This window comes from Telluria sp. PB2R4, assembly GCF_059685695.1.
The window spans coordinates 1-111,246 of sequence record NZ_JCASIC010000013.1; the positions used below are offsets into that span (position 1 = coordinate 1).

At 64.5% G+C, this 111,246-nt stretch carries 112 protein-coding genes and 2 tRNA genes (1 of these 114 only partly in view); 80 read left to right on the forward strand and 34 right to left on the reverse strand.

Features of this window, described 5'->3' with window-relative positions:
- A partial coding sequence (locus AC56LU_RS19230) for a hypothetical protein (protein ID WP_497177220.1) occupies positions 1-201 on the forward strand: 201 nt, incomplete at its 5' end.
- Positions 202-228: 27 nt separating this feature from the next.
- Here the strand turns inward: AC56LU_RS19230 and purT are convergent.
- Positions 229-1,437 (reverse strand): formate-dependent phosphoribosylglycinamide formyltransferase, encoded by a 1,209-nt coding sequence (purT, locus tag AC56LU_RS19235; protein ID WP_497177221.1) that lies wholly within the window; start codon positions 1,435-1,437, stop codon positions 229-231.
- A gap of 127 nt (positions 1,438-1,564) precedes the next feature.
- Here purT and AC56LU_RS19240 point away from each other — a divergent pair.
- Positions 1,565-1,640: transfer RNA gene (locus AC56LU_RS19240), tRNA-Asn, on the forward strand.
- Positions 1,641-1,698: 58 nt separating this feature from the next.
- Here AC56LU_RS19240 and AC56LU_RS19245 read toward each other — a convergent pair.
- The 3 genes from AC56LU_RS19245 to AC56LU_RS19255 form a co-directional block, all read right to left on the reverse strand.
- Positions 1,699-2,655 carry a DUF2950 domain-containing protein gene (locus tag AC56LU_RS19245; RefSeq protein WP_497177222.1) on the reverse strand — a complete coding sequence of 319 codons (957 nt, stop codon included), beginning with the start codon at positions 2,653-2,655 and terminating at the stop codon, positions 1,699-1,701.
- 53 nt (positions 2,656-2,708) lie between these two features.
- Entirely contained in the window at positions 2,709-4,022 is a 1,314-nt protein-coding gene (locus tag AC56LU_RS19250) for a DUF3300 domain-containing protein (protein ID WP_497177223.1), read from the reverse strand.
- Positions 4,023-4,140: 118 nt separating this feature from the next.
- A complete protein-coding gene (locus tag AC56LU_RS19255; protein WP_497177224.1) occupies positions 4,141-4,722 on the reverse strand; it encodes a hypothetical protein in 582 nt (193 codons plus the stop codon).
- Here AC56LU_RS19255 and AC56LU_RS19260 point away from each other — a divergent pair.
- Entirely contained in the window at positions 4,702-6,291 is a 1,590-nt protein-coding gene (locus AC56LU_RS19260; protein ID WP_497177225.1) for a response regulator, read from the forward strand. The genes AC56LU_RS19255 and AC56LU_RS19260 overlap by 21 nt on opposite strands.
- On the opposite strand, the gene AC56LU_RS19265 is transcribed toward AC56LU_RS19260, so the two are convergent.
- The gene (locus tag AC56LU_RS19265; RefSeq protein ID WP_497177226.1) at positions 6,273-6,728 is read right to left on the reverse strand and encodes a response regulator; all 456 of its coding nucleotides are present in this window, start codon (positions 6,726-6,728) and stop codon (positions 6,273-6,275) included. The two genes, AC56LU_RS19260 and AC56LU_RS19265, sit on opposite strands and share 19 nt — an antisense overlap.
- Complete coding sequence (locus AC56LU_RS19270) at positions 6,697-8,982, reverse strand: ATP-binding protein (protein ID WP_497177227.1); 2,286 nt, start codon at positions 8,980-8,982, stop codon at positions 6,697-6,699. The genes AC56LU_RS19265 and AC56LU_RS19270 overlap by 32 nt, the downstream gene beginning before the upstream one ends.
- Positions 8,983-9,179: 197 nt before the next feature.
- On the opposite strand from AC56LU_RS19270, the gene AC56LU_RS19275 reads away from it, so the two are divergent.
- Entirely contained in the window at positions 9,180-11,087 is a 1,908-nt protein-coding gene (locus tag AC56LU_RS19275; RefSeq protein ID WP_497177228.1) for a hybrid sensor histidine kinase/response regulator, read from the forward strand.
- 32 nt (positions 11,088-11,119) lie between these two features.
- On the opposite strand, the gene AC56LU_RS19280 is transcribed toward AC56LU_RS19275, so the two are convergent.
- The 9 genes from AC56LU_RS19280 to AC56LU_RS19320 form a co-directional block, all read right to left on the reverse strand.
- The gene (locus AC56LU_RS19280; RefSeq protein WP_497177229.1) at positions 11,120-12,262 is read right to left on the reverse strand and encodes a T6SS phospholipase effector Tle1-like catalytic domain-containing protein; all 1,143 of its coding nucleotides are present in this window, start codon (positions 12,260-12,262) and stop codon (positions 11,120-11,122) included.
- Between the two features lie 42 nt (positions 12,263-12,304).
- Positions 12,305-13,114 (reverse strand): hypothetical protein, encoded by an 810-nt coding sequence (locus AC56LU_RS19285; protein ID WP_497177230.1) that lies wholly within the window; start codon positions 13,112-13,114, stop codon positions 12,305-12,307.
- The gene (locus AC56LU_RS19290) at positions 13,111-13,857 is read right to left on the reverse strand and encodes a DUF3304 domain-containing protein (protein ID WP_497177231.1); all 747 of its coding nucleotides are present in this window, start codon (positions 13,855-13,857) and stop codon (positions 13,111-13,113) included. Before AC56LU_RS19290 ends, AC56LU_RS19285 begins: the two co-directional genes overlap by 4 nt.
- 113 nt (positions 13,858-13,970) lie before the next feature.
- Positions 13,971-14,453, reverse strand: coding sequence for a hypothetical protein (locus AC56LU_RS19295; RefSeq protein ID WP_497177232.1), 483 nt, complete (start codon positions 14,451-14,453; stop codon positions 13,971-13,973).
- Complete coding sequence (locus AC56LU_RS19300) at positions 14,450-15,196, reverse strand: DUF3304 domain-containing protein (RefSeq protein WP_497177233.1); 747 nt, start codon at positions 15,194-15,196, stop codon at positions 14,450-14,452. Before AC56LU_RS19300 ends, AC56LU_RS19295 begins: the two co-directional genes overlap by 4 nt.
- Positions 15,186-16,007: a DUF4123 domain-containing protein gene (locus AC56LU_RS19305; protein ID WP_497177234.1), complete on the reverse strand. Its 822-nt coding sequence runs from the start codon at positions 16,005-16,007 to the stop codon at positions 15,186-15,188. The genes AC56LU_RS19300 and AC56LU_RS19305 overlap by 11 nt, the downstream gene beginning before the upstream one ends.
- Before the next feature lie 121 nt (positions 16,008-16,128).
- Positions 16,129-18,816, reverse strand: a complete 2,688-nt coding sequence (locus AC56LU_RS19310; protein ID WP_497177235.1) for a type VI secretion system Vgr family protein — start codon at positions 18,814-18,816, stop codon at positions 16,129-16,131.
- Positions 18,817-18,912: 96 nt separating this feature from the next.
- The gene (locus AC56LU_RS19315) at positions 18,913-20,112 is read right to left on the reverse strand and encodes an esterase/lipase family protein (protein ID WP_497177236.1); all 1,200 of its coding nucleotides are present in this window, start codon (positions 20,110-20,112) and stop codon (positions 18,913-18,915) included.
- Between the two features lie 161 nt (positions 20,113-20,273).
- Positions 20,274-21,530 (reverse strand): alpha/beta hydrolase family protein, encoded by a 1,257-nt coding sequence (locus AC56LU_RS19320; protein WP_497177237.1) that lies wholly within the window; start codon positions 21,528-21,530, stop codon positions 20,274-20,276.
- A 243-nt stretch (positions 21,531-21,773) separates the two neighbouring features.
- On the opposite strand from AC56LU_RS19320, the gene AC56LU_RS19325 reads away from it, so the two are divergent.
- Positions 21,774-22,367 (forward strand): tRNA-uridine aminocarboxypropyltransferase, encoded by a 594-nt coding sequence (locus AC56LU_RS19325; RefSeq protein WP_497177238.1) that lies wholly within the window; start codon positions 21,774-21,776, stop codon positions 22,365-22,367.
- Between the two features lie 115 nt (positions 22,368-22,482).
- Positions 22,483-23,616 carry a PA0069 family radical SAM protein gene (locus tag AC56LU_RS19330; protein WP_497177384.1) on the forward strand — a complete coding sequence of 378 codons (1,134 nt, stop codon included), beginning with the start codon at positions 22,483-22,485 and terminating at the stop codon, positions 23,614-23,616.
- Positions 23,617-23,647: 31 nt separating this feature from the next.
- On the opposite strand, the gene AC56LU_RS19335 is transcribed toward AC56LU_RS19330, so the two are convergent.
- The 4 genes from AC56LU_RS19335 to AC56LU_RS19350 form a co-directional block, all read right to left on the reverse strand.
- Positions 23,648-24,121 (reverse strand): YciI family protein, encoded by a 474-nt coding sequence (locus AC56LU_RS19335; protein WP_497177239.1) that lies wholly within the window; start codon positions 24,119-24,121, stop codon positions 23,648-23,650.
- Between the two features lie 119 nt (positions 24,122-24,240).
- Entirely contained in the window at positions 24,241-24,813 is a 573-nt protein-coding gene (locus AC56LU_RS19340; protein WP_497177240.1) for a gamma-glutamylcyclotransferase, read from the reverse strand.
- Positions 24,814-24,832: 19 nt separating this feature from the next.
- Positions 24,833-27,751, reverse strand: a complete 2,919-nt coding sequence (locus AC56LU_RS19345) for a PAS domain-containing hybrid sensor histidine kinase/response regulator (RefSeq protein ID WP_497177241.1) — start codon at positions 27,749-27,751, stop codon at positions 24,833-24,835.
- A gap of 70 nt (positions 27,752-27,821) precedes the next feature.
- Complete coding sequence (locus tag AC56LU_RS19350) at positions 27,822-28,724, reverse strand: LysR family transcriptional regulator (RefSeq protein ID WP_497177242.1); 903 nt, start codon at positions 28,722-28,724, stop codon at positions 27,822-27,824.
- Positions 28,725-28,834: 110 nt separating this feature from the next.
- Between AC56LU_RS19350 and AC56LU_RS19355 the strand changes: the two genes are divergently transcribed.
- Positions 28,835-29,869, forward strand: a complete 1,035-nt coding sequence (locus AC56LU_RS19355; protein WP_497177243.1) for a fumarylacetoacetate hydrolase family protein — start codon at positions 28,835-28,837, stop codon at positions 29,867-29,869.
- Entirely contained in the window at positions 29,866-30,510 is a 645-nt protein-coding gene (gene maiA, locus AC56LU_RS19360) for a maleylacetoacetate isomerase (RefSeq protein WP_497177244.1), read from the forward strand. The genes AC56LU_RS19355 and maiA overlap by 4 nt, the downstream gene beginning before the upstream one ends.
- A 227-nt stretch (positions 30,511-30,737) precedes the next feature.
- Here maiA and AC56LU_RS19365 read toward each other — a convergent pair whose 3' ends face one another.
- Positions 30,738-31,172 carry a CBS domain-containing protein gene (locus tag AC56LU_RS19365; RefSeq protein ID WP_497177245.1) on the reverse strand — a complete coding sequence of 145 codons (435 nt, stop codon included), beginning with the start codon at positions 31,170-31,172 and terminating at the stop codon, positions 30,738-30,740.
- A gap of 133 nt (positions 31,173-31,305) precedes the next feature.
- Here AC56LU_RS19365 and AC56LU_RS19370 point away from each other — a divergent pair, with 133 nt between their 5' ends.
- From AC56LU_RS19370 to AC56LU_RS19425, 12 genes are all read left to right on the forward strand, one after another.
- Positions 31,306-32,076 carry a uracil-DNA glycosylase family protein gene (locus AC56LU_RS19370; protein ID WP_497177246.1) on the forward strand — a complete coding sequence of 257 codons (771 nt, stop codon included), beginning with the start codon at positions 31,306-31,308 and terminating at the stop codon, positions 32,074-32,076.
- A 200-nt stretch (positions 32,077-32,276) separates the two neighbouring features.
- Positions 32,277-32,753, forward strand: coding sequence for a Fe-S cluster assembly transcriptional regulator IscR (gene iscR, locus AC56LU_RS19375; protein WP_497177247.1), 477 nt, complete (start codon positions 32,277-32,279; stop codon positions 32,751-32,753).
- Between the two features lie 24 nt (positions 32,754-32,777).
- Entirely contained in the window at positions 32,778-34,034 is a 1,257-nt protein-coding gene (locus AC56LU_RS19380) for an IscS subfamily cysteine desulfurase (protein WP_497177248.1), read from the forward strand.
- Between the two features lie 30 nt (positions 34,035-34,064).
- Entirely contained in the window at positions 34,065-34,454 is a 390-nt protein-coding gene (gene iscU / locus AC56LU_RS19385) for a Fe-S cluster assembly scaffold IscU (RefSeq protein WP_497130450.1), read from the forward strand.
- 28 nt (positions 34,455-34,482) lie between these two features.
- Entirely contained in the window at positions 34,483-34,806 is a 324-nt protein-coding gene (gene iscA / locus AC56LU_RS19390) for an iron-sulfur cluster assembly protein IscA (RefSeq protein ID WP_497177249.1), read from the forward strand.
- A 2-nt stretch (positions 34,807-34,808) separates the two neighbouring features.
- Positions 34,809-35,327, forward strand: coding sequence for a Fe-S protein assembly co-chaperone HscB (hscB, locus tag AC56LU_RS19395; RefSeq protein ID WP_497177250.1), 519 nt, complete (start codon positions 34,809-34,811; stop codon positions 35,325-35,327).
- 146 nt (positions 35,328-35,473) lie between these two features.
- Positions 35,474-37,363 (forward strand): Fe-S protein assembly chaperone HscA, encoded by a 1,890-nt coding sequence (gene hscA, locus AC56LU_RS19400; RefSeq protein WP_497177251.1) that lies wholly within the window; start codon positions 35,474-35,476, stop codon positions 37,361-37,363.
- Between the two features lie 154 nt (positions 37,364-37,517).
- Positions 37,518-37,859 carry an ISC system 2Fe-2S type ferredoxin gene (fdx, locus tag AC56LU_RS19405; protein ID WP_497177252.1) on the forward strand — a complete coding sequence of 114 codons (342 nt, stop codon included), beginning with the start codon at positions 37,518-37,520 and terminating at the stop codon, positions 37,857-37,859.
- Positions 37,860-37,873: 14 nt separating this feature from the next.
- Positions 37,874-38,068 carry a Fe-S cluster assembly protein IscX gene (gene iscX, locus AC56LU_RS19410; protein ID WP_497177253.1) on the forward strand — a complete coding sequence of 65 codons (195 nt, stop codon included), beginning with the start codon at positions 37,874-37,876 and terminating at the stop codon, positions 38,066-38,068.
- Positions 38,055-38,933, forward strand: coding sequence for a class I SAM-dependent methyltransferase (locus AC56LU_RS19415; RefSeq protein WP_497177254.1), 879 nt, complete (start codon positions 38,055-38,057; stop codon positions 38,931-38,933). Before iscX ends, AC56LU_RS19415 begins: the two co-directional genes overlap by 14 nt.
- 7 nt (positions 38,934-38,940) lie before the next feature.
- Positions 38,941-39,975 (forward strand): low-specificity L-threonine aldolase, encoded by a 1,035-nt coding sequence (gene ltaE, locus AC56LU_RS19420; protein ID WP_497177255.1) that lies wholly within the window; start codon positions 38,941-38,943, stop codon positions 39,973-39,975.
- On the forward strand, positions 39,972-40,727 hold the full coding sequence (locus tag AC56LU_RS19425) for an rRNA pseudouridine synthase (RefSeq protein WP_497177256.1): 756 nt from the start codon (positions 39,972-39,974) through the stop codon (positions 40,725-40,727). Before ltaE ends, AC56LU_RS19425 begins: the two co-directional genes overlap by 4 nt.
- Positions 40,728-40,897: 170 nt before the next feature.
- On the opposite strand, the gene AC56LU_RS19430 is transcribed toward AC56LU_RS19425, so the two are convergent.
- The 4 genes from AC56LU_RS19430 to AC56LU_RS19445 are packed head-to-tail and all read right to left on the reverse strand — an operon-like array spanning position 40,898 to position 43,146.
- Positions 40,898-41,419, reverse strand: a complete 522-nt coding sequence (locus AC56LU_RS19430; RefSeq protein WP_497177257.1) for an RDD family protein — start codon at positions 41,417-41,419, stop codon at positions 40,898-40,900.
- On the reverse strand, positions 41,406-42,185 hold the full coding sequence (locus AC56LU_RS19435; RefSeq protein WP_497177258.1) for a DUF3106 domain-containing protein: 780 nt from the start codon (positions 42,183-42,185) through the stop codon (positions 41,406-41,408). The genes AC56LU_RS19430 and AC56LU_RS19435 overlap by 14 nt, the downstream gene beginning before the upstream one ends.
- Positions 42,182-42,580: a DUF3619 family protein gene (locus AC56LU_RS19440; RefSeq protein WP_497177259.1), complete on the reverse strand. Its 399-nt coding sequence runs from the start codon at positions 42,578-42,580 to the stop codon at positions 42,182-42,184. The genes AC56LU_RS19435 and AC56LU_RS19440 overlap by 4 nt, the downstream gene beginning before the upstream one ends.
- Positions 42,577-43,146, reverse strand: a complete 570-nt coding sequence (locus AC56LU_RS19445) for an RNA polymerase sigma factor (protein WP_497177260.1) — start codon at positions 43,144-43,146, stop codon at positions 42,577-42,579. The genes AC56LU_RS19440 and AC56LU_RS19445 overlap by 4 nt, the downstream gene beginning before the upstream one ends.
- A 545-nt stretch (positions 43,147-43,691) precedes the next feature.
- Between AC56LU_RS19445 and AC56LU_RS19450 the strand changes: the two genes are divergently transcribed.
- From AC56LU_RS19450 to AC56LU_RS19480, 7 genes are all read left to right on the forward strand, one after another.
- Positions 43,692-45,434 carry an acetolactate synthase 3 catalytic subunit gene (locus AC56LU_RS19450; protein WP_497177261.1) on the forward strand — a complete coding sequence of 581 codons (1,743 nt, stop codon included), beginning with the start codon at positions 43,692-43,694 and terminating at the stop codon, positions 45,432-45,434.
- Positions 45,434-45,925 carry an acetolactate synthase small subunit gene (gene ilvN, locus AC56LU_RS19455; protein WP_050406919.1) on the forward strand — a complete coding sequence of 164 codons (492 nt, stop codon included), beginning with the start codon at positions 45,434-45,436 and terminating at the stop codon, positions 45,923-45,925. Before AC56LU_RS19450 ends, ilvN begins: the two co-directional genes overlap by 1 nt.
- 99 nt (positions 45,926-46,024) lie before the next feature.
- Complete coding sequence (gene ilvC, locus AC56LU_RS19460; protein ID WP_497177262.1) at positions 46,025-47,041, forward strand: ketol-acid reductoisomerase; 1,017 nt, start codon at positions 46,025-46,027, stop codon at positions 47,039-47,041.
- A gap of 162 nt (positions 47,042-47,203) precedes the next feature.
- Positions 47,204-47,974, forward strand: a complete 771-nt coding sequence (locus tag AC56LU_RS19465) for an SIMPL domain-containing protein (RefSeq protein ID WP_497177263.1) — start codon at positions 47,204-47,206, stop codon at positions 47,972-47,974.
- Between the two features lie 72 nt (positions 47,975-48,046).
- A complete protein-coding gene (gene pssA, locus AC56LU_RS19470; protein ID WP_497177264.1) occupies positions 48,047-48,919 on the forward strand; it encodes a CDP-diacylglycerol--serine O-phosphatidyltransferase in 873 nt (290 codons plus the stop codon).
- A gap of 57 nt (positions 48,920-48,976) precedes the next feature.
- Positions 48,977-50,545, forward strand: a complete 1,569-nt coding sequence (locus tag AC56LU_RS19475; protein ID WP_497177265.1) for a 2-isopropylmalate synthase — start codon at positions 48,977-48,979, stop codon at positions 50,543-50,545.
- Between the two features lie 119 nt (positions 50,546-50,664).
- Positions 50,665-51,789 (forward strand): ATP-binding protein, encoded by a 1,125-nt coding sequence (locus tag AC56LU_RS19480; protein ID WP_497177266.1) that lies wholly within the window; start codon positions 50,665-50,667, stop codon positions 51,787-51,789.
- Positions 51,790-51,793: 4 nt separating this feature from the next.
- Here the strand turns inward: AC56LU_RS19480 and AC56LU_RS19485 are convergent, their stop codons facing one another.
- Entirely contained in the window at positions 51,794-52,294 is a 501-nt protein-coding gene (locus AC56LU_RS19485) for a hypothetical protein (protein WP_497177267.1), read from the reverse strand.
- A gap of 187 nt (positions 52,295-52,481) precedes the next feature.
- On the opposite strand from AC56LU_RS19485, the gene rpsO reads away from it, so the two are divergent.
- From rpsO to AC56LU_RS19535, 10 genes are all read left to right on the forward strand, one after another.
- On the forward strand, positions 52,482-52,751 hold the full coding sequence (gene rpsO, locus AC56LU_RS19490; protein ID WP_497177268.1) for a 30S ribosomal protein S15: 270 nt from the start codon (positions 52,482-52,484) through the stop codon (positions 52,749-52,751).
- 171 nt (positions 52,752-52,922) lie between these two features.
- The gene (gene pnp, locus AC56LU_RS19495; protein WP_497177269.1) at positions 52,923-55,025 is read left to right on the forward strand and encodes a polyribonucleotide nucleotidyltransferase; all 2,103 of its coding nucleotides are present in this window, start codon (positions 52,923-52,925) and stop codon (positions 55,023-55,025) included.
- 163 nt (positions 55,026-55,188) lie between these two features.
- A complete protein-coding gene (locus AC56LU_RS19500; protein WP_497177270.1) occupies positions 55,189-55,560 on the forward strand; it encodes a hypothetical protein in 372 nt (123 codons plus the stop codon).
- A gap of 203 nt (positions 55,561-55,763) precedes the next feature.
- Entirely contained in the window at positions 55,764-56,624 is an 861-nt protein-coding gene (locus AC56LU_RS19505; RefSeq protein ID WP_497177271.1) for an STAS domain-containing protein, read from the forward strand.
- Between the two features lie 8 nt (positions 56,625-56,632).
- Positions 56,633-56,989 (forward strand): STAS domain-containing protein, encoded by a 357-nt coding sequence (locus AC56LU_RS19510; protein WP_497177272.1) that lies wholly within the window; start codon positions 56,633-56,635, stop codon positions 56,987-56,989.
- Positions 56,989-57,456, forward strand: a complete 468-nt coding sequence (locus AC56LU_RS19515; protein ID WP_497177273.1) for an anti-sigma regulatory factor — start codon at positions 56,989-56,991, stop codon at positions 57,454-57,456. Before AC56LU_RS19510 ends, AC56LU_RS19515 begins: the two co-directional genes overlap by 1 nt.
- Positions 57,444-58,472 carry an ATP-binding SpoIIE family protein phosphatase gene (locus AC56LU_RS19520; protein WP_497177274.1) on the forward strand — a complete coding sequence of 343 codons (1,029 nt, stop codon included), beginning with the start codon at positions 57,444-57,446 and terminating at the stop codon, positions 58,470-58,472. The genes AC56LU_RS19515 and AC56LU_RS19520 overlap by 13 nt, the downstream gene beginning before the upstream one ends.
- Positions 58,469-59,860: a sensor histidine kinase gene (locus AC56LU_RS19525; RefSeq protein ID WP_497177275.1), complete on the forward strand. Its 1,392-nt coding sequence runs from the start codon at positions 58,469-58,471 to the stop codon at positions 59,858-59,860. The genes AC56LU_RS19520 and AC56LU_RS19525 overlap by 4 nt, the downstream gene beginning before the upstream one ends.
- Positions 59,857-61,761 carry an ATP-binding response regulator gene (locus AC56LU_RS19530; RefSeq protein ID WP_497177276.1) on the forward strand — a complete coding sequence of 635 codons (1,905 nt, stop codon included), beginning with the start codon at positions 59,857-59,859 and terminating at the stop codon, positions 61,759-61,761. The genes AC56LU_RS19525 and AC56LU_RS19530 overlap by 4 nt, the downstream gene beginning before the upstream one ends.
- Positions 61,762-61,853: 92 nt before the next feature.
- Positions 61,854-62,171: a DMT family transporter gene (locus tag AC56LU_RS19535; protein WP_497177277.1), complete on the forward strand. Its 318-nt coding sequence runs from the start codon at positions 61,854-61,856 to the stop codon at positions 62,169-62,171.
- Between the two features lie 55 nt (positions 62,172-62,226).
- Here the strand turns inward: AC56LU_RS19535 and AC56LU_RS19540 are convergent, their stop codons facing one another.
- Together AC56LU_RS19540 and AC56LU_RS19545 are read right to left on the reverse strand one after the other, a co-directional pair.
- Positions 62,227-63,651 (reverse strand): M16 family metallopeptidase, encoded by a 1,425-nt coding sequence (locus tag AC56LU_RS19540; RefSeq protein ID WP_497177278.1) that lies wholly within the window; start codon positions 63,649-63,651, stop codon positions 62,227-62,229.
- Positions 63,652-63,662: 11 nt separating this feature from the next.
- The gene (locus AC56LU_RS19545) at positions 63,663-65,054 is read right to left on the reverse strand and encodes a M16 family metallopeptidase (protein WP_497177279.1); all 1,392 of its coding nucleotides are present in this window, start codon (positions 65,052-65,054) and stop codon (positions 63,663-63,665) included.
- 247 nt (positions 65,055-65,301) lie between these two features.
- On the opposite strand from AC56LU_RS19545, the gene AC56LU_RS19550 reads away from it, so the two are divergent.
- From AC56LU_RS19550 to AC56LU_RS19560, 3 genes are all read left to right on the forward strand, one after another.
- Positions 65,302-66,087 (forward strand): GIN domain-containing protein, encoded by a 786-nt coding sequence (locus AC56LU_RS19550; RefSeq protein ID WP_497177280.1) that lies wholly within the window; start codon positions 65,302-65,304, stop codon positions 66,085-66,087.
- Positions 66,088-66,161: 74 nt separating this feature from the next.
- Positions 66,162-66,773 (forward strand): tetratricopeptide repeat protein, encoded by a 612-nt coding sequence (locus AC56LU_RS19555; protein WP_497177281.1) that lies wholly within the window; start codon positions 66,162-66,164, stop codon positions 66,771-66,773.
- Between the two features lie 121 nt (positions 66,774-66,894).
- A complete protein-coding gene (locus AC56LU_RS19560) occupies positions 66,895-67,869 on the forward strand; it encodes an IS1595 family transposase (RefSeq protein WP_497177282.1) in 975 nt (324 codons plus the stop codon).
- 88 nt (positions 67,870-67,957) lie between these two features.
- Here AC56LU_RS19560 and AC56LU_RS19565 read toward each other — a convergent pair whose 3' ends face one another.
- Positions 67,958-69,328 carry an SGNH/GDSL hydrolase family protein gene (locus tag AC56LU_RS19565; RefSeq protein ID WP_497177283.1) on the reverse strand — a complete coding sequence of 457 codons (1,371 nt, stop codon included), beginning with the start codon at positions 69,326-69,328 and terminating at the stop codon, positions 67,958-67,960.
- 259 nt (positions 69,329-69,587) lie between these two features.
- Here AC56LU_RS19565 and AC56LU_RS19570 point away from each other — a divergent pair, with 259 nt between their 5' ends.
- The 34 genes from AC56LU_RS19570 to AC56LU_RS19735 all read left to right on the forward strand — a co-directional run bounded on the left by AC56LU_RS19570 (position 69,588) and on the right by AC56LU_RS19735 (position 99,478).
- Entirely contained in the window at positions 69,588-71,900 is a 2,313-nt protein-coding gene (locus tag AC56LU_RS19570; RefSeq protein ID WP_497177284.1) for an FdhF/YdeP family oxidoreductase, read from the forward strand.
- Positions 71,897-72,733: a formate dehydrogenase accessory sulfurtransferase FdhD gene (gene fdhD, locus AC56LU_RS19575; protein ID WP_497177285.1), complete on the forward strand. Its 837-nt coding sequence runs from the start codon at positions 71,897-71,899 to the stop codon at positions 72,731-72,733. Before AC56LU_RS19570 ends, fdhD begins: the two co-directional genes overlap by 4 nt.
- Positions 72,734-72,784: 51 nt before the next feature.
- On the forward strand, positions 72,785-73,753 hold the full coding sequence (locus tag AC56LU_RS19580; RefSeq protein WP_497177286.1) for an MYG1 family protein: 969 nt from the start codon (positions 72,785-72,787) through the stop codon (positions 73,751-73,753).
- A gap of 87 nt (positions 73,754-73,840) precedes the next feature.
- Complete coding sequence (locus AC56LU_RS19585) at positions 73,841-74,059, forward strand: hypothetical protein (RefSeq protein ID WP_497177287.1); 219 nt, start codon at positions 73,841-73,843, stop codon at positions 74,057-74,059.
- A 90-nt stretch (positions 74,060-74,149) separates the two neighbouring features.
- Positions 74,150-74,614, forward strand: coding sequence for a hypothetical protein (locus AC56LU_RS19590; RefSeq protein ID WP_497177288.1), 465 nt, complete (start codon positions 74,150-74,152; stop codon positions 74,612-74,614).
- 57 nt (positions 74,615-74,671) lie between these two features.
- Positions 74,672-75,652, forward strand: a complete 981-nt coding sequence (locus AC56LU_RS19595) for an NAD(P)H-quinone oxidoreductase (RefSeq protein WP_497177289.1) — start codon at positions 74,672-74,674, stop codon at positions 75,650-75,652.
- Between the two features lie 96 nt (positions 75,653-75,748).
- The gene (gene tpiA, locus AC56LU_RS19600) at positions 75,749-76,498 is read left to right on the forward strand and encodes a triose-phosphate isomerase (RefSeq protein WP_497177290.1); all 750 of its coding nucleotides are present in this window, start codon (positions 75,749-75,751) and stop codon (positions 76,496-76,498) included.
- Between the two features lie 76 nt (positions 76,499-76,574).
- The gene (gene secG / locus AC56LU_RS19605; RefSeq protein WP_497177291.1) at positions 76,575-77,081 is read left to right on the forward strand and encodes a preprotein translocase subunit SecG; all 507 of its coding nucleotides are present in this window, start codon (positions 76,575-76,577) and stop codon (positions 77,079-77,081) included.
- Between the two features lie 235 nt (positions 77,082-77,316).
- Positions 77,317-77,401, forward strand: a tRNA-Leu gene (locus AC56LU_RS19610).
- Positions 77,402-77,567: 166 nt separating this feature from the next.
- A complete protein-coding gene (locus tag AC56LU_RS19615) occupies positions 77,568-77,927 on the forward strand; it encodes an NADH-quinone oxidoreductase subunit A (protein WP_497177292.1) in 360 nt (119 codons plus the stop codon).
- 3 nt (positions 77,928-77,930) lie between these two features.
- Complete coding sequence (locus tag AC56LU_RS19620; RefSeq protein WP_020654624.1) at positions 77,931-78,407, forward strand: NuoB/complex I 20 kDa subunit family protein; 477 nt, start codon at positions 77,931-77,933, stop codon at positions 78,405-78,407.
- Between the two features lie 15 nt (positions 78,408-78,422).
- A complete protein-coding gene (locus tag AC56LU_RS19625) occupies positions 78,423-79,019 on the forward strand; it encodes an NADH-quinone oxidoreductase subunit C (RefSeq protein ID WP_497177293.1) in 597 nt (198 codons plus the stop codon).
- Entirely contained in the window at positions 79,019-80,272 is a 1,254-nt protein-coding gene (locus AC56LU_RS19630; RefSeq protein ID WP_497177294.1) for an NADH-quinone oxidoreductase subunit D, read from the forward strand. The genes AC56LU_RS19625 and AC56LU_RS19630 overlap by 1 nt, the downstream gene beginning before the upstream one ends.
- Positions 80,273-80,301: 29 nt before the next feature.
- Positions 80,302-80,778 carry an NADH-quinone oxidoreductase subunit NuoE gene (gene nuoE, locus AC56LU_RS19635; RefSeq protein ID WP_497177295.1) on the forward strand — a complete coding sequence of 159 codons (477 nt, stop codon included), beginning with the start codon at positions 80,302-80,304 and terminating at the stop codon, positions 80,776-80,778.
- Positions 80,775-82,070, forward strand: coding sequence for an NADH-quinone oxidoreductase subunit NuoF (gene nuoF / locus AC56LU_RS19640; RefSeq protein WP_497177296.1), 1,296 nt, complete (start codon positions 80,775-80,777; stop codon positions 82,068-82,070). The genes nuoE and nuoF overlap by 4 nt, the downstream gene beginning before the upstream one ends.
- A 21-nt stretch (positions 82,071-82,091) precedes the next feature.
- Entirely contained in the window at positions 82,092-84,422 is a 2,331-nt protein-coding gene (gene nuoG / locus AC56LU_RS19645) for an NADH-quinone oxidoreductase subunit NuoG (RefSeq protein WP_497177297.1), read from the forward strand.
- The gene (gene nuoH, locus AC56LU_RS19650; RefSeq protein ID WP_497177298.1) at positions 84,422-85,513 is read left to right on the forward strand and encodes an NADH-quinone oxidoreductase subunit NuoH; all 1,092 of its coding nucleotides are present in this window, start codon (positions 84,422-84,424) and stop codon (positions 85,511-85,513) included. Before nuoG ends, nuoH begins: the two co-directional genes overlap by 1 nt.
- 15 nt (positions 85,514-85,528) lie before the next feature.
- A complete protein-coding gene (gene nuoI / locus AC56LU_RS19655; RefSeq protein WP_497177299.1) occupies positions 85,529-86,017 on the forward strand; it encodes an NADH-quinone oxidoreductase subunit NuoI in 489 nt (162 codons plus the stop codon).
- A gap of 18 nt (positions 86,018-86,035) precedes the next feature.
- Positions 86,036-86,701, forward strand: coding sequence for an NADH-quinone oxidoreductase subunit J (locus AC56LU_RS19660; protein ID WP_497177300.1), 666 nt, complete (start codon positions 86,036-86,038; stop codon positions 86,699-86,701).
- Complete coding sequence (nuoK, locus tag AC56LU_RS19665; RefSeq protein ID WP_497177301.1) at positions 86,698-87,006, forward strand: NADH-quinone oxidoreductase subunit NuoK; 309 nt, start codon at positions 86,698-86,700, stop codon at positions 87,004-87,006. Before AC56LU_RS19660 ends, nuoK begins: the two co-directional genes overlap by 4 nt.
- Before the next feature lie 39 nt (positions 87,007-87,045).
- Positions 87,046-89,109: an NADH-quinone oxidoreductase subunit L gene (nuoL, locus tag AC56LU_RS19670; protein ID WP_497177302.1), complete on the forward strand. Its 2,064-nt coding sequence runs from the start codon at positions 87,046-87,048 to the stop codon at positions 89,107-89,109.
- A gap of 36 nt (positions 89,110-89,145) precedes the next feature.
- Positions 89,146-90,645, forward strand: coding sequence for an NADH-quinone oxidoreductase subunit M (locus AC56LU_RS19675; RefSeq protein ID WP_497177303.1), 1,500 nt, complete (start codon positions 89,146-89,148; stop codon positions 90,643-90,645).
- A gap of 5 nt (positions 90,646-90,650) precedes the next feature.
- Entirely contained in the window at positions 90,651-92,165 is a 1,515-nt protein-coding gene (nuoN, locus tag AC56LU_RS19680; RefSeq protein WP_497177304.1) for an NADH-quinone oxidoreductase subunit NuoN, read from the forward strand.
- A 12-nt stretch (positions 92,166-92,177) separates the two neighbouring features.
- A complete protein-coding gene (locus AC56LU_RS19685) occupies positions 92,178-92,519 on the forward strand; it encodes a DUF2818 family protein (protein ID WP_497177305.1) in 342 nt (113 codons plus the stop codon).
- A 153-nt stretch (positions 92,520-92,672) separates the two neighbouring features.
- Positions 92,673-93,230 carry an NUDIX domain-containing protein gene (locus AC56LU_RS19690; protein WP_497177306.1) on the forward strand — a complete coding sequence of 186 codons (558 nt, stop codon included), beginning with the start codon at positions 92,673-92,675 and terminating at the stop codon, positions 93,228-93,230.
- Between the two features lie 3 nt (positions 93,231-93,233).
- Positions 93,234-93,929 (forward strand): hypothetical protein, encoded by a 696-nt coding sequence (locus AC56LU_RS19695; protein WP_497177307.1) that lies wholly within the window; start codon positions 93,234-93,236, stop codon positions 93,927-93,929.
- A complete protein-coding gene (gene ispD / locus AC56LU_RS19700; protein WP_497177308.1) occupies positions 93,926-94,666 on the forward strand; it encodes a 2-C-methyl-D-erythritol 4-phosphate cytidylyltransferase in 741 nt (246 codons plus the stop codon). The genes AC56LU_RS19695 and ispD overlap by 4 nt, the downstream gene beginning before the upstream one ends.
- A gap of 23 nt (positions 94,667-94,689) precedes the next feature.
- Positions 94,690-95,208, forward strand: coding sequence for a 2-C-methyl-D-erythritol 2,4-cyclodiphosphate synthase (gene ispF, locus AC56LU_RS19705; protein WP_497177309.1), 519 nt, complete (start codon positions 94,690-94,692; stop codon positions 95,206-95,208).
- 82 nt (positions 95,209-95,290) lie between these two features.
- Positions 95,291-96,565 carry an MFS transporter gene (locus AC56LU_RS19710; protein ID WP_497177385.1) on the forward strand — a complete coding sequence of 425 codons (1,275 nt, stop codon included), beginning with the start codon at positions 95,291-95,293 and terminating at the stop codon, positions 96,563-96,565.
- A 4-nt stretch (positions 96,566-96,569) separates the two neighbouring features.
- A complete protein-coding gene (locus tag AC56LU_RS19715) occupies positions 96,570-96,878 on the forward strand; it encodes a hypothetical protein (protein WP_497177310.1) in 309 nt (102 codons plus the stop codon).
- Between the two features lie 49 nt (positions 96,879-96,927).
- Positions 96,928-97,482 (forward strand): NADPH-dependent FMN reductase, encoded by a 555-nt coding sequence (locus AC56LU_RS19720; protein WP_497177311.1) that lies wholly within the window; start codon positions 96,928-96,930, stop codon positions 97,480-97,482.
- Positions 97,472-97,894, forward strand: a complete 423-nt coding sequence (locus tag AC56LU_RS19725; protein ID WP_497177312.1) for a VOC family protein — start codon at positions 97,472-97,474, stop codon at positions 97,892-97,894. The genes AC56LU_RS19720 and AC56LU_RS19725 overlap by 11 nt, the downstream gene beginning before the upstream one ends.
- Positions 97,891-98,784, forward strand: coding sequence for an ion transporter (locus AC56LU_RS19730; protein WP_497177313.1), 894 nt, complete (start codon positions 97,891-97,893; stop codon positions 98,782-98,784). The genes AC56LU_RS19725 and AC56LU_RS19730 overlap by 4 nt, the downstream gene beginning before the upstream one ends.
- A 133-nt stretch (positions 98,785-98,917) precedes the next feature.
- Positions 98,918-99,478 (forward strand): phasin family protein, encoded by a 561-nt coding sequence (locus AC56LU_RS19735; RefSeq protein ID WP_497177314.1) that lies wholly within the window; start codon positions 98,918-98,920, stop codon positions 99,476-99,478.
- A gap of 30 nt (positions 99,479-99,508) precedes the next feature.
- On the opposite strand, the gene AC56LU_RS19740 is transcribed toward AC56LU_RS19735, so the two are convergent.
- From AC56LU_RS19740 to ribA, 3 genes are all read right to left on the reverse strand, one after another.
- The gene (locus AC56LU_RS19740; protein WP_497177315.1) at positions 99,509-100,483 is read right to left on the reverse strand and encodes an FHA domain-containing protein; all 975 of its coding nucleotides are present in this window, start codon (positions 100,481-100,483) and stop codon (positions 99,509-99,511) included.
- On the reverse strand, positions 100,480-101,958 hold the full coding sequence (locus tag AC56LU_RS19745; protein WP_497177316.1) for a S1 family peptidase: 1,479 nt from the start codon (positions 101,956-101,958) through the stop codon (positions 100,480-100,482). Before AC56LU_RS19745 ends, AC56LU_RS19740 begins: the two co-directional genes overlap by 4 nt.
- 75 nt (positions 101,959-102,033) lie before the next feature.
- Positions 102,034-102,705 carry a GTP cyclohydrolase II gene (ribA, locus tag AC56LU_RS19750; RefSeq protein ID WP_497177317.1) on the reverse strand — a complete coding sequence of 224 codons (672 nt, stop codon included), beginning with the start codon at positions 102,703-102,705 and terminating at the stop codon, positions 102,034-102,036.
- Positions 102,706-102,837: 132 nt separating this feature from the next.
- Here ribA and AC56LU_RS19755 point away from each other — a divergent pair, with 132 nt between their 5' ends.
- Positions 102,838-104,436, forward strand: a complete 1,599-nt coding sequence (locus AC56LU_RS19755) for a PAS domain S-box protein (RefSeq protein WP_497177318.1) — start codon at positions 102,838-102,840, stop codon at positions 104,434-104,436.
- On the forward strand, positions 104,437-104,811 hold the full coding sequence (locus AC56LU_RS19760) for a histidine kinase dimerization/phospho-acceptor domain-containing protein (protein WP_497177319.1): 375 nt from the start codon (positions 104,437-104,439) through the stop codon (positions 104,809-104,811). It abuts the gene before it with no gap.
- A gap of 7 nt (positions 104,812-104,818) precedes the next feature.
- Here the strand turns inward: AC56LU_RS19760 and AC56LU_RS19765 are convergent, their stop codons facing one another.
- Complete coding sequence (locus AC56LU_RS19765) at positions 104,819-106,066, reverse strand: DUF2254 domain-containing protein (protein ID WP_497177320.1); 1,248 nt, start codon at positions 106,064-106,066, stop codon at positions 104,819-104,821.
- A gap of 168 nt (positions 106,067-106,234) precedes the next feature.
- Here AC56LU_RS19765 and AC56LU_RS19770 point away from each other — a divergent pair, with 168 nt between their 5' ends.
- Genes AC56LU_RS19770 through AC56LU_RS19780 form a run of 3 tightly spaced genes read left to right on the forward strand, consistent with a single transcriptional unit; the run spans position 106,235 to position 109,807 of the window.
- Positions 106,235-108,892 (forward strand): CHASE domain-containing protein, encoded by a 2,658-nt coding sequence (locus tag AC56LU_RS19770; protein WP_497177321.1) that lies wholly within the window; start codon positions 106,235-106,237, stop codon positions 108,890-108,892.
- Positions 108,889-109,392, forward strand: coding sequence for a GAF domain-containing protein (locus AC56LU_RS19775; RefSeq protein ID WP_497177322.1), 504 nt, complete (start codon positions 108,889-108,891; stop codon positions 109,390-109,392). The genes AC56LU_RS19770 and AC56LU_RS19775 overlap by 4 nt, the downstream gene beginning before the upstream one ends.
- On the forward strand, positions 109,385-109,807 hold the full coding sequence (locus AC56LU_RS19780; protein WP_497177323.1) for an ANTAR domain-containing protein: 423 nt from the start codon (positions 109,385-109,387) through the stop codon (positions 109,805-109,807). Before AC56LU_RS19775 ends, AC56LU_RS19780 begins: the two co-directional genes overlap by 8 nt.
- A gap of 14 nt (positions 109,808-109,821) precedes the next feature.
- Here AC56LU_RS19780 and AC56LU_RS19785 read toward each other — a convergent pair whose 3' ends face one another.
- A complete protein-coding gene (locus AC56LU_RS19785) occupies positions 109,822-110,652 on the reverse strand; it encodes a hypothetical protein (protein ID WP_497177324.1) in 831 nt (276 codons plus the stop codon).
- Between the two features lie 271 nt (positions 110,653-110,923).
- The gene (locus AC56LU_RS19790; RefSeq protein WP_497177325.1) at positions 110,924-111,136 is read right to left on the reverse strand and encodes a DUF3820 family protein; all 213 of its coding nucleotides are present in this window, start codon (positions 111,134-111,136) and stop codon (positions 110,924-110,926) included.
- 87 nt (positions 111,137-111,223) lie between these two features.
- Here AC56LU_RS19790 and AC56LU_RS19795 point away from each other — a divergent pair, with 87 nt between their 5' ends.
- On the forward strand, positions 111,224-111,246 hold the beginning of the coding sequence (locus AC56LU_RS19795) for a DUF1810 domain-containing protein (protein WP_497177326.1). Its footprint extends 397 nt past the window's final position; 23 of the gene's 420 nt are visible here — the first part of the coding sequence; it begins with the start codon at positions 111,224-111,226; its stop codon lies off the right edge, out of view.

Genomic DNA, 111,246 nt, shown 5'->3' on the forward strand with positions numbered 1-111,246 from the left:
TCCGATGAGGGCGATTACCTGGTCGAGACCGGCAGCTGGATGCAAGGCGGCCAGCGTTTGCAAGCGCTGCGGCTGGTTGAGCGCAGGCAGTCGTGCGAACCATTTCTTGAAGCTGGGGTGCTTTCATGGCCGGCTCCCGTCAAAGCAGACCGGTGTTCGACCGTCAGGCAGCTCAGCAGTTCAATCCTCATCCATAGCTAAAGGTGACAGCGCCTCTTGTTTTCCGCCTCAGCGGATCACCGGCTTCACGCGCGAGGCCGCTTCCAGGGCGCGCTGGCGAGCGGTATCCACATCATCCGCCGTCGCTAGCGCGACGCCCATGCGGCGGCGCGCGAACGACTCCGGCTTGCCGAACAGTCGCAGGTCGGCGCCCGGCACGCGCAGCGCATCGGCTACGCCGTCGAAGGCGATGCCTGCTGCCTCATGTTGTCCGTAGATCACGGCGGAGGCCCCCGGCGCGCGCAGCGACACGTCGGTCGGCAGGCCCAGCACGGCCTTGGCATGCAGCTCGAACTCGCTTTGCACCTGGCTGGCCATCGTCACCATGCCGGTGTCGTGCGGACGCGGGCTGACTTCCGAGAACCACACCATGTCACCCTTGACGAACAGCTCGACGCCGAATACGCCGCAGCCGCCGAGGTCGGCTGTCACCTTCGCCGCGATGTCGCGCGCGCGTTCGAGCGCCACCGGGGCCATCGGGTGCGGCTGCCACGATTCGACGTAATCGCCCTGCACCTGCTGATGGCCGATCGGCGCGCAGAAGCTGGTCTCGACCTCGCCCGTGCTGCCGATCGAGCGCACCGTCAGCAGCGTGATTTCGTAATCGAAGTCGATGAAGCCTTCCGCGATCACGCGCCCGGCGTCGACGCGGCTGCCGCTGGCGGCATGGTCCCACGCCGCGGCCACGTCGGCTGCGCTGTCGAGCTTCGACTGGCCCTTGCCGGACGAGGACATCACCGGCTTGACCACGCACGGGAAGCCCACTGCCGCGCAGGCCTGTTCCAGTTCTTCGCGGCTGCTGGCGAAGCGGTAGGGCGAGGTCGGCAGGCCGAGTTCTTCGGCGGCGAGGCGGCGGATGCCTTCGCGGTTCATGGTCAGCAATGCGGCGCGCGCGGTCGGGATGCAGGTGATCTTGCCGGCTTCTTCGAGCGCCAGCAGGGTTTCGGTGGCGATGGCTTCGATCTCCGGCACCACCAGGTCGGGTTTTTCCAGTGCGATCAGGGCGGAGAGCGCTGCGCCATCGGTCATGTCGATCACGTGCGCACGGTGCGCCACCTGGTGGCCGGGCGCGTTCGGGTAGCGGTCGACGGCGATCACTTCGACACCCAGGCGCTGCAGGGAGATGATGACTTCCTTGCCCAGTTCGCCCGAGCCGAGCAGCATGACCTTGGTGGCGGAAGGGGAGAGGGGCGTACCGAAGAGGCGGGGCTTGGTCATGGAAAAGGCTATTCTGAAAGCGATGGAGGTCGGACTATAACAAAGGCCTCTCCCTCTTGCCGCCAGCGAGCCAATTTTGCGAAGCACTGGTCAAATCCGAATCGGCCCGCTATAATGCGGCCTCTTTTCCCTGATAGCTCAGTCGGTAGAGCGACGGACTGTTAATCCGCAGGTCCCTGGTTCGAGTCCAGGTCGGGGAGCCAGAATATTCAAAGGGCCACGTGCAAACGTGGCCCTTTGTCATTTCCGGCGTCGTTCAACTTAGAGCGGCTTGCCAGGATCGACCGGCGACCAGGGCTTTCCTGGATTGTATTCCTGCATCTTCAGCGCCCTTGCCTGGGTATCGGGTCCGAGATCGGCCTGGTAGATCTTGCCGTCCTGGTTGACGATGAAGCTCATGATGCCCGAGTTGCCATACCGTGCCGGATAAGCGACCACCGCGAACCCGCCGATTGCCCTGCCACCCACGACATAATCGAGCGCACCCGACGGAGCGTTCCTGCCCTGGCGCCCGAGCAGGCGGTAGTAATAGCCATGATACGGCGTCGGCTTGTCCGTGCTGGCCTGGTAGCCTTCGCTGGACGCCTTGGCCAGCAGTTCGCCGAGCGGGCTCTGCGGCTGCCCGTCGGCGGCCGGCCAATAGAGTCCGTCCTGCTTGCCGGGGCTGCTGACGAATTTCTGGGCGTAGGCGACCACCCCGTCGCCGTCCCGGTCTGCCGAGGCGTAGTCCATCTGCGCATCGACGATTGCTTGAAGCACCTTGATCGCGCTGAGTTCATTTTCGCCAATCCGGCGCGCCAGCATTTCCGTCTTGCCGGCCGTCGTGTCGAAGCGCCAGCGCTTGCCATCGCTGACAATCGGAAACGCGAATGGAAAATCATCGTTGCCGAGCGTCAGCGTAGCCTTGCCGCCCTTCTTGACCAGACGATGCCGGGCATCGTAGGCCTCGATGAAGCGGGCGACGGCGGCGCGGTCGGCTGCCTCGTCGCCCGACGAAATCCAGTTGGACGCGTCCTGGCCCAGTACCGCGAGCGTGGCTGCGCGGTCTTGTGCCTTGACTGCCTGCACCAGGGCCTGGGCGGCGTCCTCGGGCGAGGCGAAGTGGCGTTGTGTGCTTGCGGCGATCGCGCCGGATGCGAAAACAAGGCCGGCACCGCATGCCAGCAGGGCGCACCGCAAGCTGCGGATCGCTGCCTCAGACCAGCGGCCATCGCTCATCGTTGCCTCCCATGTCCTTGCTCTCGTTGACTGCGCCGCACGGGCAGCGCGCTCTAGCGCCCGCGGCCGCCACGGCCGCCACGCATCCCGCCGCCGAAGTTGCCCGACGCGCGCGCCGAGCTGATGCTGGACCCGCCCCGGCTGCTGTAGCTGCGCGCCTGCGACCCGCGTCCGGTGTCGAAGGCGGAGGAATTGCGCATGCCCGAATCGCGTGCGCCGCTGCTGCGGTCGCCGAAGCCGGTGCTGCGGTCGCCCCGGCCGCTGCCCCCGACGCTGGCGTTGCGATCGCGGATCCCGTCGTTGCGGTTGCCGATGCCATCATTGCGGTTGCCGATGCCATCGTTGCGGCTCCCCAGATCGGCCGCCGACACCTCGCCGCGCTGGATCGCGCTCCGGCCGGCGTCGGCGCGCCCGCGGAATTGTTCGCGGGCCGCGGCGTCCGCCGTCGAACGCCCGCGTCCGTATTGTTGCGCCACGCCCCGGTCACGATAGGGGACGGCGCCGCGACGGGCGGCGTTGTGCGACCAGCTGCGGTTTGAAATATTGCTTCGATTGAAGTTGTTGTAGCGGTTGGTGTTGATGTTCACGTCGCCGCGTCCCCAGTCGCAATCGCCCCATAAGGCCGCGCCGACCGCCGCGCCGGCTGCAAAGGTAAACAGCGCAGCTCCGGCGGCATAGCCGGGCGGATAATAGTAATAGGGTGGGTAGGCCGCGTAAGGCCAGGCGCCGTAGACGATCGTCGGATCGTAGGTCGGGACGTAGACCACTTCCGGATTGGAAGGAACGATCCGGATGACCGTTGTCGACTCCACCTGCTCGGTGACGACGCGCTGCTGTTCCGTATCCTTGAGCGAACCCTGTTGCTGCGCCTTGCTGCGCAGGGTCTGGGCCGCGGCCAGCACGTCTTTCTGCTGCGCGAGAAATGCGTCGCCCAGCTTCTGGGTCCAGTCGATTTTCTCGCTCATCATCGTCAGCACCTGCGGGAAGACGGTCAGCGATTTCACGCTGGGATCCCACGGCTGCGCCTGCAGCGCGTCTTCGAGGGCCTGGCCTTTGAGGCCGGGATTGTTCTTGACCCAGCGCTCTGCGGCGACCACGTCAAGCGGATAGGTGGAGGCCATGAGGATCTGCGAAAACAGGGCGTCGGGGTGCAGCGCGATCGGCGCGACCAGTTGCTGGAGCTCTTGCTCGGAAAACGTCTGGCCGGCGGGGACGGTCGAAGTCGCTGCGTTGGAAGCTTGCGGCGACGAATAGACTGTGGCTGGCGTCTGTGCCGGCGCGGGCGCGCATGCTGTCAGAAAAAGGCTCAGTCCCGTTGTGAACAGAATAATTCCGGGATTCATCACGTCCTCGCCCGTTAGTGACATCAACTTCTATTCATTCTAGTAAGGTCAAGTATAAGTAGTTTGATTTTTCGCAAAGTGGCATGAGGCGAGTAATTTCGTTGCTGTCATACGGCGCTCACATAGCATGAGCTCGTCAGCCCTATCGAAACTTCTTCTGGTTCGACACATAGGTACGTGTATAGAAGTCCGGCGGCTTCTTCGCTACCCAGTCGATGAAGGTGCGGATTTCCGGATGCGCCTGCAGCCGCTCCCAGCTGTGATAGGTCTGCAGCAGTTCGCGTTCGGTGAAAGCCGAATGGATCTTGCGGTGGCAGATCTTATGGATCGGGAACTGTTCCTTTCCCTTGAAGGTCTTGGGCACCAGGTGGTGACGGTCGATGTTGACCGTGCCCAGCACGCGCCCGCACAGGGGGCAGAGCGCCTCTGGCACAGGAGCGGTGTCAACGGGTTCGGGGCGTCGCTTGGGCATGCTGCCCAGATGGCGCCGCTGGCCGGTTCTTGCAAGCCGTGTAAATACACGAGCACGAATCAAAATCGTCAATTGTGTCCAGAAATTATGTAATGGTGTAGAATCGCCGCTTACTTTTTTGCAAGATCGTGTCGTATCCTTGACCCCTTCGCAATGATTGACGATCGCCCAGACTGCTCCATTCTCCTCATCGACGATGAGCCTTTTGCCCAGGACATCATTGCCCATGGAATGCAGGGCTGCGCCGGTCATACCCTCTGCTACGAATCGAGCCCCGCGCGGGCGGTTGAGGTAGCGCGCGAAGTCCGGGCCACGGTTGTGCTGGTCGACCTGCGCATGCCGGGCCTGGACGGCTTCGAGGTAACCGCGCTCCTGCGCGCCCACCCCGACACCGAAGACATCCCCGTCATCGTCCTGTCTTCCGAAGACGACCCCGAGATCAAGGCGCGCGCCTTTGCCGTCGGGGCCAACGATTACCTGGTCAAGTGGCCCGACCCGCGCGAACTGGTGGCGCGGGTGCGCTACCACAGCGGTGCATGCATCGCGCGGCGCCAACGCGACGCCGCCTTCGCCTCGCTGCGCGTCAGCCAGGAACAGCTGGCGGCCAGCCAGTCGGCGCTGCACCAGGCGCAGAAGATGGAAGCGATCGGCCAGCTTACGGGCGGCGTCGCCCATGACTTCAACAACGTGCTGCAGGTCATCGGCGGCAACCTGCAGCTGCTCAAGCTGGTGGGCAACCTGAACGAGAGCGCGCGCGGCCGTGTCGACATGGCCTTGAGCGGCGTCGAGCGCGGCGCCAAGCTGGCCGCGCACCTGCTGGCCTTCGCGCGGCGCCAGCCGCTGCAGTCCGTGGTGGTCGATCCCGGCCACCTGCTGCGCGACATGGACGACATGATGCGCCGCGTGCTCGGTCCGAGCGCGCGCGTCGTCACCGACATCGAGCCCGGCCTGGGCAGCATCATGGTCGACCCCAACCAGCTGAACAACGTGCTGCTGAACCTGGCCATCAATGCGCGCGACGCGATGGCGGGCAGCGGCACCCTGACCATCCGCGCCTGTAACCTCGGCCAGGGAGCCGATCTGCCGCCCGAGGTCCCGCACGGCAATCTCGTCATGATCGAGGTGCTTGACACCGGCAAGGGCATGCCCCAAGAAGTCCTGCAGCGCGCCTTCGAGCCCTTCTTCACCACCAAGCCGACCGGGCAGGGAACGGGTCTGGGCCTGTCGATGGCCTACGGTTTCGTGAAGCAGTCGGGCGGCGAGATCGTGCTGCGCAGCGAAGTGGGAGAGGGCACCAGCGTGCGCATCTACCTGCCGCGCAGCGACGCCACGCCCGTGATGCTCGAGCAGGCGGCCGGCATGCCGCTGGCCGGGGGAATCGAGACCATCCTGGTGGTCGAGGACGAGCCGGACGTGCGCGACTCGACCTGCGGCATCCTGTCGGCGCTGGGCTATGAGGTGCTGGAAGCGGCCGATGCCGAAGAAGCGCTCAGGATCATCGACAGCGGCCGCCACATCGACCTGGTGTTCACCGACGTGATCATGCCGGGGCCGGTGAGCAGCCTGCAGCTGGGCGAGATCGTGCGCCGCCGGCTGCCGCATGCGCAGGTACTGTACACGTCGGGGTATGCCGAAGGCGTGCTCGCGCACGAGGGCAGGCTGGATGCGTCGGTGCACCTGCTGCAGAAGCCCTATCATCCTGACGCGCTGAGCGCGCGCATCCGCCACCTGCTGCGCCGCGCAAGGCAGGACGGACCGCGGCCGAAGCCGTCCGGCGCCTCAGGCGCGCAGCCTCCTCAGCCTCATTTAGGCTTGATGTAGCGGCGCGAGCCCGGCGGCGGTTCGTTCAGGACCGCCCAGAAGATCCCCAGGTCGGCGATGGCGCGCACGAACTCCGTGAAGTCCACCGGCTTGACCACGTAGGCGTTCACGCCCAGCTCATAGCTGCGCAGCACGTCCTGTTCTTCCTTCGACGAGGTCAGCATCACCACCGGGACGCTCCTGAGCCCCTCGGTATCGCGGATTTCCTTCAGCACTTCGAGCCCGTCCACCTTGGGCAGCTTCAGGTCGAGCAGGATCACGGCCGGATTGCCGACCGCGCGCTGGGAGAATTCGCCGCGGCGGTGCAGGTAGTCGAGCGCCTCAGCGCCGTCGCGGACGATGACCACCTCGTTGGCGAGCTGACTCTTCGACAACGCGATCAGCGTCAGTTCGAGGTCGTGCGGGTTATCTTCGACGAGAAGAATTGGCTTGAGCATTGTCTGCCTCGGTGGGATTGTGTTTGGGAATGCTGAAGGAGAAGGTCGCGCCTTGTCCCTGTACGGATGTGGCCCAGACGCGGCCGTTGTGGCGCTCGACGATGCGGCGCACGTTCGCCAGGCCGATGCCGGTGCCCTGGAAGTCTTCCATCCGGTGCAGGCGCTGGAATACGCCGAACAGCTTGTGCACGTATTCCATGTTGAAGCCGGCGCCGTTGTCGGCCACGTGGAAAGTCGTGAACTCGGCGTCTTCCTCGGAGGTGATGGTAATGACCGCCGGGTCGCGCCCGCTGGTGAACTTCACGGCGTTCGACAGCAGGTTGAACAGCGCCAGGTGCAGGAAGGTCGGGTCGGCGCAGATGCGCGGCAGCGGTTCGATGTGCCAGTCGACATTGCGGCCCTGCATCTCAATGCCGAGCTTGTCGATGCATGCCGCCACCAGGTCGTTCATGTCCACCGTGGTCGGGCGCAGCGCCGCGCGGCCCATCTGCGAGAACGACAGCAGGTCGTCCACCAGCTTGCCGGCCAGGCGCGCCGATTCCTTGATGTTCTTCAGGAAGCGCTGGCGCCGCTCCGGGTCTTCGGCGCCGGCGGATTCGATCAGCAGGTCGGAGAATCCCACGATGTGGCGCAGCGGGGCCCGCAGATCGTGCGACACCGAATACGAAAAGGCTTCGAGCTCCTTGTTGGCGCGCCCGAGTTCCTCGGCCAGTTCGGCCATCTGTTCGGCGCGCTCCAGCGCGATGCCCAGCAGGGCGCTGCGGAACTCGACGGTCAGCTCGATCTCGGCCGCGTGCCAGGGCAGGCTGCGGCCGTGGATGGTCTCGCGCCAGGCTTCGAAGCTCAGGCGCGGCGTCAGCTGCGCGGGGTCGGAAGGCAGCGCCCGCTTGCCATGCGGGTTGCCTGCCCACTCGATGGTCTGCACCACCTCCGGGCGGAACCACAGCAGGTAGTGCTGGTGGATGCGCGAGATCGGCAGGGCCAGCAGGCCGCTGGCGTTGCGCACCATGTCGGCCGCGGCCGGGTAGACGTCCTTGAGGTGATCGGTGTGGAACACCTCGCTGTGCCCGTGCACCGACAGCCATTCGCTCAGTGCGCGGATCTGCGGCTCGTCCGGCGTGTCGCCATAGGTCAGTATGCGGTCGTCGACCACGATCGCAACCCCGCCCGCCCGCCCGAAGCGCAGCAGCTCGGGGAACACGCCGCTCATGTTCTCGAGGAAGTCGGCGCCTTTTGTCAGGTGGCCCAGCATCTCGACCATGATGCGGCGCACGTCGAGGCGGAACTGCAGTTCGCCGGCGTCTTCGCGCGCGCCGATGCACAGGGCCAGGATCTGGCCCAGCTGTTCGCAGGCGGTGCGTTTCTCGACCGAGACCGGGCGCGGCGCCGCATTGTGGCAGGAGATCAGGCCCCACAGCTTGCCCTTGACGATGATCGACACCGACATCGAGGCCAGCGTGCCCATGTTGCGCATGTATTGCAGGTGCACCGGCGACACGCTGCGCAGCGAGGCAAACGACAGGTCGTTGCGCCTCCCGGTAATCGGGTTGAGCTCCGGTACCAGCGGCGCCGGCTCGTAGTTCGCGTCCTGGATCACGCGGATCGGCGACAGGACGTACAGCGCGCGCGCCTGGGCCGGCACATCGCTGGCCGGGAAGTACTGGCCAAGGTAGGAATCGTAGCCGGCTTCCTTCGATTCGGCCAGCACGCGGCCGTGGCCTTCGGTGTCGAACTGGTAGACCAGCACCCGGCCATAGCCGGTCACTTCGCGCACGTGGCGCGCGGCGAGCTCGGACATTTCCGGGATCGAGGCCGGCTGGTTCACCCGGACCAGGAAGTCGCCGATCAGGGGATACAGGCTGCGGAAGTCGGCGGCGCGGCGGCGCTCGACGCCTTCGAATTCGAGGATCAGGAGGCTGTCCCAGGCATGGGCCATGACGTCGAAGTTCGCGCCGTTGCCGGTGGTGACCGTACCGAGGTAGGCCGGGCGTGCCAGCACCGGGTTGGCGTCGAGCTCGGCGGCGATGCGCGCCGCGGCGGGCTCGCCCACCACATGCGCCAGGGGACGGCCGACCGCCTCGTGGACCGCCATGCCGGTCCAGCGTTCGAGGTTGGCGCTGGCCTGCTGCACCGGCAGTGCCGGCGCCTGCGACAGCGTCAGCATGAAGCCGTGCGGCTGGATGCTGCCAGGCGTGCGGATCGGTTCGGCCGCACAATGGCTGAGGTCAAGAGTATCGGTAGGTGCCGGGATCATAGGCAAATAGGAACTGCTGAGGACACAATTCAACATTGTAACGTCAATTCCGGCAGTTCAGACGGCAATGTTGCTGTTTCCGATAACGCGCCTGTCTATACAGGTCAATACCGAGTCAGGCGGACGGCCACTATTGATGAGTAGCGGTATGATAAGATTTTTGTCGTACCAGACACACACAATCGAGCCCCCCGGTCATGAATACGCAACAGCCCGTCAAGCCGCCCCTGACCGACGAACAACGGTTCCAATACCTGATCGCCGGCATCAGCGACTATGCCATCTACATGCTGGATCCGTCCGGCCACATCGCCAGCTGGAATGCCGGCGCGCAGCGCTTCAAGGGCTACCGGCCGCACGAGATCCTGCGCCAGCACTTCTCGCGCTTCTACACCCCCGAGGACCAGCAGGACGGCATGCCGGCGCGGGCGCTGGCGCACGCCCTCGAACACGGTAAATACGAGGCCGAGGGCTGGCGCGTGCGCAAGGACGGCACCCGCTTCTGGGCCCACGTGGTGATCGACCCGATCTACGACGAAGAGCGCCACCTGCTGGGTTACGCCAAGATCACCCGCGACGTAACAGGGCGCAAGCAGGCCGAGGATGCGCTGCGCGACAGCGAGCAGCGCTTCCGGCTGCTGGTGCAGGGCGTCACCGACTATGCGATCTACATGCTCTCGCCCGAAGGCGTGGTGTCCAACTGGAACGTCGGCGCCGAGCGCATCAAGGGTTATTCGTATGACGAGATCGTCGGCAACCACTTTTCGCGCTTCTATACCGACGAAGAACGCACTGGCGGCATGCCGCAGCGCGCGCTGGCCACGGCCGCGCGCGACGGGCGCTACGAAGCCGAGGGCTGGCGCATGCGCAAGGACGGCACCCGCTTCTGGGCCCACGTCATCATCGACGCGATCCACGGGGACGACGGCAAGCTGATCGGTTTCGCCAAGATCACGCGCGACCTCACCGAGAAGAAACGGACCGAGGAAGCGCTCGAACAGGCCCAACTTGCCCTGTTCCAGTCGCAGAAGATGGAATCGATCGGCCAGCTCACCGGCGGCGTCGCGCACGACTTCAACAACCTGCTGTCGGTGCTGGCCAGCGGCCTCGAGGTGCTCGGACTGACCCGCCAGGGCAGCGGCGACGCCAAGACGCTCGACAGCATGCGGCGCGCGATCGACCGCGGCGCCACGCTGACCCAGCAGCTGCTGGCCTTTGCGCGCCAGCAGCCGCTGCAGCCGGAGACGCGCAGCATCAACCGCCTGATCTCGGGCTTCGAGTCGGTGCTGCGCCGCGCCGGGCATACCGGCATCGAGTTCGAATTCAACCTCGACCCGCAGGCCGGCAGCGCGGTGGTGGACGGAGCCCGTTTCGAATCGGCCCTGCTCAACCTGGTCGTGAACGCACGCGACGCCATGCCCGACGGCGGCCGGCTGGTGCTGGACACCGCCCGGCGCACGCTGCAGCAAGGCGAAGTGGCGGGGCTGGCGCCGGGTCCCTACGTCTGCGTCTCGGTGAGCGACACCGGCACCGGCATGACGCCGGAGACGGTGCAGCGCGCCTTCGAGCCTTTCTTCACGACCAAGGAAACCGGCAAGGGCACCGGCCTTGGCCTGTCGCAGGTGTACGGTTTCATCAAGCAATCCGGTGGCGAGGTGGTCATCCAGAGCACACAGGGCGAAGGCACCACGATCGCGATCTACCTGCCGTCGGTGACCCCGCAGGACGCTGAACTGAAGCACGGCGATTCGGAGACGGTGCTGATCGTCGAGGACGAACCCGACCTGCTCGACGTCGCCTCGGCGCTGTTCATGAGCATGGGCTACGAAGTCACTACCGCGGCCAGCGGCCAGGAAGCGATGGGCGTGCTGGCCAGCCGCGACGTCGACATCCTGTTCACCGACATCGTCATGCCCAACGGCGTCAACGGCATCGAACTGGCCGCGTACACGCGCGAGAACTACCCGAACATCAAGGTGATGCTGGCGTCGGGCTATCCGCTGCCGGCGCTCAAGCTGGACCAGTACCGGCTGGGGGATTTCACGTTCGTCAGCAAGCCGTACCGGCTGTCGGACCTGGCGAGGGGGCTGCGCAGCGTGACTTGAAGTCTGGCGGCGATTGACTTGCGCTCCACCGTTCAAGAAATCAAAGAGGTGTCGCTGCCTGCATAGATTTTTCTGTATCTCAGGTAGCCAGCCCTCGACATGATGCCAAACGAACCGTCCCACGGCTCATGGCCACTGACGTGAAACCGCGGAATCGTGTTCGTCTTCGCATACTCGTCGGCAGCGCGATGTTCTTCCAGTGTCAGGACTGACCTGTGATCCGCCTTGCTGATGAGGGCCAAGGTCTTTTCGCGCTCCTTGACGCAGCGCCGCAGATAATCATGCATCTTTGCTTCGGTGTCGGGCCCGCTGAGCTTGAACGATGCCCGTGAGTCGTGAACATAGTTGTCGAACAGGTCGAGGGTCGCCTCGCAAGGATGGGCGAGACTGTGCCAGAAGGTGGCGATTTCTTCCCATTCCGAAAAATGCTGGTCGCCGAAGCCCGGGTGTTGGGGGGCAGGTCGGAAGTGCGCCCCTTTGGATTGCAGCCACGATAGAAATGCCTTGATTTCTTCATCGAACTGCAGCGCCGCACTGTGCAAGTCGTTCTGGTAATAGGTCGACGACTGTTGGAAACTGCGGCTATGCTGCAGCGGCGCTTTGCCTGATATCTTGCGGTGGACACGCCACTCGATCTGCTTGCGCATATGCTCGCGCACGATACGGTGCAGAGGGCCTTGTTTTTCCTCGCAGGTGTCCAGATAGGAGTTAAAAGCCTGGATCGTTTCTTTCCTGACTGCGAACCTGGCCTGGGTGGCTGGCGTCGAAAAATCGAGTTTCAGCGGCACGCCGTTAAGCGGGGCTTCCTTGTACATCATGATGAGTGGGATCCGGGATAACATGTCGTCCCCGTTGGGATCGGTGCCTCTTCCTTGCTCACGCGGGCAATAGCCGCCGCCAATATCCGAATGCACGCCGGGAACCACGACTTCCTTGCATCCGGCAGAGACGGTCCCGTTCACCGAGATCGAATCGAGCGGAAAGCTGCGCCTGAGTTCGTGGGCCGCCACCAGGTGAAGGCACTTCAGTCCGGCGGGAACGCGCAGGCTGTCTTCCGCGTCCGCCCAGGAGCCATGGCCATGCTGGCTCGCGACCGTGTTGCCGACACCGACTGAGGCGACCGTGTCGAAAACGCCGAGGAAATCGAACTCGACCGGGAAGCCCCCGAGCGACATCCGTTTCGCACCACAGAGTTGCGCGTCGAGCCGGCATAGCGTCTAGAGCCAGTTTGCGAATGCGCGCGCCTGTGTCGCGCCGCGGGAGAAACCGAAAATGGAGATATAGATCGTTTTCACGATGCCCGGATTGGTCTTCGCGGGCTTGCCGGTGCGCTTGTCGCGCCAGTGCAGCGCAACGGCCTGGTGCAGCCGTGTCAGCATTCCTGCCAACAGGAACTTCGCCAGCGTCCCGGTAGCGGAATCGACGATGTCGGCATCGGCGTCTTGCCGTCCTTCGATGGCCCAGCGGGTGCGCTTGGTGAGCGAGAGCGTCGTGAACAGATTGTCTATTTCGGGCTGCAGGATCAGCGGAGAATTCAGGAAGAAGCGGTGGACATTATTGATGGCCTGGACGAGCGCCCAGATGATGCGGCGCTCGCCCCAGCGGCCGGAGGCGCCGCCGAACAGTTTGTCTGAACCGGCGCCGGTGTCCTTGGCTTGCGGGAAGGTGGTGCCGACGCCGGGGACGTAGACTCTGAAAAAGTGCTTGTACTGCTCGGGTTTGTATTGCCAGTCGGTTGACTTGGGAAGCACGCCGGGGACGCTCATGCCGGGGAAGCAGTCATACAGGCGTGCGATGTTCGAGTGGTCTTTGGTTTTTTCGGCGGCGAGGTAGTTGTTTCCGGTTCCGTCGAAGAAGAAGCCGAAGAACAGGTTGGTGTCGCAGGACGATTTCGGTGAGCAAATCGGCGCGTTTTCTCTGGTTTCCAGAATTCTAAGAGCGTCATTATCTTTTTCGCTGAAAAATGTTTCTTTTTTTGACGCATTCTCGAATTCATATCCAACCGCAGATGCAAGATGAGTTGTCATGGCTTGGCCCTCATGATGTCCTGGAGCTGTGCCTTGCTGCGGTTTAGTCCACTAATGTAATGATTTCTAAGAAATTCGAGATAGCGTCGATCTTCCGGACCAGTAAAACCTTTCAACTCTGCAGGCCGTCGCTCTTTGGCGTATTCCCATGATTCTTTTGCTTCCTTTTCAGGTTCTTGCTCAAGCTTCCTCAGTAAAGATTGGTAAAGTTCAACTCCATCTGCCTCATGTTTTCGATACAGTTCCCACCTTTCGCGTTGATATTCGAGTGAGGGAACTGGCCAACCTTTGATCCTGCCCGGCCAATTTGCATGATCGGGCTGAACGTTGCTTGAAACGACGCTGATCTTTCCGTTGACGTCCCTGATCACCCACAGCTCTCCAGCCTCGGCATACTCGGGCACCTCGACTTCATGTTCCTCTTCGACTTCAGGCAAACTGCCATCCGGCAACTTCTTCAGCCAGTGGATGGTCGAGAGGCGCACCTTGGTGCCGGGTTCCCATTTCCACGGAAGCGAGGCGCAGCAGGTCGTGCCGCCGCCTGCGAACGGCGCGATATGTTCACCGCCGATTGCTTTCTTGGGGTCTTCGGGATCGGCCACGAAATAGCTGAATTCGCGGTCGCTGTAGTTCACGCCGTGCAAGCTGACACTGGCATGCGAGCCCCGGTATTGCGATAGCGCGGCCAGGCTGAGAAGGCATACGGCGCCTACGCCTGTCAGGATCTTATGTTTCAGCAGCATCGAGGTCTCCATCCGTAAAAGTTTCTGTCTTCTACGCTTCAAACGATCGCGCGATATCGGGAATCTGCCCACAACGGGCCCCCAACCAGCCGCACCAGTCGACAAGCCCACCGTCACCCACGCCGGCTTCGACGGCTGGTACCAGCGCAGATCATGCGGCGCTCGCCCCAGCGGCCGGAGGCGCCGCCGAACAGTTTGTCTGAACCGGCGCCGGTGTCCTTGGCTTGCGGGAAGGTGGTGCCGACGCCGAGGACGTAGACTCTGAAAAAGTGCTTGTACTGCTCGGGTTTGTACTGCCAGTCGGTTGACTTGGGAAGCACGCCGGGGACGCTCATACCTGGAAAGCAGTCGTACAGACGGGCGATGTTCGAGAGGTTTTGCGTCTTTTCGGCGGCGAGGTAGTTGTTTCCGGTTCCGTCGAAGAAGAAACCGAAGAACAGGTTGGTGTTGCAGGAGGATTTTGGTGAACAGATTGGCGAAGCTTCCCTGCCGTGCAGATTTTTGAGTGTTTTGCGATCTGCTTCATTAAAAAAGATTTCGCTTTTAGCGCTGTTTTCGAATTCCGGTCCGGCGTGAGTGGAAAGACTTGCACTCATGGTTTGGCCCTCATGATTTCGTCAAGTTCATTTCTGCTGCGACTGAGCCCGTCGCTATAACTTGTTCGTAGATGTTCATGGTAACGCGGATCATTTGGGCCTTTAAATCCTGCTATTTCTTTAGCACTGTATTCTTTGTCGTGTTCCCACATTTCTTTCGCATGCTTTATAGGATCTTGCTCGAATTTGCTTGATAGCGATACGAAAGCATCGACATAGGATTGCGCAACGGTGCGATAGATATCCCATCTCTCACGCTGATATTCCAGCGATGGAACGGGCCAGCCTTTAATCGGGCCCGGCCAGTTGGCGTGGTCCGGCTGAACATTGCTGGACACGACGCTGATCATTCCTTTCACGTCACGTATGACCCAAAGCTCTCCCGCCTCGGCATACTCGGACACCTCGACTTCATGTTCCTCTTCGACTTCAGGCAACGTCCCATCTGGCAGCTTCTTCAGCCAGTGGATGGTCGAGAGGCGAACTTTCGTGCCGGGTTTCCACTTCCATGGCAACGACGCGCAGCAGGTCGTGCCACCGCCGGCAAACGGCGCGATATGTTCACCGCCGATTGTTTTCTCGGGGTGTTCGGGATCTGCCACGAAATAGCTGAATTCACGATCGCTGTAGTTCACGCCGTGCATGCTGACACTGGCATGCGAGCCCCGGTATTGCGACAGGGCGACCAGGACGAGAACGCATGCGACGCCTGTACCGATAAAGATCTTATGTTTAAGCAGCATCGAGGCCTCCATCTGCAAAAGCCTGTGTCTTCCACGCGTCAAATAATCGCGCGATATCGGGCTCTTGACCTCCATGCGCCCACAGCCAGCCGCACCAGTCGACAAGTTCGCCGTCGCCCAGACCGGCTTCGATGGCCGGAATCAGCGCGGAAGAAATCAATGCGTGGGCCTGCGACGGCCGATACCCAATCCGATCGGGGTGATCGGCGAGCCGCGCCAGCACTTCATCGACGCGGCCGTCTTCGACCAGCGCTCCGAACTGCACATCGTTAAGCTGGGGATCAGCTGCGATATCTGCGCCTGCTCCGTCGAGCGTAAGCGTCCGCCAGGTGCCGTCGCGTGCGATCACACTCCAGCGCACGGCCGGGCCAGCGAACTGCCCGCGCTGCTCCGGGTTCAGTGTCGTCAGGATGGCGGGAAGGCGCCGGGTGTCGGCGAAGCGGAAATTAAAGCGTTGGCCGTCGGCCTCGATGACGCACCATGCCGCCAGCCGCGCGGCGAGGGCCGGCCACGGTTCCGGCGTTTCGATCAGGTGCACCATCGGCCAGCCCTGGCATGTGCGCAGCATGGATTTGATCGGCTGGTCTTCAGGATCGAATGGCGTGACGAACGGCGACACGTCCAGGGCAGGCGTCGTGCTCCCGGAGAGACCATCGAACATCAGCGCTTTGCGCGCGGTGCCGAAGCGCTGGTGCAGGCCTGGAACGAAGGCGCCGTCGATCAGCAAATGAAGTTGGTGGCCGGCACAAAGCTCCCGGTGGCGCTGCTGCAGCGCGTCGAGCCAGTCGTCGGCGAACGGATCGGTCAACATGTCACTCCACCATGGAAAAGGCCGGTCCGGCTGCCAGGGACCGTTTCAGGCATTCGACGCACACACTGCGCGGAAGCGCAGGCATCGGGTAAGCCAGCTGCTGCGGATCGCTCAGGCTCTTCTACCCCGCATGGACGCTGAGCTTCCCGGGACACTGCACGCTGATGTTCCCGGCATCGATCGTCACGCTTGCTCCGCCGGCGGTCGACAAGACGATACGCTGCGCCGCCGCCCAATCGATATGCGCATTCGCGCTCATGACATTGATTTCATCGCGAGCCTGCACGGAAAGCGCATCGGCCTGCGCCTGCAGGCCGATGGCATCCTTGGCCGCGACCATCTGCACACCGCTGTTTCCTGCGCCGGCTTTCAGCCCGGCGCCCAGCACCCCGATGGCCTGGCGCGTGTGGACCCCCAGTCCGGCGCCGCCGGCCAGCTGCGTATCCTGCAGGCTCATCAAGCACGTGCTTTCGCCGTTCGCCAGTTGCAGGCTTTGCCCGGCATTCACGCCAAGATCATCGTTTGCGGACAGCGTAATCACCGGTGCGTCCGGATGCGGTATCTTGCTGTCGCCGCCGTCAACGTCGGCCGACACGGCGAGAGCCAGGGCTTCGAGCGGCGCAGCTTTCTGGTTCAAGAGGCTGGCGTTCGCCTTGTTTGCGCCCGTATGGGTTGCCAGGCCCACGGTCCGATGGGCCTCCGCCGCCGCGTTCAGGACGCCCGCCGTAGCAGCAGCCTGGCGAACCAGGGCGATTCCTGACTGGTCGGTACCGGCAGGGTCGCGCGAGCGCGCGTTGTGCATGAGCTGGTAGCTCGATACCAATAGTCCTGCGGAAGCACGCACCGTCCCATACGCATCGGTGCGTAGTTCGGCGCCACGGCCGCGGAAGCTGCCACGGAAGTTATCGGCCGTGTGGATGGCGTGGCCCAGGTTCAGCTCGGTCGCCGACTGCGTGCTCCTGAGCTGGATGCGGCCTTGTCCGTCGGTATCGTCGAACAGCAGCTGGTTATAGCCGGCACCGCCCAGTCCGGCGGAACGGATGCCCCATTGCGCCGCCCCGTTGCGGTGACCATCATGGGCGCTGGACGCGCCATGCCAGACCGGACTGTTACCACCGGCGAGGTTGCCTTGTCCCGAGTACGCGTGGTCGTGCGCCCGCGCAAAGCACGCCTGATCGCTGTCCACGTCCCGTCTGCCGCCGGGCGAGGGCGCGATGCCGCCTTCGCCCCGGCCGTTGTACAGCGCCCCGACCACGACGGGGCGGTCGATGTCGTTTTCCAGGAACTGTACCAGCACTTCCTGCCCGACCCGAGGGAGGAACTGGCAGCCCATGCCGCTGCCCGCCAGGCGCTGCGCTACCCGCACCCAGCAGCCCGCGTCCCCACTTTCCTGCCAGTGAAAGCGGATGCGAATGCGCCCCAGGCGGTCGCAGTACGGCTGATCGATGCCAGCCTCGGCGTTGTTGCCGGCACCGACGACGATCGCGGTTTGCGCGCCCTGGGCGCTTGGTCTGGCCCGGAAGCGGCCGAAGCCATGGTTCAGCTGCGGGCGCCATGGCACTTCCGCCGGGATCGCATCGAAGCGGTTGGCGTAGCCGGTGTTGCGGGCCTGCTCGATGACGGGCGCCAGCTCAATCGGCTTGACTCGGTCGGTCTGTTCCAGCAGTTCGGGAAGGGGGCCGAAGAGTTCGGCCAGGGCGAGCTGCGCCGATGGCGGCAGGTTGTTCGCACCGACGCTCATGACATGCACGACGGTGAACCGCGCCGCGTCGGCGCGCCGGGTCAATGGCAGGCCGGTTACCGTCAGCCGCGTTCCCGCGCGCAAGGTGCGAACGGTGGAGCGACCCTGCCACAGCTGGCCGCGTGCCTCGGCGCCCTCCATCTGCAAGTCGGCATGGCGCCGCGCCAGCGCCGCATCCGCGAACGCATACTGCCCAGGCACATCGTAGGATTCGAGCGCGGGCAGCCGGTCGACCTGCGTGAAAGAGGGTGAAGCGGCGCCGACCAGCCGCTTGGCCTTGTAGTCGCCACTTTGCAAGGTGGTGAGAGAGGCATGCAGGCGCCGGTGTGCCACCAGCGCTTGCAAGGTGTCGTCGTGCTCCACCGAACTTGCGCCGTGATAGCGGACGCTCGCGCCGTTACGGCATTGACGGTCGTCGGGGATGTCCTCAAGACGGGTGCTGTCGGCAAACAACACAAGGCAGTCGCCGGCTTGCGCGTGTTCCATGCGCCAGCCAAGCCCTTCCTCTGCCAGGATCCGGCGCACGAAATCCAGGTCGGATTCCCGATACTGGCAGCAGTAGCTGCGCACCGGCAAGGCTGCAAGGAACGATGCCGTATTGGCACTCCAGCGCCAGCGCGCGCCAGGCGCATAGGCAGCAAATACGGTGTCGACGATCTGCACGATCGTCTTTTCCTGCCAGACGCGGCTGTTGCGCACGTGGGCCAGCCGCCACATCCAGGGAGTGATGCGGAGGCGGTAGCGCGCCAGTCCGCCGTCGCTGCCGAGCACGGACACGGCGCTGATCTCCCCATCGATATAGTCGCGGCCGCCGTCGGCGAGGGTGATGTGCAAGGCCGCCGTCTGGCCCAGCATCGGCGCGGGCTCCAGATAGGCATCTGTCGACAACGCGATGACGTCGCACACGGAAATGTCGAGCAAGGCGTCGTCGGCCGCGTAGGCCTCGACGAGCAGCGTGGAAGCGTCAGCGTGCCGGCGTGGATCGAAGATCCTGAGGTCGAACAGCCTGGTTGCGCCTGAGAACTCGGCAAGCGTGGCCGCCAGCGCTTCGGTCGAGTCGGTGCTCATGGCAGACGGACTCCATTTCTGAACGGAACGTCAGCCACGATACGGGTAAATAAAAGCTAGCTATTGCGTCACGTCATCATTCGCGAAACTGCACTTCTAGAGGTCGAAAATGATGTCGCTGATCCGCTCGTACAGCGGATTGGCCGATGGCCCCGGGTTGGGCCAGTTCAGAATATCGAAGTGGTCGTAACCCTTGTAATTCCCCAGGAAGTTCCAGGTCCCCTTGACCGGCTTGCCGTCGTAGGGGCGCACCGGATGCCCGCCGGGGGCACGCATGCTCGCAGTATTCACCACCCCGTCGTTGGCGAACCAGTCGCTGTCCACCCGCACCCGGCCCGCGGCCTGCTGGGTGTAGCCGCCCAGCCCGTGCTGCAGCACGGAGGGCACGATCCATTCCCCCGCCGCGGCCTTGAAGGCCGGGATCATGTCGAGCCGCGGGTACTGGTAAAAGGTGGTCTGCACCGGCGCGATCACGCGGTCGGTACCGTTGCAGCACCAGGCGCCGGCTTCGGTCGCCACCGTTCCCACTGAATAGTAATAAATGTGCGGCGAAGTGCGTGCCCATGCGTTGAATTCGCGCGCGCCGTCCGGCGACAGTTCCCAGTTGGCCCAGCGGTGCTTGAGCAGCTCGCCCAGCGGCGACTGCAGCGGCGGCAGCACGTTCAGCACGGCGTCGGCGAAGGTGGTGCCGTTGTGCGGGGTGGAGATCGTCGTCACGCTGCGTACCCAGCCCACCTTGCCGCCCTTGAACAGTTCGTGGCCGCCTTCGTCGTCCGGCGAGCCGTGTTCCAGCAGTTCGACCAGGGCGCGGATGGTCGTGCCGCCCTGGCTGTGGCCGATGAAATGGACCGGGTGCCCGGCATCCCAGGCCGGGTAGAGCGCGAGCGGGTAGTTTTCCGGATTGTCGTTCGGGTCGGCGGCCCAGCACTTGCCGCTCGGTTTCTGCTGCTGACCCGGCAGGCCATACTTGCGCACATGGGCCGCGCCGTAGTCGACGCAGCCGCCCTTGATCTGGGCGTACAGGTCGGCCGCGCGGTCCCAGTTGGAACTGACCGGGCCGACCGCCGCCGCGAACACCGTGCGCGGGCCGCGGTAGACCTGCATGTGCAAGGCGATGTCGCCGTAGCCGCCCCAGTAGTTGAAGCCGCTGTGCTCGAAGGTATCGGGCCCGAAGCCGAGGAAGCCGTGGACCAGCACCACCGGATGGTTGTTCCGGTCGGCCGCTGCCGCGGCGCCGGCCGGCACGCTGGCGCACAGCGCAGCCAGCGCGAGCAGGGCGTGGTTGAAGCGAACCATGCAATTCTCCCAAATGACGTCAGGGTCATTGTCGGAGCTGCTGGCGGACTGGGGTTTGCGCTGTGTCGGATTCTTGGCGGCTGTCAGATTTTACGCACAGAAACAGTGCGTAGAAGACTTGACAGTACGGTGGTCGGCTTCGCCGACCACCGTACAAAAGCTCAATTGGTGGCTTTGTTGGAACCGATCGAAGTCGTCGGCGCCGACGCGCTCGCGTCCACCGGCTTCGGCGCCGGCGTGTTCGACGCCGTCACGGCCGCTTCTTCAGCCTGGTCGAGGTCGCCGTTCCAGACCACGTAGTCGTCCACCGAGTACAGGCGGCACGGCTCCTTGCTCTTGGCGGTGCAGGTTGCCAGCGCGCGGCCGTCCGGGTCTTCGCCTTCTTCGGCCCAGGTCCAGGCGCCGCTCGGCGACACCGCGAAGGCGCGCGGGGTCATCTTGCCGAGGTATTCCTGGTAGGCGCGGCGGCCGTTCTCGGACAGGAAGGGTACGGCCTCGACATCGTCCACCTTCGCGTAGCCGGTGCGCGCCGGGCTCGGGGGCAACGGTACCTCGTGGATCACCTTGGTCGGCATGCCGATCCCGTCGAGGAAGCGCATGGTCTCGTCCAGCCACAGCTTCTCGCCGTCACGGCTGGCCAGCATGCCATGCGAATCGCGCTTGAAGGCCGGGAGCTCGACCAGGCGGCCGCGCCCGCCGGCGCCTGCGAAGGCGGCGTGCATGCGGCTTGCCAGCTCGGGGCCGAACAGTGAGTCGTTCTCGCCATACATCCACAGGGTCGGCAGCTTGCCCTTGGCGCCGTATTCCGAAAAGGCGGACACCAGGGCCGAACGCCAGGCGCAACGGTCGCTGTCGTCGCGCAGGCCGCCGGCGAAGTTGATCAGGCCGCGCACGCCTGGCTGGTCCTGGGTGCCGAGGGCGACGGTCGCCAGGCCGCCGTAGGACTGGCCGGCGACCACGATGCGCTTGGCGTCGACCCACTTCTGCTGGCGCGCGTAGGCGAGGGCGGCGGCGATGTCGTCCGCCTGGGCATAGCCGTTGGCGGTCATGTTGCAGCCGAAGTCGCGGTAGCGGCCGGTCGAGTTGGCGAAGCCCTGGCGCATCGGCACCATCACGGCGTAGCCACGCTTCACGAAGGCGGTCGCCATGTAGTAGAAGCGGTCGCGCGGCTGCAGGTTCGGGCGGCCCGGATCCTTGCCGTGGTTGATGATGATGAGCGGGAAGGGACCCGGACCATTTGGCTGGAACACGGTGGTCTCGAGCATCGCGCGGCCCTGGGCGCCGGCCGGCACCTGCTCGATGTGTTCGTTCATGCGGTGATCGAGTTGCAACTCCTGCTGCACGGCGATCCCGGGGATCATGGCGGCGGCCGCGAGGGCGGCGGCAAGCAGGTTGCGAAGCGTAAAGCGTTGGACCATGTTGACTCTGTCTTGACTACATACTGATGGAGCAAATACGGAACAATTTCCGCATGGAATAAATTGATTCTAGGTACGTAGAAAAGGCAGAGCAATACTCAATCTGGCAATTCCAAAGCTAAATTTTTGTGGCGTGCCAAACTGTTCACGGAATCGGAAAGCATTTCGACAAGGGCCGGGTCCGACGTGGCGTCAGGGAAGCGCTTATGATGCGAACCTGGCAACGTGGAGAGGGATGATCGGATGAGCAAAAGGGAGCGTTGTGCGGTCTGCCTGCGGGCGCAGTCGGCATGCATCTGCCGCTGGATCACGCAGGTAGAGGCGCGGGCGGCGCTGTTGGTGCTGCAGCATCCGCTGGAAGTGGCCAACGCCAAGAACAGCGCCCGGCTGCTGCACCTGAGCGTGGCGGGCAGCGTGCTGGCGGTGGGAGAACGGTTCGATGGCGCCGGACTCGACGCGCTGCTCCACGCGGATGGCCGGGTGCCGGTGCTGCTATACCCGGACACGCCCGGCGACGCCGGCTTGATGGCGCCGCCGCCGTTCGACCCGGTGGAGGCCGGGCACGTGCGCCTGGTGGTGCTGGATGCGACCTGGCGCAAGAGCCGCAAGATGCTGTACCTGAATCCGTCCCTGCAAACGCTGCCGCGCCTGGCGTTGCGCGAGGTGGCGCCATCGAATTACCGGATTCGCAAGGCGCATGCGCCGCATCAGCTGTCTTCGCTGGAAGCGGCGGCACTGGCGCTGGGACAGCTGGAAGGCGAAGGCGAGAAGTTCGCGCCGCTGTTCGATGCGTTCGCAGGCTTTGTGGCGCAACAAGCGGCGTACGTACCGGCGTAAAACCGCTTGAACGCGGCATGAGTGAGGCGTACAATACTGTATAAACATACAGTATCGAGCCGCCGTGCCCAAGCCCCCATCATCGAGCGAACGCCAGCCCGTGGACGAGCAGCCCATGCTCGGCCCGCGCCCGCTCGCGGCCCGGAAAGGGCGGGGCGCGGTGTCGAACCTGCAAGGCCGCTTCGAAGTCAATGGCCGCGAAGAATTCGACGACGGCTGGGAGCGCGACGACGACGAAGCGGCCAGCGTCCGCACGGTCGTCACCGACGAATACGCCAAAACCATCCTGACGCGCAATTCCTCGCCCGATATCCCCTTCGACGTTTCGCTCAACCCGTACCGGGGCTGCGAGCACGGCTGCATCTACTGCTTCGCGCGCCCGTCACACAGCTATCTCGGCCTGTCTCCCGGCCTCGACTTCGAAAGCCGCCTGTTCGCCAAGGTGAATGCGGCCGAGCTGCTGCGGCGCGAGCTGGCCAAGCCCGGCTACGTGCCCGAGCACATCGCCCTCGGCGTCAACACCGACGCGTATCAACCCTGCGAGCGCGAGCTGCGCCTGACGCGCCAGGTGCTCGACGTGCTGCACGAATGCCGGCATCCGGTCGGGCTGATCACCAAGTCCTCCCTCATCGAGCGCGACATCGACCTGATTGCGCCCATGGCCGCGCAAAGCCTGGCTTGCGCCGCCATCACGCTGACCACGCTCGACCCTGCCATTTCGCGCACCCTGGAACCACGCGCGGCCGCGCCGGCACGCCGTTTGCGCACCATCCGTACCTTGAGCGAGGCCGGCATCCCGGTGAGCGTGAGCGTCGCGCCCATCATTCCCTTCGTGACGGAACCGGAGATCGAACGCATCCTGGAAGCGGCACGCGATGCTGGCGCCATCGGTGCGCATTACACCGTGCTGCGCTTGCCGTGGGAAGTCAACCCGCTGTTCCAGGAATGGCTGCAGGCGCATTTCCCCGACCGGGCCCAGCGCGTGATGAACCGCATCCGCGACCTGCGCGGCGGCAAGGATTACGACAGCGACTTCAGCAAGCGCATGCACGGCGAGGGCGTGTGGGCCGACCTGATCCGCCAGCGTTTTTCCAAGGCCGTCGATCGGCTTGGGATGGGGGAGTTTCGTGGGCGCTTCGGCAAGCTCGATCGGTCGCAGTTTCGCAAGCCGCTGGTGGTGCCGACGCGGCCATCGCCTGGCGTGACCACGGCAGGCGGGACGGGAGCGGGGCAGCTGGACCTGTTCTAGGCCGGCCACCCGCTTGATACGGGCGCGCGGACTACTGCTTCTTCTGGATCTTGTTGTGGACCTCGTTCACCATCATCAGCGCCGCCGAACCATAGAGTTTGTGGTAATCGGCTTCCATCAGGCCGCTGATGATGACCGGGTCGGTGGCCACGTAGCGTTTGGCTTCCTCGATGTCCGGGGTCGCCATCACGAAGATGCCGCGGCGGCCTTCCTTGCCGTCCAGCGGCCCGGCCACGACCAGTTTCTTCTCGGCCGCGAGCCTGCCCATGTTGGCGAAGTGTCCTTCGAAAATTTTCGCGCGTTCGGCCTTGTCTTCGATGGTCTTCGGCCCGGTCTTGAGGATCACCAGCACGTAGGGACGCATGCCGCGCTCGTCGGCGCCGAGCGACCTGGCCAGTTCGGCATCGTACTGCGGCGCCGGTTCGGCCGTTTTCGTTTGCGCGGAAGCAGCTTGTATCGCGAACAGCAGCGCACACCCCAACACCGTCAGCATCTTTCTGGACATTCCCGTCTCCTTGTTGTGGCGCGCAGCGACATTCGCACGCGCATGTTGTCGAGCAGGCCGCCTCGTGCCGCCCGCATCGTGCTGCGATTCTAGCAAGCTTCAGGGCGCCTGAACCAGGGTCAGGAGGTGTTTCCATGAGCGCGCAGGTGGGCCTCGATCGCGTGCACGTGCTCGTCGTGCCGGCCGAGTTCGCGCAAGGCCTGCGCCAGTTCCAGCAGGTATTCGCTGTTCGGGCCGCTCGGCCCGCGCGCGCCGGCGATCTGGCGCGCGATGTCCTGCTCGCTGGCGGGGCCGAGGTAGGCGGCGTTATCGGTGGTGGCGATGTAGACGATGCCTTCGGCCGTGCCGCCGTCGTCGAACCTCATGTCTGTCGCCAGGCGCAGGTAGCCGTTCTTCTCGCGATGGTCGAGGTGGGCGAATTCCTCCGGCGTCACCAGGTAGGCCATGCCGTGGCAGGTGGCGCCATCGGCCGGCACCAGGGTGACGACCCGGCCCGGGGCGCTTTCGGTGCCGCGGTGGTCGTGCGAGCCCTGCCAGAAGCGGCGGCTCCAGCCCCCGATGCTGGCAGGGCGCCGTTCGATGTAAGGGAAGTCGGCCTTCCAGATCAGGGAACCGTAGCCGAACAGCCAGACGCTGTCGTGGCTGTCGAAGCGGTTCATCAGGCGGTTGATGTCGATGGTATTGAGGGACATTGGAACAGGTCGGTAATTCTCACTCTCGGCGCAAATTTTTGCCGATATCAAGCAACAAGGCTGCGAGTTGTTGACTATCGACCGGCTTGGCAAAGTGGTGTTCGAAGCCTGCGCCAGATGCCGCCTCCCGGTCTTGCTCCTGGCCGTAGCCGGTGACCGCGATCAGGATGGCGCTTGCCGATTCCCGCTGCCGTCGTAGCCGTCTCGCCAGCTCGAGGCCATCCATGTCGGGTAAACCGATATCGAGCAGGCACACATCCGGCCGCTCGGTACGGGCGCGTTCGATCGCCGCAAGGGGATGGTGTTCGATCGTCACGGTATGGCCGAGCTCTTCGACGAACATGCCGAGCATGTGCGCCGCATCGACGTTGTCGTCCACCACCATCACCTTGAGGCTCTGGTCGGGAGCGGAGATGGTCGGCATGCGTTGCTCGGGCATGTGCGCAATAGCGTGCGGGCCGCGGCGCGGAAGGCACACAAGGAACTGGCTGCCCAGTCCTTCCCCACGGCTTTGTACGGCGATCGTGCCGCCATGAAGCTCTACCAGGCTTTTGACAAGCGACAGGCCAAGGCCCAGGCCGCCTTGTGATCGTTCGGAGGTCCGATCCGCCTGGGTGAACAGTTCGAAGATGGTCGGCTGCATTTCCGGCGCAATCCCGATGCCGTTATCGGCGACGGAAAGTTTGACATGACGGCCGTCGACTTCCAGGCCAAGCACGATTTCGCCGCCCTCCGGCGTGTACTTTGCGGCGTTGTTCAGGAGGTTGGCCGTGACCTGCACCAGCCGCTTGATATCGCCATCGACGGTCGCCGGTTCCGGCGGGGTACGGACGACCAGGCGATGGCGTCGGGCTTCGATCAGGGGGCGCACCTGTTCGACGGCATCGGACAATATCCGTTTGAGATCGACGATGTCGAGGTCGAGCTTGACCAATCCGCGCGTGACGCGCGAGACGTCGAGCAGATCGTCGACCAGCCCGGTCATGTGCCTGACCTGGCGCGTAATGATCGCGCTGGTTTGCCTGATCCGGGCCTCATCGACCCGGCCGAGGGTCAGCAGGTCGGCTGCCGCCGCGATGGGCGCCAACGGGTTGCGTAGTTCGTGCGCGAGCATGGCCAGGAACTCATCCTTGCGGCGGTCCGCCTGCCGTAACGCGTCCTCGGCCCTGATCCTGTCGCTGATGTCCATCTGGGCGACCACGGCGCCGACGATCCTGTCTTGACTGTCTTTCACCGGTGCACCGGATATGAGAACAGTCTTGCGTACTGGCGGATCGTCGAAGGAATCGATCGTGATGATGTCACGCGGGTTCTCCTCGCCAGCGAGAATGCGGGTCGTCGTCCATTCGCGCGCCGCGAGGCGCCTGCCGTGCCGCTCCGAATGGTCTGCCCACCAACCCTTCCACTCCGAACACCGGTCAACGCTGGCCTTACTCGTATGCGGCTCACCCCACAACTGCCTGTGCGCGGCATTCGCCAGCAGGATGTCGCCGGTGGCGTCGCTCACGACGATACCGACGGGGGCGGCCTGCAACAGCGCGTTCAGCCTCTGCCGTTCGGATTCGGCGACGTGTGCAGCCTCGATGGCGGTCTGCTCGCTACGGCGCAGCGACTCGGTCATCCTTTTTTGCTCGGTGATATCGGTGAAAAGGACCGCTACCTTGTGACCATCGTCCTCTTCGATCCTGGATGCGAAGACATCGAACCAGCGATCCAGCGCCTTGGCTTCGTTTTCAAAACGCACCGATTCGCCTGTCTGCGCAACGCGGGCATAGATGTCAATCAAGCGTGGTTCGTGCGCAGGCGCCAGGGAAAGCATTGATTTACCGACGATGTCGGTCAAGCCGGTTTGTTGCTGGAAACTCGGATTGAAGTCGCGGAAGATATAGTCGTAGGCGCGGCCATTGCCGTCGAAGAGAAGTTCGATGATGCAGAATCCCTCGTCGATGGAATCGAACAGGGAGCGGTAGCGCGCCTCGCTCTTCTTGAGCGCGGATTCCATCAATTTACGGTCATGCACGTCCGTCGAGGTGCCGAACCATAAATCGATGTCGCCCGACTGCGGATTGCGAAACGGCTCTGCACGTACGAGGAACCAGCGATATTCTCCCGATTTCGCGCGGATGCGATGCTCGACGCTGAAGCTTTGCGCACCCTGCCGGGCACGCTCCCATGCTTCCATTGTGAGTGCGCGATCGTCGGGGTGTACGAAATCCTGGGAGACTGCGTCCGGTGTCGTACTGTCAAGGAAGACGCCGGTGTAGGCCGACCACTGCTTGTTGAAATAGAAGGCGTGTCCGCTTGCGTCGACGATCCAGACGATTTGCGGGATGGCGTCGGCCATCGTCCGGAAGCGAAGCTCGCTGGCGCGTAATTTCTCTTCTGCGTGACGGTGCGCTCCGGTGCGGGCCGCCACGCGCCGTTCCAGCTCATCGTTGGCTTCACGCAGGCGCCGGTTGGCGACGTCGATCTCGATCGCCTGATTTTCGATGGTCGATGCCATCTGACTGTTGCGGTCGCGCGCCATGACAAACGCGGTGACATCTTCCACATGGTGGATGATATGACTGACATTGCCATTCGCGTCGATGACCGGGGTATTGATCGGGCTCCAGTAGCGCTCTTCGAAACGGCGGCCTGCGCCATCCGGAACCTGGATGTCGTATTTTTGGACCGCCATCGTATCGACCGTCTTGCTCTCCAGTGCGCGCAAGAGCGAGGCATGCAGGTTGCGCACGCCGTTCGCTTCGCGATCGTCGGGATTGTCCGGGAAGGCATCGAACATATAGCGACCCAGGAGGTCCGCACGTACCGTGGAGGTTGCCGTGAGATAAGCATTGTTCACAGCAACAATATGCAAGTCTGCCGAAAGGATGAGATAGGGCGATGAGCTTGCTTCGAAAAGGGCGGAGAAGTCGGGCGCTGTGCTTGCGATCATTTCTATCGAGGTGTCAGTTGACCGATTTCGGACTTCGATTGTAGCGCCTGGCGGCATGTGGCCGTGTTTCTCACGCCCGTGCGCTCTCCTGCACGTAGGCTTCCAGGAAGGCGGCGAAGCTTTCCGCGGCGGGCGACAGCGAGCGTCCCGGACGGGTGTAGATGAAGAAGCGCCGGCTCAGCACCGGCTGTTCCAGCTGGCGCATCTCCAGGCCATACAGCGTGGCCAGCGGCGCCGCGTACGGCATGCAGACCGTCACACCCAGCCCGGCCGCGGCCATCGCCAGCGCCGTGGTCATGAAGGTCACCTCGTTGGCGGGCTTCACCGACGCCGCATGCAGCGAGGCGTGCATGTCATCCAGCAAGCGTTCGGTGAACTGGCCCTGCAGCGAGATCAGCGGGTAGCGCGCCACGTCCTTCCAGGTGATGCGCGCCAGTTGTCCGAGCGCGTGGCCCTTCGGAAACACCACCGCAAACGGCATTTCGAACAGCAGTTTCGCATCCAGCGGCGGCGCCGGTTCGCGCTCCGGCCCGATGCCGGCGTCCGCCTCGCCCGACAGCACCCGGTTGACCACGCCCTCGACCGCGGTATCGCCCAGGCGCACCTCGATGTCGGGGTATTGCGCGCGGTAGGCGGCGATCGCCTGCGGCATCAGGGTGCAGGACAGCAGCTGGGGCGCGGCGATGCGCACGATGCCCTTCTTCAGGCGGGTGTGGTCGGCGACATTGGCCAGGGCGCCGTCGAGGTCGTCGATCATCTGGCTGAACAGGGGGTAGAGTTCCTTGCCGATGTCGGTGAGCAGGGCGCGGCGCGTGCTGCGGTCGACGACCTTGGCGCCGAGGGTCTGCTCGAGTTCCTTGATCAAACCCGAGAGCGCGGATTGCGTGACGTGCATCGCCTGCGCGGCAAGCGTAAAGTTACCTGTCTTGGCCAGGGCCACGAACGCGCGCATCTGGCGCAAAGTAGGGTTCATGATGCGGGATTCATAAGATTATCTAATAAATGGCGCGAAAAATACTGTTTGAATGATAGTACGATTTGTTCTCTAATGGCGGAAAGTCATCCATTGCAAAGGAAAGCAGCATGAAACTCGCCACCCTTAAAACTGGCGGCCGCGACGGCACGCTGGTCGTCGTCAGCCGCGACCTGGTCACCTGCCAGGCCGTTCCGAAAATCGCCCGCACGCTGCAGTGCGCGCTGGATCATTGGGACGAGTGCGCGCCGCAACTGCGCAAGGTGTACGAGCGCCTGAATGCCGGCACCGCCGACCGCGCCGAGTCCTTCATCGAGGAAGAATGCCATTCGCCGCTGCCGCGCGCCTACCAATGGTGCGACGGCTCGGCCTACATCAACCACGTCGAACTGGTGCGCAAGGCGCGCGGCGCCGAAGTGCCGGAATCCTTCTACAGCGATCCGCTGATGTACCAGGGCGGTTCCGATTCCTTCGTCGGCCCCTGCGATCCGATTGCGGTGCTGTCGGAAGAGTGGGGCGTCGACCTGGAAGCCGAGGTGGCGGTGGTGACCGGCGACGTGCCGATGGGCGCGTCAAGCGAGGAAGCAGCCGCCGCGATCCGCCTGGTGATGCTGGTCAACGACGTCTCGCTGCGCAACCTGATCCCGAACGAACTGGCCAAGGGCTTCGGCTTCTTCCAGTCCAAGCCGGCCAGCGCCTTTTCTCCGGTGGCGGTGACGCCGGATGAGCTGGGCGAGGCCTGGGTCGATTCCAAGCTGCGCCTGCCGCTGCTGGTGACGCTCAACGACAGCCCGTTCGGGCGTCCCAACGCGGGCGAGGACATGACCTTCAGCTTCGCCCAGCTGGTGGCGCACGCAGCCAAGACGCGCGAGCTGGGCGCCGGCAGCATCATCGGTTCGGGCACGGTGTCGAACAAGCAGGGCAGCCTGCACGGCTCCAGCATCGAGAACGGCGGCGTCGGCTACTGCTGCCTGGCCGAGGTGCGCATGTACGAGACGATCGAAGGCGGCAAGCCGCAGACGCCCTACCTGGCGGTTGGTGACACCGTGCGCATCGAGATGGTCGACAAGGACGGCGCCAGCATCTTCGGTGCGATCGACCAGGAAGTGGCGCACTATCACCGTCATGAGAGGAAACCGGCATGAAGCTCTACACCTATTTCCGCAGCTCGGCCGCGTACCGGGTGCGCATCGCCCTCAAGCTGAAAGGGCTGGACTACGAAGCCGTGCCGGTGCACCTGCTTGCCGACGGCGGGCAGCATCTCGCCGACGCCTACCTGGCGGTCAACCCGAGCGGCCTGGTGCCGGCCCTGCAGGACGAGGAGTTCACGCTCACGCAATCGATGGCGATCCTCGAATACCTCGACGAGGTGCACCCGATGGTGCCGCTGCTGCCGAAGGATGCGATCGGCCGCGCCCGCGTGCGCGAGCTGGCGCAGATCGTGGCCTGCGACATCCACCCGATCAACAACCTGCGCGTGCTGAAGTACCTGGTGAAGCACCTCGGGCTACCGGAAGAAGCCAAGACCGACTGGTACCGCCACTGGGTCATCGAAGGCCTGCGCTCGCTCGAGGCGCACCTGGCGCGCAACCCCGGCACCGGCAGCTTCTGCCATGGCGACACGCCGACCATGGCCGACTGCTTCCTGGTGCCGCAGGTGTTCAATGCGATGCGCTTCAATATCGATGTGGACGCGTATCCGACCATTGCGCGCATTAATGCCTTGTGCGTGGATTTGCCGGCGTTCAAGGCGGCGCATCCCTCGCATCAGCCGGACGCGGAGTGACGCCGTTGCCCTTGAGGCTGACATGATCCGTAGGGTGGGCGGCTCCACCCTGGCGTTCGCTTGAACGTATCGATGGCGCCGCCGACGCGTTCAGCCAGCATCCGAACAGCCGCGCAGGCGGCATCACCGTGATTTGAACGCGTGGGCGGCGTCCTGGGCGCGAGTCAATCGTATTGTCGGTTCGAGCCGCCCACCCTACGCACTACCGCGATCCGATAATCCCTGGTTTACGACCGGTCCGGCGCCGACGGCGCCGAGATCTGGTCCAGGGCCTTGTCCGCCGATCCCGAAGTCCTGGTGGCGACGTCGCCCAGCGAGACGATTCCCACCAGTTGCTTCGACTGCGCGTCGAGCACCGGCACGCGCCGGATCTGCGCGTCGCCCATGGTCTTGAGCACGTCGCCGACATCCTGGTCGCTGTTGCAGGTGCGTACGTCGGTGCTCATCACATCGACCACGCGGGTCTGGTCCGGCGCTTGCCCGGCCGCCACCGAGCGCACCGCGATGTCGCGGTCGGTGATCATGCCCACCAGCCTGTCGCCGTCGCACACGGGAATCGCGCCGACGTTCAGGTCGTCCATCATCTGCGCCGCCCGCTGCACGGTGTCCTGCGGGGAGATCGTTTGTACATCGGGGGTCATCACGTCGCGAATCGTTTGCATGGCTGCTCCTCATTAAATTTTTGGCAAGGTTGCAATCATGCCTTGAAACGGCAAAAGCGGACGCCGGATTGACCGTGGGAGTGCGCCCGGTCATGGGCTACAATCGCGCCTCCCTGCGCCTTCCCGATTCACCATGTCCACGCTCCCGATTCCCGCCCAGCTCCTTGCCGCCCTCGACCGCGCCGACGCCTCGTGGCATCCCATCCTCGAAGCCGGACTGCAGGCGCTTGCCGCCGCCGATCCGGCCTATCTGCCGGCCCTCGCCGTCGACGACTACCTGCCGACCGGGGGGCGGATATTCGCCGCCTTTGCCCAGCCTCTGGACAAGGTTCGCTACGTGCTGGTGGGGGAGGGACCCTACCCGCGCGCCGAGAGTGCGACCGGCGTGTGCTTCATGGACGGGGCGGTGGGAGAACTGTGGTCGGAGACGGGATTGTCGAAGCCGGTCAACCGTGCGACCTCGCTGCGCAACTTCATGAAGATGCTGCTGGTGGCGAATGGCCGGCTGGATGCGGATGCTACCGGCGGCAGCGCCATGGCGCCGGTCGCCGAGCGTGCGCGGACGGACGGTTCGATCCAGACCCTGGCCCAGCTGCAGGACAATTTGCTGGGCCATGGCTTTTTGCTGCTGAACGCGGCACTGGTGTTTCGCAAGCATGTGCCGCCGGCGATCGATGCACGCGCCTGGCTTCCCTTCCTGCAGACAGTGCTTGCCGCTTTGGCAAGCCGAGCGCAGCCGCCGACGCTGGTGCTGTGGGGGAAGATTGCGGAGCAGTTGAGGAAATTGCCGGAGACCGGGCGCCTGCCGCAGGTGCTTGCCGAGCATCCGTACAACCTGTCTTTCATCCGGCACGAGGAGATGCAGGCGCTGTTTGGGCCGATGGAATTGTTGCGCTTGCGCTAAGGCTGCTTGGACGCGTGGGCAAGGGACTTGCCCACCCTACGCTTTTGGGGGCTGCGAAGACAAGCCGGTCCAGATTTGCTATACTTGACTAAATCATTCAACTACTCGGGTTATTCTGCAGCATCTCTCAAGAGATTTGATTGTTGCGCTGCACCGAGGGATTGAATAAGAGCAATATTCTAACATTAAACGGGGTTGTGATGCGTCTGACCACCAAAGGCCGTTTTGCTGTTACCGCGATGATCGACCTCGCCCTGCGTCAGGGGAATGGTCCGGTCACGCTGTCGGGCATCAGCCAGCGCCAGGCCATTTCGCTGTCCTACCTGGAGCAGTTGTTCGGCAAGCTGCGCCGCCACGAGATCGTCGAGTCGATCCGCGGCCCCGGCGGCGGCTACAGCCTGGCCCGGTCTGCCGACAAGGTGACGGTGGCCGACATCATTATCGCGGTCGACGAACCGCTCGATGCCACCCAGTGTGGCGGCAAAGAAAACTGTCACGGCGCCGACGCTGCTTCCGGCACCCGTTGCATGACCCACGAACTGTGGACCACGCTGAACGCCAAGATGGTCGACTACCTCGATTCGGTCTCGCTGCAAGACCTGGTCGACCAGCAGAAGCAGAAAGAACAAAACGTCGTGGTGGTGCACCGACCCACCGCCGCTGCAGTACAAAACTGAGCAAACTGAAACCGGAGTGAACTGATGAACGCGCCTTTGGACAAACAAACCGAGCAGAGCTTCGTGACTGCGCCGCATTTCCCGATCTACATGGATTACTCGGCGACCACGCCGATCGATCCTCGCGTGGCCGACAAGATGATTCCCTTCCTGCGCGAGCAGTTCGGCAATCCGGCATCGCGCAGCCACATGTACGGCTGGAGCGCCGAGGCGGCGGTCGAGGAAGCGCGCGGCCACGTGGCGGCCCTGGTCGGCGCCGATCCGCGCGAGATCATCTGGACCTCCGGCGCGACCGAGTCGAACAACCTGGCCCTGAAGGGCGCCGCCCAGTTCTACAAGACCAAGGGCAAGCACATCATCACGGTCAAGACCGAGCACAAGGCGGTGCTGGACACCGTGCGCGAGCTGGAACGCCAGGGTTTCGAGGCGACCTACCTCGAGCCGCAGGACAACGGCCTGATCACCGTCGCGCAGCTCGAAGCGGCGATCCGTCCGGACACCATCCTGGTCTCGGTCATGCTGGTCAATAACGAGATCGGCGTGATCCAGCCGATCGACGAGATCGGTGCGCTGTGCCGCTCGAAGGGCATCATCTTCCATTGCGACGCCGCGCAGGCGACCGGCAAGGTCGAGATCGACCTGGAAAAGACCAAGTGCGACCTGATGACCTTCACCGCGCACAAGACCTACGGCCCGAAAGGCGTCGGCGCCCTGTACGTGCGCCGCAAGCCGCGCGTGCGCCTGGAAGCGCAGATGCACGGCGGCGGCCACGAGCGCGGCCTGCGTTCGGGCACGCTGCCGACCCACCAGATCGTCGGCATGGGCGAAGCCTTCCGACTCGCGAAAGTGGAGATGGATGCGGAACTGACGCGCGTGAAAGCGCTGCGCGACCGCCTGGCCAAGGGCCTGCTGGAGATCGAAGAGGTCTACATCAACGGCGACATGGAACACCGCGTGCCGCACAACCTCAACGTCTCGTTCAACTATGTCGAGGGCGAATCGCTGATCATGGCGATCAAGGGCCTCGCCGTGTCCTCGGGTTCGGCCTGCACCTCGGCCTCGCTGGAACCGTCCTACGTGCTGCGCGCCCTGGGCCGCAGCGACGAGCTGGCGCACAGCTCGATCCGTTTCACCATCGGCCGCTTCACGACCGAGCAGGACATCGACTTCGCGGTCGAGCTGCTGAAGTCGAAGGTCGGCAAACTGCGCGAACTGTCGCCGCTGTGGGACATGTTCAAAGAGGGAATTGACCTCAATTCCATCCAGTGGGCAGCCCACTAATTACAGTTTCAGAATTCAAGGAGTAACACCATGGCTTATTCAGACAAAGTACTCGACCACTACGAGAACCCGCGCAACGTCGGCGCCTTCGACAAGGGCGACGATGCGATCGGCACCGGCATGGTCGGCGCGCCGGCCTGCGGCGACGTGATGAAGCTGCAGATCAAGGTCAACGATCAGGGCCTGATCGAAGACGCAAAGTTCAAGACCTACGGCTGCGGTTCGGCCATCGCATCGAGCTCGCTCGTGACCGAGTGGGTCAAGGGCAAGTCGCTGGACGAAGCGCTGTCGATCAAGAACACCCAGATCGCCGAGGAACTGGCGCTGCCGCCGGTGAAGATCCACTGCTCGATCCTGGCGGAAGACGCGATCAAGGCCGCCGTGGCCGACTACAAGAGCAAGCACGCCGCAAAGGCGTAAATAGTTTTCACAGATTGGAGCACGCCTCATGGCAATCACCCTGACTGAAAAAGCCGCGAAACACGTCAACCGTTACCTCGAACGCCGGGGCAAGGGCATCGGCTTGCGCTTCGGTGTGCGCACCACCGGCTGCTCCGGCCTGGCTTACAAGCTCGAGTACGTCGACGATGCGACCGCCGAAGACAGCGTGTTCGAGTCGCACGGCGTGAAGGTCTTCGTCGACCCGAAAAGCCTGCCCTACATCGATGGCACCGAGCTCGACTTCGCGCGCGAAGGGCTGAACGAAGGCTTCCGCTTCAACAACCCGAACGTCAAGGACAACTGCGGCTGCGGCGAAAGCTTCCGTATCTGACGATGAAGCAGACTCACTTCGAGCTGTTCCAGCTGCCGGCCACGTTCGCCATCGATGGCGACGCGCTGGACGCGGCCTACCGCGAAGTGCAGGGCCGCGTGCATCCGGACCGCTTCGTGAACGCCACCGACGCCGAAAAACGCGTCGCGATGCAGTGGGCGACGCGCGCCAACGAGGCATACCAGACCCTGCGCAACCCGCAGAAGCGGGCGCAGTACCTTTGCGAGATCAACGGCGTCGATCTGCAGACCGAGTCGAACACCGCGATGCCGGCAGCCTTCCTGATGCAGCAGATGGAATGGCGCGAGGCGCTCGACGATGCGCGCGCGGCCAGGGATGCCGGTGCGCTGGACGAGCTGGATGCGCAGGTGCGTCGCGAGCGCAAGGGGATGCTGGAGCAGGTCGGCAAGCAGCTCGACGCGGGCGATTATCACGGCGCGGCGCAGGGCGTGCGGTCCATGATGTTCCTCGATAAATTCGGGGAAGAAGTACAGTACGCGTTCGAGGCGTTGGACGCTTAAAGGTATACGTAGGGTGGGCGGGTCTCCCGCCCGCGCGCCCAGACATGGCATGCATTGCGGCGACGCTCGTGCTGGTTGAACGCGTGGGCGGGGAATCCGCCCACCCTGCATCAAGCGGTACAGAACAATAAACAGGTATCACGACAATGGCACTACTCCAAATCGCCGAACCCGGCATGTCCACCGCCCCGCACCAGCACCGCCTGGCGGTCGGCATCGACCTGGGCACCACCAACTCGCTGGTTGCCACCGTCCGCAGCGGCAGCCCGGAAGTGCTGAGCGACGAGGACGGCCGCCAGCTGCTGCCATCGGTCGTGCGTTACCTCGCCAACGGCAATGCCAACATCGGCCACAAGGCGCAGGCGCACCAGACCACCGACCCGAAAAACACGGTCGTCTCGGTCAAGCGCTTCATGGGCCGCGGGCTGAAGGACATCGCCCACGCCGAGAACCTGCCCTACGACTTCGTCGATGCTCCGGGCATGGTCCAGATCAACACCGTCGCCGGCGTGAAGAGTCCGGTCGAGACCTCGGCCCAGATCCTGGCCACGCTGCGCCAGCGCGCCGAGGATTCGCTCGGCGACGACCTGGTCGGCGCCGTCATCACCGTGCCGGCCTATTTCGACGACGCCCAGCGCCAGGCCACCAAGGACGCCGCCCAGCTGGCAGGCATCAACGTGCTGCGCCTGCTGTCGGAACCGACTGCCGCCGCCATCGCCTATGGCCTCGACCACGGCAAGGAAGGCGTCTACGCGGTCTACGACCTGGGCGGCGGCACCTTCGACATCTCGATCCTCAAGCTCTCGAAGGGCGTGTTCGAGGTGCTGTCGACCGGCGGCGATTCGGCCCTGGGTGGCGACGACTTCGACCACCGTCTGTTCTGCTGGATCAACGAGCAGGCCAAGCTGGCCCCGCTGTCCGAGCAGGACACCGCCACCCTGATGGTCAAGGCGCGCCAGGCCAAGGAACTGTTGTCGACTAATGAAGAAACCACCGTCGAAGCGATCCTGAAATCGGGCGAGATCGTGCAGGTGACCATCACCGCCCACGTCTTCGCCGAGATCACCAGGCACCTGGTCGGCAAGACCATGAACGCGATCCGCAAGGCGATGCGCGACGCCGACGTGAGCGTCGAGGACGTCGACGGCGTCGTAATGGTCGGCGGCGCCACCCGCATGCCGCACGTGCGCCGCGCGGTGTCGGAGTTCTTCCACACCATCCCGCACGCGAACATCGACCCGGACAAGGTCGTGGCGCTGGGCGCCGCCATCCAGGCCAACCTGTTGGCCGGTAACCGCGCCGAAGGCGACGACTGGCTGCTGCTCGACGTGACCCCGCTGTCGCTCGGCATCGAGACCATGGGTGGCCTGGTCGAGAAGATCATTCCGCGCAACTCGACCATTCCGTGCGCACGGGCGCAGGAGTTCACGACCTTCAAGGATGGTCAAACCGCGCTGGCGGTGCACGTGGTGCAGGGCGAGCGCGAGCTGGTGTCCGACTGCCGCTCGCTGGCGCGCTTCGAACTGCGCGGCATCCCGCCGATGGCGGCCGGGGCGGCGCGTATCCGCGTGACCTACCAGGTCGATGCGGACGGCCTGCTGTCGGTGTCGGCCCGCGAAACCCGCTCGGGCGTGGAAGCGTCGATTACCGTCAAGCCGTCCTACGGCCTGGGCGATGACGAAGTGGCGCGCATGCTGCAGGATTCGTACAGCTCGGCCCAGGGCGACATGCAGATGCGCGCGCTGCGCGAAGAGCAGGTCGAGGCCGAACGCATCCTGCTGGCGACGCAGTCGGCGCTGGACAGCGATGCCGACCTGCTGAGCGACGCCGAGCAGGACGAGACCGCGAAACTGGTGCACGGCGTGCGCGATGCGATCCACCGTTCCAACGACACGTCGCTGGAAGCCGGCGTGCGCCAGGATGCGCTGCACGCGGCCGTGCAGGCGCTGGCCAAGGGCACCGAGGAATTCGCGGCACGCCGCATGGACAAGAGCGTGCGCAAGGCGCTGGCCGGCAAGTCGCTGGACGAAGTTTAGTAGGGTGGGCGGGGTAATTTCGGGCAATGCCCGGAATTACAAACGCCCACGCGTTCAACTATCGGTGGCTTTGCCGCAACGCATGTTTGGTTTGAACGCGTGGGCGGCAAAGCCGCCCACCCTACGAATAAACAATACATAACGAGGTAATCAAGTGCCACAAATCGTCATCCTCCCCCACCCGGTGTTCTGCCCCGACGGCGCCGTGCTGGAATCCCCGGCCGGCAAGTCGATCTGCGACGTCCTGCTGGAAAACGACATCGAGATCGAACACGCCTGCGACCGCGTCTGCGCTTGCACGACCTGCCACGTGATCGTGCGCGAAGGCTTCGCGTCGCTGAACGAGCAGGAAGAAAAAGAAGAAGACATGCTGGACAAGGCCTGGGGCCTGGAGCCGAATTCGCGCCTGTCGTGCCAGGCGATCGTGGCCGAGGAAGACCTGGTGGTCGAGATCCCGAAGTACACCATCAACCACGCAGCAGAGAAAAACCACTGAGCAGGAGGTCTGCCATGAAGTGGACTGACGTATCAAGCATCGCCGAGGCCCTGGTCGAGAAGTATCCGGAGGTCGACCCCACCACCGTGCGCTTCGTCGACCTTCACAACTGGGTCATCGAACTCGATGGCTTCAGCGACGACCGCAGCCGCGGCGGCGAACGCGTACTGGAAGCCATTCAGGCGGCATGGATCGATGAAGCACGTTAAAAACACCACCAAGCAGGCAGCGGTACAAGAACTGCCGCCGGAAGTCCGCCCCGGCCAGTCGATCGAGCTGCTCAAGGAGCTGCACATCCTTACGCGCGACGGCAAGCTGAACCAGGACAGCCGCCGCAAGCTCAAGCAGGTCTACCACCTGTACAACTTCATCGAGCCGCTGCTGAGCAGCGTCCTCCAGGAGAAGGGCAGCGTGTCCCTGGTCGACCACGGCGCCGGCAAGTCCTACCTCGGCTTCATCCTCTACGACCTGTTCTTCAAGGGGCTTGGCGACGGCTCGCACATCTACGGCATCGAGACCCGTGAAGAACTGGTAGCCAAGTCGACCGAGCTGGCGGCGCGCCTGGGCTTTGGCGGCATGTCCTTCCTGCCGCTGTCGGTGGCGGAATCGACCACGTCCAGCAAGCTGCCGGAAACGATCGACATCGTCACCGCACTGCACGCCTGTAACACCGCCACCGACGACGCCATCGACTTCGCGCTCAAGAAAAAAGCGAAGCACATGGTGCTGGTGCCGTGCTGCCAGGCCGAGGTCGCTACCGTGCTGCGCAAGAACAAGGGCAAGGACCTGGGCCGCAGCGCGCTGACCGAGATCTGGCGCCACCCGATCCACACCCGCGAGTTCGGCAGCCAGATCACCAACGTGATGCGCTGCCTGCAGCTGGAAGCCCATGGCTACCAGGTGACCGTCACCGAACTGGTGGGCTGGGAACACTCGATGAAGAATGAGCTCATCGTCGCCACCTACAAGAACCTGCCGCGCCGCCGCCCGACCGAGCGCCTCCAGGAAGTGATGTCCGAACTGGGCCTCGACGAAATGAAGCAACGCTTCTACACCCCTGTCACAGCAGACTGAGAACGAGATGAGCGACAAGAACAATTGGATCGACCTGCGCAGCGACACCGTCACCCAGCCATCGGAAGCGATGCTCGCCGCCATGGCGGGCGCCGTTGTGGGCGACGACGTCTACGGCGACGACCCGTCGGTCAATCGCCTGCAGGAATATGCCGCCGACCTGTTCGGCTACGAGGCCGGCATGTTCGCCCCATCCGGCACCCAGACCAACCTGATCGCGCTGATGACCCACTGCGCTAGAGGCGACGAATACCTGGTCGGCCAGGAAGCCCACACCTACAAATACGAAGGCGGCGGCGCCGCGGTGCTGGGTTCGATCCAGCCGCAGCCGATCGCCAACCAGGCCGACGGCTCGATCTCGCTCGCGGACATCGAGGCCTACATCAAGCCCGACGACATGCATTTCGCGCGCACCCGCCTGCTGGCGCTGGAAAACACCATCGGCGGCCGCGTGCTGCCCCAGGATTACGTGAAGGCGGCGACAAGCCTGGCGCACAGCAAGGGCCTGGCCACCCACCTCGACGGCGCCCGCGTCTGCAACGCGGCCGTCAAGGCGGGCATCAGCCTGCGCGAGGCCGTGCAAGGTTTCGACACCGTGTCGGTCTGCCTGTCGAAGGGCCTGGGCGCACCGGTCGGCTCCGTGCTGCTGGGCCCCAAGGCCTTCATCGAGCAGGGCAAGCGCTGGCGCAAGATGCTGGGCGGCGGCATGCGCCAGGCCGGCGTGATCGCCGCGGCCGCGCAGTACGCGCTCGAGCACAACGTGGGGCGCCTGGCCGAAGACCACGACCATGCCGCTGCGCTGGCGCAGGGGCTGTCGCAGATCGAGGCCTTGAGGGTCGGTACTCCGCAGACCAATATCTTCTGGCTGGACATCCCGGCGGGCGCCTGCGAGCCGCTGCGCCAGTACCTGGCCCACGCCCGGATCCGCGCCTCGATCGGTCCGCGCACCCGCCTGGTGACCCACCTGGACGTATCAAGCGCCGACGTGGCGCGCACGGTCGAGGTGTTCCAGGCCTTCTTCGCTGATTGGCGCGGTCAATGATGGACAAGCAGGACACCAACACCGACGACGGCATCCGCCTGGCCAAGCGCGTCGCCGCGCAACTGGGCTGTTCGCGCGCCGAGGCCGAGCGTTATATCGCGGGCGGCGGCATCAGCGTCGACGGCCAGGTGATCGAAGACCCGGCCAGCCGCGTCCTGCCTTCGCAGGACGTGCGCGTACTGCCGGGCGCATCGAGCGAGGAGGCGCCGCCGGTGACCTTCCTGCTGCACAAGCCGGCCGGCTTCAATTCCGGCGTCGGTGCGCGCGGCGAGCCGGCACTGGCCTGCCTGACGGCAGAAGCGCATGACGCCCAGGGGCACGGCCAGCCGCGCTTCCTCAAGCGCCACCTGCACAAACTGAGCTTGAGCTCGCCGCTGGAAACGGACGCGAGCGGGTTGATGGTGTATACCCAAGATTTCCGGGTGGCGCGCAAGCTGGTCGACGATGCTGCGCGCGTGGAGCAGGAATTCGTGGTCGACGTCAGCGGCACGATCAGGGAAGGCGGGCTGGCGCTGCTGAACCATGGCTTGACGTTCAGCGGCAAGCCGATCGCACCGATGAAGGTCAGCTGGCAAAACGAACACCGGCTGCGCTTTGCGCTCAAGGATGCTCGTCCCGGGCTGATCGACCACATGTGCCGCGCGGTGGGGCTGGAGATCGTCGAGATGCGGCGCATCCGCATCGGGCGCGTGTCGATGGCGGGCCTGCAGGTGGGGCAGTGGAGGTATTTGCTCGATCATGAGCGGTTCTGATCTTTGCTGGCGCTCTGCCAGAAAAATCGGACGGAATGATGCCAGTGGCATCATTTCGGCCGTCGCCGGGACTCATGGGGGGCCAGTGGCCTGCATGACGGTCTGAAGCTTGCGGACTACGAAGTCGTTTCAAGCTACGTGCCTCAGTACGTCATTCCCGCGAAGTTACGTTAGCTCTTCGCCTTCACCCGCTTCGGCAACCCGATCAGGCGCGTCCCCGCCAGCCGGTCATGCAAGAACTGCCGGTCCTTGTCGAACAGCGCCGTCATCGCCCATGCGGCGATACCGATCAGGAAGGCGATCGCAATCTGCCCCTTGCCGTGCAGCCCGAAGGCCCAGCACGCGAGCAGCGCCGGCAGGAACCACCCCCAGGCCAGCAGGAAGCGCAGCGCCGCCGTCCGGAACGGCAGCTTGTGATACCCGAGCTTGACCACCTTGATGCGCCAGGTTTTCATGGCCAGCGTGTGCCCGGTATTGATCCAGCACCAGATGAAATAGGCGGCCGTCACCAGCAGCAGCCAGGCCTTCAGGCCTTCCTTGGCCACCGGGTGCTGGCTGTTCAGCGTCACCAGCATGTAGAAGGCGATCGCCAGCATCTCGACCGAGAACAGGAGCAGCGCTTCGTACAGCATGACGGTGACGCGGCGCAGGATGGTCGGGGTGAGGACGGGTGCAGGGTTAGTTGCTTGCATTCGGTGCGGATGTGGCGACGGAAGAGGGAGCGGCCGGTGTCGCGGCCGGCGCCGGTGAAGGCGCCGCGGCCGGTGTTGCGGACGGCGGCGCGGCCGTGGTCGCGGCCGGCGCGCTTGTGCTGGTCCCCGGGCTGGCGGCCATGGCAGGCACTGTTTGTGTCGGCAGGATGCACGAGGTACCGCGACGGGTGGCGCCCGGCGGGCAGCTGACCGGCGTGTCGATGATCGGCGAATGCGGCAGCGAGGGCACGCCCTGCGGCTTGGCGCCGGATCGCGCCAGCCGGCGCTTTTCTTCTTCGGACAGCTGCTTGTAGCTTTCCCAGGTCGCGGCCTTCTGGCCTGGCGCCAGCTTGCGGGTCTTGCTGTAGTTCTCGCGCGCCAGGTCGCGCTGGGCCGGGGTCAGGCGCATCCACTGGCGCATGCGCTCGTGCACGCGCTGCTGTTCGGCCGGGCTCATCGAGGCGAAACGCTGGGACATCTCGAGCCAGCGGCGCTTGCGGATGCCGTCCATGCCGTTCCATTCGGGCTGCAGGGGCTTGAGGGCGGTCTGCTGGGCGCGCGACAGTTCGCGCCACAGCGGCTTGTCGAGGGTCTTGGCGGGTGGCTTGGCGCCCGCTGCGATGGTGCTTGGCGCGCCGGCGCCGGGCGCGGCGGGCGCAGTGGATTCGGACTTGTTATAGATCGCCCAGGTCGCGGCCCCGGCGATCAAGACCGCTGCCGCAGTTGCAACAACGGCGATGCGGGGCTTCGGCGCGGATTTCGTCATTGCTGGCGCTGTTGCGACTCCACATAGGCGTTGAAACCATGGTCGAGGTAAGCGGTCAGCGGCAGTTCGTCGGCCAGCACGGCCGCGTCGATCTCGGCGATCGCGGCCAGGCGCTGCTGCTGTTCGTACTGGTACACGCCGCCCATGCCGACGACCAGCGCCAGCATCGGCACCGCGACGGCGAGGCGCGCCAGGGCCGGTCCGGTGAAGAGGGCGTGGATGTCGACCAGTGGCCGCTTGCCCGCCTTGACCGGCGCGGCGCCCGGCTTCTTGCGCGACATGGCGCGCGCACGCGCCGCGGCCAGCCGGTCGGTCGTCGAAACCGGCAGCGCGTCGAGGTTCTCGTTCAGGGCATGGCGTACCTTGTACGCCAGGTTGATGTCGTCGGTGTTCATAGCTTGATTCCCTTGGCCTTGAGCGCCGCGGCGAGGGCGTGGGTTGCGCGTGAGCAGTGCGTCTTGACGCTTCCCTCGGAACAACCCATCGCTTCGGCCGTCTCGGCCACGTCCATATCCTGCCAGTAACGCATAAGGAAGGCTTCCCGTTGACGCGCAGGGAGCTTTTCTACTTCCTGCTCGATCAGGCGCAAGGTTTGGGCACGCTCGAACTGGTCGGCGCTTGACTCCGCCGCCGCCGTACCTGCCTCCGCTTCATAGGAAGAAAGTATATCAAATTCCTCGTCGTCGCCGTCCGGCCGGCTGAAGCCCGAGAAGAGGCTGATCCATGTATTGCGGACCTTTTCGCGGCGGAAGTAGTCGAGGATGGTTGTCTGCAGGATGCGCTGGAACAGCATCGGCAGCTCGGCGGCCGGCTTGTCGCCGTATTTCTCGGCCAGCTTGATCATGGCGTCCTGCACGATGTCGAGCGCCGACTCGTCCTTGCGAACCGCATAGACCGCCTGCTTGAACGCGCGCCGTTCGACATTCTCGAGGAAGTCGTTGAGTTCTTTGTCTGTGGCCATGCGTTGTTGGAAGGGCGCTTGATGCGAATGCCGTAAGGAAAACTATCGAATCCTAGCAAAATTCCCAAGACAGCGCATCGAAATCGCTCAGTTGCAGGCCAGCAGCGTCGTCGGGCGTTTCCCGCGCTGCCCTCCGGTTGAGTCGTTTTTTACGCAGTTTGGCGCACCAGCGCGGTGCCGCCATTAATTTTTTTATTGAAGTCTTGACCAAAATGGTGCAACGCAGTAATGTGTTCCAATGCTTTGCACCCCCGAAGCTCCCCAGTCACCTGGTCAAGGCCCACACGCCATCTCCAGATCGACGCGCTTTCATTTGTAGGCAGTTTGCTCCGACCCGCGCCACAAGCGCGAGAGATGCGTATAAACGCTACAGACACTCAAGCCGAACGAGTTGCGCCCAGCGCCCGTGCGTAAGGACCCTACGGTGTCCCGAAACACAGACGTGCACGCAGAGAGAAGGGAAGCATGAGCACTGTTGCGCATTTCGCATTTCGTTAGGAACGGGCATCCGATCAAACTCCCATTGGGTCTTGAAAGGAATGTACATGAGTAACGAAACAGCGGCCTCCGGGTCGTCAGCTCCGATCACGGGCGCTGAAATCGTGGTGCGTTGTCTCGCGGAAGAGGGCGTCAAGCACGTCTTCGGTTATCCCGGCGGGGCAGTCCTCTATATCTACGACGCCATCTTCAAGCAGGACAAGTTCCAGCACGTCCTCGTTCGCCACGAACAGGCCGCGGTCCACGCCGCAGACGCCTATTCGCGCAGCTCCAACACCGTCGGCGTTGCCCTCGTGACCTCCGGTCCGGGCGTGACCAATGCCGTCACCGGCCTGTCCACGGCCTACATGGATTCGATCCCGATGGTCGTCATTTCCGGCCAGGTGCCGAGTCATGCGATCGGCCAGGATGCCTTCCAGGAATGCGACACCGTCGGCATCACCCGCCCCGTGGTCAAGCACAACTTCCTGGTCAAGGATGTCCGCGAGCTGGCATCGACCATCAAGAAAGCCTTCTTTATCGCCCGCACCGGCCGTCCCGGCCCCGTGCTGGTCGATATCCCGAAGGACATCAGCATGCACAAGTGTGCGTACGACTACCCTCGCGAGATCGAGATGCGTTCGTACAAGCCGGTGGACAAGGGCCACGCCGGCCAGATCCGCAAGGCGGTCCAGCTGCTGCAGGGCGCCGAACGCCCGATGATCTACGCGGGCGGCGGCGTCATCCTGGCGAACGCCTCGGATGAACTGAACCGCATGGTCGAGAAGACCGGCTTCCCGGTGACCAATACGCTGATGGGCCTGGGCGCCTCGCGCTCCTCCAGCCCGCATTTCGTGGGCATGCCCGGCATGCACGGCACCTATGAAGCGAACATGGCGATGCAGCATTGCGACGTCCTGATCGCCATCGGCGCGCGCTTCGACGACCGCGTGATCGGCAATCCGAAGCACTTCGCCAGCAACCCGCGCAAGATCATCCACATCGACATCGACCCCTCGTCGATCTCGAAGCGGGTCAAGGTCGACATCCCGATCGTCGGCAACGTCAAGGACGTGCTGGTCGAACTGCTGTCGCAGCTGGACGCGTCCACGGCCTCGACCAACACCCATGCGCTGCAGGCCTGGTGGAAGCAGATCGCCGAATGGCGCGGCAAGGACTGCCTGGCCTATGCATCGTCGAGCGAGCTGATCAAGCCGCAGTCGGTCATCGAGCAGCTGCACAAGGTGACCAAGGGCGACGCCTTCATCACCTCGGACGTCGGCCAGCACCAGATGTGGGCCGCGCAGTACTACGGCTTCGACAAGCCGCGCCGCTGGATCAACTCGGGCGGCCTGGGCACCATGGGCGTCGGCCTGCCGTACGCGATGGGCGTGCAGATGGCGAACCCGGATGCGACGGTCGCCTGCGTCACCGGCGAAGGCTCGATCCAGATGTGCATCCAGGAGCTCGCGACCTGCAAGCAATACCACCTGACGCCGAAGATCATCCTGCTGAACAACCGCTTCCTCGGCATGGTCCGCCAGTGGCAGCAGATCGACTACGGCTCGCGCTATTCCGAGTCCTATATGGACTCTTTACCCGATTTCGAAAAGCTGGCCGAGGCCTACGGCCACGTGGGCATGCGCATCGAGAAGCCGGGTGACGTCGAGGGTTCGCTGGTCGAGGCCTTCGCCATGAAGGACCGCCTGGTGTTCATGAACTTCATCACCGACCAGAGCGAGAACGTCTGGCCTATGGTCAAGGCCGGCAAGGGCCTGAACGAAATGCTGCTCGGCTCGGAGGACCTGTAATGCGACACATCATTTCCGTCCTCCTCGAGAACGAAGCCGGCGCGCTGTCGCGCGTGGTCGGACTGTTCTCGGCACGTGGCTACAACATCGAAACCCTAACCGTGGCGCCGACCGAAGACGCGACCCTGTCGCGCATGACGATCGTCACCAGCGGCTCGGACGACATCATCGAGCAGATCACCAAGCACCTGAACCGCCTGATCGAAGTGGTGAAGGTGGTCGATCTCACCGAAGGCCAGCACATCGAGCGCGAGCTCATGCTCATCAAGGTGCGGGCGGTCGGCAAGGAGCGCGAAGAGATGAAGCGCACCGCCGACATCTTCCGCGGCCGCATCATCGACGTGACCGAGAAGACCTACACGATCGAGCTGACCGGCGCCAAGAGCAAGCTCGATGCCTTCATCGACGCCATCGACCGCACGTCGATCCTGGAGACCGTCCGTACCGGCGGCTCGGGCATCGGCCGCGGCGAACGCATCCTCAAGGTTTGACTACGACGATATCGAATACCCGTAGGGTGGGCGGGTCCCCCGCCCACGCGTTCAACTGACGCCTGCCTACCCACACAATTAAAATTTAAAGGAATGACCATGAAAGTTTTCTACGACAAAGACTGCGACCTCTCCCTCATCAAAGGCAAGAACGTCGCCATCATCGGCTACGGCTCGCAAGGCCACGCCCACGCCCAGAACCTGAGTGAATCCGGCGTCAACGTCACCGTCGGCCTGCGCCGCGGCGGCGCCTCGTGGAACAAGGTCGAAGCGGCCGGCCTGAAGGTCGCCGAAGTCGATGAAGCGGTCAAGAACGCCGACGTCATCATGATCCTGCTGCCGGACGAGAACATCGCCCAGGTCTACAAGGAGAACGTCGAGCCGAACGCCAAGCAGGGCGCCGTGCTGGCCTTCGCCCACGGCTTCAACGTGCATTACGGCCAGGTCGTGCCGCGCGCCGACCTCGACGTGATCATGGTCGCACCGAAGGCCCCGGGCCACACCGTGCGCGGTACCTACACCCAGGGTGGCGGCGTGCCGCACCTGATCGCCGTCTACCAGGACAAGTCGGGTTCGGCACGCGACATCGCGCTGTCGTATTCGATGGCCAATGGCGGCGGCCGCGCCGGCATCATCGAGACCAACTTCCGCGAAGAGACCGAGACCGACCTGTTCGGCGAGCAGGCCGTGCTCTGCGGCGGCGCCGTCGAGCTGATCAAGGCCGGCTTCGAAACCCTGACCGAAGCGGGCTACGCGCCGGAAATGGCGTACTTCGAGTGCCTGCACGAACTCAAGCTGATCGTCGACCTGATCTACGAAGGCGGCATCGCCAACATGAACTACTCGATCTCGAACAACGCGGAATACGGCGAGTACGTCACCGGCCCGAAAGTCGTCACCTCGGCCACCAAGGATGCGATGCGCCAGTGCCTGAAGGACATCCAGACCGGCGAGTACGCGAAGAGCTTCATCCTCGAGAACAAGGCCGGCGCCCCGACCCTGATCTCGCGCCGCCGCCTGACCGCCGAGCATCCGATCGAGGAAGTCGGCGCGAAGCTGCGCGCGATGATGCCGTGGATTGCGAAGAACAAGCTGGTCGACCAGTCGAAGAACTGATGTCGTACGGTGGGCGGGTGATCTCGGGCATCGTCCGAGATCACCCGCCCACCATACAATTAAAGACAGTTGCAACGGTTCATTACAAATCTACGAAGGAAGTTGTGAAGCCAGTATCGTATAAGTGACGCGGACATCCGTCGCAACTACTGGAGAACAACAATGAAACTTTCGAAATCGCTCGCTGTCGCAGCCCTGATGCTGGCATGCCAGGCCCAGGCCCAGACCGTGACTGCACCATCGACCACGGGCACCCTGGTCGTGGTCCCGGCCTTCGGCGAAGTGAAGCATGCCAACGACCAGGCCACCGTCACCTTTGCGGTTGAGGAGCACGACAAGGACAAGAACGCCGCTGCGGCACGCGTGAACCGCAAGATGAAGGAGGGAACCGAGATCGTGCGCCGCGCCGATCCGAAGGCCGAGCTCAAGACGATGGGTTACTACACCTATCCGGTGTACCCCGAGGTGCCGCCCATGCCGCAACCCGCGGTGCGCACCCCGGTGAAGCCGGTGCCGGTTGCCTGGCGCGTCGGCCAGTACCTGGAGGTGAAGACCACCAACCTGGCAGACCTGCCGAAGACCGCCGCCGCAGCGCAAAAAGTTCTGCAGATCAACAACGTGAACTTCGGCCTGAGCCCGGAACTGGAAAAGCGTCTCGACGACCAGCGCATCGCCGCGACCTACCGCAACCTGAACGAGCGCATCGTCTCGATCGCCAACGCGATGGGACGCAAGCCGCTGGATGCGGTGCTCGATACGGTCGATTTCGAAGGATCGGGTAATTACGCGGGCGACGGACAGGCCGCGGGTGCGCCAATGATGATGCAGGCCCGTGCGATGAAGGAAGCGTCCGACGCGATGCCGGAACCGAGCTTTGAACCGGGAGAAACCACGCTCCAGATGCGTCTGGTAGGCAAGGTGCGATTCAAGTAAACATAGCCATTCGCTAACATGGGTTCCCGCCTCTATAATGCTGGGAACAGCATTACTTGAATACGGATCCTTATGCCAACATTTCCACGACGCCGACCACCTGGAGCAGGGCCAAAACCGCCACGTTTCTCGCGACTGAAAAAGCGCTTCGGGCGCCGGGCGGATGACCGTGTCCAGGGCGAGCGCGGCCGCGGCATCTACCTGCTGCCGAACGCGTTCACCACCGGCGCGCTGTTCTGCGGCTTCTACGCGATCGTCATGGCGATGAACCAGCGCTTCGAGCATGCGTGCTGGGCGGTGTTCATCGCGATGATCCTGGATGGATTGGATGGGCGGATCGCACGACTGACCAACACCCAGTCGGAGTTCGGCGCGCAGTACGACTCGCTGTCGGACATGGTGTCCTTCGGCGCGGCGCCGGCGCTGGTGATCTATGAATGGTCGCTGCGCGGCCTGGGCAAGCTGGGCTGGATCGCCGCCTTCATCTATTGCGCCGGGGCGGCGCTGCGGCTGGCGCGCTTCAACACCAACATCGAGGTGGTGGACAAGCGCTTCTTCCAGGGTTTGCCGAGCCCGGCGGCAGCGGCGCTGATCGTCGGCTTCATCATGATGATGACCGACCCGGACATCAACGTCAGCTCGCGCCAGGTGGACTGGGTGAGCTGGGGCTTGGCGGTGTTCGCCGGCCTGACGATGGTGTCGAACGTACCGTTTTACAGCTTCAAGGACGTGAACTTCCGCAAGTCGGTGCCGTTCATCGTGGTGTTCCTGATTGCCCTGGCCCTGGCGCTGCTGGCGATCGACCCACCGAAAGTGCTGTGGCCGATTTTTGTGATTTACGGCTTGTCGGGATATGCCGTGTTTGCCTGGCGCGCAGCCAAGGGCAAGCCGGTGAGCATCATCCCGCTCGACGACGACGAGCCGGACGACAGCGTGCGCCGCTAGCGCGGACCTTCGGGTCGGGCAGGGCGCCGCTAAACTTTTTAGCTTATGGAGCCTGCAATGCCTGACCTGCCTGCTGTCTTGCCAGATACTTCGCGCCTGATCATTTTCGACACCACCCTGCGCGACGGCGAGCAATCGCCCGGCGCCTCGATGACCAGGGACGAGAAGGTGCGCATCGCGCGCCAGCTCGAGCGCCTGCGGGTGGACGTCATCGAAGCCGGCTTCGCCGCGGCATCGCCGGGTGACTTCGAAGCGATCCGCGCCATCTCGGCCGCGGTGCGCGAGTCCACCATCTGCTCGCTGTCGCGCGCCAACGACCGCGACATCGCCCGCGCCGCCGAAGCGCTGGCGCCTGCCGCGCGCAAGCGCATCCACACCTTCATCGCCACCTCGCCGCTGCACATGCAGGTGAAACTGCGCATGGAGCCGGAGCAGGTGCTGGAGCAGGCCAGACTCGCCATCCGCTACGCCCGCAATCACACCGACGACATCGAGTTCTCGCCCGAGGACGGCAGCCGTTCGGAAGAAGACTTTTTATGCCGGGTGCTGGAAGCGGTGATCGCGGAAGGCGCCACCACCATCAACTTTCCCGACACCGTGGGTTACGCCGTGCCCGAGGAATTCGGCCGGCGCATCCTGCGCCTGCGCGAGCGCGTGCCCAATTCCGACAAGGCCATCTGGTCGGTGCACTGCCATAACGACCTGGGCCTGGCGGTGGCCAATTCGCTGGCCGGCGTCACCATCGGCGGCGCGCGCCAGATCGAATGCACCATCAACGGCCTGGGCGAACGGGCCGGCAACACCTCGCTGGAAGAAGTCGTGATGGCGCTGCGCACGCGCGCCGACTATTTCAACCTGACGGTCGGCGTCGACACCACCCAGATCGTGCCGGCCTCGAAAATGGTTTCGCAGATCACCGGCTTCGCGGTGCAGCCGAACAAGGCGGTAGTGGGCGCCAACGCTTTTGCCCACGCCTCCGGCATTCACCAGGACGGCATTTTGAAGGCGCGCGAGACCTACGAGATCATGCGTGCCGAGGACGTGGGCTGGACCACCAACAAGATCGTGCTGGGCAAGCTGTCCGGCCGCAACGCGTTCAAGTCGCGCCTGCAGGAGCTGGGCATCGCGCTGGAATCCGAGGCCGAGGTAAATGCGGCATTCGCGCGCTTCAAGGAGCTGGCCGACCGCAAGGCCGAGATCTTCGACGAGGACATCATGGCGCTGGCATCGAGCGCGGACCATGAGCAGGCGGGCGAGATCTACCGCCTGGTGTCGCTGGCACAGCGCTCGGAGACCGGCGAGCTGCCGCATGCACGGGTCGTGTTCTCGGTGGAGGACAGGGAAGTGTCGGCCGAGTCCTCGGGCGATGGGCCGGTGGATGCGGTGATTACGGCGATCGAGAGCGTGGTCAAGAGCGGGGCGGAGCAGGTGCTGTTTTCGATCAATGCGATCAGCAACGGGCCCGCTTCGCAGGGTGAAGTCACGATCCGCCTGTCGCATTCGGGGCGCATCGTCAATGGCGTCGGGGCCGATCCGGACATCATCGTGGCGTCGGCCAAGGCGTATCTGTCCGGGCTGAACAAGCTGCATTCGAAGGTGGAACGCGTGAATCCGCAGGGCGTTTAAGGACGCTTTTTCCGCTGTCCTGGCGAAATCGGCAATTCGGTGCCATGTTGTATTCTTCCTCCTACCGAGCCGGCAGCCGCTGCCGTGCGGGTTTACCTGGATACACGGCACACTTCGCTATGAATATTGCACAGTTTATTTCGGACAACATGGAGCGCATTCTCGTTGAATGGGAAGCGTTCGCTGCAACGTTTGGAGCGGCTGCCGACAAGATGTCCAGCGAGGAACTGCGTGACCATGCCAGGCAGATCCTCGAGTTCGTTGCCAAGGATATCCAAACCGCCGAGAGCGACCAGGAAAAGCAATCGAAGTCCCGGGGGCTGGATTCGCACCGCGCACGCAATGATAGTGCTTCCTCGACGCACGGGAGATTGCGTTATGCGAGCGGGTTCACCTTGCTTCAGCTCATTGCCGAGTACAGGGCCTTGCGCGCAAGCGTGCTCAAGCTTTGGCAAGAAGAATGTGGCGGCACGCCGCCAGGCAGTGTGCACGACATCACACGCTTCAACGAAGCAATCGACCAGTCCCTTGCCGAGGCGGCGGTGGCATATTCGGACAGGCTGAATGAAACGCGTGATATGTTCATCGCGATATTGGGACATGATCTACGCAGCCCGCTCGCCGCCACCATGACGGCGGGCATTTATCTTTCGCGACCTGGTGCATTCGACGATCGGGTCAGCCAGATCGGGGTGCGTATCAAGCGCAGCGCAGCCAGCATGAACGGCATGGTCAATGATCTCCTGGGGCTCGCGCGTACGCAGTTGGGTGATGGGATCCAGATTCAGCGCAAGCCCTGTGATCTGCTGGAGATGTGCCAGTGGGCGCTGGAGGACGCCAGCGCCTCGCACCCTCGGGCCGAGTTCAGGTTGCATGCGCTCGGTGAGCTGATTGGACATTTCGACCAGGCTCGATTGCAGCAAATGCTGACGAACCTGGCCAACAATGCAGCCCAGTACGGCACACCCGGAAAGCCCATCGACGTCGAGATCCTTGGTGAGGCAGAGCGGGTCGTGATCAGTGTACGAAATGAAGGTCCGGAAATTCCTGCAAATGTATTGCCAACGCTCTTCAGCTCACTTGTGCAGCTACCACAACACGAGGGCGATGTGCGGCCGCGAAGCAGTCTCGGACTGGGACTGTTCATCGCCAAGCAAATAGCAGTGGCACATGGCGGGGAGATCCATGTACGTTCGAGTGCAGTCGAGGGCACCGTGTTCACGGTAGAAGTGCCCCGGCAATAGCAGGCTAGCGCCCCTGCCTGTAACTCGGGTCATACATCGGGTCCGGCCCGTTGAGCATTTGTCGTACGATGCCCTGGCGGTCGAAATGCACGTGCATGAGCGAATTCCATACCTTCGCTTCCTTGTACCGGTACGACCATACCTCGTAGTTCTTCATTGCCACGGCAGACTTCTCGGCCGGCCGCCCGATCGTGCGCAGCACGTCTTCCTTGGTCGCCTCATCGATCTTGATGGTGGCAAACTTCTCGCCGGTGAGCACCTGCTCGTAGGACACCAGTCGCCCGTCCGCGCCGATATGCGCCATCCAGGTGAACTGGCCCATCGGCCCGGTTGCGTACTCGAAGAGACGGTCGTTGCCGGCGCCATAGATGCTGGTGGGCGCCCCCATCTTGGTCTGCACGATGGCTTCCGAATCGCCGATGCTCGGGGCCTGGCGCGGCATCCCGGCGCAGCCGCCGAGCATGACGAGCGCCGTCGATGTTGTAAATCTGATCAATTTGTTCATCATTTGACCCCGTAAACGCTCCAAAACGCCATGATCCACCTTTCGGGCGGTGCAAACAGTGGCCGCACGCCCTGTTTTCCCCTATACTGGCGGGTCTGTCCGTTTTGGGCAGCGAAGTTGTCAACAATATTGTCAATCACGGTGCGCTGGGGTTTCGACTCTTGCACCGCATGTGAAAGGTAACATCATGTCCGTAGAACACATCAACAAAGCCGCGATCATCGCGGACAACGCACGTGGCCAGAACGATACCGGTTCGCCGGAAGTCCAGGTCGCACTGCTGACCGCACGCATCAACGAACTGAACGGTCACTTCAAGGAACACAAGAAGGATCACCACTCGCGTCGTGGCCTGATCATGATGGTTAACCGCCGTAAGAGCCTGCTGTCCTACCTGAAGAGCAAGGATGCAACCCGTTACCGCGACCTGATCGCCAAGCTCGGCCTGCGTAAGTAATCGTTGGTCAAGACGATTTAGTCACGAAATGCCTGCGCCAGATACCTGTCGCGGGCATTTTTTGTTTTTGTTGTTTGTAGTTTTTGCAGTGATGGCGGGAAAGCAATTCCGTCTGTGGTGAGGTGAACGACAGCCCCTGAAAATCTGTCGGCAAAATGAAAGGGATTACCCATGTTTAATAAAGTTTCGAAAACCTTCCAGTACGGTCAACACACGGTCACCCTGGAGACGGGTGAAATCGCGCGCCAGGCAAGCGGCGCCGTCGTCGTGTCGGTCGAAGATACCGTCGTGCTGGCAACCGTAGTCGCACGCAAGGACGCCAAGCCGGGCCAGGACTTCTTCCCGCTGACCGTCGACTACATGGAAAAGACCTATGCAGCCGGCAAGATCCCAGGCGGCTTCTTCAAGCGCGAAGGCCGTCCTTCGGAAAAGGAAACGCTGACCTCGCGCCTGATCGACCGTCCGATCCGCCCGCTGTTCCCGGAAGGCTACCTGAACGAAGTCCAGGTCATCATCCACGTCCTGTCGGTCAATCCTGAAATCGACCCGGACATCCCTGCGATGATCGGCGCCTCGGCTGCGCTGTGCATCGCCGGCATCCCGTTCAACGGCCCGATCGGCGCGGCGCGCGTTGGCTACGCGAACGGCCAGTACATCCTGAACCCGACCACCACCGAGCTCAAGACCTCGCAGATGGACCTGGTCGTGGCAGGCACCGAAACCGCCGTGCTGATGGTGGAATCGGAAGCGCAACAATTGTCGGAAGAAGTCATGCTCGGCGCGGTCGTGTTCGGCCACGAGCAGATGCGTGCCGTGATCGATGCGATCCACGACCTGGTGGCCGAAGGCGGCAAGCCGGAAGTCGAGTGGAACCCGGCGCCGAAGAACGAAGAACTGATCGCCCGCGTGACCGACCTGGCCGCCGAGAGGGTCCGTGACGCCTACCAGACCCGCGAAAAGTCGGCGCGCCAGCAGAAGCTGAAGTCGCTGTCGTCGGAAGTCATGGCTGCCCTGGCAACCCAGGGCGTCGCCGCGGATGCCGGCGAAGTCGGCAACATCCTGTTCGACATGGAAGCCAAGGTCGTGCGTACCCAGATCCTGGACGGCGAGCCGCGCATCGACGGCCGCGACACCCGCACCGTGCGTCCGATCGCGATCCGCACCAGCGTGCTGCCGCGTACCCACGGTTCGGCCCTGTTCACCCGCGGCGAGACCCAGGCACTCGTGGTCGCCACCCTCGGCACCGCGCGCGACAGCCAGAAGATCGACGCGCTGATGGGCGAGTACACCGACGACTTCATGATGCACTACAACATGCCTCCGTTCGCCACCGGCGAAACCGGCCGCGTGGGCACCCCGAAGCGCCGCGAAGTCGGCCACGGCCGCCTGGCCAAGCGCGCGCTGGTCGCCGCACTGCCCAACCCGGAAGACTTCAGCTACTCGGTGCGCCTGGTCTCGGAAATCACCGAGTCGAACGGCTCCTCGTCGATGGCTTCGGTCTGCGGCGGCTGCCTGGCACTGATGGACGCCGGCGTCCCGATGAAGGCGCACGTCGCCGGCATCGCCATGGGCCTGATCAAGGAAGGCGGCAAGTTCGCGGTCCTGACCGACATCCTGGGTGACGAAGACCACCTGGGCGACATGGACTTCAAGGTCGCCGGTACCCCGGCAGGCATCACCGCGCTGCAGATGGACATCAAGATCCAGGGCATCACCAAGGAGATCATGCAGGTCGCGCTGGCGCAAGCCAAGGAAGCGCGCCAGCACATCCTGGCCGAGATGCAGCGCGCCGTGCCGAGCGTGAAGACCGAACTGTCGGACTTCGCGCCGCGCCTGATCACCATCCGCATCAACCCGGAAAAGATCCGTGACGTGATCGGCAAGGGCGGCGCCGTCATCCGCGCGCTGACCGAGGAAACCGGCACCCAGATCGACATCACCGACGAAGGCGTGGTCACCATCGCTTCGGTCGACGCCGCCGCCGGCCAGGAAGCCAAGCGCCGCATCGAAGAGCTGACCGCATCGGTCGAAGTGGGCAAGACCTACGACGGCACCGTGCTCAAGCTGCTCGACTTCGGCGCCATCGTGCAGGTCATGCCGGGCAAGGACGGCCTGCTGCACATCTCGCAGATCGCCAACGAGCGCGTGAACGCGGTTGCCGACTACCTGAAGGAAGGTCAGCAAGTGCGCGTGAAGGTCCTCGAGACCGACGAACGTGGTCGCCTGAAGCTGTCGATGAAGGCGGCTGATCCGGTCGAGGGCGCGGCGCAGTAATTTGCACCCGGCCTGAGCGGTTCGCCGCTCTCCATAAAAAACCGCCAGTGCGTGAGCCTGGCGGTTTTTTTATCTGCAACGCATTAGGGTTTGATGGAGCACAATGAGTACGGAAAGCAAGATCCGAGAATCCTAAGCAACTGCTTCCTTTCCCAGGCAAAGCATGCGTTCCCTCATCCCCGCAATCTGCCTGTCGCTCTGCCTGCAAGCCTGCGGCGGCAACACCTCGGTCGCCCTGTTCTTCGAATGGGGCACATGCGACTTCGACCGCGAACGCTGGGCGCAGGCGGACCGGGTCGCACGCGGCTGCATGATGCGCTCGTTCCTCGACAAGCATCCGGCGGTCGGCATGTCGGTTGTCGAGATCAAATTATGGCTGGGCGAACCCAGCAGCTACGCCGACTTCGAGGACCCGGCCTACCTGGTCGCCCAGGCTGCGTCGAATGGCGGCGCCGGCCGGGAACAGCTTCTGGTCTTTCGCATCGACCGGCTGACCGGCCGCGTCATCGAGGTCGCGTTGCGCCCATTTACCTGAATAGTCGCCTTTTTAAATGGCGCTGTCACCTCCACAGTGACAGCGCTATTTTTTTCGCCGCCAGGCCGCGCACGGGACAACATCGTTTCGTGACCAAATTGCAAGAAGTGTTATAGTTGTTCATTTCCATAAGGATGGGACCGCACGCGTGCGTTCGCGTAGCAGCCCACTTAAATCAACCGTCCAGACTAGGAATCGAACAGATGACCACCAAGGATTACGCCGCCCGCATCAGCCAGCTCATCCAGGATCACCAGGCCGAGATCGGCGCCGAGTGGATTTCCCAACTGGAAGCGCTGACCGTGCGCGGCACCGCCAGCTCGCGTGACCAGCTGCGCAGCCATTGCCAGCAATTCCTGTCGGCGTTCGGCAATGCCACCCGCGCTGGCGAACTGGACAATATCGAACACCGTTCCTGGGACGAGGTGCGCGACCTGCTGGCCGAGATCTCGTCCAGCCGCGCCAGGTCGGGCTCGACCCCGGCCGAAACCGCCACTTTCGTGTTCTCGCTGAAGCAGCCCTTGTTCGCACGCCTGCTCCAGGGCTTCGAAGGTGACAAGGAAGCTGTAGCGGCCGCCTCCTGGACGATCAATACCCTGCTCGACAAGCTGGGCCTGTACACCATCGAGGTGTTCCAGAAAACCAAGGACCAGATTATCGTGCGCCAGCAGCAGGAACTGCTCGAGCTGTCGACGCCGGTCGTCAAGCTGTGGAACGGCATCCTGGCGCTGCCGCTGATCGGCACCCTCGATTCGGCCCGCACCCAGGTGGTGATGGAAAACATCCTGCAGAAGATCGTCGACACCGGCGCCATGATCGCCATCATCGACATCACCGGCGTGCCGACCGTCGACACCCTGGTGGCCCAGCACTTGATGAAGACCATCGCCGCCGCGCGCCTGATGGGCGCCGACTGCATCATCAGCGGCATTCGCCCGCAGATCGCCCAGACCATCGTGCACCTCGGCGTGAACCTCGAGGACGTGGTCACCAAGGCCACCCTGGCCGACGCCTTCCTGGTCGCGCTCGAGCGCACCGGCACCTCCATCGTCGCCAAGTCGTAAGCGTCGCCATGGAACGCATTCCTATCTTGCGCATGGGCGACCTGTTGCTGGTGACGATCCAGGTCGACATGCATGACCGCCTTGCCATGCAGCTGCAGGACGACCTCACCGAGCGCATCGTGAGCGACGGCGCCAAGGGCGTCCTGATCGACATTTCGGCGCTCGACCTGGTCGACTCCTTCATCGGCCGCATGATCAGCAATACCGCCGCCATGGCGCGCGTGCTGGATGCCCAGACCGTGGTGGTCGGCATGCAGCCGGCGGTGGCGATTACCCTTGTCGAGCTGGGCCTGACCCTGCACGGCGTGAAGACTGCGCTCAACGTCGAGAAGGGCATGACCCTGCTCGGAAAGCGCTATCAGTGATGATCGACACGCAATCCAATGCAGTCCCCTTCGAGACTGCGCTGCTGGACAGCCACCGCCAGCACCGCACCGCACGCGTCAACCTGCGCCTGCAATCGGACGAGGACGTCGTGGGCCTGCGCAAGCAGGTGCGTGAGCGCGCGGTGGCCATTGCGTTGTCCCTGGTCGACCAGACCAAACTGGTGACGGCCGCCAGCGAACTGGCACGCAACACGATCAAGTATGGCGGCGGCGGCGCGGTCTGCCTCGACAGCCTGGATGATGGGGTCCGCAAGGGCATCGGCCTGCTGTTCATGGACGCCGGTCCCGGCATCCCGGACATCGACAGCGCGCTGCGCGACGGCTTCACCACCGGCGGGGGGCTGGGCCTCGGCCTGGGCGGGTCGAAAAGACTGGTCGACGAATTCGACCTCGACAGCCGTCCGGGAGAGGGCACCGCGGTGCTGATCGTTAAATGGAAACGCTGATCAGTTCACTCACCAGTCATATGGTGCACACGGTGACCCACGCCAGCGACGTCGCGGCGGTGCGCCGCGCCGGCCAGCGGCTAGCCGACGAACTCGGTTTCGACGAGACCCGCGCCGGCAAGCTGGCGCTGATCATTACCGAAGCCGCCACCAACATCCTGAAGCACGCGGGCGAGGGCGAGATGCATATCGGGCCGGCGCAGTCCGCAAGCGGGGTCGGCATCGACGTCCTGGCGATCGACAGCGGGCCGGGCATCGTCGACGTCGACGCGTCCCTGGTCGACGGGATGTCCACCGCCGGCACCGCCGGCACCGGCCTGGGTGCACTGCGCCGCCTGTCCGACGAATTCGACGTCTACACGGCCCTCGGCAAGGGCGCCGTGTTTTTCATGAGGCTGTGGCGCGACGTGCCCCCTCCCGGGCCTTGCGCCGTCGAGGTGGGGGCGCTGTGGATGCCGATGGCGGGAGAAGACGAGTGCGGCGACGGATGGGCGGTACGCTGCGATCCGCGTGGCGCCACGCTGCTCGCGGCGGACGGTTTGGGACATGGCCCCGAGGCGGCGCGCGCCGCCGCCGCCGCCATCAAGGCGCTGGCCGAGCGCAAGGCGCCGCGTGCCGAGGAACTGATGCAGGCTGCCCATGAGGCGCTGCGCCCGACACGGGGGGCTGCGCTGGCCACGGCGCGCATCGAATTCGAGGACGACGAGCTGCGCTTCGCCGGAATCGGCAACATCGCCGGCTGCGTGATCGACGACGGCCGCCGCGCGCTGGTGTCGCACAATGGCATCGTCGGCCACAACATGCGCAAGGTGCAGGAATTCCCGCTGCCGTTCGGCCGCGGCGCGCTGTGCATCATGCATTCGGACGGCATCCAGACCCAGTGGGACCTGAACAAGTACCCCGGGCTGGCGGGCCGCAGCGCGGTGCTGATCGCCGCCGTGCTGATGCGCGATTTCATCCGCCGCCGCGACGACGCGATGGTGCTGGTGGTGCGCCGCCACGGAGGCCTCGCGTGAATCAGCGCATCCTGAACGTCGCCCTCGACAGCGACCAGGACGTGGTCCTGGTGCGCCAGCGTGCGCGCCAGGTGTCCGAGCTGCTGGGCTTCTCGCAGCAGGACCAGGTCCGCATCGCCACGGCCGTATCGGAAGTGGCGCGCGTGGCCTGCTACCAGGGGTCGGGCGGGCGCGCGGTGTTCGTGCTCGATGGCGAACGTACGCGCCAGGCGCTCGAAGTGACCATCAACCCGGGCACCCGACCGCGCAAGGTCTCGACCCTGCCGGACAGCGAGCAAACCCTCACCAGCGCCTTGCCGGCGCTGGCCCTGATCACGGCGCACCGCCTGATGGACTCGTGCGACGTCGAGCCGGAGCAGGGCGCGGCCACCGCGATCACGATGCGCAAGGCGCTGCCGCCGCAGGCCCCGGTCACGCCGGCAGGCCTGGCCGAGGTGGCCGCGCGCCTGTCAGGCAGTCCGGTATCGAATACGCTGCAGGAACTGCAGCTGCAGAACCAGGAGCTGGTGGCGACCCTGGCCGAGCTGCGCGAGCGCCAGGAAGACTTGCTGTCGCTGACGCGCGAGCTGGAAGACACCAACCGCGGGATCGTCGCGCTGTACGCCGAGATCGAGGACAAGGCCGAGCGCCTGCGCAAGGCCGACGAGATGAAGTCGCGCTTCCTGTCCAACACCAGCCACGAATTGCGCACCCCGCTGTCCTCGATCCGTGCCCTGTCCCAGCTGCTGCTGGCCCGCATGGACGGCGAACTGACGACCGAGCAGGAACGCCAGGTGCAGTTCATCGCGACTGCCGCCAACGACTTGTCGGAACTGGTCAACGACCTGCTCGACCTGGCCAAGATCGAGGCCGGCAAGGTCGAGGTGTACCCGGCGCCGGTGGTGGTCGACAACCTGTTCCGTGCGCTCAAGGGAATGATGCGTCCGCTGGTCGACGAAGGCCGGGTCGAGCTGGTGTTCGAGGCTTCGGAGGATATCGACAGTTTCGATTCGGACGAAGGCAAGATCGCACAGATCCTGCGCAACTTCATCTCCAACGCGCTCAAGTTCACCGAACACGGCGCGGTGCGCGTCACCGCAAACTACGACGCGCAGGGCGAGGCCATCGTCTTCGCGGTGCAGGACACCGGGATCGGCATCAGCCCGGACGCCCTGCAACTGATTTTTGAAGAATTCAGCCAGATCGAGCACCCGCTTCAGCGGCGCAGCAAGGGCACCGGCCTCGGCCTGCCGCTGTGCCGCAAGCTGGCCGAGCTGCTGCATGGACGCGTCGACGTCGCCAGCACGGTGGGCGTGGGCTCGACCTTCACCTTGAGCCTGCCGCGGCGCTTTCCGCAACACCTTCCGCAACACCTTCCGATGTCACGCCAAGACGGAACCGAATCATGAAAGCCAATTCGACCCTGATCCTCAACGTCGACGACAACGACGGCGCCCGCTATGCCAAGAGCCGCCTCCTGCAGGGGGCCGGCTTCGAAGTGGTCGAGGCGACCAATGGCACCGATGCACTGGAGATGGTCGCGCGACTATGTCCGGCACTGGTGGTGCTGGACGTGAAGCTCCCCGACATCAACGGCATCGAAGTCTGCCGCCGCATCAAGGCCAGCCCTGACAGCAGCATGGTGCTGGTGCTGCAGACCTCGGCCGCGCTGACCGGCCGTGCCGACAAGATCCGCGGCCTGGAAGGCGGCGCCGACAACTACCTGGCGGCGCCGATCGAGGCCGACGAGCTGATCGCCAACGTGAATGCACTGCTGCGCATGCACCAGACCCAGGCCGAGCTGCGCGACAGCGAGGAGCGCTTCCGCCAGATCACGGACAACATCGACGACGTGTTCTGGATGTTCAGTGTCCCGGACGGCAAGCTGGTCTACGTCAGTCCGGCGTATTCGACGGTCTGGGGCAGCAGCGTGGAGTCGCTGCGCGAGCGGCCCGAAGGCTGGCTGGACGCGGTGCACCCGGACGACCGCGAACGCGTCAAGCAGCGCTGGCGCCAGCTGGCGGAGGCGCCGCACTACGACGACGAGTTCCGCATCCATGGCCCGGACGGCCGCACCCACTGGGTGCGCGACCGCCTGTTCGCAGTTCGCGACCCGCATGGCGAGGTGGTCCGGGTGGCGCGCGTGACCAGCGACATTACGGCGCGCAAGGAGATGGAAGCGCTGCTGCGCGCGGCCGACCGCAACAAGAACCAGTTCCTGGCCACGCTCGCCCACGAGCTGCGCAACCCGCTCAGCCCGATCCGCAACGCGGCCGCGCTGCTGGGGGCGACCGCCGACGGGGGCGGCAGCAACGCCGCCGAGCGCCAGGCGCGTGCGCGCGAAGTCATCACCCGCCAGGTCGACCACCTGGCCCACCTGGTCGACGACCTGCTCGACGTGGCCCGAATTTCCGAGGGCAAGATCGTGCTGCGCACCGAAGAGGTCGACCTGGGCGCCGTGATCGCCCAGGCCATCGAGACCGCCGGTCCGCTGATCACGGCGCGCGGCCACGCGCTGGACGTTCAGCTGCCGGAGCAGGAGGTGTGGGTGATGGGCGACCCGGTGCGCCTGGCGCAGTCGGTCGGGAACCTGCTGCACAACGCGGCCAAGTTTACGCCCACCGGCGGCAAGATCGATGTCAGCGTCAAGGTGCTGGACGGCGAGCGGGTGCAGATTGCGGTGCGCGACAACGGCATCGGCATCGCCGAGGACAACCTGGCGCGCATCTTTACCATGTTCGCCCAGGTCGACGTGCCGCCGGACCGCGCCCCCGAAGGACTGGGCATCGGTTTGTCGCTGGTGTCGCACCTGCTCGAGCTGCATGGCGGGCTCTTGTCGGCGCAAAGCCCCGGCATCGGCATGGGCAGCACCTTCACGGTCGAACTGCCGCTGCTGCGCGTGAGCGCGCCCCTGGCCAGCGCCTTGCACTCCGAGACGCCGGAAACAGGGGGCAGCGGCATGCGCGTGCTGCTGGTGGACGACAACGTCGATGCGATGGAGATGATGGGTTTCCTGCTGGCCGAAATGGGCTATGAGACCTGCAGCACCTCGGACGCCGCCGAGATCGAGGAGCTGGCGCTGCGCCACAAGCCGCAGGTCATCGTGCTCGACATCGGCTTGCCCGGCATCGACGGCTACGAGGTGGCGCGCCGCATCAAGAAGAACCCGGCGCTGTCCGGCATCCGGCTGGTGGCCCACACCGGCTACGGCTCGCCGGAAGACCGCCGGCGCGCGATGGATGCCGGTTTCGACGCCCACCTGGTCAAGCCGGCCGAGCTGCCGGACCTGGAGCGGGCGCTGAGAGGCTAGGGCAGGTAGAATACCGGCTCAGGAGGAACGGCCTCCCCCGCAGTGGGTGCAATGACCGGGACGGCCCGGCTTTTCGAAAGGAGAGCCGGATCATGGCTTGGTTGATGTTGTTGGTTGCTGGTGTTTTCGAAGTGGTGTGGGCGGTGGCGATGAAGCAGTCGGACGGCTTCAGCAAGCTGTGGCCCTCTGTCGTCACGCTGGTCGCCATGGCGGTCAGTTTTTTCCTGCTCGCCGCGGCGATGCGCAGCATTCCCCTCGGAACCGCCTATACGATCTGGACCGGCATTGGTGCGGTCGGCGCGTTCGTGGCCGGCATTAGCTTGCTGGGAGAGCAGGTCAATGCCATGCGTGTCATCGCGGCGGTGCTGATCGTGTGCGGGTTGGTGATGATGAAATTGTCGGCCGACTGAGGTCGTAAAAAAGCCCCGCATCGCGGGGCTTTCCACATCAGGGTGCGAACACGGATTACTTCTCCGTCACCGTGAACTCGCCGAAGGTCTTGAGCTGCTCGCCCACCGCCTTCGGATCGCCCACCACCACGATCGACTGGTTCTCCGGCGCGAAGTATTTCTTTGCTACCACCCGCACCTGTTCCGGCGTGACCTTCTGGATGCGCGGCACGTATTCGCCGAGGAACTCGGCCGGCAGGCCGATCAGCCAGTTCTGCGCCAGGGTCGCGGCGACCGAGCGCTGCAGCTGGTTGCTGATCATGTAGCCGCCAGCCACGTAGCGCTTGTTCATCTCCATTTCCTTGGCCGGTACCAGCTCGGTGCCGATGCGTTTGTACTCCGACAAGAACTCGTTGATCGCTGCACCGGTGACCTCGTTGCGCACGTCGGCGCCGCCGACGATCGCACCGCCCGCGCGGTTCAGGCGCGCACCGGCCGAGGCGCCGTAGGTGTAGCCTTTTTCTTCGCGCAGATTGGTGTTCACGCGGCTCGAGAAGCCGCCGCCGAGGATGGTGCTGGCCAGGCGCAGGGGGATCTGGTCCTCCGCACTGGCGGCGATGCCCGGGCTGCCCAGGCGCACGGCGGACTGTACGCTCTTGTCACGCTGCAGCAGGATGCGCGCCGGCTTGGCATCGGCTGGCGCCGCGGCCGTATCAGGCAGGGCCGGGCCGCTGGCCTTCCAGTCGCCGAAGGCCTGTTCGGCCATTTTCAGCGCGTCGGCTTCCTTCACCGGGCCGGTGATCACCAGCAGGGCGCGGTCCGGGCGCATGCGTTTTGCGTGCTCGGCGCGCAGCATGTCCTGGGTCACGGCATTGATCGCTTCCACCGTCGGGGTGGTGCGGGCATAGGGGTGCTCGCCATAGATCGCGCGGCTGATGGCGCGCTCGGCGCGGAAGCCCGGCTGGGTCTCGGATACGCGCAGCGACTGCAGCGCATTGGCCTTGGCCAGCTTGACTTCGCTTTCCGGGAAGGACGGCGTGCGGGCGACCTCGGCCAGCAGCTGCATCATCGGCGTGGCCTGCGAGGCCAGCGCGTTGGCAGAGACCACGATGCCGTCCGACGAGGCGCTGGCGCCGACTTCACCGCCCATGCCCTGGGCCGCTTCGGCGATCGCGCGCGAGTCGCGCTTGGCGCTGCCTTCGTTGAGCAGGCCGGCCAGCATGTTGGCGAAGGCCGGGGTTTGCGGCGTGTCGGCCGCGAAGCCGGCGCCGCGGATGGCCAGCACGTAGTCCACGCGCGGCAGGCCCTTGCGCGGCACGACCCAGACGGTCAGGCCGTTGCCCAGGGTTTTCTTGGTGATCTTCGGCACCGGGATCGGATTGTCCTTGCCGTAGGCCGGCATCGGCAGTGATTTTTCCGCGCCGGGCGCGGAGCTTGCGGCATATGCGGCGACCGGCGCGAACGCCAGGGTGACAGCCATTGCGAGCATCAGTTTTTTCATCGATGCGCTCCTTATTTGTTAGCGGCAGCAGCCGGGGCGGCAGGCGCGGCAGGCGCGGCAAGCATCGCGGCCGGCTTGCGGTCAATGACGGTACGGTTGGTCGGCACCAGGTAGGTGCGCACCGCGCGCTGGATGTCTTCCGAGCTCACGCCTTCGATCAGGCCGGGGATCTTGTTGACCACGTTTGCGTCGCCCCACATCACCTGCATCTTCGCCATCATGTCGGCGCGGTTGATGAAGCTCTCGAGCTGGTTGTTCCAGTTGGCCAGCAGGCGGGTCTTGACGCGCTTGAGCGCGGCGGCATCCACGCCGTCCCTGGCGACCTTGGCGAGCTCCTCATCCATCGCCTTGAGCATGGCGTCGGCGCTGCTGTTCGGCTTGTACAGGGCGAACACGGTCAGCAGGGTCGGACCGTCGTATTCGAAGGGACCGGTCAGGCCGAACAGCGAGTCGACGTTCAGTGCGATCTCGCGGCCTTTCACCAGGCCCTGGTAGAACAGCGAAGCGTCGCCGCCGGCCAGCAGTTCGCCCAGCACGGCCATGGCGGCCTGGTCGCGGTGGCCGCGCGGCGGCATCTTCCAGGCGGCGGCGATCGCCGGCACCTGGGCCAGGGCGTCGCTCTGCACCAGGCGCTTCTCCTGGGTGTTCAGGCCTTCGCTGAAGTCGGTCGGCTTCGGCGTCGGGCGGGCCGGGATCTTGCCGAAGTACTTCTCGGCCAGCGCGAAGCCCTGCGCCGGGCTGATGTCGCCGGCGATCGCGATCACGGCGTTGTTCGGGCCGTAGTAGTCGCGGTGGAAGGCGCGCACGTCGTCCAGGCTGGCGTTCTCGAGGTCTTCGAAGCTGCCGTAGCCGTCATGGTTGTTTTCCCATTTCTGGAAGGCGTGCTGGCCGATGTCGATCCACATGAAGCCGCCGTAGGGCTGGTTCTTCACGTTCACGCGGATCTCTTCCTTCACCACGTCCTGCTGGTTCTTCAGCGTGGCCGGGTTGAAGTCGAGCGTCTTCATGCGGTCCGCTTCCAGCCACAGGATCGGTTCCAGCGCCGAGCGGGGAGCGGTCTCGATGTAGTTGGTGTAGTCGGCACGGGTCGAGCCGTTGTTGCGGCCGCCGCCACCGGTGATGGTGGTGTCGAACACGCCTTTCTTGGCGTTCGGCGTGCCCTGGAACATCAGGTGTTCGAACAGGTGGGCGAAGCCGGTGCGGTTCTTCGGCTCCAGGCGCATGCCCACCTTGTAGACGACCGATACGCCGACGGTCGGCGAGCTGCGGTCTTCGGTGACGATGACCGTCAGGCCGTTATCGAGTTTCTTGACAGCGACCGGCAGGGTCCACTGGTCCGCGGAGGCGGCGAACGCCGACAGCGAGAACGTGAGCCCGGCCAGCAATACAGGTAAATGGCGCATGCGCATTGGTTGACCTCGTAATGTACTCAGGAAGATGAAGCTGTACAGACAGCCTGGACCGTCTTGCGCAGAATCTTAGCTCAATGGAATGCCAATAAGTAATCTTTTTTTAGTGGGCCGTGGGCAAGCTGTCGATGCATATGGCGCTCCAGGGGGCGTTTTCTGCAGTTCATCGCAGATTGGTGGGCGATTGCGGCCCGAGCGGCTATAGTTGCATCATGATAATTTTATGCAGTTGGAGAATGGTATGAAGCAGTTGTCGAAGTTCGGCCTGGCGTTCGCGGCATTGTGTACCTGGCTGTTTGTCCCCATGGGCATGGCGAAGGCGGCGCCGGACATGGTCACGGAAACGCGCCAGATCGATGCGCGCGTCGTGCGCGTCAAGCTCGACGGGGTGGTGGACCTCAAGATCCGCCAGGGCAGCACGCCGCTGCTGGTGCTCACCGGCGACCCGCGCCTGCTCGGCAAGACCACCACGCTGCAGAGCGGCGACACGCTGAATATCGGCACCGAGACCAAGGGCGTCGGCATCAACCTGGGCCGCAGCATGGGCCTGCACGCCGAGCTGACGCTGCCGAATCTGCGCGAAGTGAGTTCCGAGAGCGTGGGCGGCACCGCGGTCAGTGGTTTTTCGGGTGACGAACTCGAGCTCAACCTCGATGGGGCCGGCTCAATGAATGTATCATGTAATTACAGGGTGATTACCGCCAAGCTGGGGGGCGTCGGCAGCATGAAAGTACATGGCATCGACAGCGAGAGCGTCGAGCTGAACCTGAGCGGGGCCGGCTACGTGACCCTGTCGGGCCGCAGCCGCAAGCTCAAGGCGGAGCTGGGTGGACTGGGCGGGCTGGACGCCCGGGCATTCTCGGCCGAGCACGTTACGCTGGAGCTGTCCGGCCTGGGCAATGCCACCGTCACGGCCAGGGACAGCGCCAACCTGAGCCTGTCGGGCATGGGTTCGGTGACGGTGCACGGGAAGCCGCAGAACCGCAAGGTCAGCGTCGACGGGCTTGGCAAGGTGAACTGGAAGTAAGCAGGAACATCACGATAACGGGAGTCCTCACGAGGGCCAGGGATACGCAGAGATCCTGATTCCATGTACGAGACATGAAAAAACTAATCCTAGCGATCGCCTTCGTACTCGGCCTGCAGGCCGGCGCGCAGGCGGGCTTCGCGGAAGGCGCCAGCGCATATAACGCGCGCAACTACGCGGCAGCACTGAAAGAGATCGTCCCGCTCGCCAGGTCCGGCCATGCGGATGCCCAGCATTTGCTGGGCCTGATGTATTACATGGGCCGCGGCGTCACGCGCGACTACAAGCAGGCCTTCGCCTGGCACCACCGCGCGGCCCAGCAGGGCAAGGCCGCCGCGCAGTATGTGGTCGGCGCCATGTATTACACCGGCAACGCGGTACCGCAGGACCAGCGCCATGCGGTGAACTGGTTCCGCAAGGCGGCCGAGCAGGGTCATGCCGAGGCCCAGCACGCGCTCGGCCTGATGTACCGCTACCACCAGGCCGGCATGCCGCAAGACAAGGTGCTGGCCTACATGCTGTGGAACCTGGCGGCAGCCGGCGGCAACCACAACGCGGTCGAGCAGCGCGCCGCGATCTCGCGCCAGATGACGCAGGAGCAGATCGAGGAGGCGCAGTCGCTGTCGCGCGTATGGCGGCCGGGCAGGCCGCTGCCGACCAGTTCGCGCACCGGGAACAATTCCTGATCAACGAACCCTGAATGTCCGGGGGGGTTGTTTTGGCGCTGTCACCTTTAGCTATGGATGAGGATTGAACTGCTGAGCTCCTTGGCGGTCGAACACCCGTCTGCATCGACGGGAGCCGGCCATGAAAGCACCCAGTTTCAAGAAATGGTTCGCACGACTGCCTGCGCTCAACCAGCCGCAGCGCCTGCAAACGCTGGCCGCCCTGCATCCGGCCGCCGGTCTCGACCAGGTAATCGCCCTCATCGGACAGATCCGTGCACCGGCGCGCCGCTGCCCGCGCTGCGCCAGCGCCCGCCATTACCGCCATGGCCAGGCCAATAAGCTGCAGCGCTACCGCTGCCGTGACTGCGGGCGCACCTTCAACGATCTGAGCGGCACACCGCTGGCGCGGCTGCGCCTGCGCGAGAAATGGCTCGATTATCTCAGTGCGCTGCGCGAATCGAAGCCGGTGCGCACCGCCGCCGTTGACACCGGCGTACACCGCAACACCGCCTTTCGCTGGCGCCACCGCTTCCTCGACCGGGTCAAGCACGACCTGCCGCAGCGCCTGCACGGCATTGTCGAGGCCGACGAGATGTTCATCCTGGAATCGCAAAAGGGTTCCCGCAAGCTGGACCGTGCGCCGCGCAAACGGGGCGGCAGGGCAAAAAAACGCGGCATCTCGAACGAGCTCGACTGCATTCTGGTCGCACGCGACCGCAGCAGGCAGACGATCGGTGCACTGGTCGGCTGTGGCGCCCTCAAAATGGCGCAACTGGAGCGCCATCTGTTGCCCAGGTTGGATGATCACGTGCTTCTGGTCAGCGATTCGAATGCGGCTTACCGCGCGTTTTCACGCAAACATCGCATTGCCCACCAGGCGGTCAACCTGCAGGCCGGACAACGGGTCCGCCATCACGCAGCCGGAGCCATTCATGTCCAGAACGTCAATGCCTACCACCAACGATTGCGCCAATGGCTGGCCCGGTTTCATGGCGTGGCCTCGCGCTACTTGCCGAATTACCTGGGCTGGCATCGGGCACTTTATTGCGAACGAGTTACTACTGTTGAGCAATTGCTGCGCATCGCAATTGGAGTCATCAATACGAAACGGTGACAGCGCCGTTGTTTTTTGTAGGGTGGGCGGCTTTGCCGCCCGCGCGTTCAGCCAGCCTTGGAATAGCCGATCCGCGTCATTTCCCCGTTCAGTTGAACGCGTGGGCGGGAAACCCGCCCACCCTACGGAACAGCGTCAGCGGCACCTCGTTCGCCATCGCCTGGTAGCCCAGGTCGTTCGGATGCAGATGGTCGCCGCTGTCGTAGGCGGGCAGCAGGCGCGACGGCCGCACCGGGTCGCGCATGGCGCGGTCGAAGTCGATCACCGCATCGAATTCGTCGTGATTGCGGATCCACGCGTTCACGGCCTGGCGCAGGCCATCCTTCTCGGGCGAATAATAGCCTGCGCCCTCGAAAGGCAGCAGCGTGCCGCCGATCACGCCGATTCCCCTGGCGCGCGCGCGCGCGATCAGCTGGCGGTAGCCGGCCACGATATCTTCGAGCGTCACCGGATGGGTGGCCGAGCTGTTGCCGATGTCGTTGATCCCGATGAGCACGGTCAGGTAGCGCACCCCCGGCGTGGCCAGCACGTCGCGGTCGAAACGCTCCAGCGCGCTGCGGCCGAACAGGGGATTCGGCGCGTTCGACAGCAGGCGGTTGCCGTTGATGCCGCGATTGACCACGCTTGGCCGCGCATGGATGCCGTCGACGGGATCGCGCACGGTGTGCAGGCGCCGCGCCAGCCAGTCGGGCCAGCGCTTGTTGGTGTCCGGGGTGCCGCGGGTGCCGTCGGTGATCGAGTCGCCCAGCGCGACGATGGCCGGCCCGGCCGCATCCACCTCGACGCCGGTCAGGAAGGGCCACAGCGCGATGGTGCGCTGCACCGGCAGCGTGGGCGCGGCCGTGAAGTCACCCGGCAGCGACACGTAGCTCGTCTGGTGCGCATTGGCATGCACCGTCGTGGCCTGCACCGTGCCCGGCAGGTGAAAGCTGATCGCAAGGTCGGACAGCGGCGGGATGTTCAGCTCCACCGGATCGGACAACACCGGGGCGCCGGGCGGAATGGTCACCGCACTCCGGCCGCCGAAGCTCAGCGCACGGTCGGTGCCGGGGGCCACGTCGGAGCCGCCGGCGCGCAGCCCGATCCGCGCTGCGCCGATGCGCAGCGGGACCTTGCCGATTTCATTGGAGACCCGAATGCGCACGCGGTTGCCGCCGATGCTGGTATGGACGATCAGGCGCATCGTCTGGTCGCTGAAGACCGGCAGGCTGGCGTCAGGCGGCGGACCGGCGGGCGCCGTGCCCCAGGTGGCGGTCCAGTGCTCGCCGGTCCAGCGCTGGGCGTGGACCGGCTGGCTGGTGAGGGCGATGGCGGCGGCCAGCATCGCACTGCCCAGCAGCAGGCGCCGGCGCGGCGGACTCATGCGGCGGGTCGACCAGGCGACCCCTTCCGCGAAACGATGGACGGCGTCGAGCAGCGGAGAAAGCAAAGTACTGAAAGCGGGCAGGATCGTCTTCATCGGGTGCTCCATGGGAAGCGCCCATGCCGTACGCATGAGCTCGTATGACCAATCTAGTCACCCCGGCTGTGGTGGACAAGATGGCAACAAACTCATCCATTGCGGCAGGTCGAAGGAACGGAGGATTGACATTCCGATAAGAATCTTTCGAGCCGCCGACCATGCTTTGTCCCGAACATTGCCGCGCTGCGTACGCAGGCGCACCGAATAGACCCGCATTCAGGGCTACGGTGGCCGCATCGAGATGCGAGGAGGCGCCATGAGCAAGGGTTCGGGGGATGTCAGGATCGGCAAGGCGACGATGCCTGCGGGGGGCTGGGGTTCGCTGGCCAAGGTGTCGACCATCCTGCTGGACCAGCGGGTGCCCATCAAGGACAGCCGCTTGCTGCTCAAGCAGAACAAGCCGGATGGCTATGCCTGCGTGAGCTGCGCCTGGGCCAAGCCGGCCAATCCGCATCCCTTCGAGTTCTGCGAAAGCGGCGCCAAGGCCACCGCCTGGGAAACCACGGCCAGGACCATCGGCGCCGGTTTCTTCGAGCGCCACACCGTCACCGAGCTGGAAGCCTGGGACGATCACACGCTGGAAGACCAGGGACGCCTGACCGTGCCGCTGCGCTGGGACAGCGTGACCGACAAGTACCGCGAGATCGCCTGGGACACGGCCTTCGCCGAGATCGGCGCCGCCTTGCGCGCCATCGCCGGCGCACAGCGCGAGCAGGTGGTGTTCTATGCCTCGGGCCGGGCCTCGCTGGAGACCTCGTACATGTACGCGCTTTTCGCGCGCATGTACGGCAACAACAACCTGCCGGACAGCTCCAACATGTGCCACGAAAGTACCTCGGTCGGCCTGCAGAAGACCATCGGCGTTCCGGTCGGAACCGTGGTGCTGGAAGACTTTGAACAGACCGACTGCATTTTCTTCTTCGGCCAGAACGTGGGTGTGAACAGCCCGCGCATGCTCCACCAGTTGCGCGAAGCACGCCTGCGCGGCGTACCGATCATCACCTTCAATCCCTTGCGCGAGCGCGGCCTGGTCAGCTTCACCAATCCGCAATCGCCGATCGAAATGCTGACCGGCCATGAAACCCCGATCAGCACCCAGTACCTGCAGGTGAAGCCGGGTGGCGACACCGCGGCGATCATGGGCCTGTGCAAGGCGATTTTCGCTGCCGATGACGCTGCGCTGGCGGCTGGCGGACAGCGCATCCTCGACCTCGCATTCATCCAGGAGCACACCCGGGGACTGGCGGAGTTCGAGGCCGCGGTGCGGGCCTGCGGCTGGCCGGAGATCGAACGCGAGTCCGGCCTGGCGCGTGCCGAGCTTGAACTGGCGGCCGACGTGTATTGCAAGGCGTCGGCCGTGATGGGCATCTATGGCATGGGCCTGACCCAGCACCGCGAAGGGGTGCAGAACGTGACCATGGTCGTCAACCTGCTGCTCCTGCGCGGGAACATCGGCAAGCCGGGCGCCGGCGTGTGCCCGGTGCGCGGCCACTCCAACGTGCAGGGCCAGCGCACCGTCGGCATCACCGAAAAGCCGGAACTGGCGCCGCTCGACAAGTTGAAGGAACAGTACGGCTTCGAGCCGCCGCGCAAGACCGGCATGAACACCGTGGAAGCCTGCGAGGCGATCCTCGCCAGGCAACTGCAGGCATTCGTGGGCCTGGGCGGAAATTTCGTGCGTGCGGTGCCGGAGCGCACCCTGATGGAGGCGGCCTGGCGCGAACTGCCGCTGACCGTGCAGATCGCGACCAAGCTGAATCGCAACCACGTCATCCACGGCAAGGCCTCCTACATCCTGCCTTGCCTGGGGCGCATCGAGATCGACCAGCAGCGCAGCGGGCCGCAGGACGTGACGGTCGAGGACAGCACCGGCTGCATGCATGGCTCGCGCGGCAGGGCCGAGCCGGTGGCGTCGACGCTGCTGTCGGAAGCGGCCATCGTGGCCGGCATCGCCAAGGCCACGCTCGACCCCAATCCGCGCGTCGACTGGGACCGCTGGGTGGGCGACTACAGCCTGGTGCGCGAGGCCATCGCCGAGACCTATCCCGATATCTTCCACGACTTCAATGCGCGCATGTGGACGCCCGGGGGCTTCCGCCGCCCGATCGGCGCCGCGCACCGGGTGTGGAAGACCGACAGCGGCAAGGCGGAATTCACGGCGCCGGCCTCGCTCGAGGTCAATCCGGACCTGAAGCGAGGGCCGTCCACGTTACGCCTGTTCACAGTGCGCAGCGACGGACAGTTCAATACCACGATCTACAATTACGACGACCACTTCCGCGGCGTGCAGGGCAGCCGCATGGTGCTGTTCATGGCGCGCGCCGACATGGCGAAACACGCGCTGGCGCAGGGCGACATCGTGGCCTTGCGCTGCGCCGCCGACGACGGCGTGCCGCGCCGCGTCGACGGGCTGGCGGTGGTGCCCTACGACGTGCCGGAGGGCTGCATCGCCGGCTACTTCCCGGAGCTGAATCCCTTGATTCCGCTATGGCACCATGCAAAGGAAAGCAAGGTGCCCGCGGCGAAGGCGATCGACGTGATCCTGGAGCGCGGCGGGAGGCCGGCGTGAACGCCGGCGAAGGCTTCTTCGCGCCGCCGGGTGCGAGCCGGCTGGCGGCCGGGCGCTGGCGCGACGGGCAACTGGAGAGCGCCACCGAACTGGTGGCCGAGGAGGTGCCGGTGGCGCTCAGCTACAACGGCATCAGCCACGCGGTGATGCTGGCCTCGCCCCGCGACCTGGAGGATTTCGCGCTCGGTTTTTCGCTCGGCGAACGCATCGTGCCCGACGCACGCGAGCTCTACGAGATCGAGGTGGAGGAGGCTGCCCACGGCATCGCGATCGAGATGCGCATTGCGTCCGGCGCCATGATGCGCCTGAAGGAGACGCGCCGCGCCCGCACCGGCAAGACCGGTTGCGGCCTGTGCGGGGTCGAGAGCCTGGCCTGGTTCGACGAGGATGCGCTGGCATCGACCCCGTCGCATTGCGCCTGCCTGCGTTTCGAGCCCGGCGCCCTGCACCGCGCGATGGAAGCCATGGCGGCGCGCCAGGACCTGCACCACGCGACCGGCGCCGTGCACGCGGCCGGCTGGGCCGGTCACGACGGCGAACTGCTGTGCGTGCGCGAGGACATCGGCCGCCATAATGCACTCGACAAGCTGGTCGGCGCACTGGTGCGCAGCCGGGTGGACGTCGCGGGCGGCTTCGCCGTGGTGACCAGCCGCGCCAGTTTCGAGATGGTGCAAAAGGCCGCGCGTGCGGGCTTTCCGCTGCTGGCCGCGATTTCGGCGCCGACCGCGCTGGCGGTGCAGCTGGCCGACAGGGCGGGGCTGACCCTGGCCGGCTTCGTGCGCGGCGGGCGCCACGTCGTTTACACCCATCCGCAGCGGCTCGCGCCAGGGTAGGGGGGAAGGCGGGTATGATGCGCTCCTTGATTCGAGCATATTGGAGCATTCATGGTCATCGTGACCCACAACGGCAAGTTCCATGCGGACGACGCATGGGCGGTGGCCGTCCTGCACATCCTGTTCCCTGAGGCCGACATCGTCCGCACCCGCGAGCCTGCCATCATCGAAGCCGCCGATTTCGTGGTCGACGTCGGCGGCATCTGGGATCCGGCGAGCGGCCGCTTCGACCACCACCAGAAAGGCTTCGAGGGCGCGCGCGCCAGCGGCGTGCCCTATGCCAGCGCAGGCCTGGTCTGGCGCGAATACGGTGCACGCTGCGTCGCCGCCCTGGCCCTGGCGCACACCGGGCAGCAGCTCGACGAGGACACGGCGCAGGGGATGGCCTACGCCATCGATGCCGACATCGTCCAGTACCTCGATTTGTCCGACGTCGGCGCGGCCCGCAATGCACCGGGCGGCTACGGCATGTCGGCGGTGGTATCGGGTTTCAACCCCAACTGGCTGGACGAACAACGCCTCGGCTACGGCGAGGCGGCCGAGGCCTACCGCCTGGCCCAGTTCCGCAAGGCGATGGCATTCCTGTCCGAGGTCATCGTCAATTCGGTCAAGTACCGGGTCGGCGCCATCCTCGCGCTGGCCCAGGTGCGCCAGGCGCAAGCGCTGGAGAACGGCCGCCTGCTGTTCCTGAAGAATGCGGCCCTGCCCTGGAGTTCGGTGGTGCGCAAGGAAATGCCGAAGGTGCTGTTCGTGCTCAGCCATAGCCTGTCGGAAGACCGCTACATGCTGCACACCGTGCCCGCCACCGTCGACACCTTCGACGCCCGCGCCGATTTGCCGGAAAGCTGGGCCGGCCTGCGCGACGCCGACCTTGCCGCGGTGACCGGCGTGCCGGATGCGAAGTTCTGCCATAACGGACGCTTCATTGCTGCCGCGAAATCCTACGAGGGTGCGTATGCGATGGCGCAGCAGGCCTTGCAGGCAGTGGACGCGGGGCAGACGCCCCTGTTTGCACCCTGATTCTTCCTGCGTTAGCCCAACGTTAGGTAAGGAACGGTCAAGCGCGGCCGAACACCCTATCTTGGTCCCATGGCCAAGATTGTTTCAATGAGAAAGCTTTACGCGATGCAGCGTATGTCGGCCGCGCTCAACCGGGCCTCGGCTGCGCGGCCCTTCGGACCGGAAACGGACCGCGCGCTGCGCTGGGCTGCCGCGTGGGGCATGTCGGCCGGAATCCGCGCACCACACACGCGGGTACGCCTGCGGCGCGACACCCTGGTGGGTGTCAGCGTCATGCAGGAGCCGGAGCGGCGCTTGCATCCGTGATGGCACCCTGATAATCTGACCCCCTGGCCCTTCCATCTAGTCGATCCGTCGCATGACGCCAGGCATCCGGCGATCGACGGAGGTGTGGGCATGATTGCCAGACGTAAATTCAACCACGCGGCGGCAGGACTTCTTTCTAAATTTCTCACCCGTTACAACGATATCGACGGCTACTGGGCGCTCGGTGTGCTGTACTCGGAAGCGCGCGCATTCGACAAGCGGGTCGAGATCGACATACTCAATGGCCGCGCACAGCCTGATCTTCCCGCATGCATGAGCGTGGCGCGCAGCTGGGCGCTGCACCTGCGGGAGGCGCTCGGCCGGCATGGCATTGCGCCGGATGCACTGGCGGCAGCGACTATTTCCCTCGAATTCGGAGTGGCGCCCATGCCCAAACTGCCCAGCTACCCGAACCACCACAACTACGGCGCCGACTTCCTGGCTACCCTGTGCCTGCAGGCCCGTGATGGTCGCGCATTCTCCAGGCGCGATCGTGGCTACTGCATGCCGCACGATGAATTCTGGGGCCGGCGTAGCACGCGCCGAGACGAGTAGCGCGCAGTTTTCGGCCGGCTCCCTTACAATTGTGGTTTTTTTAACACGGGAGTTCCCATGCGCGCCATCGAAATCACGCAGCCCGGCAAGCCGGAAGTCCTGCAATTGTGCGAACGCCCGATCCCGGTGCCCAGGGCTGGCGAAGTGTTGATCAAAGTGCACGCGGCCGGCATCAACCGCCCGGATGTGCTGCAGCGCCTCGGCAAGTACCCGGTGCCGCCGGGCGCGTCCGAGCTGCCGGGCCTGGAAGTGGCGGGAGAAATCGTCGATGGCGACTACGCCGCGGCCGGCTTCGCCAAGGGCGACATGGTCTGCGCACTGGTGCAGGGCGGCGGCTATGCCGAGTACTGCACCGCGCCTGCCGAACAGTGCCTGCCGGTCCCGCCGGGCTTGAGCGCGCTGGAAGCGGCGTCGCTGCCCGAGACGTTTTTTACCGTCTGGTCAAATGTGTTCGACCGCGCGCAATTGGCGCCAGGCGAATCGCTGCTGGTGCAGGGCGGCACCTCCGGCATCGGCGTCACCGCCATCCAGCTGGCAGCCGCGCTGGGCCACCGCGTGTTCGCCACCGCCGGCTCGGATGAGAAATGCCGCGCCTGCGAGGAGCTTGGCGCCGAGCGCGGCATCAATTACCGCAGCGAAGACTTCGCCGCCGTGGTCAAGGAACTGACGGGCGGGAAGGGCGTCGACGTGATCCTGGACATGGTGGCCGGCAACTACATTCCGCGCGAGATCGACTGCCTGGCCGACGACGGCCGCATCGCCCTGATCGCGCTGCTCGGCGGCGCGAAGGCCGAGATCGACCTGGGCCAGGTGCTGCGCCGCCGCCTGTCGATCAGCGGCTCGACCCTGCGTCCACGCCCGGTCGCCTTCAAGGCTGCGATCGCGCGCAGCTTGCGCGAGCGCGTCTGGCCGCTGTTCGAGCAGGGCAAACTCAGGCCGGTCATCTACCGCAGTTTCCCGCTGGCCCGGGCGGCCGAGGCGCATGCGCTGATGGAATCGAGCACCCATATCGGCAAGATTATCCTGGAAGTGCTGTAAGAGATTGAATCAAAAAGGGAAGTGGTGGCTCAGCCATTGTTTGACCACCACATGTTCGACCGCTAGAATAGCGGGTTAATTTAATGATGGGGTTCTATGCGTCCCAAGCTCGTCGTAGGTAACTGGAAGATGAACGGCAGCCGCGCGGCCAACGCCACGCTCCTGACCGGCATCCTGGAAGGTCTGGGCAATGCCAAGGCCGCCGTTGCGGTCTGCGTGCCGGCGCCTTACCTGTTCCAGTGCGAAGAAATCCTGAAGGGTTCCCCGGTCGCCTGGGGTGCGCAGGACGTGTCCTGCCATCCGGTCGGTGCTTATACCGGGGAAGTGTGCATGTCGATGCTGCAAGATTTCGGCAGCCGCTACGTGATCGTCGGCCACTCCGAACGCCGCGCCTATCACGGCGAGACGGACGCGCTGGTGGCGAAAAAGACCCGGGCGGCGCTCGAAGCCGGCCTGACCCCGATCGTCTGCATTGGTGAAACCCTGGCACAGCGCGAAGCGGGCCAGACCATGGACATCGTCAATGCCCAGTTGGATGCCGTGCTGGAAGCGGTCGGCCCCGAGGCGGTGGACAAGATCGTGCTGGCCTACGAGCCGGTGTGGGCGATCGGCACCGGCAAGACCGCAACCCCGGAAATGGCCCAGGAAGTGCACGCCGCCCTGCGCGAAAAGCTGCGCGCATGCAACGCCGCAGCGGCGGAAAACACGCTGGTGCTGTACGGCGGCAGCATGAAGCCGGATAATGCGGCGGACCTGATGGCGCAGCCGGACATCGACGGCGGCCTGATCGGCGGCGCGGCGCTGAAAGCGGCGGACTTCCTCGCCATCATTCGCTCAGTAAATTGAGTGTTTCAGTTTCAGAAGTCACAGTTTTAGTAAAAAAGTAGTCATTCGACGTCGTTAACTTGGAAATGGAATTGCAATGAACACCGTGTTCAATCTGATTATTGTTGTGCAGGTCATTTCGGCCCTGGCCATCATCGGCCTGGTGCTGGTCCAGCACGGCAAAGGCGCCGACATGGGCGCGGCCTTCGGTTCGGGCGCTTCGGGCAGCCTGTTCGGCGCCTCCGGCTCGTCGAACTTCCTGTCGAAATCGACCGCTGTCGCGGCTGCCGTGTTCTTTGCTTCCACCCTGGCGCTGGCCTGGCACAGCAACGGCAGCACTGCTGCCGACACCGATGCCGGCGTGATGGGGCGCGTCACCGTGCCGTCGTCGCAGGCGCCGGCCACCGGTATTCCAAGCGATGTTCCGGGCGCCGGCCCGAATGCCGGCCCAAGCACCGTGGTGCCGGCCAACGACATCCCGCAGACCCCGGGCGTGGCCATTCCGGCTGTGCCGGGCGAAGCAGCGCCGGCGCCAGCCGCGGCCGCACCAGCCGCACCGGCAGCCGCTACGCCGGCGACTCCGGCGCCTGCTCCGGCCAAGTAATTCCCGTTGTATCCCGGTGCGGGCCGCACGCCCGTTCCGGATTAGGAGTAGAATGCGGCTCGCCTTGGGTGCGTCGCATTGTAGTAAAGGGCGATAGCCCATGCACTGCTGCCAGCCCTGCTGTAAAGATTGGCTGGCCTCAAAAGAAATGTTGAGTAATTGCGTAATTTCCTTGTGATAGCGCAATTTGTGCATTGAAAAGTAGTGCTAAAGCAGGGTAAAATACTGGTCTCCAGCCGACGTGGTGAAATTGGTAGACACGCTATCTTGAGGGGGTAGTGGCGCAAGCTGTGCGAGTTCGAGTCTCGCCGTCGGCACCAAGATACAAAGAAGCCAGCAAGGGCGCAACGAGCAAACGCTCTCATGCCTGCGCTGGCTTTTTTACGATTCGTGCGGCCTGGTGGAAGGTCCTCAGCCAGGTTCGAGTGAGTCGGCGCTGCATCCCTGCAGTGTTTCATTAACCGATCGTTCAATACAGGCTTCATCGTGAACCTCGAAAATTATCTCCCCGTACTTCTCTTTATCCTGGTCGGTATTGGCGTCGGCGTCGCCCCGCAGGTGCTCGGCCGCCTGCTCGGTCCGCACCGTCCCGACGCCGCCAAGCTGTCCCCGTATGAATGCGGCTTCGAAGCCTTCGAAGACGCGCGCATGAAGTTCGACGTTCGCTACTACCTGGTGGCGATCCTGTTTATTTTGTTTGATCTGGAAACGGCATTCTTCTTCCCATGGGGCGTCTCGATGCGCGAACTGGGCTGGACCGGTTTCATCACGATGATGGTGTTCATTGCCGAATTCGTCGTGGGCTTCTGGTACATCTGGAAGAAAGGTGCCCTTGATTGGGAATAAGCCATGGCAATTGAAGGCGTATTAAACGAAGGTTTCATTACCACCACAGCCGATAAGCTGATCAACTGGGCGCGCACCGGGTCGATGTTCCCGATGACGTTCGGTCTGGCATGCTGCGCGGTCGAGATGATGCATGTGGGCGCAGCCCGCTACGATCTCGACCGTTTTGGCATTGTGTTCCGCCCGTCGCCGCGCCAGTCCGACGTGATGATCGTCGCCGGTACGCTGTGCAACAAGATGGCGCCCGCCCTGCGCAAGGTGTACGACCAGATGGCCGAGCCGCGCTGGGTGATCTCGATGGGTTCCTGCGCCAACGGCGGCGGTTACTACCACTACTCGTATTCGGTGGTGCGCGGTTGCGACCGCATCGTCCCTGTCGACGTCTACGTGCCGGGCTGCCCGCCGACCGCGGAAGCCCTGCTGTACGGCATCATGCAGCTGCAAAACAAGATCAAGCGCACCAACACCATCGCGCGCTAAGAACAGCGAAACACCATGACGACGAAACTCGAAACCCTTGAACTCGCCCTGAAAAATGCACTGGGCGAGGGCGCCGCAATCAGTTCGGCGCTGGGCGAAGTGACTGTGGTGGTCAAGGCCGCCGACTACATCCGCTCGATGCAGGCGCTGCGCGACACCCCGACCCTCGCATTCGAACAAATGATCGACCTGTGCGGCGTCGACTATTCTCAATACGGTGAAGGCACCTGGGAAGGCCCGCGCTTCGCGGTGGTCGTGCACCTGCTGTCGCTGGAGCACAACTGGCGCGTGCGTGTGCGCGTGTTCTGCACGGACGACGACATGCCGCTGGTCGAATCGATCACGCCGATCTGGCGCGCCGCCAACTGGTTCGAGCGCGAAGCCTTCGACCTGTTCGGCATCCTGTTCGACGGCCACGGCGACCTGCGCCGCATCCTGACCGACTATGGCTTCATCGGCCACCCGTTCCGCAAGGACTTCCCGATCACGGGCTATGTCGAAATGCGCTACGACCCTGAACAGAAACGCGTGATCTACCAGCCGGTGACGATCGAGCCGCGCGAGAACATCCCGCGCGTGATCCGCGAAGAAACCTACGGGACATCGAAATAATGGCTGAGCTTAAGAATTACACCCTGAACTTTGGTCCGCAGCACCCGGCAGCGCACGGCGTGCTGCGCCTCGTGCTGGAGCTGGACGGCGAAGTGATCCAGCGCGCCGACCCGCACATCGGCCTGCTGCACCGCGGCACCGAGAAGCTGGCCGAGACCCGCACCTACCTGCAGTCGGTGCCGTACATGGACCGCCTCGACTACGTGTCGATGATGTGCAACGAGCACGGCTACGTGCTGGCGGTGGAAAAGCTTCTGGGCGTTGAAGCCCCGATCCGCGCGCAGTACATCCGCACCATGTTCGACGAGATCACCCGCATCCTGAACCACCTGATGTGGCTGGGTGCGCACGCGCTCGACATCGGCGCCATGGGCCCCTTCCTGTACGCCTTCCGTGACCGCGAAGACCTGTTCGACGTGTACGAAGCCGTGTCCGGCGCGCGCATGCACGCGGCCTATTACCGTCCGGGCGGCGTCTACCGCGACCTGCCGGACCGCATGCCGCAGCACCGCGAATCGCCGATCCGCTCGAAGAAGGCGATCGACGCCCTGAACGAAGACCGCCAGGGTTCGGTGCTCGACTTCATCGACGCCTTCACCAAGCGCTTCGACGGCTATGTCGACGAATACGAAACCCTGCTGACCGATAACCGTATCTGGAAGCAGCGTACGGTCGGCATCGGCGTGGTGTCGCCGGAAGACGCGAAGGCGATGGGCTTCACCGGCCCGATGCTGCGCGGTTCGGGCATCGCATGGGACCTGCGCAAGACCCAGCCGTACGCGGCCTATGCAGACCTCGACTTCGACATCCCGGTCGGCACCAACGGCGACTCGTACGACCGCTACCTGGTGCGTATCGAAGAAATGCGCCAGTCGAACCGCATCATCAAGCAATGCATCGCCTGGCTGCGCGTGAACCAGGGCCCGGTCATGATCGACAACCACAAGATCGTGCCGCCGAACCGCATGGACATGAAGTCCAACATGGAATCGCTGATCCACCACTTCAAGCTGTTCACCGAAGGCTTCCACGTGCCGGAAGGCGAGGCCTATGCGGCGATCGAGCATCCGAAGGGCGAGTTCGGCATCTACATCGTGTCGGACGGCGCCAACAAGCCCTACCGCCTGAAGATCCGCACCCCGGACTACGTCCACCTGCAGAGCCTCGACGAAATGTCGCGCGGTCACATGATCGCTGACGCCGTCGCCATCATCGGCACCCAGGACATCGTGTTCGGCAGTATCGATAGGTGACGCTAACGTCCGTTAAGAGGTCAAAGAATATGTTATCGCAGGAATGCTATAAAAAAATCGATCGCGAGCTGGCCAAGTACCCAGCCGATCAACGCCAGTCGGCCGTGATGGCCTCGCTGGCCCACGCCCAGGTCGAACTGGGCTGGCTGTCGCCGGAAACCATGCAGGAAATCGCCGACTACATCCGCATGCCGGCCATCGCCGTGCAGGAAGTGGCGACCTTCTACAACATGTACAACCTGAAGCCGGTCGGCCAGGCCAAGATCACGGTCTGCACCAACCTGCCATGCGCATTGTCGGGCGGCGAACGCGCGGCCCAGCGCATCAAGGATGCCCTCGGCATCGACTACCGCGAGACCACCGCGGACGGCAAGTTCACGCTGATGGAAGGCGAATGCATGGGCGCCTGCGGCGACGCACCGGTGATGCTGGTGAATAACCACCGCATGTGCTCGTTCATGAGCGACGACAAGATCGACGCCCTGCTTGAGGAACTGAACAAATGACCAGCCTGCACGACCGTCACATCAATCCGCTGATCCTGAAGGATCTGAACGGCGAAAACTGGCACCTCGAAGACTACGTCAAGCGCGGCGGCTACTCGGCCCTGCGCCGTATCCTCGAAGGCGGCGTCACCCAGGAGCAGGTCATTGCCGACCTGAAGGCATCGGGCCTGCGCGGCCGCGGCGGCGCCGGTTTCCCGACCGGCCTGAAGTGGAGCTTCATGCCGCGCCAGTTCCCTGGCCAGAAATACCTCGTCTGCAACACCGACGAAGGCGAGCCGGGCACGTTCAAGGACCGCGACATCATTCGCTACAACCCGCACGCGCTGATCGAAGGCATGGCCATCGGCGCCTTCGCGATGGGCATCACCGTGGGCTACAACTACATCCACGGCGAGATCTTCCAGGAATACCTGCGCTTCGAAGAAGCGCTGGAAGAGGCGCGCGCCGCCGGCTTCCTGGGCGATAACATCATGGGTTCGCAGTTCAGCTTCCAGCTGCATGCGCACCACGGCTACGGCGCCTACATCTGCGGCGAAGAAACCGCGCTGCTCGAGTCGCTCGAGGGCAAGAAGGGCCAGCCGCGCTTCAAGCCGCCGTTCCCGGCCTCGTTCGGCCTGTACGGCAAGCCGACCACGATCAACAACACCGAGACCTTCGCGGCCGTTCCCTTCCTGCTGAATATGGGACCGGAGAACTACATGGCGCTCGGCAAGCCGAACAACGGCGGCACCAAGATCTTCTCGATCTCGGGCGACGTCGAGCGTCCGGGCAACTACGAAGTCCCGCTGGGCACCCCGTTCGCCAAGCTGATGGAGCTGGCCGGCGGCATGCGCGGCGGCAAGAAGATCAAGGCAGTGATCCCGGGCGGTTCGTCGGCGCCGGTGATCCGCGGCGAGGTCATGATGGATACCGACCTCGACTACGACTCGATCGCCAAGGCCGGCTCGATGCTGGGTTCGGGCGCCGTGATCGTCATGGACGAGACCCGCTGCATGGTCAAGTCGCTGCTGCGCCTGTCCTACTTCTACTACGAAGAATCCTGCGGCCAGTGCACCCCGTGCCGTGAAGGCACCGGCTGGATGTATCGCATGGTCCACCGCATCGAACACGGCAAGGGCCGTCCGGAAGACATGGACCTGCTGAACAACATCGCCTTCAACATCAAGGGCCGCACGATTTGCGCCCTGGGTGACGCCGCTGCGATGCCCGTTGAAGCCATGATCAAGAACTTCCGCGAGGAATTCGAATATCACATCGAGCACAAGCACTGCCTCGTGCCCGCATACCTTTAAACCAGGTCAGGTAACGATCAAATGGTTGAAATTGAATTAGACGGCAAAAAAGTCGAAGTCGCACCAGGTTCCATGGTGATGGACGCCGCAAACAAACTCGGGACCTACATCCCGCACTTCTGCTATCACAAGAAATTGTCGATCGCCGCCAACTGCCGCATGTGCCTGGTCGAAGTCGAGAAGGCGCCCAAGCCCCTGCCGGCCTGCGCCACCCCGGTATCGCCGGGCATGATCGTGCGCACCCACAGCGACAAGGCGGTGCAGGCGCAGAAGTCGGTGATGGAATTCCTCTTGATTAACCACCCGCTGGATTGCCCGATCTGCGACCAGGGCGGCGAATGCCAGCTGCAGGATCTGGCCGTCGGCTACGGCAAGAGCAACTCGCGCTACGACGAAGAAAAGCGCGTGGTGGCCCCGAAAGAGGCCGGCCCGCTGATCTCGATGGAAGAGATGACGCGCTGCATCCAGTGCACCCGCTGCGTGCGTTTCGGCCAGGAAGTGGCCGGCGTGATGGAATTCGGCATGGTCGGCCGCGGCGAGCACTCGGAGATCACCACCTTCGTGGGCAAGACCGTCGATTCGGAAGTGTCGGGCAACATGATCGACCTGTGCCCGGTCGGCGCGCTCACCAGCAAGCCGTTCCGTTATTCGGCACGTCCGTGGGAACTGCAGCGCCGCAAGTCGATCGCGCCGCACGACTCGCTCGGTTCGAACCTGATCGTCCAGGTCAAGGGCGGCAAGGTCATGCGCGTGCTGCCGCTGGAAAACGAAGCCATCAACGAATGCTGGCTGTCGGACAAGGACCGCTTCTCGTACGAGGCGCTGGACAATGCCGACCGCCTGGTCAACCCGATGATCAAGCAGGGCGGCGTGTGGCAGGAAACCGACTGGCAGACCGCGCTCGAATACGTGGCCCACGGCCTGCGTAACATCCGCCACGAGCATGGCGCCGACAGCATCGCCGCCGTCGCCACGCCCCACTCGACGCTGGAAGAACTCTACCTGCTCAACAAGATGACCCGCGGCATTGGCTCGGATAACATCGAGTTCCGCCTGCGCCAGAGCGATTTCGCCCTGGACGGCCAGGTCACCCCATGGCTGGGCATGCCGATCGCGAACTTCTCGCAGATCAAGCGCGCCTTCGTCATCGGTTCCAACCTGCGCAAGGACCATCCGCTGGTCACGACCCGCCTGCGCACCGCCACCAAGGGCGGCGCCAAGCTGTCGCTGCTGGGCGCGAGCGACGACGACCTGTTGATGCCGATCGCAAACAAGCTGATCGCCGCGCCAAGCGACTGGCTGGCCGCGCTGTCGGAAGTCGTGTCCGCCGTCGCCGGCGCAAAAGGCGTCAACGCACCGTCGGGCTTCGAGAACGTCCAGGCAGGGGAGGCCGCCAAAGGCATCGCCGCGACCCTGGTGGGTCAGGAGACCCTGGGCGCCGTCCTGCTGGGTAACGCTGCTTCGTATCACCCGCAAGCCTCGAAGATCCACGCCGCCGCGCAATGGATCGCCGAGCAGACCGGCTGCTCCTTCGGCTACCTGGTCGACGCCGCCAACACCGTCGGCGGCCACATCGTCGGCGCGACCGGCAAGGGCGAGGCTGTGTTCGCATCGCCGAAGAAGGCCTACGTGCTGCTGAACGCGGAACCGGAACTGGATGCAGCCAACCCGCAGCAGGCCCGTGCCGCGCTGGACAGCGCCGAGATGGTCGTCGCCATGTCGGCCTTCAAGCACGGCATGGACTTCGCCGACGTGCTGCTGCCGATCTCGCCGTTCAGCGAGACCGCCGGCACTTTCGTCAACTGCGAAGGCCGTGCACAGAGCTTCAACGGTACGGTGAAACCGCTGGGCGAAACCCGTCCGGCCTGGAAAGTGCTGCGCGTGCTGGGCAACCTGCTGGGCCTGTCGGGCTTCGACTACGAGACCTCGGAATCGATCCGCGACGAAGCCATCGGCAAGGGCAATACCGACCTGTCGGCCAAGCTGAACAACGTCGCGCGCCTGGGCTTGAGCGTGGGCCAATACGCCCCGGCCGGCCAGCTCGAGCGCGTCGCCGACGTGCCGATCTACTTCACCGACGCCATCGCGCGCCGTTCCGAGCCGCTGCAGCGCACCGCCGACGCGAATGCGCCGCTGGTGACCCTGTCGAAGGCTGTGGCCGAACAGCTCGGCGTCAATGCCGGCGATTCCGTCCGCGTTTCGCAGGGCAATGGCAGCGCCGTGCTGGTCGCCGGCGTGGATGCACGCCTGCCGTCGAATGCAGTCCGTGTCGCTGCCGGCCACCCGGCCGTCGCCACCCTGGGCGCGATGTTCGGTTCGATCAACGTTGAAAAAGCAGGGGAGGGCAAGTAATGGCAACGCCCGGTTTTATCGATAGTTTTTATGAAATGGGCGCTGCCAGCCCGATCGCACCGGCCTGGCCACTGATCTGGACCGTGATCAAGATCATGGTCGTGCTGCTGCCGCTGATGGGCCTGGTCGCTTACCTGACCCTGTGGGAGCGCAAGCTGATCGGCTGGATCCAGATCCGCGTCGGCCCGAACCGCGTGGGTCCGGGCGGCCTGCTGCAGCCGATCGCCGATGCGGTCAAGCTGCTGCTCAAGGAAATCGTCATTCCGGCCAAGGCCAATCGCAGCCTGTTCGTGATCGGCCCGATCATGACCATCATGCCGGCACTCGCCGCCTGGGCGGTGGTTCCCTTCGGTCCGCAGGCCGCACTGGCCAACGTCAACGCCGGCCTGCTGTTCCTGATGGCGATCACCTCGATGGAAGTCTACGGCATCATCATCGCCGGCTGGGCCTCGAACTCGAAGTACTCGTTCATGGGTGCGATGCGCGCATCGGCCCAGATGATCTCGTACGAGATCCCGATCGGCTTCGTGCTGGTCGTGGTGCTGATGGTGACCGGCAGCCTGAACATGTCGGACATCGTCCTGAGCCAGCAACTGGGCACCATGGCCGACATGGGCCTGAACTTCCTGTCGTGGAACTGGCTGCCGCTGCTGCCGCTGTTCGTGATCTACTTCGTGTCCGGCCTGGCCGAGTGCAATCGCCACCCGTTCGACGTGGTGGAAGGCGAGTCGGAGATCGTCGCCGGCCACATGGTCGAGTACTCGGGCATGTCGTATGCGATGTTCATGCTGGCCGAATACGCCAACATGATCCTGATCGCCACCCTGGCATCGATCCTGTTCCTGGGCGGCTGGTCGGCTCCGTTCGGCTTCCTGGAATTCGGCGCGATCGGCGGCTTCTTCTGGCTGTTCCTGAAGATGTTCATCATGGTCTCGCTGATGATCTGGGTCCGCGGCACCTTCCCGCGTTACCGCTATGACCAGATCATGCGCCTGGGCTGGAAAGTGTTCATCCCGCTGACCCTGATCTGGCTGGTCGTGGTCGCACTCTGGATGCACTCGCCCCTGAACATCTGGCCTGCTCTGAAGTAAGGAAGCAAACACAAAATGAATCGGATTAAAGAAATTGTCGGCAGCCTCATGCTGACCGAACTCTTCAAGGGCCTGGCCCTGACCGGCAAGTACGCGCTGTCGCGCAAGATCACGGTCCAGTACCCGGAAGAGAAGACGCCGATGTCGAACCGCTTCCGCGGCCTGCACGCCCTGCGTCGCTACCCCAACGGGGAAGAGCGCTGCATCGCCTGCAAGCTGTGCGAGGCAGTCTGCCCGGCCATGGCGATCACGATCGAATCGGCGCAGCGCGAGGACGGCACCCGCCGCACCACGCGCTACGACATCGACCTGACCAAGTGCATCTTCTGCGGCTTCTGCGAAGAATCCTGCCCGGTCGACTCGATCGTCGAGACCCACGTGCTCGAATACCACGGCGAGAAGCGCGGCGATCTCTACTACACCAAAGAGATGCTGCTGGCCGTCGGCGACCGCTACGAAAACGACATCGCCGCCGCCCGCGAAGCGGACGCGAAGTACCGATAAGAAAAGGCTGTCAAAGTCATGGAATTCACAACTTTCCTGTTCTACGCGTTCGCGCTCGTCATGGTGGTGGCGAGTCTGTTCGTCATCACTACCAAGAACTCGGTGCATGCCGCACTGTTCCTGGTGCTGGCCTTCTTCAACGCGGCCGGCATCTGGCTGCTGCTGAAGGCCGAGTTCCTGGCCATCGTGCTGGTGCTCGTCTATGTCGGCGCCGTGATGGTGCTGTTCCTGTTCGTCGTCATGATGCTCGACATTAGTGTCGACCGCATGCGCGAAGGCTTCTGGGGCTACCTGCCGCTGGCCGCCAGTATCGGCGCCCTGATCGTGCTCGAGATGGCCGCCGTCCTGTACCGCTCGTACAGCCAGACCGACCTGTCGGCCGAGGCAGCCGCCCTGAACATCGGCGGCACCAAGGAGCTGGGGCTCCTGATCTACACCAAGTACATCTACGGCTTCGAGATCGCGGCCGTGATCCTGCTGGTGGCGATCATCGCCGCAGTCGCCCTGACCCTGCGCAAGCGCAAGGACACCAAAGCAATCGACCCGGGCCTCGCCGTCCGCGTCAAGCGTAACGACCGCCTGCGCATCGTCAAGATGGACGCGGTCAACCAGCGCGCGATCGATGCAGCCGCCGCAGAACGCGAAGCAGCAGCAGCGGCAGCCGCAACGAAGGAGGCACCATGACTTTGTCGCTCGCACACTACCTGATCCTGGGCGCGATCCTGTTCGCGATCTCGGTGATCGGTATCTTCATGAACCGGAAGAACATCATCATCCTGCTGATGGCGGTGGAACTGATGCTGCTGGCAGTGAACCTGAACTTCATCGCGTTTTCCCATTACCTGGGCGACGCGGCGGGGCAGATCTTCGTGTTCTTCATTCTGACCGTCGCGGCCGCCGAATCGGCAATCGGCCTGGCGATCCTGGTGGTCCTGTTCCGTAACCTGGACACGATCAATGTGGAAGACCTCGACAGCCTCAAGGGCTGACGGTCTCGGTTGACTAAACAATAACGATTAAGGTTCAACATGGCGGGGCAACTCTCTTCCTCAATGTTACTGGCGGTGCCACTGGCGCCGCTCGCAGGCTCGGCGATTGCCGGCCTGCTGGGTACCAAGTTCTTCGGCAACGTGGTCGGCCGCAAGGTATCGCATACGGCGACCATCCTCGGCGTCCTGATCGCACTGATCATCTCGGTCCAGACCCTGATGGCAGTGCTGGGTGGCGCACCGGTCTTCAATGAAGACCTCTACACCTGGATGACCGTCGGCACGCTCAAGCTGGCCGTCGGCTTCCAGATCGACACGCTGTCGGCGATCATGATGTGCGTGGTGACCTCCGTGTCGCTCATGGTGCACATCTACACGATCGGCTACATGGCCGAGGACGAAGGCTACAACCGCTTCTTCTCGTACATCTCGCTGTTCACCTTCGCGATGCTGATGCTGGTCATGTCCAACAACTTCCTGCAGCTGTTCTTCGGCTGGGAAGCGGTGGGCCTGGTCTCCTATCTGCTGATCGGCTTCTGGTACACCCGTCCGACCGCGATCTTCGCCAACATGAAGGCCTTCCTGGTCAACCGCGTGGGCGACTTCGGCTTCATCCTGGGTATCGGCCTGCTGCTGGCCGCATCGGGCTCGATGCAGTACACCGAGGTGTTCGCGCAAGCCGACACCCTGGCCGGCATGACCGTGCCGGGCATCGGCTGGCCGCTGCTGACCGCCGCCTGCATCTGCCTGTTCATCGGCGCGATGGGCAAGTCGGCGCAGTTCCCGCTGCACGTCTGGCTGCCGGACTCGATGGAAGGTCCGACCCCGATCTCGGCACTGATCCACGCCGCCACCATGGTTACCGCCGGCATCTTCATGGTGTCGCGCATGTCGCCGCTGTTCGAACTGTCGGACGGCGCGCTGAGCTTCATGATCGTCATCGGTTCGATCACCGCGCTGTTCATGGGCTTCCTGGGCATCATCCAGAACGACATCAAGCGCGTCGTCGCCTACTCGACGCTGTCGCAGCTGGGCTACATGACCGTGGCGCTGGGCGCCTCGGCCTACTCGGTGGCCGTGTTCCACCTGATGACCCACGCTTTCTTCAAGGCGCTGCTGTTCCTCGGCGCGGGTTCGGTCATCATCGGCATGCACCACGACCAGGACATGCGCAACATGGGCGGCCTGCGCAAGTACATGCCGATCACCTGGATCACTTCGCTGCTGGGCTCGCTGGCCCTGATCGGTACCCCGTTCTTCTCGGGCTTCTACTCGAAGGATTCGATCATCGAAGCGGTGCACGCGACCAACATCCCGGGCGCGGGCTTCGCCAACTTCGCGGTGCTGGCAGGTGTCTTCGTGACCGCCTTCTACTCGTTCCGCATGTACTTCCTGGTGTTCCATGGCGAATCGCGCTGGAACAACCCGCAGCCGCATAGCGAAGGCCACGATTCGGATGCGCACCACGAAGAAGACGAACATGGCGATGACCACCATCACCACGGCCTGCAGCCGGGCGACAAGCCGCACGAGTCGCCGCTGGTCGTGACCCTGCCGCTGATCCTGCTGGCGATCCCGTCGGTCATCATCGGTTACCTGGCGCTGGGCCCGATGGTCCATGGCGACTTCTTCAATGGCGTCATCACGGTCAACCCGAACCACCCAGCCATGGCCAGCCTGAGCGAAGCCTTCCACGGCCCGATGGCGATGGCGATCCACGGCCTGCAGACCGCACCGTTCTGGCTGGCACTGGCAGGCGTGGCGCTGGCCTACTACTGCTACATGATCAATCCGCGCGTCCCGGCCTGGTTCTATGCCAAGTTCAAGTTCCTGCACACCCTGCTGGACAACAAGTACTACATGGACAAGTTCAACGATGTCGTGTTCGCCGGCGGCGCACGCGCCATCGGTGGCGGCCTGTGGAAAGTCGGCGACCGCGGCCTGATCGACGGCCTGCTGGTCAACGGTTCGGCCAAGCTGATCGGCTGGTTCTCGACGGTTACCCGTACCTTCCAGACGGGTTACATCTATCACTACGCATTCGTGATGATCGTCGGCGTGCTGGCAACCCTGCTGTGGTTCTTCCCGTTCTGGCGCGCTTGATCGGGTTCAGAAAAGAGAAAAAGCGAAAAGCGAAAAATGATGCAGTCAATTTCTACATTTCCTCCTTACCTGAGCCTGTCGATCTGGCTCCCGATCCTGTTCGGCCTGATCGTGCTGGCCGTCGGGCGCGACAAGAACGCCGGCTTCGTGCGCCTGCTGTCCCTGGTGGGCGCCGTCGTCAGCATGCTGCCGACCCTGCCGCTGATCATGAACTTCGACAATGCCGCCCACGGCATGCAGTTCTATGAATCGGTCTCGTGGATCGAACGCTTCAATGTGTTCTACAAGCTCGGCGTCGACGGCATGTCGCTGTGGTTCATTCCGCTGACCGCCTTCATCACGATCATCGTGGTGCTGGCGGCATGGCAGGTGATCGAAGAGCGCGTGGGCCAGTACATGGGTTCCTTCCTGATCCTGTCGGGCCTGATGATCGGCGTGTTCGCTTCGCTCGACGGCCTGCTGTTCTACTTCTTCTTCGAAGCCACCCTGATCCCGATGTACATCATCATCGGCGTGTTCGGCGGCCCGAACCGCGTGTACGCGGCATTCAAGTTCTTCCTGTACACGTTCTTCGGCTCGCTGCTGACCCTGGTCGCGATCATCTACCTGTACAACCTGTCGGGTTCGTTCGACATCCTCGAATGGCACCGCCTGCCGCTCACGATGAACGAGCAGATCCTGATCTTCGTCGCCTTCTTCATGGCCTTCGCCGTGAAGGTCCCGATGTGGCCTGTGCACACCTGGCTGCCGGACGCCCACGTGGAAGCGCCGACGGGCGGTTCGGTGGTGCTGGCCGCGATCATGCTGAAACTGGGCGCCTACGGCTTCCTGCGTTTCTCGCTGCCGATCACCCCGGACGCCTCGCAATACCTGGCGCCGGTCGTCATCGCCCTGTCGCTGATCGCCGTGATCTACATCGGCCTGGTGGCCCTGGTCCAGAAGGACATGAAGAAACTGGTCGCCTACTCGTCGATCGCGCACATGGGCTTCGTCACCCTGGGCTTCTTCATGTTCAACGACCTGGGCGTGCAGGGCGGCCTGATGCAGTCGATCTCGCACGGCTTCGTGTCGGGCGCGATGTTCCTGTGCATCGGCGTGCTGTACGATCGCGTTCACTCGCGTGAAATCGCCGACTACGGTGGTGTCGTCAACACGATGCCGAAGTTCGCCGCCTTCGTCGTGCTGTTCTCGATGGCCAACGCCGGCCTGCCCGCGACCTCGGGCTTCATCGGCGAATTCATGGTGATCCTGGGCGCGGTCGAATTCAACTTCTGGACCGGCGTGGCCTCGGGCACCGCCCTGATCCTGGGCGCGGCCTACTCGCTGTGGATGGTCAAGCGCGTCGTGTTCGGCCCGATCGGCAACCAGAACGTCGCCGAACTGACCGACCTGAACGGCCGTGAGTTCGCCATCCTGGGCGTGCTCGCCATCGCCACCCTGTGGATGGGCCTGTACCCGGCGCCGATCGCCGAGACGCTGCAGGTGTCGGTCACCGACCTGCTGCAGCACGTCGCAGCCGGCAAATTGCCTCAATAAAAGCCATGAACGAAATGAACTCCACATTGTTAGCAGCGGCCGACACCAACCTGGCGCCGGTCTATGCCGAAATCTTCCTGCTGATCGCGGCTTCCGCGATCCTGCTGATCGACATGTTCCTGAAGGAAGGCAAGCGCAACCTGACTTACGCGCTGAGCCTGCTGACCATCGCCGGCTGCGGCGTGCTCACCTTCGCCGACATGAACGCCGGCGCCACCGTGTACACCTTCAGCGGCATGTACGTGGCGGACCCGATGTCCAACCTGCTCAAGCTGGTGACCTATATCGCCACCGCCATGACCCTGGTGTATTCGCGCCAGTACACCGAAGACCGCGCCATGATGTCCGGTAACCTGGGCGGCGAGTTCTATGTGCTCGCGCTGTTCTCGATGCTCGGCCAGATGATCATGATCTCGGGTAACAGCCTGCTGTCGATCTACCTGGGCGTGGAACTGATGTCGCTGTCGCTGTACGCGCTGGTGGCCCTGCGCCGCGACCACGCAGTGTCGACCGAAGCCGCGATGAAGTACTTCATCCTGGGCGCGCTGTCCTCGGGCTTCCTGCTGTACGGCATGTCGATGATCTACGGCGCCACCGGTTCGCTCGATATCACCACCATCAACCAGGTCAGCAGCGCCGCCGGCGCCAACGAGACCATCCTGGTGTTCGGCCTGGTGTTCGTCGTGGCCGGCCTGGCCTTCAAGCTGGGCGTGGTCCCGTTCCACATGTGGGTACCGGACGTGGTGCAGGGCGCACCGACCTCGGTCACCCTGCTGCTGGGCGGCGCACCGAAGCTGGCGACCTTCGCCATGGTGATCCGCATCCTGGTCGAAGGCCTCCCGGCCATGGCCTTCGACTGGCAGCAGATGCTGATGGTGCTGGCCGTGCTGTCGCTGGCAGTGGGTAACATCACCGCGATCGCCCAGACCAACATCAAGCGCATGCTGGCCTACTCGACCATCGCCCAGATGGGCTTCGTGGTGCTGGCCATGATGACCGGCGTGGTCAATGGCGACAGCAGCGATGCCGCCGCGTCGTACAGCGCCGCGATGTACTACACCATCACCTACGTCCTGACCACGGTCGGCAGCTTCGGCCTGATCATGATGCTGGCGCGCGCCGGCCACGAGGCGGAAACCATCGCCGACTTCAAGGGCCTGGGCAAGCGTGCGCCGTGGTTCGCGATCGTCATGACCATCCTGATGTTCTCGCTGGCAGGCGTGCCGCCGATGGTCGGCTTCATGGCCAAGTGGGCCGTGCTGCAGGCGGTCGCCAACGCCGGCATGGTGTGGCTGGCCGTGGTCGCCGTGCTGTTCTCGCTGGTGGGCGCCTTCTACTACCTGCGCATCGTCAAGACCATCTGGTTCGACGAGGCCGCGGACACCGCTGTCATCCACACCCCGGCCGACATGCGCGTGGTGATGTCGCTCAACGGCGCGGCCGTGGTCGTGCTGGGCATCATCCCGGGCTGGCTGCTGGCGGTGTGCTACAGCGCCATGCAGGCAACCCTCCTCAAGTAAGCAGAGACCTCAGTGGATTCCTCCCTGGCTGCCTGGCTGGTGGTCGCGATCTCCCTCGCGGCCGCCAACCTGCCTTTCCTCACCGAGCGCGTGTTCGGCCTTGTTCCGCTCAAGGCCAATACCGCCGGTGACGGCGCAGCATCTCCAGCCTCGCGCACGAAGTCCCTCCCGCTGCGCCTGCTGGAGTTAATTGTTTTATACTTTGTCGTCGGCTTCCTGGCTCGCACCCTGGAATCCCGGATCGGCGGCGTGTTCGCGCAGGGCTGGGAGTTCTATGCGATCACCGGCTGCCTGTTCCTCGTCCTGGCGTTCCCCGGTTTCGTGTTCCGTTACCTGCGCAGACAACGTCCTTGAATTCGCAGGGTGGGCGGCTCGTAATCCACGCCACTGGCCTGGATTACCCCACGCGTTCAAACCGAGCACGAACAGACGCGACGTCAATTCACGAGCTGGCTGAACGCGTGGGCAGGAAACCTGCCCACCCTACAACCCCAACATGGAGCGTGCATGACGGTTGAACTGAAAGAAACCCGCATCGAAGGCGGCGTGGTCTATGACGGCCATTTCCTCAAAGTCGAGCGCGACAAGATCCGACTGCCCGACGGTTCCACCTCCCAACGCGAATTCATCCGCCATCCCGGCGCGGTCGTGATCCTGCCGCTGCTGCCCGACGGCCGGGTGCTGCTCGAACGCCAGTTCCGATATCCCAATTCGCAAGTCTTCATCGAGTTCCCCGCCGGTAAAATCGATCCGGGCGAAGACCACCTGGACTGCGCCAAGCGCGAGCTTCAGGAAGAGACCGGCTACACGGCCGCCAAGTGGCGCTTCGTCTGCACCATCCACAACGCCATCGCCTATTCCGACGAGCACCTGGAACTGTTCCTGGCCGAAGACCTGACTGCCGGAGAACCGAAGCTCGACGAAGGCGAGTTCCTCGAGACCTTCACCGCTACCGTGCCCGAGCTGCTCGAGATGGTCCGGCGCGGAGACATTACCGACGTGAAGACCATCATCGGGACCTTCTGGCTCGAAAAAATCCTGTCCGGCGCCTGGAATCCCGTTTGACGCATGAAACCCTTGCTGGCGCTGCTTCTGTGGGTCTGGGCGCTGGCGGCAGTGGCGGCCCCGCGCTCCGATTTCCAGGCGCGCTGCGAGGACAGCATCGGTAAAACGCTCTCGGTGCTGACCGGCACCCAGAACGGTTTCCGCATCGATAACACGGTCGGCTACCGTTCGCTGACGGTCATGAAGGGACGGGCGCGCCCGGGCCAGGTCGTGCTGGGATTGACCCGCACCGAGTCGCGCGTCAGCATCAACGTCGGCGGGCGCCTGCTGAGCGATGCAGCCGGCGGCTACGAATGCATCGTGCCGCACATCGAGATCCGGCTCTACTATCCGCCGATCGTGGTCTACATCAGCCGTGAATTCCGGCCCGGCTCCTGCGCCTACGAAGAATTGCTGGCGCACGAAATGCGCCACCTGAACGCCTACCTAGACTACCTCCCGAAAGCCGAGGCACGCGTGCGCCTCGCCTTCGAACGCCGTTTCGGCACCCAGCCCCTGTACGCGCGCGCCGGACAAGCACAAAGCCTGCTCCAGCGCGAAATCGATCGCGGCTGGATGCCCTATATTAAAAGCGAGATGGCGAAAGTCGAGGCCTTGCAGGCCGCCATCGACTCGCCGCAGGAATATGCCCGCCTCGGCAAGGTTTGCGGAGGTGAGGTACAGTCGCTGATTCGCCCTGGACGACCAAGCAAGACATGACGACAGATTCAGCAGTACCACGCACTTCGGCCAACTACGTCGCGCTGATCCCGGCGGCCGGCATCGGCGCCCGCATGGCGGCCGCCAGCCCCAAGCAATACCTGCCCATCGGCGGCAAGCCGATGCTGCACCACACCATCGATGCCTTCCGCTCGAGCCCGCACATTGCGCATACCTATGTGGTGGTCAGCGCCGACGACCCCTTCATCGACGCGCTGCTGCCGCTGGAACGGGTCACCGTGCTGCGTTGCGGCGGCGCCACCCGCATGGAATCGATCCGCAATGGCCTGCGCACGCTGCACGACGCAGTGTCGGGCGACGACTGGATCCTGGTGCACGACGCGGCCCGTCCGGGACTGGATGCGGAACTGATCGAGCGGCTGATCGTCGAAACGGGAGAGCATCCGGCCGGCGGCCTGCTGGCGCTGCCGGTGGTCGACACCGTCAAGCGCGGCATCGCCGGCGAGCCCGCAGCGGTCGGCTCCACGGTGGCCTCCACCGTGTCGCGCGACGGGCTGTGGCTGGCGCAGACGCCCCAGATGTTCCGCTACCACTTGTTGTGCCGCGCACTCGATGCAGCAACGGATCCGTCCGCGATTACCGACGACGCCAGCGCGGTTGAAGCGCTGGGACTGGCCCCCAAATTAGTGGAAGGGCATCCACGCAACCTGAAAGTCACGCTGCCGGCCGACATCCGGATTGCCGAGATCTACCTGGCAGCCTTCCGAACCGAATGAGTGAAAAAGCGAACTGAATAACCATGACACAAGCATCCTGGAATCCCACTCCGCCGTTCCGCATCGGAACCGGCTATGACTGCCACGCGCTGGTCGAAGGGCGCAAGCTCATCGTCGGCGGCGTGACCATCCCGCACCGGCTCGGCCTGCTCGGCCACTCGGACGCCGACGTCCTGCTGCATGCGATCATCGATTCGCTGCTGGGCGCGGCTGCCCTGGGCGACATCGGCAAGCACTTCCCGGACACCGACCCGATGTTCGCGGGCGCCGATTCGCGCACCCTGCTGCGGGAGGTGGCGCACCGCGTGGTGGCGACCGGCTACACCATCGGCAATATCGACGCCACCATCATCGCCCAGCAGCCCAAGATGGCCCCGCACATCCCGCAAATGGTCTCGCGCATTGCGGAAGACCTGGGGGTGTCGCCGCAGCAGGTCAACATCAAGGCCAAGACCAACGAGAAGCTCGGCTTCCTCGGGCGCGAAGAGGGCATGGCGGCGGAAGCGGTGGCAATGCTGATCCGTGCGGCGGAACCGGGCTAATCCGATGACCCTCTGACATGTGCGTGCATATGCACTATAATTCCTCGAATTCGCATTTCGCCCATTCGAGGAGCCGCACATGATGCATTCACATCCACCCGAGTCGATGACGCCGCGTGCGGCCTGGATGCTGATCCTGGCCGCGAGCACGATCCTGATGATCACGATGGGCGCGCGCCTGACCACGGGGCTGTTCCTGTCGCCGATCAACACCTCCACCGGCCTCGGCATTGCCACCATCAGCTTCGCGATGGCGGTGGCCCAGCTCATGTGGGGCGCCTCGCAGCCGGTGTTCGGCGCCATCGCCGACAAGTACGGGCCGGCCAGGGTCATCGTCATCGGCGGCCTCATGCTGGCGGCAGGCACCGCCGCCACGCCCTTCATGGATTCCGAGTGGGGCCTGATCTTCAGCATGGGCCTCCTGTCGGCCGCGGGGGCGGGGGCGGGCAGTTTCTCGATCCTGATCGGCGCCACCGCCCAGCGCTTGCCAAGCGAGCGCCGCGCCTTCGCCTCCGGCTTCATCAACGCCGGCGGGTCCTTCGGCCAGTTCGTGTTCGCGCCGCTGATGCAGGCGATCATCGCGTCCGCCGGCTGGGTCGTCGCCATGCTGACCATGGCGGCCACGACCCTGCTGACCATTCCGCTGGCGCTCGGCATGCGCAAGCAGCCTGCCGCGCCCGCCGCAATGCCTGCAGCAACGCCCGCTGCGGCACCGGCAGCGGCGCCCGTCGCGCCGGGCATCACCCTCACCGAACAGCTGCACCGGGCCATGCGCGACCGCAGCTACCTGTGCCTGCACCTGGGCTTCCTGACCTGCGGTTTCCACATCGCCTTCCTGGTCACCCACCTGCCGCAGGAAGTCGCCCTGTGCGGCTTGCCGGCCGGGGTCTCGGCCACCGCCCTGGCGCTGATCGGCCTGTTCAACATCGCCGGCAGCCTGGCAGCCGGCGCACTGGCCAGCCGCTTTCGGATGAAGTCGCTGCTGGCCATCATCTACGCCAGCCGCGCGGTGCTGATCGTGCTTTACCTGCTGGCGCCCAAGACCGCGCTGACCTTCTACCTCTTCGCCGGTGCGCTCGGCTTCACCTGGCTGGCCACGGTGCCGCCGACCGCCGGCCTGGTCGGCAAGCTGTTCGGCATGCGCTACCTGGCCACGCTGTTCGGACTGACGCTGCTGTCGCACCAGATCGGCGGCTTCCTCGGGGCCTGGCTGGGCGGCCTGTCCTTCGTGCGCTTCGGCGACTATACCTGGATGTGGTATGCCGACATCGTGCTGGCGCTGGCAGCCGCGCTGATCAACCTGCCGATCCGCGAGGCGCCTGTGCTGCCTGCCGCCGCGCTGGCGGCAAAGGGCTGACGGCGTGGCGCGCGAAGCCTGGGCCTACCGGGAGGTGGCGGTCGAATCGATCATCGATCCACGCACGGGGCGGGTACGGATCCGCCCGGTGCCGGGGCAGGCCTACGCGACCTCGCTGCGGGTGCAGTGTTCGCGCGCGCTCAGCGATCCGGCGCGCTATCCGCTCGGCACCCGTTTCCTGATCTCGGCCAAGTTCACCGACCGCCTGGGCGGCGAGCCCTTCCTGTACGCCTGGCACGGCGACCCGGTGCGCGTGATGAGCAAGGCGGCACTGACGCGTTTTCTTGGCGAGCGCAAGCGTCTGCGGCTTTGAGCGAAAATGCTTACCATTGGGTTTTGAGACCGCAACCGAAAGGATCACCATGGCCACACGCAATATCGCCGTCATCGTCGGGAGCCTGCGCAAGGACTCGTTCACCCGCAAGGTGGCGCAGTCGATGATCGAACTGGCGCCCGCCAGCCTGCACATGGAAATCGTCGAGATCCGCGACCTGCCGCTGTACAACCAGGACGACGAGACCGACAACCCGCCCGCCGCGTTCACGCGTTTCCGCGAGCGCATCGCCGAGGCCGACGGCATCCTGTTCTGCACGCCCGAGTACAACCGCTCGGTGCCGGGTGCACTGAAGAATGCGATCGACGTCGGCTCGCGCCCCTATGGCAAGGCGGCCTGGGCCGACAAGCCGTGCGCGGTCGTCAGCGTCTCGCCCGGTGCGCTCGGCGGCTTCGGCGCCAACCACCACCTGCGCCAGATGCTGCCTTTCCTGAACATGCCCTGCATGCCGGCGCCGGAAGCCTATGTCGGCATGGTCGCCGGCAAGTACGACGGCGCGCGCCTGGTCGACGATGGCAGCCGCGCTTTCTTCCAGACCTTCATCGACAGCTTCGCCGCGTGGGTCGAGCGCCATGCCGGCTGATCATCCCATCCCCGTCAGGGGGCTGGACCACATCGTGCTGCGTGTGCTTGAGCCCGACACGATGATCGCTTTCTATGGCGACGTGCTGGGCTGCCGCGTCGAGCGCCGCCTCGACGAGCTCGGCCTGATCCAGCTACGCGCCGGCCAGGCCCTGATCGACCTGGTCCCCGTGAACAGCAAGCTCGGGCGCGAAGGCGGCGCCGCGCCCGCCGTGGGCGGGCGCAACCTCGACCACCTGTGCCTGCGCGTCGAGCCCTTCGACGAAGCGGCGATCCGGCGCCATCTGGCAGCTTACGGGGTTGCCGCCGGCCCGCTGGAATCGCGCTACGGCGCGGAAGGCGAGGGCCCCTCGATCTACCTGCTCGATCCGGAGCGCAACACCGTCGAGCTCAAGGGTGCCCGTTACCGATGAACGCCGTCAAGCGCCGGCGCGATGCGTTCCATCCGGTTGAATCCGCCGGGCCTGCCGGCGGATGGCGTGCGCGCGTGCACGAAGTCATCTTCGGCATCGATACACCGGCCGGGCGCGCCTTCGACATCGGACTGGTGGTGGCGATCCTGCTCAGCATCCTGGTGGTCGTCCTCGACAGCGTGGCGGCGATTCGCGCCCGCCATGCCGGTCTCATGGATGGGTTGGAGTGGATGTTCACCCTGCTGTTCACCGTCGAGTACATCTTGCGCCTGGCAACGGTGCGCCGGCCCTTGCACTACGCCCTCAGCTTCTATGGGCTGATCGACCTGCTGTCGGTGCTGCCGACCTATGTCTCCCTGCTGTTGCCCGGCAGCGAAGCCTTGCTCGACATCCGCATCCTGCGCCTGCTGCGCATATTCCGCATCTTCAAGCTGACGCTCTACATCGAAGAGTACACCCGCCTGGGCGAGGCGCTGGCAGCCAGCCGGCGCAAGATCATGGTGTTCCTGTCGGCGGTGCTGATGGCGGTCTTGATCCTGGGCACGGTCATGTATGTCGTGGAGGGTCCCGAGCATGGCTATACCAGCATCCCGACCGCGATGTACTGGGCCATCGTCACGATGACCACCGTCGGCTACGGCGACATCACGCCCCAGAGCCCGCTCGGCAAGGGCATCGCATCGTTCATGATGCTGCTCGGCTGGGGCATCCTGGCGGTGCCGACCGGCATCGTGACTGCCGAGATGACGGCGCGCCGCAACGACCGCCGCCATGGTCCGAGCCGCCAGGAGCTTCGCTGCGAGGACTGCGGCAGCACCGGCCATGACGCGGGTGCGAACTTCTGCAAGGATTGCGGCGCCTGGCTGCCCGCCGCGCAGGCTGGGCACTGAGGGCGTACCGGCACACGTTTGGGCCAGATCAAACGCGCGGCAGGCCACGTCTCTAAGCTTCTACCTTCGTGTCACGGCCTGCTTCGCCGGCCATGGCGTGCCCTTTCTTTTCGTTACGCAACGGAGTCAATACATGTTTCTCTTCCCACAATCCGTGACCCCGGCAGTACGCTCCCATATGGATGCGCAGACCGCCTTCCTGAACGACATGTCCAAGTCAGTGTTCCATTCCTACCAGCAGATGTGCGACCTGAACATCCAGCTGGTCCAGACCCTGGTCGAGGAAAGTACGCTGGCAAGCCAGCAGATCATCAGTGCCGACCGCCAGTCCGAAGTCCTGAGCGCCGCGTCCGCGCGGGCCCAGCCCACCACCGAGAAGCTGCGCTCCTACCAGCAGCATATTTCGCGCCTGGCCGCCGATGCCCAGGCCGAGCTGGCGCGCGTGACCGAGCAACATGTGCAGAACACCACGCGCACTGCGCGCGCCCTGGTCGACGAAGTGGCGCGCACCACCGCCGAGGAAACCGAGCGCAACATCCGCACCCAGCAAGAAGCCCTGCGCAACCGGACCGATCCGTTCAAACGTCCCAACGGTGAAGCCCGGGCATCGATGAGCGGCAACGGCGACGCCCAGCGCAGCACACCAGAGAGCCAGAAATCCAGCGGCGCCCGCCCGTCCAGCGCCTCGGCTTGACCGCGCGCTCTTAAAGCCCAGCCGGCGGCCTCACTTGTTTCCTGCCGCCGGCTGGGCCCCACGTTTCGCATCCAGCTCCGCACGCATGGCCTCGACATCGGCCATGTACTCCGCCACGGTCGCATCCGGGCTGGCGCGCAGTTCCGGCGGCAGCAGCACCGCCATGTACAGTTCGTCCGCGACGCGGCCGTGGCGCTGCTGGTTCACGATCAGCACCAGGCTGGAAGCCAGCACGGCGGCCAGCGCGCAGATGGCGCGCAGGCGCCGCCGCAGCGGCGGCCTGATGGTCGCCAGGTGGAAGTAGATGATGCCGGCGATGGTCGCCACCGCCGCATGCGAGCCGTAGCGGGTGAGCCACTCCAGCGAATAGGCATAGGCGACGGTCGCCGCCAGCAGGCGGAAGCCCACCAGCGCGGCCAGGCCGCAGCCGAAGATGAACAGGTGCCGTCCCAGCCGCGTATAGCGCCCGAACAGGCGGTTCAGGAAGGCCCACAGGCTGCTCCACAGCAGCGCCACGCCGATGCCGGCGCTGGGAGCCAGCACGTAGTTCAGCAGCTGGCGAGGCTGGGCGTCGGCCAGCCAGGTCACCAGGAGGGCCACCAGCCCCGCCAGCAGCACCCCGACCATGCCGGGCAACAGGCCTTCCCATCCGTGCATGGTGCGGTCGCGCAGCTCGGCCGGCACCGGGAAGTCCGCAGCCCGCACGCGCAGCGAGGTATGGCCCATGCGCACCACGGTGTCGCCGGTAAGCTCAATCTGCTGGACCCGCTTGCGGCCGCGATTCAGGCCGGAGTTGAGCCCATTCAGGGTGCCGAGGTCGCGCATCAGCAATGTGCCGTCCGCTGCCTCTTCGATGACGGCGTGGTGTGCGGCGGCGTACTCGTCGTCGAGGATGAAGTCGTTGTCGTAGGCGCGGCCGACGCGGATCGGCAGGCTGGCCGCGCGGTGGCGGTGCAGCACCTCGCCGTTGCGGGCCAGGATCTCGACGGTCCAGGGGCCCCTCATTGCCGGCCCCCCGGGTGGCCGGCTGCAGCCGGCGGCCGCCTGACATTGCGCCCGAACGAACCGAGGAAGGCGCGCGTGACGCGCATCCCGTTTTCATAGGAAACGCCGGCGACGTCCAGGCGGCTTTGCAGGCTCGATTCGGCGGCATTCGTGCTGGCCGTCAGCAAGGTGAAGTTGTACAGGCCGGCGAACTTGCGGTAAGCGCGCACGCAGGTCACGGCGCGCAGCGGCAGGGTACGGGTGTGCACGAAGCGCTCGGTGCACACCGGCTTGGTCAGGCGCGGGTCATTCATGCTGCCCAGCTTCGCGGCCCCGAAGCGCTTGCTGGCGAGGGTGGCAAAGGGCAGCCGTGCCAGGTTGTCGGAGCGGATGTACTGGTGGGTCATCGACACGTGGCCGGTCTGCTGATTCGAGGACACGTAGATGGCCGACTCCATCGCGCAGCTCATCAGGTCCGCGGTGTAGGCGGTCTCGGCCTTCACGTTCGAGCGCCCCCAGCAGCGCAGCTGGCCGGATTCGCGCACCGGCACCAGGTAGGGGCCCATGCTCTTGATCGCCAGCGGCTCCTCCAGCAGGCGGTCGACCATGGCGCGCTGGTGCTCCAGCAGCTGGGCGGCGATCAGCGGATTGAAATCCTTCGGCGGCGCCGGCTGGCTGGCCAGCTTGCGCAGCAGTTCCTGTACGTACTTCACCGGCACCAGGAAGCTGACCGACTCGCCGTCGCGCCGCTTGGACACGTTGACGCCGGCCACGGTGCCGTTACCGGTGACGCTGGGGCCGCCGCTCATGCCGGAATTGATCGGCCCGCCGAACATGAGCTGGTCGTAGAAACTGCGTGTGACCACGCCGTTGTACGCGCCTTCCGAGATCGCGAATCCGAGATCGAGCGGATTGCCGAGCGAGTACAGGCGCTGCCCCTGGCTCAGGCGCACCGGCCGCTCGGGCACCTTGAAGAAACCGCTGCCTTCGCGCTTGACGCGCAGGATCGCCAGGTCGTGCAGGACATCGACCGCCATCAGTTCGACCGGGCCGCTGTTGCCGTCGGTGTCGACGAATTCGGCGGTATAGACGTCCGGGTCGAGCGCCATTTGCGACACCACGTGGTAATTGGTAACGACCAGGTTGCCGGTGCCGACCAGAAAGCCCGAGCCCACGGTGGACTGGGTGCGGCCGTTCTTGAGCAGCATGCGGATCTGCAGCAGGTCGCCGCGCGCCGACGAGTACAGGTCCTGGGCGGCCGAAGACGGCGGCGGCAGGGCGTCCTGGGCGTCGATCTCATCCGGTGCGGGGGCCGGTGGGATGGCGCCGGGCGGGGCAGATGGTAACAGGTGCGGAGGCACGGGAGGCGGCGGCAGCACGGTGGTGCCGGAGCTCGCGCCGGTGCGCGGAGTTCGGGTGGCCCCGTCGGGCGGCGCCGCCGTGCTTGCGCCGGCGGCAAGGCAGAACAGCAGGAAGGCGGCGGCAGTTCGTTTCATGCATTCCAATCATTGGCGAGAAGGAAGCACTATCTTGCCACTGGACGCACGCTCTGTGCGCGCGCCAGGCTTGCTTCAGCCTGCGTTCGGCTCGAGCAGGGCGGCCGCCGCCGTGCCGGCGGCCAATTCCTGCGGCCCCATCATGTGGCCCAGCTTGGCCTGCTTGGTATTCAGGTAGCTGTTGTTGAAGGCATTGCGGTTGACCAGCAGCGGCACGCGCTCGGCTACCTCGATGCCGAGGCGGGTGAGGGCGTCGATCTTGCGCGGGTTGTTGGTCATCAGGCGCAGCGAACGCACGCCGAACTGTTCCAGCATCGGCTTGCACAGCTCGTAGTTGCGGGCATCGGCGTGGAAGCCCAGCTGCAGGTTGGCCTCGACCGTGTCGGCGCCGGCTTCCTGCAGGCGGTAGGCGCGAATCTTGTTGACCAGGCCGATGCCGCGGCCTTCCTGGCGCAGGTACAGCAGGACGCCGCGGCCTTCCTCGGCGATGCGCTGCAGCGCGCCCTCGAGCTGGGCGCCGCAGTCGCAGCGCTGCGAGAACAGCACGTCGCCAGTCAGGCATTCGGAATGCACGCGCGCCAGGACCGGCTCGCCGTCCTTGATGTCGCCCAGCACCATCGCCAGGTGCTCCTTGCCCGTCGAGTGCTCGATGAAGGCGTGCAGCGTGAACTGCGCCCATGGAGTCGGCAGGGCGCACGAGGTGACGTAATCGAGCAGCTGGTCGTTGGCGGCGGCAGGGGTGGACATGGCGTTTCTCTTGTCTGGAGCGTATTGCAGTAACCGTGTAGTTTACCGGAAATCCGACACTGCCGTGCGGCGGCCCCGGCCTACGTGCGGAAACAGTTACGCTGGCGTAACTGTTTCATGTACGATTCCCAAATGGACACTTTTCCCGTCTCTTCCGGCCGCCCGCGCCGGCGCGGCCTCGGCGCCTGGCTGGCCTTCGCTTTCTCGCTGCTGAGCGTGGTCCTCACCGTGCTGCTGGTCCTGGTCATCGAGCGCTCCTCCAACGAGCAGGTCAAGGGCAGCATCGGCCGCAATCTCGGCGAGCTGGCGCGGCAGACTGCCGACAAGCTCGATCGCGGCATGGCCGAGCGTTACCGCGAGGTGAATCTCATGGCGCGCCGGCGTACGCTGCGCGATCCCGGCATCGTGCAGGCAGAGCGCCGCCAGGTCCTGTCCGACATGCGCGAGACCTACGGTTACTACGACTGGATCGGCATGACCGGCCTGGACGGCCGGGTGATCGTGGAAGCGCGCGGCCTGCTGGAGGGCGTCGACGTGTCGCAACGCCCGTGGTTCAAGAATGCCCTCGACGGCGTGCATGTCGGCGACGTGCACGAAGCGGTCAAGCTGGCCAGGCTGCTGCCGGGTGAGAGCGGCGAGCCGCGCCGCTTCGTCGACGTGGCCTTCCCCTATACCAGCCTGGACGGCAAGGCCGCGGGTGTGCTCGGCGTACACCTGTCGTGGCAATGGGCGCGTGACGTGGAGCGCTCGATCATCGCTCCAATCCAGGAACGCGACAAGGTGCAGGCGCTGATCGTCAGCAAGGAAGGAACCGTCCTGCTCGGCCCTTCGGGACTGCAGGGCCGGAAGATTTCGCTGGAAAGCCTGCGCCTGGCCCAGCAAAAGCGTACCGGCTACCTGGTCGAGCAGTGGCCGGACGGCATGACTTACCAGGTGGGCTACGGCGCCACGCTCGGCCGCGGCATGTATCCGGGCCTGGGCTGGACCGTGCTGGTGCGCCAGGACATAGCCGACGCGTATGCCCCGGTACGCCGCCTGCGCGAACAGGCGCTGTGGAGCGGCGCGGCGCTGGCGGTGCTGTTCTCGCTGGCCGGCGTGCTGGTGGCGCGCCGCATCACCCGTCCGCTCGGCGCCCTGGCCAAATCGGCCGAGCGCCTGGGACGCGGCGAAGCGGTCCAGCTGGTGCCCAACGCGAAAGACTATTTCGAGGTCGAGGCGCTGTCCGGCACCCTGAACGGCCTGGTGACCGACCTGATGCGAAAGCAGGCCGAACTGCGCGACCTGAACGCCACGCTGGAACAGCGAGTGGAAGATCGCACCCGCGAGCTGGAACGGGCGCTGGCCTCGGTGCAGGCCAGCGAGCAGCGCATCAATGCCATCGTGGAAGCGGCCCAGGACGCCTTCATTGCCGTCGACCAGCGCGGCCTGATCCTCGACTGGAACGGCGCGGCCGAGCGCATGTTCGGCTGGCGCCGCAACGAGGCGGTCGGCTGGCCAATATCCGAACTGGTGCTGCCGGAGCGCTACCGCGCCAGCCTGGGCCAGGCGCTGCATGCCTTCCGCCAGACCGGCCACCTGGCCTTGCTCGACGGGCGCCTGGAGCACGTGGTGATCGACCGCTCCGGCCGCGAATTCACCATCGAAATGACGGCCGGCCTGGCCGGCCAGGGACAGGACGCCTTTTTCAGCGTGTTCCTGCACGATATCTCGGGGCGCAAGCGGGTCGAGTAGATGAAGAACGAATTCGTCTCGACCGTCTCGCACGAACTGCGCACGCCGCTGACCTCGATCCAGGCCGCGCTGGCGATGCCGGCCGACGGCATGGCGGGCGAACTGCCGCCGGACGCCGCGCGCCTGACCGCCATCGCGCCGGAATTCCAGCAGCGCGTCTTCCAGCGCTTCGCACAGGCCGACGCCGCCGACTCGCGCACGCGCGGCGGCACCGGCCTGCGGCTGGCGATCAGCAGGGCGATCATCGAGGAACACGGCGGCACGATCGGCTTCGGCACCGCGCCCGGGCCAGGGGACCCGCTTCGTCGTCGGGCTGCCGACGGCCGCAGCACATTAAGCCCACAGGTCGCCAGGCCTGTGGAAGGCCGAGCCTGAGGACCTGTCACCGCCAGTAGTCCGCATGGTGAAGCCGCAGCTGTGCCAGATCGGGCGGAAAGTCGAGCGCGCGCTCGGCACGGCCCAGCGCCAGGCTTGCATGCTGCCCGGCCACGATGCGCATCTGTGCATCGTCGCAGCGGCCCAGTTCCCCCAGCACCCGCTGCACGCGCATCGCCACTTCGATCATGCCGGCGCCGTCGCGCGCGATGGCAGGAAAGACGTCTTCGAACATGTCCGCCAGCGGCAAGGCGGGCACCTCGATGCGGTCGTACTCGGGTTCGTCCGGCTCCTGCCGTCCGGCCATGCGTGCAAACAAGCGGTGCAGCGCCCCCAGTATCCCGATGGCCGTGCCGGGATCGTTGATCCCCGGGGACAGGGCGCGGCAGGCGATCTCTGCCAGCACGACGAGCCCGAAGCGCGGATCGTCGTCGAACTGGCGCAGCGGACCGACGATGAAGGCCTTGCGCAAGAGATCGGCCTCGACCGGTCCGCTGTCGGGGGAATCCGGCAGCACATAGCCGAGTGGGCGCGAAGGCAGGATCATCGAACCGGGAACGGCGCCCAGGGTGATGCGCAGCTTGTGCTTGACTGCGATGCGCTGGAGCGCGGCCATGTCGACCCGTTGCAGGTAGCCGCTCTTGTCACTGTGAAAGGCCAGGCCGCAGGGAGGGCCGCTGGCGGCCAGGCCGCCCAGGCAAGGATGTTGCAGGCGCCGCGCCAGCGCCCCGGCGGTCGCCTCCTCGACCTTGGCCACGACCGCGCCCAGGCGGCCGAGGCGGGCGATGCTGTCGACCCAGCGAACGAACATCAGGACCACGACGACCAGCGTCAGCAAGGTGAGGACGAACAGGGTGAAACGCCCGGCCTTGCCGAAATAATCGTTGGTGGTCGCACTCAGCGCGACGATGGAAAAAATGAAGGCGCCAACAAAGATGGACAGTGCGTTTTGCGACACGTCGTCCGCTAGCACCAGGGGAAACGCACGCGCGGTCGCCGATTGTCCGGTCGACGCATAGGCCGCCACCATGGATGCGACGGCAAACGTGGCCACCCCGAGCATACTGGCGGCAATGATCTTGAGCAGGTCCACGACCGAACCCTGCGCGATTTCCGGCACCTTCCAGTCCACCGGGATGCTGTCGGCAAGGTGGGCCAGCAGCACGCCGGCCACCGACAGGATGCAGGCGATCAAGGGCTTGACCCATAGGCGCTCGCGCAACCGATTCAGCAGGAAGTGGAACTGGTCTGGCATGCTTGTCTGGTCCGCAATAGGCTTGTGTTGGAACAGCTTAGCCCGGCCCTTGCCGCGCCGTCGGTTCGCCAGGAAACACTGCGCCATCCTGTAGGGATACAATGCCGGTCGGAGACCCGGCCTTTTGTCTATGGAAAAAAGCGCCCAACACGTCTGAAGAGTCCATTTTTGTCGGAAAAAAGAAACCCGCTCCTGCTCGCGCTTGCAACCCTGGCCCTGTCGCTGGCGTCGACATATATTGCCTGGGATGTCGCAACCCAGGAATCCACGCGCCTGAACGAGACGGAATTTCGTTTCGAGGTGCGCCAGGCGGTCCGGCGCATCGAGCAGCGCATGGCGACGTATGAAGGCGCCCAGCGTAGCACGCAAGCCTTCCTGCTTGGCTCGGTGAAGGTCGATCGCGCTGATTTCAGCCTCTTCGTTGCATCCTTGCGCTTGCAGGAGAAATTCCCGGGAATCCAGGGGATCGCCCTGGTGGAGCGCATCCCGCCGCGCGGCATGGCCGAGCATGTGGCCAGGATGCGGCGGGAAGGCCTGGTCGACTATGCGGTGACGCCTGCAGGCGAACGCGCCATCTATTCGTCGATCACCCAGATCGAGCCTTTTACCGGCCTGAACCTGCGTGCGCTCGGCTTCGACATGTTGAGCGAGCCGAACCGCCGCGCCGCCATGGAGCGGGCCCGCGACACCGGGCAGGCGGCCGCATCCGCCAAGCTGAGACTGATCCAGGAGGACGGCCGCGACGTGCAATCGGGCCTGGTCATGTATCTGCCCGTGTACGGACGCGGCATGCCGACGGCAAGCGTGGCCCAGCGGCGCGACAGCCTGATCGGATGGATCGGGGCGCCATTCCGCATGAACGATCTCATGGCCGGCCTGGGCGGCGAGCGTTCGGGCGATATCCTGCTGTCGATCTACGACGGGCATGGGGTGTCGGAAGAGAGCCGGCTGTATTCGTCGCGCCAGGCCGGCCCGCCACGAAGTGGGCCAGCGCAATTCCGCGAACTGCGGCATGTTGCGATTGCCGGCCGGCCCTGGACCCTCGACATACAGTCGTCACCCGCATTCGAGCGACGCGTCGTCACCGACCGGCCTCGACTGGTGGCGATCATCGGCGGTGCGGTCAGCACCATCCTGGCCTTGCTGGTGTGGTTGCTGGCATCCGGACGGCGCCGTGCGCTCTCGGCGGCAAACGCAATGACACACCAGTTGAGCGAGAGCGAGTTTCGATGGAAGTATGCGCTCGAAGGCGCCGGCGACGGCGTCTGGGACTGGAACGTCGCCAGCGGCGAGGTGCTGTATTCGGAACAATGGAAAGCCATGCTCGGCTACACGGGCGCGGAGATCGGTCATACCATCTCCGAATGGCAGCGCCTGCTGCACCCGGACGATCGTCCCGCCGCCGACGCGCTGGTAGCCCGCTATCTCGACAGTACGGAAGGGACGCTTCAGGCGGAATTCCGGATGCGCTGCAAGGATGGGAGCTGGAAATGGATCCTCACCCGCGCCATGGCCGTCAGCCTGGATGCGCATGGCAAGCCGTTGCGCACCATCGGCACCCATACGGATATCACGCGTTCCAAGCAGAACGAGCAGGCGTTGCGCGAGGCAAATGCCCAGTTGGAGGAGGAACAGCGGCGCGACGCCGAGCGCTCCGCAGCACTGGAGGAGGCGAGAAATGCGCTTCACCATGCCCAGAAACTCGAGGCCGTGGGCAAGCTCACCGGCGGTGTCGCGCACGATTTCAATAATGTGCTGCAGATCGTTACCGGGAATGTCCAGCTGGTGCAGATGTTGGCTGGCGATAATGCCATGATGCACAAGCGGCTGGACAGCATCAGGAGCGCGGTCCAGCGCGGCGCCAAATTGTCCTCGCAGCTGCTCGCTTTTGCGCGCCGGCAACCCTTGCAGCCGGTCGCCCTCAATGTGCTGCGACTCCTGCACAACATGGAAGAGCTGCTGCAGCGTGCCATCGGAGAAACGGTGGAGCTGCGCATTCTTTCCGAACCGGATCTGTGGAACACGCAGATCGACCCCGGACAATTCGAAAACGTGATCCTGAACCTGGCGATCAACGCGCGTGACGCCATGCCCGCCGGGGGCGCGTTGACGATTAGCCTGAGCAACGTGACCCTGGGTGAAGACGAGGCCCGCAGGCTTCCCGAACTGGCGAGGGGCGACTACGTGTTCGTTTCCGTGGCCGACACCGGATCCGGCATGAGCGCGGAAGTCATGGCGCAAGCGTTCGAGCCCTTCTTCACCACCAAGCCGCTGGGGCAGGGGACGGGCCTGGGCTTGAGCATGGCGTATGGGATGGTCAAGCAAAGCGGCGGCCATATCGAGATTTCCAGCGCGCCGGAACGCGGGACGACCGTGATGATTTATCTTCCCCGCACGCAGGCGCCCGAGAATCTGCCTGCGCCCCCGGTTGTGACGTTCGAGTCGGGAGGCACCGAGACGATCCTCGTGGTCGAGGACGATGACGATGTGCGCATGTCCGTTGTTGCCAACTTGTCGGAACTGGGATACCGGGTACTGCATTGCCCGGATGGAGAAAGCGCGCTCCGGATACTGGAAAGCGGTGTCCACGTCGACCTGCTGTTTACCGATGTCGTCATGCCGGGCAGCGTCACCGGTCCCGACCTGGCTGCGCAGGCCAAGCGCATCCAGCCAAACCTGGCCATCCTGTTTACTTCCGGCTACACGCGCAACGCACTGACGACGGATGGCCGTCTTCGAGAAGGAGTTCAATTGCTCAGCAAACCTTATGACCGAAAGCAGTTGGCGCAACGGATCCGCGAAGTCCTGTCGGCGCGCAAGCCATGATCAAGCCCCCGCTGCCCGCCAACGAAAAGGAGCGCCTCGCACTGCTCCATGCAATGCTGCTGCTCGACACCCCGCCCGAGCGCCGCCTGGACAGGATCGTCGACTTCGCGTCGAGCGAATTTGCCGTCCCCATCTGCCTGATCAGCCTGGTCGATTCGGATCGCCAATGGTTCAAGGCGCGCGTCGGCCTGAGCGCCTGCGAGACGCCACGCGACATTTCCTTCTGTGGACATGCGCTCACCAGCGATGCCGTCCTGATGGTGCCGGATGCCTTGCTCGATCCGCGCTTCCACGACAATCCGCTGGTCTCGGGTCCACCGCACATTCGCTTCTATGCCGGGGCGCCGCTGGTGTGCGGGAACGGCCTGGTGATCGGCACCCTGTGCCTGATCGATACCCGTCCGCGCACGCTCGACCCGGTCGAGCAGGCCATCCTGGAGAGCTTGCGCGACCTCGCCCTCATCGAGCTCACTACGCCGCGGGCGGACGACGATGGCTAGTGCCGCTTCCTTCGACATCCTGCTGGTCGAGCCTGCGAACCTGCTGCGCCGGACCGTGGCCTTGACCGTGCGCAGCCTCGGCACGGCGCAGGTCACCGAAGCGGCCACCCACCAGTCCGCGCAGCAGTTGTGCGCGCTGCGCCGCTTCGACGCCGCCGTGATTGCCGTCGAGTGGCCGTTGCCGCTGGAGTCCTGCGCAGGGCTGACGCTGATCCAGCAGATCCGCCTGGGGCAGGGCGCCAGCGACCCCGCGATTCCCATCGCGGTGCTGGTCGACTCCTGCAGTGCCGATTTGCTGCAGGTGCTGCGCTCCTGCGGCATCAGCCGCATCCTGATCAAGCCCTTTCGCGTGCGCGACGTGATCGATACGATCGACCGCATGCGCGGGCTGGCCCAGGGCGCGCCCGCGCGCTGAGCACGTGCCGCTCCTCAGCTGCCGGGCAATGCGCAGCGCAAGGCATCGGCCTGGTGCGCGACATGGTCGCGCCCCACGACCGCAAACACCCTTTTGCCGTCGCGGACTGCTGCCGTGAGGCGTTGCACCATCGTGATGTTGCGAAAACTGCTGGATCGCGCATTGACTTCGTTGGTGAAGACGCCGCCCGTCTCTTTCGAGCTCGCCTTCGGATCGAACCAGCGCGAAGGCGCCTGCCACCACTGCGCCGGTTCCTTCCAGTAGCGGCCATAGGCCTGCGCCACCTCGGCCGCGCTCCGGAACGGAATCGCACTCAGGCCCATGCCGGCGGCGCGTCGCAACAGGGCGTCGATGGCGCTTGTTATCTCGGCTTCGCCCATGTTGCGCCGTTCGCGCAGGCGCGCTGCTTCGCGCAGCGTGAAGAACAGGCCGACCTGGTCCGGAGTGAACCCCTGCAGCAGGTAGGCGGTTTCGTCCTTCGGATCCGGTTCCAGGCGGCCCAGCTGCACGCCGTCGCGCGCCGCCAGCCAGCGCACGAATCCCGATTCGCCGGTCTGCCGGATCGCTTCCAGCCTGTCCGCCGGCACCGGCCGGTTGGGCCCTTCGTAAAACGCGATGTGCGGACGCTGCGCGTTCCACTGTTGCTCGATGTCCGCAAACTGGGGATCGTCGGGGTCGGAGGAATGACGCGCGCCGACATAGCGCAACTGGCCGGCACCGGCCGCCAGCGCCAGCTGGTATTCAGCTTGTGCGATGGGCGTCGAATAGGGGACGAGGCGAGCGATGCAGGGATCGGCAGCCGCATGCGCGGCGGCGAAACAGGCGAGCAGGATGAGTGTTTTCATACCGGCAGGGTAGCGCAGCCGGTTTCCGCTTGACGTGGCTTGCCGACGAAAGCGGTGAATCGGGAGCCGGATTGCGGCCGGCGCCGACGAATTCCCGACGAAACTAGGGCTTGTCGGCCACCACTTCCAGCGTCCGGTGACTGCGTTGAAAATAATTCCTTAATGCAACATAGCCGATGGGACGGGTGCCGGCCCGCGGGTAAGGGCGCGCGCGTGCATGCGCCGCAGCTATTGGTGCTGCGGCAGCATAGCCGACAAGCACGGTGGCGGCTCAGCGGCCGCGTAGCGGATCGAGCAGCGAGCGCAGGTTATTATGGTCGAGCTCGTACATCAGGGCCAGCAACTGGCCCAGTTCGCCACGCGGAAAGCCTTCGCGGGCGAGCCAGCCGAGATAATGGCCGGGCAGGTCGGCGAGCTTGCGGCCCTGGTATTTCCCGTACGGCATGTCGCGTACGAGCAGAAGGGAAAGATGATGGGTGTCCATTAGTGCGTCCTATGGAACGCACTTTAGCAAACAATCTCAAAGTTGTAGCATGGTGCGATGGTGCTGTTGATGAGGTGGAGGTGCAATATGAATAGCGAATTCGACCTGGA

Excerpts from the sequence above, each read along its gene's own strand:
- purT (WP_497177221.1), bottom strand. The coding sequence starts at position 1,437 with ATGACCAAGCCCCGCCTCTTCGGTACGCCCCTCTCCCCTTCCGCCACC.
- AC56LU_RS19245 (WP_497177222.1), bottom strand. The coding sequence starts at position 2,655 with ATGAGCGATGGCCGCTGGTCTGAGGCAGCGATCCGCAGCTTGCGGTGC.
- AC56LU_RS19250 (WP_497177223.1), bottom strand. The coding sequence starts at position 4,022 with ATGTCACTAACGGGCGAGGACGTGATGAATCCCGGAATTATTCTGTTC.
- AC56LU_RS19260 (WP_497177225.1), top strand. The coding sequence starts at position 4,702 with ATGCAGGGCTGCGCCGGTCATACCCTCTGCTACGAATCGAGCCCCGCG.
- AC56LU_RS19255 (WP_497177224.1), bottom strand. The coding sequence starts at position 4,722 with ATGACCGGCGCAGCCCTGCATTCCATGGGCAATGATGTCCTGGGCAAA.
- AC56LU_RS19265 (WP_497177226.1), bottom strand. The coding sequence starts at position 6,728 with ATGCTCAAGCCAATTCTTCTCGTCGAAGATAACCCGCACGACCTCGAA.
- AC56LU_RS19270 (WP_497177227.1), bottom strand. The coding sequence starts at position 8,982 with ATGATCCCGGCACCTACCGATACTCTTGACCTCAGCCATTGTGCGGCC.
- AC56LU_RS19275 (WP_497177228.1), top strand. The coding sequence starts at position 9,180 with ATGAATACGCAACAGCCCGTCAAGCCGCCCCTGACCGACGAACAACGG.
- AC56LU_RS19280 (WP_497177229.1), bottom strand. The coding sequence starts at position 12,262 with ATGTCGCTCGGGGGCTTCCCGGTCGAGTTCGATTTCCTCGGCGTTTTC.
- AC56LU_RS19285 (WP_497177230.1), bottom strand. The coding sequence starts at position 13,114 with ATGACAACTCATCTTGCATCTGCGGTTGGATATGAATTCGAGAATGCG.
- AC56LU_RS19290 (WP_497177231.1), bottom strand. The coding sequence starts at position 13,857 with ATGCTGCTGAAACATAAGATCCTGACAGGCGTAGGCGCCGTATGCCTT.
- AC56LU_RS19295 (WP_497177232.1), bottom strand. The coding sequence starts at position 14,453 with ATGAGTGCAAGTCTTTCCACTCACGCCGGACCGGAATTCGAAAACAGC.
- AC56LU_RS19300 (WP_497177233.1), bottom strand. The coding sequence starts at position 15,196 with ATGCTGCTTAAACATAAGATCTTTATCGGTACAGGCGTCGCATGCGTT.
- AC56LU_RS19305 (WP_497177234.1), bottom strand. The coding sequence starts at position 16,007 with ATGTTGACCGATCCGTTCGCCGACGACTGGCTCGACGCGCTGCAGCAG.
- AC56LU_RS19310 (WP_497177235.1), bottom strand. The coding sequence starts at position 18,816 with ATGAGCACCGACTCGACCGAAGCGCTGGCGGCCACGCTTGCCGAGTTC.
- AC56LU_RS19315 (WP_497177236.1), bottom strand. The coding sequence starts at position 20,112 with ATGGTTCGCTTCAACCACGCCCTGCTCGCGCTGGCTGCGCTGTGCGCC.
- AC56LU_RS19320 (WP_497177237.1), bottom strand. The coding sequence starts at position 21,530 with ATGGTCCAACGCTTTACGCTTCGCAACCTGCTTGCCGCCGCCCTCGCG.
- AC56LU_RS19325 (WP_497177238.1), top strand. The coding sequence starts at position 21,774 with ATGAGCAAAAGGGAGCGTTGTGCGGTCTGCCTGCGGGCGCAGTCGGCA.
- AC56LU_RS19330 (WP_497177384.1), top strand. The coding sequence starts at position 22,483 with ATGCTCGGCCCGCGCCCGCTCGCGGCCCGGAAAGGGCGGGGCGCGGTG.
- AC56LU_RS19335 (WP_497177239.1), bottom strand. The coding sequence starts at position 24,121 with ATGTCCAGAAAGATGCTGACGGTGTTGGGGTGTGCGCTGCTGTTCGCG.
- AC56LU_RS19340 (WP_497177240.1), bottom strand. The coding sequence starts at position 24,813 with ATGTCCCTCAATACCATCGACATCAACCGCCTGATGAACCGCTTCGAC.
- AC56LU_RS19345 (WP_497177241.1), bottom strand. The coding sequence starts at position 27,751 with ATGATCGCAAGCACAGCGCCCGACTTCTCCGCCCTTTTCGAAGCAAGC.
- AC56LU_RS19350 (WP_497177242.1), bottom strand. The coding sequence starts at position 28,724 with ATGAACCCTACTTTGCGCCAGATGCGCGCGTTCGTGGCCCTGGCCAAG.
- AC56LU_RS19355 (WP_497177243.1), top strand. The coding sequence starts at position 28,835 with ATGAAACTCGCCACCCTTAAAACTGGCGGCCGCGACGGCACGCTGGTC.
- maiA (WP_497177244.1), top strand. The coding sequence starts at position 29,866 with ATGAAGCTCTACACCTATTTCCGCAGCTCGGCCGCGTACCGGGTGCGC.
- AC56LU_RS19365 (WP_497177245.1), bottom strand. The coding sequence starts at position 31,172 with ATGCAAACGATTCGCGACGTGATGACCCCCGATGTACAAACGATCTCC.
- AC56LU_RS19370 (WP_497177246.1), top strand. The coding sequence starts at position 31,306 with ATGTCCACGCTCCCGATTCCCGCCCAGCTCCTTGCCGCCCTCGACCGC.
- iscR (WP_497177247.1), top strand. The coding sequence starts at position 32,277 with ATGCGTCTGACCACCAAAGGCCGTTTTGCTGTTACCGCGATGATCGAC.
- AC56LU_RS19380 (WP_497177248.1), top strand. The coding sequence starts at position 32,778 with ATGAACGCGCCTTTGGACAAACAAACCGAGCAGAGCTTCGTGACTGCG.
- iscU (WP_497130450.1), top strand. The coding sequence starts at position 34,065 with ATGGCTTATTCAGACAAAGTACTCGACCACTACGAGAACCCGCGCAAC.
- iscA (WP_497177249.1), top strand. The coding sequence starts at position 34,483 with ATGGCAATCACCCTGACTGAAAAAGCCGCGAAACACGTCAACCGTTAC.
- hscB (WP_497177250.1), top strand. The coding sequence starts at position 34,809 with ATGAAGCAGACTCACTTCGAGCTGTTCCAGCTGCCGGCCACGTTCGCC.
- hscA (WP_497177251.1), top strand. The coding sequence starts at position 35,474 with ATGGCACTACTCCAAATCGCCGAACCCGGCATGTCCACCGCCCCGCAC.
- iscX (WP_497177253.1), top strand. The coding sequence starts at position 37,874 with ATGAAGTGGACTGACGTATCAAGCATCGCCGAGGCCCTGGTCGAGAAG.
- AC56LU_RS19415 (WP_497177254.1), top strand. The coding sequence starts at position 38,055 with ATGAAGCACGTTAAAAACACCACCAAGCAGGCAGCGGTACAAGAACTG.
- ltaE (WP_497177255.1), top strand. The coding sequence starts at position 38,941 with ATGAGCGACAAGAACAATTGGATCGACCTGCGCAGCGACACCGTCACC.
- AC56LU_RS19425 (WP_497177256.1), top strand. The coding sequence starts at position 39,972 with ATGATGGACAAGCAGGACACCAACACCGACGACGGCATCCGCCTGGCC.
- AC56LU_RS19430 (WP_497177257.1), bottom strand. The coding sequence starts at position 41,419 with ATGCAAGCAACTAACCCTGCACCCGTCCTCACCCCGACCATCCTGCGC.
- AC56LU_RS19435 (WP_497177258.1), bottom strand. The coding sequence starts at position 42,185 with ATGACGAAATCCGCGCCGAAGCCCCGCATCGCCGTTGTTGCAACTGCG.
- AC56LU_RS19440 (WP_497177259.1), bottom strand. The coding sequence starts at position 42,580 with ATGAACACCGACGACATCAACCTGGCGTACAAGGTACGCCATGCCCTG.
- AC56LU_RS19445 (WP_497177260.1), bottom strand. The coding sequence starts at position 43,146 with ATGGCCACAGACAAAGAACTCAACGACTTCCTCGAGAATGTCGAACGG.
- AC56LU_RS19450 (WP_497177261.1), top strand. The coding sequence starts at position 43,692 with ATGAGTAACGAAACAGCGGCCTCCGGGTCGTCAGCTCCGATCACGGGC.
- ilvN (WP_050406919.1), top strand. The coding sequence starts at position 45,434 with ATGCGACACATCATTTCCGTCCTCCTCGAGAACGAAGCCGGCGCGCTG.
- ilvC (WP_497177262.1), top strand. The coding sequence starts at position 46,025 with ATGAAAGTTTTCTACGACAAAGACTGCGACCTCTCCCTCATCAAAGGC.
- AC56LU_RS19465 (WP_497177263.1), top strand. The coding sequence starts at position 47,204 with ATGAAACTTTCGAAATCGCTCGCTGTCGCAGCCCTGATGCTGGCATGC.
- pssA (WP_497177264.1), top strand. The coding sequence starts at position 48,047 with ATGCCAACATTTCCACGACGCCGACCACCTGGAGCAGGGCCAAAACCG.
- AC56LU_RS19475 (WP_497177265.1), top strand. The coding sequence starts at position 48,977 with ATGCCTGACCTGCCTGCTGTCTTGCCAGATACTTCGCGCCTGATCATT.
- AC56LU_RS19480 (WP_497177266.1), top strand. The coding sequence starts at position 50,665 with ATGAATATTGCACAGTTTATTTCGGACAACATGGAGCGCATTCTCGTT.
- AC56LU_RS19485 (WP_497177267.1), bottom strand. The coding sequence starts at position 52,294 with ATGAACAAATTGATCAGATTTACAACATCGACGGCGCTCGTCATGCTC.
- rpsO (WP_497177268.1), top strand. The coding sequence starts at position 52,482 with ATGTCCGTAGAACACATCAACAAAGCCGCGATCATCGCGGACAACGCA.
- pnp (WP_497177269.1), top strand. The coding sequence starts at position 52,923 with ATGTTTAATAAAGTTTCGAAAACCTTCCAGTACGGTCAACACACGGTC.
- AC56LU_RS19500 (WP_497177270.1), top strand. The coding sequence starts at position 55,189 with ATGCGTTCCCTCATCCCCGCAATCTGCCTGTCGCTCTGCCTGCAAGCC.
- AC56LU_RS19505 (WP_497177271.1), top strand. The coding sequence starts at position 55,764 with ATGACCACCAAGGATTACGCCGCCCGCATCAGCCAGCTCATCCAGGAT.
- AC56LU_RS19510 (WP_497177272.1), top strand. The coding sequence starts at position 56,633 with ATGGAACGCATTCCTATCTTGCGCATGGGCGACCTGTTGCTGGTGACG.
- AC56LU_RS19515 (WP_497177273.1), top strand. The coding sequence starts at position 56,989 with ATGATCGACACGCAATCCAATGCAGTCCCCTTCGAGACTGCGCTGCTG.
- AC56LU_RS19520 (WP_497177274.1), top strand. The coding sequence starts at position 57,444 with ATGGAAACGCTGATCAGTTCACTCACCAGTCATATGGTGCACACGGTG.
- AC56LU_RS19530 (WP_497177276.1), top strand. The coding sequence starts at position 59,857 with ATGAAAGCCAATTCGACCCTGATCCTCAACGTCGACGACAACGACGGC.
- AC56LU_RS19535 (WP_497177277.1), top strand. The coding sequence starts at position 61,854 with ATGGCTTGGTTGATGTTGTTGGTTGCTGGTGTTTTCGAAGTGGTGTGG.
- AC56LU_RS19540 (WP_497177278.1), bottom strand. The coding sequence starts at position 63,651 with ATGAAAAAACTGATGCTCGCAATGGCTGTCACCCTGGCGTTCGCGCCG.
- AC56LU_RS19545 (WP_497177279.1), bottom strand. The coding sequence starts at position 65,054 with ATGCGCCATTTACCTGTATTGCTGGCCGGGCTCACGTTCTCGCTGTCG.
- AC56LU_RS19550 (WP_497177280.1), top strand. The coding sequence starts at position 65,302 with ATGAAGCAGTTGTCGAAGTTCGGCCTGGCGTTCGCGGCATTGTGTACC.
- AC56LU_RS19555 (WP_497177281.1), top strand. The coding sequence starts at position 66,162 with ATGAAAAAACTAATCCTAGCGATCGCCTTCGTACTCGGCCTGCAGGCC.
- AC56LU_RS19560 (WP_497177282.1), top strand. The coding sequence starts at position 66,895 with ATGAAAGCACCCAGTTTCAAGAAATGGTTCGCACGACTGCCTGCGCTC.
- AC56LU_RS19565 (WP_497177283.1), bottom strand. The coding sequence starts at position 69,328 with ATGAAGACGATCCTGCCCGCTTTCAGTACTTTGCTTTCTCCGCTGCTC.
- AC56LU_RS19570 (WP_497177284.1), top strand. The coding sequence starts at position 69,588 with ATGAGCAAGGGTTCGGGGGATGTCAGGATCGGCAAGGCGACGATGCCT.
- AC56LU_RS19580 (WP_497177286.1), top strand. The coding sequence starts at position 72,785 with ATGGTCATCGTGACCCACAACGGCAAGTTCCATGCGGACGACGCATGG.
- AC56LU_RS19585 (WP_497177287.1), top strand. The coding sequence starts at position 73,841 with ATGAGAAAGCTTTACGCGATGCAGCGTATGTCGGCCGCGCTCAACCGG.
- AC56LU_RS19590 (WP_497177288.1), top strand. The coding sequence starts at position 74,150 with ATGATTGCCAGACGTAAATTCAACCACGCGGCGGCAGGACTTCTTTCT.
- AC56LU_RS19595 (WP_497177289.1), top strand. The coding sequence starts at position 74,672 with ATGCGCGCCATCGAAATCACGCAGCCCGGCAAGCCGGAAGTCCTGCAA.
- tpiA (WP_497177290.1), top strand. The coding sequence starts at position 75,749 with ATGCGTCCCAAGCTCGTCGTAGGTAACTGGAAGATGAACGGCAGCCGC.
- secG (WP_497177291.1), top strand. The coding sequence starts at position 76,575 with ATGAACACCGTGTTCAATCTGATTATTGTTGTGCAGGTCATTTCGGCC.
- AC56LU_RS19620 (WP_020654624.1), top strand. The coding sequence starts at position 77,931 with ATGGCAATTGAAGGCGTATTAAACGAAGGTTTCATTACCACCACAGCC.
- AC56LU_RS19625 (WP_497177293.1), top strand. The coding sequence starts at position 78,423 with ATGACGACGAAACTCGAAACCCTTGAACTCGCCCTGAAAAATGCACTG.
- AC56LU_RS19630 (WP_497177294.1), top strand. The coding sequence starts at position 79,019 with ATGGCTGAGCTTAAGAATTACACCCTGAACTTTGGTCCGCAGCACCCG.
- nuoE (WP_497177295.1), top strand. The coding sequence starts at position 80,302 with ATGTTATCGCAGGAATGCTATAAAAAAATCGATCGCGAGCTGGCCAAG.
- nuoF (WP_497177296.1), top strand. The coding sequence starts at position 80,775 with ATGACCAGCCTGCACGACCGTCACATCAATCCGCTGATCCTGAAGGAT.
- nuoG (WP_497177297.1), top strand. The coding sequence starts at position 82,092 with ATGGTTGAAATTGAATTAGACGGCAAAAAAGTCGAAGTCGCACCAGGT.
- nuoH (WP_497177298.1), top strand. The coding sequence starts at position 84,422 with ATGGCAACGCCCGGTTTTATCGATAGTTTTTATGAAATGGGCGCTGCC.
- nuoI (WP_497177299.1), top strand. The coding sequence starts at position 85,529 with ATGAATCGGATTAAAGAAATTGTCGGCAGCCTCATGCTGACCGAACTC.
- AC56LU_RS19660 (WP_497177300.1), top strand. The coding sequence starts at position 86,036 with ATGGAATTCACAACTTTCCTGTTCTACGCGTTCGCGCTCGTCATGGTG.
- nuoK (WP_497177301.1), top strand. The coding sequence starts at position 86,698 with ATGACTTTGTCGCTCGCACACTACCTGATCCTGGGCGCGATCCTGTTC.
- nuoL (WP_497177302.1), top strand. The coding sequence starts at position 87,046 with ATGGCGGGGCAACTCTCTTCCTCAATGTTACTGGCGGTGCCACTGGCG.
- AC56LU_RS19675 (WP_497177303.1), top strand. The coding sequence starts at position 89,146 with ATGATGCAGTCAATTTCTACATTTCCTCCTTACCTGAGCCTGTCGATC.
- nuoN (WP_497177304.1), top strand. The coding sequence starts at position 90,651 with ATGAACGAAATGAACTCCACATTGTTAGCAGCGGCCGACACCAACCTG.
- AC56LU_RS19690 (WP_497177306.1), top strand. The coding sequence starts at position 92,673 with ATGACGGTTGAACTGAAAGAAACCCGCATCGAAGGCGGCGTGGTCTAT.
- AC56LU_RS19695 (WP_497177307.1), top strand. The coding sequence starts at position 93,234 with ATGAAACCCTTGCTGGCGCTGCTTCTGTGGGTCTGGGCGCTGGCGGCA.
- ispD (WP_497177308.1), top strand. The coding sequence starts at position 93,926 with ATGACGACAGATTCAGCAGTACCACGCACTTCGGCCAACTACGTCGCG.
- ispF (WP_497177309.1), top strand. The coding sequence starts at position 94,690 with ATGACACAAGCATCCTGGAATCCCACTCCGCCGTTCCGCATCGGAACC.
- AC56LU_RS19710 (WP_497177385.1), top strand. The coding sequence starts at position 95,291 with ATGCATTCACATCCACCCGAGTCGATGACGCCGCGTGCGGCCTGGATG.
- AC56LU_RS19720 (WP_497177311.1), top strand. The coding sequence starts at position 96,928 with ATGGCCACACGCAATATCGCCGTCATCGTCGGGAGCCTGCGCAAGGAC.
- AC56LU_RS19725 (WP_497177312.1), top strand. The coding sequence starts at position 97,472 with ATGCCGGCTGATCATCCCATCCCCGTCAGGGGGCTGGACCACATCGTG.
- AC56LU_RS19730 (WP_497177313.1), top strand. The coding sequence starts at position 97,891 with ATGAACGCCGTCAAGCGCCGGCGCGATGCGTTCCATCCGGTTGAATCC.
- AC56LU_RS19735 (WP_497177314.1), top strand. The coding sequence starts at position 98,918 with ATGTTTCTCTTCCCACAATCCGTGACCCCGGCAGTACGCTCCCATATG.
- AC56LU_RS19740 (WP_497177315.1), bottom strand. The coding sequence starts at position 100,483 with ATGAGGGGCCCCTGGACCGTCGAGATCCTGGCCCGCAACGGCGAGGTG.
- AC56LU_RS19745 (WP_497177316.1), bottom strand. The coding sequence starts at position 101,958 with ATGAAACGAACTGCCGCCGCCTTCCTGCTGTTCTGCCTTGCCGCCGGC.
- ribA (WP_497177317.1), bottom strand. The coding sequence starts at position 102,705 with ATGTCCACCCCTGCCGCCGCCAACGACCAGCTGCTCGATTACGTCACC.
- AC56LU_RS19755 (WP_497177318.1), top strand. The coding sequence starts at position 102,838 with ATGGACACTTTTCCCGTCTCTTCCGGCCGCCCGCGCCGGCGCGGCCTC.
- AC56LU_RS19760 (WP_497177319.1), top strand. The coding sequence starts at position 104,437 with ATGAAGAACGAATTCGTCTCGACCGTCTCGCACGAACTGCGCACGCCG.
- AC56LU_RS19765 (WP_497177320.1), bottom strand. The coding sequence starts at position 106,066 with ATGCCAGACCAGTTCCACTTCCTGCTGAATCGGTTGCGCGAGCGCCTA.
- AC56LU_RS19775 (WP_497177322.1), top strand. The coding sequence starts at position 108,889 with ATGATCAAGCCCCCGCTGCCCGCCAACGAAAAGGAGCGCCTCGCACTG.
- AC56LU_RS19780 (WP_497177323.1), top strand. The coding sequence starts at position 109,385 with ATGGCTAGTGCCGCTTCCTTCGACATCCTGCTGGTCGAGCCTGCGAAC.
- AC56LU_RS19785 (WP_497177324.1), bottom strand. The coding sequence starts at position 110,652 with ATGAAAACACTCATCCTGCTCGCCTGTTTCGCCGCCGCGCATGCGGCT.
- AC56LU_RS19790 (WP_497177325.1), bottom strand. The coding sequence starts at position 111,136 with ATGGACACCCATCATCTTTCCCTTCTGCTCGTACGCGACATGCCGTAC.